Source organism: Acinetobacter sp. ACNIH2 (assembly GCF_002934965.1).
In the GTDB taxonomy this organism is placed as follows: domain Bacteria; phylum Pseudomonadota; class Gammaproteobacteria; order Pseudomonadales; family Moraxellaceae; genus Acinetobacter; species Acinetobacter tandoii.
The window spans coordinates 1,379,716-1,495,058 of the sequence record NZ_CP026412.1; the positions used below are offsets into that span (position 1 = coordinate 1,379,716).

The 115,343-nt window shown below is 42.3% G+C and carries 96 protein-coding genes, 4 tRNA genes, 6 rRNA genes and 1 pseudogene (2 of these 107 only partly in view); 57 read left to right on the forward strand and 50 right to left on the reverse strand.

From position 1 onward, the window contains the following. Positions 1-451, forward strand: partial view of an FKBP-type peptidyl-prolyl cis-trans isomerase gene (locus tag C3F34_RS06440; RefSeq protein WP_104441277.1) — the 3' portion only. 239 nt of this gene lie to the left of the window's left edge; only the last 451 of its 690 coding nucleotides appear in the window; the start codon falls outside the window, past its left edge; it ends in the stop codon at positions 449-451. Between the two features lie 92 nt (positions 452-543). Here the strand turns inward: C3F34_RS06440 and murJ are convergent, their stop codons facing one another. Both murJ and ampD read right to left on the reverse strand, forming a co-directional pair. Next, on the reverse strand, positions 544-2,094 hold the full coding sequence (murJ, locus tag C3F34_RS06445; protein WP_171284954.1) for a murein biosynthesis integral membrane protein MurJ: 1,551 nt from the start codon (positions 2,092-2,094) through the stop codon (positions 544-546). Between the two features lie 84 nt (positions 2,095-2,178). Further along, positions 2,179-2,754 carry a 1,6-anhydro-N-acetylmuramyl-L-alanine amidase AmpD gene (ampD, locus tag C3F34_RS06450; RefSeq protein WP_104441279.1) on the reverse strand — a complete coding sequence of 192 codons (576 nt, stop codon included), beginning with the start codon at positions 2,752-2,754 and terminating at the stop codon, positions 2,179-2,181. Between the two features lie 148 nt (positions 2,755-2,902). On the opposite strand from ampD, the gene nadC reads away from it, so the two are divergent. Then, positions 2,903-3,748: a carboxylating nicotinate-nucleotide diphosphorylase gene (nadC, locus tag C3F34_RS06455; protein ID WP_104441280.1), complete on the forward strand. Its 846-nt coding sequence runs from the start codon at positions 2,903-2,905 to the stop codon at positions 3,746-3,748. A 128-nt stretch (positions 3,749-3,876) separates the two neighbouring features. Then, on the forward strand, positions 3,877-5,715 hold the full coding sequence (locus C3F34_RS06460) for an LTA synthase family protein (RefSeq protein ID WP_104441281.1): 1,839 nt from the start codon (positions 3,877-3,879) through the stop codon (positions 5,713-5,715). 4 nt (positions 5,716-5,719) lie between these two features. Here the strand turns inward: C3F34_RS06460 and C3F34_RS20395 are convergent, their stop codons facing one another. Together C3F34_RS20395 and rph are read right to left on the reverse strand one after the other, a co-directional pair. Next, entirely contained in the window at positions 5,720-5,881 is a 162-nt protein-coding gene (locus tag C3F34_RS20395) for a hypothetical protein (RefSeq protein WP_171284955.1), read from the reverse strand. A 157-nt stretch (positions 5,882-6,038) separates the two neighbouring features. Further along, positions 6,039-6,755 (reverse strand): ribonuclease PH, encoded by a 717-nt coding sequence (rph, locus tag C3F34_RS06465; RefSeq protein WP_016165692.1) that lies wholly within the window; start codon positions 6,753-6,755, stop codon positions 6,039-6,041. A gap of 193 nt (positions 6,756-6,948) precedes the next feature. Here rph and C3F34_RS06470 point away from each other — a divergent pair, with 193 nt between their 5' ends. Further along, positions 6,949-7,575, forward strand: a complete 627-nt coding sequence (locus C3F34_RS06470) for a TetR family transcriptional regulator (RefSeq protein ID WP_044739762.1) — start codon at positions 6,949-6,951, stop codon at positions 7,573-7,575. Positions 7,576-7,657: 82 nt separating this feature from the next. Here the strand turns inward: C3F34_RS06470 and C3F34_RS06475 are convergent, their stop codons facing one another. Further along, positions 7,658-8,275, reverse strand: coding sequence for a thiol:disulfide interchange protein DsbA/DsbL (locus C3F34_RS06475; RefSeq protein WP_016165694.1), 618 nt, complete (start codon positions 8,273-8,275; stop codon positions 7,658-7,660). A gap of 177 nt (positions 8,276-8,452) precedes the next feature. Between C3F34_RS06475 and ubiG the strand changes: the two genes are divergently transcribed. The 13 genes from ubiG to C3F34_RS06535 all read left to right on the forward strand — a co-directional run bounded on the left by ubiG (position 8,453) and on the right by C3F34_RS06535 (position 19,878). Next, entirely contained in the window at positions 8,453-9,169 is a 717-nt protein-coding gene (gene ubiG / locus C3F34_RS06480) for a bifunctional 2-polyprenyl-6-hydroxyphenol methylase/3-demethylubiquinol 3-O-methyltransferase UbiG (protein ID WP_016165695.1), read from the forward strand. Continuing rightward, positions 9,166-9,855 carry an HAD family hydrolase gene (locus C3F34_RS06485; RefSeq protein ID WP_104441282.1) on the forward strand — a complete coding sequence of 230 codons (690 nt, stop codon included), beginning with the start codon at positions 9,166-9,168 and terminating at the stop codon, positions 9,853-9,855. The genes ubiG and C3F34_RS06485 overlap by 4 nt, the downstream gene beginning before the upstream one ends. 33 nt (positions 9,856-9,888) lie before the next feature. Next, entirely contained in the window at positions 9,889-10,635 is a 747-nt protein-coding gene (locus C3F34_RS06490) for a YciK family oxidoreductase (protein WP_016165697.1), read from the forward strand. Positions 10,636-10,810: 175 nt separating this feature from the next. Further along, the gene (locus C3F34_RS20400; RefSeq protein ID WP_171284956.1) at positions 10,811-10,966 is read left to right on the forward strand and encodes a hypothetical protein; all 156 of its coding nucleotides are present in this window, start codon (positions 10,811-10,813) and stop codon (positions 10,964-10,966) included. Between the two features lie 242 nt (positions 10,967-11,208). After that, the gene (locus tag C3F34_RS06495) at positions 11,209-11,604 is read left to right on the forward strand and encodes an RcnB family protein (protein ID WP_104441283.1); all 396 of its coding nucleotides are present in this window, start codon (positions 11,209-11,211) and stop codon (positions 11,602-11,604) included. A gap of 249 nt (positions 11,605-11,853) precedes the next feature. Further along, positions 11,854-12,213 (forward strand): RcnB family protein, encoded by a 360-nt coding sequence (locus C3F34_RS06500; protein WP_016165700.1) that lies wholly within the window; start codon positions 11,854-11,856, stop codon positions 12,211-12,213. Between the two features lie 134 nt (positions 12,214-12,347). Then, positions 12,348-13,700 carry an amino-acid N-acetyltransferase gene (argA, locus tag C3F34_RS06505; RefSeq protein ID WP_104441284.1) on the forward strand — a complete coding sequence of 451 codons (1,353 nt, stop codon included), beginning with the start codon at positions 12,348-12,350 and terminating at the stop codon, positions 13,698-13,700. 441 nt (positions 13,701-14,141) lie between these two features. Continuing rightward, entirely contained in the window at positions 14,142-15,107 is a 966-nt protein-coding gene (locus C3F34_RS06510) for a sulfonate ABC transporter substrate-binding protein (RefSeq protein ID WP_104441285.1), read from the forward strand. 18 nt (positions 15,108-15,125) lie between these two features. Beyond that, on the forward strand, positions 15,126-16,121 hold the full coding sequence (locus tag C3F34_RS06515; protein WP_104441286.1) for an aliphatic sulfonate ABC transporter substrate-binding protein: 996 nt from the start codon (positions 15,126-15,128) through the stop codon (positions 16,119-16,121). A 27-nt stretch (positions 16,122-16,148) separates the two neighbouring features. Next, complete coding sequence (gene ssuD / locus C3F34_RS06520; protein ID WP_044739768.1) at positions 16,149-17,324, forward strand: FMNH2-dependent alkanesulfonate monooxygenase; 1,176 nt, start codon at positions 16,149-16,151, stop codon at positions 17,322-17,324. Continuing rightward, positions 17,324-18,139, forward strand: coding sequence for an aliphatic sulfonate ABC transporter permease SsuC (ssuC, locus tag C3F34_RS06525; protein ID WP_044739769.1), 816 nt, complete (start codon positions 17,324-17,326; stop codon positions 18,137-18,139). Before ssuD ends, ssuC begins: the two co-directional genes overlap by 1 nt. 10 nt (positions 18,140-18,149) lie before the next feature. Next, positions 18,150-18,956, forward strand: a complete 807-nt coding sequence (locus C3F34_RS06530; protein ID WP_044739770.1) for an ABC transporter ATP-binding protein — start codon at positions 18,150-18,152, stop codon at positions 18,954-18,956. Positions 18,957-19,254: 298 nt separating this feature from the next. Continuing rightward, positions 19,255-19,878: a TetR/AcrR family transcriptional regulator gene (locus C3F34_RS06535; RefSeq protein ID WP_044739771.1), complete on the forward strand. Its 624-nt coding sequence runs from the start codon at positions 19,255-19,257 to the stop codon at positions 19,876-19,878. Positions 19,879-19,931: 53 nt separating this feature from the next. Here the strand turns inward: C3F34_RS06535 and C3F34_RS06540 are convergent, their stop codons facing one another. Together C3F34_RS06540 and C3F34_RS06545 are read right to left on the reverse strand one after the other, a co-directional pair. Continuing rightward, complete coding sequence (locus tag C3F34_RS06540) at positions 19,932-20,501, reverse strand: 5'-nucleosidase (protein ID WP_044739772.1); 570 nt, start codon at positions 20,499-20,501, stop codon at positions 19,932-19,934. A 109-nt stretch (positions 20,502-20,610) separates the two neighbouring features. Then, positions 20,611-21,162, reverse strand: a pseudogene (locus C3F34_RS06545) (C4-dicarboxylate ABC transporter); the annotation flags it as partial. Between the two features lie 81 nt (positions 21,163-21,243). Between C3F34_RS06545 and C3F34_RS06550 the strand changes: the two are divergent. Then, positions 21,244-22,334, forward strand: a protein-coding gene (locus C3F34_RS06550; protein WP_104442269.1) for an IS4 family transposase whose coding sequence is annotated in 2 segments (ribosomal slippage) — positions 21,244-21,784 and positions 21,784-22,334 — 1,092 coding nt in all. Because the reading frame shifts where the segments join, the coding sequence is not laid out codon by codon here. Here C3F34_RS06550 and C3F34_RS06555 read toward each other — a convergent pair. After that, on the reverse strand, positions 22,229-22,930 hold the full coding sequence (locus C3F34_RS06555) for a hypothetical protein (protein WP_104441287.1): 702 nt from the start codon (positions 22,928-22,930) through the stop codon (positions 22,229-22,231). The two genes, C3F34_RS06550 and C3F34_RS06555, sit on opposite strands and share 106 nt — an antisense overlap. 209 nt (positions 22,931-23,139) lie before the next feature. Between C3F34_RS06555 and ribF the strand changes: the two genes are divergently transcribed. The 4 genes from ribF to C3F34_RS06575 all read left to right on the forward strand — a co-directional run bounded on the left by ribF (position 23,140) and on the right by C3F34_RS06575 (position 28,062). Next, complete coding sequence (gene ribF, locus C3F34_RS06560) at positions 23,140-24,141, forward strand: bifunctional riboflavin kinase/FAD synthetase (RefSeq protein ID WP_016165710.1); 1,002 nt, start codon at positions 23,140-23,142, stop codon at positions 24,139-24,141. 64 nt (positions 24,142-24,205) lie between these two features. Then, a complete protein-coding gene (gene ileS / locus C3F34_RS06565) occupies positions 24,206-27,052 on the forward strand; it encodes an isoleucine--tRNA ligase (RefSeq protein WP_104441288.1) in 2,847 nt (948 codons plus the stop codon). Continuing rightward, the gene (gene lspA, locus C3F34_RS06570; RefSeq protein WP_044739776.1) at positions 27,045-27,587 is read left to right on the forward strand and encodes a signal peptidase II; all 543 of its coding nucleotides are present in this window, start codon (positions 27,045-27,047) and stop codon (positions 27,585-27,587) included. Before ileS ends, lspA begins: the two co-directional genes overlap by 8 nt. After that, positions 27,580-28,062, forward strand: coding sequence for an FKBP-type peptidyl-prolyl cis-trans isomerase (locus tag C3F34_RS06575; RefSeq protein ID WP_044739777.1), 483 nt, complete (start codon positions 27,580-27,582; stop codon positions 28,060-28,062). The genes lspA and C3F34_RS06575 overlap by 8 nt, the downstream gene beginning before the upstream one ends. 66 nt (positions 28,063-28,128) lie before the next feature. Here C3F34_RS06575 and C3F34_RS06580 read toward each other — a convergent pair whose 3' ends face one another. The 5 genes from C3F34_RS06580 to ilvD (C3F34_RS06600) all read right to left on the reverse strand — a co-directional run bounded on the left by C3F34_RS06580 (position 28,129) and on the right by ilvD (C3F34_RS06600) (position 34,991). Beyond that, positions 28,129-29,277 carry a DUF1624 domain-containing protein gene (locus C3F34_RS06580; RefSeq protein WP_044739778.1) on the reverse strand — a complete coding sequence of 383 codons (1,149 nt, stop codon included), beginning with the start codon at positions 29,275-29,277 and terminating at the stop codon, positions 28,129-28,131. A gap of 119 nt (positions 29,278-29,396) precedes the next feature. Continuing rightward, entirely contained in the window at positions 29,397-29,684 is a 288-nt protein-coding gene (locus tag C3F34_RS06585; RefSeq protein ID WP_016165715.1) for a chorismate mutase, read from the reverse strand. Further along, on the reverse strand, positions 29,665-31,008 hold the full coding sequence (locus C3F34_RS06590) for a hypothetical protein (RefSeq protein ID WP_044739779.1): 1,344 nt from the start codon (positions 31,006-31,008) through the stop codon (positions 29,665-29,667). Before C3F34_RS06590 ends, C3F34_RS06585 begins: the two co-directional genes overlap by 20 nt. Before the next feature lie 149 nt (positions 31,009-31,157). Next, positions 31,158-32,843, reverse strand: a complete 1,686-nt coding sequence (gene ilvD, locus C3F34_RS06595; RefSeq protein WP_044739780.1) for a dihydroxy-acid dehydratase — start codon at positions 32,841-32,843, stop codon at positions 31,158-31,160. Between the two features lie 318 nt (positions 32,844-33,161). Further along, entirely contained in the window at positions 33,162-34,991 is a 1,830-nt protein-coding gene (gene ilvD, locus C3F34_RS06600; RefSeq protein WP_044739781.1) for a dihydroxy-acid dehydratase, read from the reverse strand. Positions 34,992-35,410: 419 nt separating this feature from the next. On the opposite strand from ilvD (C3F34_RS06600), the gene fmt reads away from it, so the two are divergent. Beyond that, positions 35,411-36,370 carry a methionyl-tRNA formyltransferase gene (fmt, locus tag C3F34_RS06605; RefSeq protein WP_104441289.1) on the forward strand — a complete coding sequence of 320 codons (960 nt, stop codon included), beginning with the start codon at positions 35,411-35,413 and terminating at the stop codon, positions 36,368-36,370. After that, the gene (gene rsmB, locus C3F34_RS06610) at positions 36,370-37,677 is read left to right on the forward strand and encodes a 16S rRNA (cytosine(967)-C(5))-methyltransferase RsmB (RefSeq protein WP_044739783.1); all 1,308 of its coding nucleotides are present in this window, start codon (positions 36,370-36,372) and stop codon (positions 37,675-37,677) included. The genes fmt and rsmB overlap by 1 nt, the downstream gene beginning before the upstream one ends. Before the next feature lie 49 nt (positions 37,678-37,726). On the opposite strand, the gene zupT is transcribed toward rsmB, so the two are convergent. From zupT to C3F34_RS06625, 3 genes are all read right to left on the reverse strand, one after another. Next, positions 37,727-38,536: a zinc transporter ZupT gene (gene zupT, locus C3F34_RS06615; protein WP_044739784.1), complete on the reverse strand. Its 810-nt coding sequence runs from the start codon at positions 38,534-38,536 to the stop codon at positions 37,727-37,729. 87 nt (positions 38,537-38,623) lie between these two features. After that, the gene (locus C3F34_RS06620) at positions 38,624-38,767 is read right to left on the reverse strand and encodes a methionine/alanine import family NSS transporter small subunit (RefSeq protein WP_016165722.1); all 144 of its coding nucleotides are present in this window, start codon (positions 38,765-38,767) and stop codon (positions 38,624-38,626) included. A 10-nt stretch (positions 38,768-38,777) separates the two neighbouring features. After that, on the reverse strand, positions 38,778-40,256 hold the full coding sequence (locus C3F34_RS06625) for a sodium-dependent transporter (RefSeq protein WP_016165723.1): 1,479 nt from the start codon (positions 40,254-40,256) through the stop codon (positions 38,778-38,780). Positions 40,257-41,029: 773 nt separating this feature from the next. Here C3F34_RS06625 and C3F34_RS06630 point away from each other — a divergent pair. After that, on the forward strand, positions 41,030-41,725 hold the full coding sequence (locus C3F34_RS06630; protein ID WP_044739785.1) for a TIGR04219 family outer membrane beta-barrel protein: 696 nt from the start codon (positions 41,030-41,032) through the stop codon (positions 41,723-41,725). Positions 41,726-41,794: 69 nt separating this feature from the next. On the opposite strand, the gene C3F34_RS06635 is transcribed toward C3F34_RS06630, so the two are convergent. Then, positions 41,795-42,316, reverse strand: a complete 522-nt coding sequence (locus C3F34_RS06635; RefSeq protein ID WP_044739786.1) for a GNAT family N-acetyltransferase — start codon at positions 42,314-42,316, stop codon at positions 41,795-41,797. A gap of 456 nt (positions 42,317-42,772) precedes the next feature. Between C3F34_RS06635 and C3F34_RS06640 the strand changes: the two genes are divergently transcribed. Further along, entirely contained in the window at positions 42,773-43,258 is a 486-nt protein-coding gene (locus C3F34_RS06640) for a lytic transglycosylase domain-containing protein (RefSeq protein WP_104441290.1), read from the forward strand. 60 nt (positions 43,259-43,318) lie between these two features. On the opposite strand, the gene C3F34_RS06645 is transcribed toward C3F34_RS06640, so the two are convergent. From C3F34_RS06645 to C3F34_RS06695, 11 genes are all read right to left on the reverse strand, one after another. Further along, positions 43,319-43,630: an ankyrin repeat domain-containing protein gene (locus tag C3F34_RS06645; protein WP_044739787.1), complete on the reverse strand. Its 312-nt coding sequence runs from the start codon at positions 43,628-43,630 to the stop codon at positions 43,319-43,321. Between the two features lie 134 nt (positions 43,631-43,764). After that, a complete protein-coding gene (locus C3F34_RS06650) occupies positions 43,765-44,094 on the reverse strand; it encodes a cupin domain-containing protein (RefSeq protein WP_171284957.1) in 330 nt (109 codons plus the stop codon). Positions 44,095-44,204: 110 nt separating this feature from the next. Then, a 5S ribosomal RNA gene (gene rrf / locus C3F34_RS06655) occupies positions 44,205-44,319 on the reverse strand. A 213-nt stretch (positions 44,320-44,532) separates the two neighbouring features. Beyond that, positions 44,533-47,424 (reverse strand): 23S ribosomal RNA (locus C3F34_RS06660). A gap of 395 nt (positions 47,425-47,819) precedes the next feature. Continuing rightward, positions 47,820-47,895 (reverse strand) — tRNA-Ala (locus C3F34_RS06665). Between the two features lie 48 nt (positions 47,896-47,943). After that, positions 47,944-48,020 (reverse strand) — tRNA-Ile (locus C3F34_RS06670). Positions 48,021-48,081: 61 nt separating this feature from the next. Next, positions 48,082-49,618, reverse strand: a 16S ribosomal RNA gene (locus C3F34_RS06675). Positions 49,619-50,068: 450 nt separating this feature from the next. After that, positions 50,069-50,620 (reverse strand): peptidylprolyl isomerase, encoded by a 552-nt coding sequence (locus tag C3F34_RS06680; protein WP_044739536.1) that lies wholly within the window; start codon positions 50,618-50,620, stop codon positions 50,069-50,071. A 158-nt stretch (positions 50,621-50,778) separates the two neighbouring features. Further along, complete coding sequence (locus C3F34_RS06685; RefSeq protein WP_044739537.1) at positions 50,779-51,840, reverse strand: alpha/beta hydrolase; 1,062 nt, start codon at positions 51,838-51,840, stop codon at positions 50,779-50,781. 276 nt (positions 51,841-52,116) lie between these two features. Further along, positions 52,117-52,350: a hypothetical protein gene (locus C3F34_RS06690; RefSeq protein WP_044739538.1), complete on the reverse strand. Its 234-nt coding sequence runs from the start codon at positions 52,348-52,350 to the stop codon at positions 52,117-52,119. Positions 52,351-52,884: 534 nt separating this feature from the next. Further along, positions 52,885-53,739, reverse strand: a complete 855-nt coding sequence (locus C3F34_RS06695) for an MBL fold metallo-hydrolase (protein ID WP_044739539.1) — start codon at positions 53,737-53,739, stop codon at positions 52,885-52,887. Positions 53,740-53,847: 108 nt separating this feature from the next. On the opposite strand from C3F34_RS06695, the gene C3F34_RS06700 reads away from it, so the two are divergent. The 5 genes from C3F34_RS06700 (at position 53,848) to C3F34_RS06720 (ending at position 59,025) form a co-directional block, all read left to right on the forward strand. After that, the gene (locus C3F34_RS06700; RefSeq protein WP_016168971.1) at positions 53,848-54,735 is read left to right on the forward strand and encodes a LysR family transcriptional regulator; all 888 of its coding nucleotides are present in this window, start codon (positions 53,848-53,850) and stop codon (positions 54,733-54,735) included. 166 nt (positions 54,736-54,901) lie between these two features. Beyond that, positions 54,902-55,447, forward strand: a complete 546-nt coding sequence (grpE, locus tag C3F34_RS06705) for a nucleotide exchange factor GrpE (RefSeq protein WP_016168970.1) — start codon at positions 54,902-54,904, stop codon at positions 55,445-55,447. A gap of 121 nt (positions 55,448-55,568) precedes the next feature. Further along, positions 55,569-57,509 carry a molecular chaperone DnaK gene (gene dnaK / locus C3F34_RS06710; protein ID WP_044739540.1) on the forward strand — a complete coding sequence of 647 codons (1,941 nt, stop codon included), beginning with the start codon at positions 55,569-55,571 and terminating at the stop codon, positions 57,507-57,509. 120 nt (positions 57,510-57,629) lie between these two features. Beyond that, the gene (locus C3F34_RS06715; RefSeq protein WP_044739541.1) at positions 57,630-58,529 is read left to right on the forward strand and encodes a matrixin family metalloprotease; all 900 of its coding nucleotides are present in this window, start codon (positions 57,630-57,632) and stop codon (positions 58,527-58,529) included. A 118-nt stretch (positions 58,530-58,647) separates the two neighbouring features. Then, a complete protein-coding gene (locus tag C3F34_RS06720; RefSeq protein ID WP_016168967.1) occupies positions 58,648-59,025 on the forward strand; it encodes a hypothetical protein in 378 nt (125 codons plus the stop codon). A gap of 48 nt (positions 59,026-59,073) precedes the next feature. Here the strand turns inward: C3F34_RS06720 and C3F34_RS06725 are convergent, their stop codons facing one another. The 4 genes from C3F34_RS06725 to C3F34_RS06740 all read right to left on the reverse strand — a co-directional run bounded on the left by C3F34_RS06725 (position 59,074) and on the right by C3F34_RS06740 (position 63,321). Then, positions 59,074-60,372: a lytic murein transglycosylase gene (locus C3F34_RS06725; protein ID WP_026441187.1), complete on the reverse strand. Its 1,299-nt coding sequence runs from the start codon at positions 60,370-60,372 to the stop codon at positions 59,074-59,076. 664 nt (positions 60,373-61,036) lie between these two features. Continuing rightward, positions 61,037-62,158, reverse strand: a complete 1,122-nt coding sequence (locus C3F34_RS06730; protein WP_104441291.1) for a 5-(carboxyamino)imidazole ribonucleotide synthase — start codon at positions 62,156-62,158, stop codon at positions 61,037-61,039. Between the two features lie 14 nt (positions 62,159-62,172). Next, positions 62,173-62,688 carry a 5-(carboxyamino)imidazole ribonucleotide mutase gene (gene purE / locus C3F34_RS06735; RefSeq protein ID WP_026441188.1) on the reverse strand — a complete coding sequence of 172 codons (516 nt, stop codon included), beginning with the start codon at positions 62,686-62,688 and terminating at the stop codon, positions 62,173-62,175. A gap of 294 nt (positions 62,689-62,982) precedes the next feature. Further along, a complete protein-coding gene (locus tag C3F34_RS06740) occupies positions 62,983-63,321 on the reverse strand; it encodes a DMT family protein (protein ID WP_026441189.1) in 339 nt (112 codons plus the stop codon). Between the two features lie 254 nt (positions 63,322-63,575). On the opposite strand from C3F34_RS06740, the gene mpl reads away from it, so the two are divergent. Beyond that, positions 63,576-64,943, forward strand: coding sequence for a UDP-N-acetylmuramate:L-alanyl-gamma-D-glutamyl-meso-diaminopimelate ligase (mpl, locus tag C3F34_RS06745; RefSeq protein WP_016168962.1), 1,368 nt, complete (start codon positions 63,576-63,578; stop codon positions 64,941-64,943). Between the two features lie 60 nt (positions 64,944-65,003). Here the strand turns inward: mpl and C3F34_RS06750 are convergent, their stop codons facing one another. Then, positions 65,004-65,360, reverse strand: coding sequence for a hypothetical protein (locus C3F34_RS06750; RefSeq protein WP_016168961.1), 357 nt, complete (start codon positions 65,358-65,360; stop codon positions 65,004-65,006). 101 nt (positions 65,361-65,461) lie between these two features. Beyond that, positions 65,462-65,746, reverse strand: a complete 285-nt coding sequence (locus tag C3F34_RS06755) for a GNAT family N-acetyltransferase (protein WP_016168960.1) — start codon at positions 65,744-65,746, stop codon at positions 65,462-65,464. Positions 65,747-66,385: 639 nt separating this feature from the next. Here C3F34_RS06755 and C3F34_RS06760 point away from each other — a divergent pair. From C3F34_RS06760 to C3F34_RS06775, 4 genes are all read left to right on the forward strand, one after another. Beyond that, a complete protein-coding gene (locus C3F34_RS06760) occupies positions 66,386-67,348 on the forward strand; it encodes a TerC family protein (RefSeq protein ID WP_016168959.1) in 963 nt (320 codons plus the stop codon). Between the two features lie 233 nt (positions 67,349-67,581). Then, positions 67,582-68,901, forward strand: a complete 1,320-nt coding sequence (gene guaD, locus C3F34_RS06765) for a guanine deaminase (protein ID WP_104441292.1) — start codon at positions 67,582-67,584, stop codon at positions 68,899-68,901. A gap of 204 nt (positions 68,902-69,105) precedes the next feature. Continuing rightward, entirely contained in the window at positions 69,106-69,633 is a 528-nt protein-coding gene (gene hpt / locus C3F34_RS06770) for a hypoxanthine phosphoribosyltransferase (protein WP_104441293.1), read from the forward strand. 209 nt (positions 69,634-69,842) lie between these two features. Next, a complete protein-coding gene (locus tag C3F34_RS06775) occupies positions 69,843-70,100 on the forward strand; it encodes a GlsB/YeaQ/YmgE family stress response membrane protein (protein ID WP_104441294.1) in 258 nt (85 codons plus the stop codon). Between the two features lie 69 nt (positions 70,101-70,169). Here C3F34_RS06775 and C3F34_RS06780 read toward each other — a convergent pair whose 3' ends face one another. Both C3F34_RS06780 and dmeF read right to left on the reverse strand, forming a co-directional pair. After that, entirely contained in the window at positions 70,170-70,871 is a 702-nt protein-coding gene (locus C3F34_RS06780) for a DsbC family protein (protein WP_104441295.1), read from the reverse strand. A gap of 119 nt (positions 70,872-70,990) precedes the next feature. Further along, positions 70,991-71,938, reverse strand: a complete 948-nt coding sequence (gene dmeF, locus C3F34_RS06785) for a CDF family Co(II)/Ni(II) efflux transporter DmeF (RefSeq protein ID WP_104441296.1) — start codon at positions 71,936-71,938, stop codon at positions 70,991-70,993. Positions 71,939-71,992: 54 nt separating this feature from the next. On the opposite strand from dmeF, the gene C3F34_RS06790 reads away from it, so the two are divergent. The 3 genes from C3F34_RS06790 (at position 71,993) to C3F34_RS06800 (ending at position 74,843) form a co-directional block, all read left to right on the forward strand. Continuing rightward, on the forward strand, positions 71,993-72,259 hold the full coding sequence (locus tag C3F34_RS06790) for a metal/formaldehyde-sensitive transcriptional repressor (protein ID WP_044739548.1): 267 nt from the start codon (positions 71,993-71,995) through the stop codon (positions 72,257-72,259). Positions 72,260-72,385: 126 nt separating this feature from the next. Further along, entirely contained in the window at positions 72,386-73,564 is a 1,179-nt protein-coding gene (locus C3F34_RS06795; protein ID WP_228155339.1) for an MFS transporter, read from the forward strand. 448 nt (positions 73,565-74,012) lie between these two features. After that, positions 74,013-74,843, forward strand: a complete 831-nt coding sequence (locus C3F34_RS06800) for a class I SAM-dependent methyltransferase (protein WP_044739550.1) — start codon at positions 74,013-74,015, stop codon at positions 74,841-74,843. Positions 74,844-75,098: 255 nt separating this feature from the next. Here the strand turns inward: C3F34_RS06800 and mnmE are convergent, their stop codons facing one another. From mnmE to rpmH, 5 genes are all read right to left on the reverse strand, one after another. Continuing rightward, a complete protein-coding gene (gene mnmE, locus C3F34_RS06805; protein WP_044739551.1) occupies positions 75,099-76,454 on the reverse strand; it encodes a tRNA uridine-5-carboxymethylaminomethyl(34) synthesis GTPase MnmE in 1,356 nt (451 codons plus the stop codon). Positions 76,455-76,555: 101 nt separating this feature from the next. Continuing rightward, positions 76,556-78,310, reverse strand: a complete 1,755-nt coding sequence (yidC, locus tag C3F34_RS06810) for a membrane protein insertase YidC (RefSeq protein WP_104441297.1) — start codon at positions 78,308-78,310, stop codon at positions 76,556-76,558. A 5-nt stretch (positions 78,311-78,315) separates the two neighbouring features. Continuing rightward, positions 78,316-78,636 (reverse strand): membrane protein insertion efficiency factor YidD, encoded by a 321-nt coding sequence (gene yidD / locus C3F34_RS06815; RefSeq protein WP_016168948.1) that lies wholly within the window; start codon positions 78,634-78,636, stop codon positions 78,316-78,318. A 9-nt stretch (positions 78,637-78,645) separates the two neighbouring features. Continuing rightward, positions 78,646-79,035: a ribonuclease P protein component gene (rnpA, locus tag C3F34_RS06820; protein ID WP_044739553.1), complete on the reverse strand. Its 390-nt coding sequence runs from the start codon at positions 79,033-79,035 to the stop codon at positions 78,646-78,648. 30 nt (positions 79,036-79,065) lie between these two features. Beyond that, on the reverse strand, positions 79,066-79,200 hold the full coding sequence (gene rpmH, locus C3F34_RS06825) for a 50S ribosomal protein L34 (protein ID WP_000831329.1): 135 nt from the start codon (positions 79,198-79,200) through the stop codon (positions 79,066-79,068). Positions 79,201-79,850: 650 nt separating this feature from the next. Between rpmH and dnaA the strand changes: the two genes are divergently transcribed. The 5 genes from dnaA to C3F34_RS06850 all read left to right on the forward strand — a co-directional run bounded on the left by dnaA (position 79,851) and on the right by C3F34_RS06850 (position 86,600). Further along, on the forward strand, positions 79,851-81,230 hold the full coding sequence (dnaA, locus tag C3F34_RS06830) for a chromosomal replication initiator protein DnaA (protein WP_104441298.1): 1,380 nt from the start codon (positions 79,851-79,853) through the stop codon (positions 81,228-81,230). Positions 81,231-81,340: 110 nt separating this feature from the next. Then, complete coding sequence (gene dnaN, locus C3F34_RS06835) at positions 81,341-82,489, forward strand: DNA polymerase III subunit beta (RefSeq protein WP_016168945.1); 1,149 nt, start codon at positions 81,341-81,343, stop codon at positions 82,487-82,489. A 14-nt stretch (positions 82,490-82,503) separates the two neighbouring features. Further along, the gene (gene recF / locus C3F34_RS06840) at positions 82,504-83,586 is read left to right on the forward strand and encodes a DNA replication/repair protein RecF (RefSeq protein WP_044739555.1); all 1,083 of its coding nucleotides are present in this window, start codon (positions 82,504-82,506) and stop codon (positions 83,584-83,586) included. 43 nt (positions 83,587-83,629) lie between these two features. Then, positions 83,630-86,098, forward strand: coding sequence for a DNA topoisomerase (ATP-hydrolyzing) subunit B (gene gyrB / locus C3F34_RS06845; RefSeq protein WP_044739556.1), 2,469 nt, complete (start codon positions 83,630-83,632; stop codon positions 86,096-86,098). 130 nt (positions 86,099-86,228) lie between these two features. Then, positions 86,229-86,600, forward strand: a complete 372-nt coding sequence (locus C3F34_RS06850; RefSeq protein ID WP_044739557.1) for a hypothetical protein — start codon at positions 86,229-86,231, stop codon at positions 86,598-86,600. A 63-nt stretch (positions 86,601-86,663) separates the two neighbouring features. Here C3F34_RS06850 and tyrS read toward each other — a convergent pair whose 3' ends face one another. Then, positions 86,664-87,896: a tyrosine--tRNA ligase gene (tyrS, locus tag C3F34_RS06855; protein WP_044739558.1), complete on the reverse strand. Its 1,233-nt coding sequence runs from the start codon at positions 87,894-87,896 to the stop codon at positions 86,664-86,666. Positions 87,897-87,959: 63 nt separating this feature from the next. On the opposite strand from tyrS, the gene C3F34_RS06860 reads away from it, so the two are divergent. Beyond that, positions 87,960-89,090: an anhydro-N-acetylmuramic acid kinase gene (locus tag C3F34_RS06860; RefSeq protein ID WP_104441299.1), complete on the forward strand. Its 1,131-nt coding sequence runs from the start codon at positions 87,960-87,962 to the stop codon at positions 89,088-89,090. A 61-nt stretch (positions 89,091-89,151) separates the two neighbouring features. Here C3F34_RS06860 and erpA read toward each other — a convergent pair whose 3' ends face one another. The 4 genes from erpA to C3F34_RS06880 form a co-directional block, all read right to left on the reverse strand. Then, positions 89,152-89,487 carry an iron-sulfur cluster insertion protein ErpA gene (gene erpA, locus C3F34_RS06865; protein WP_016168939.1) on the reverse strand — a complete coding sequence of 112 codons (336 nt, stop codon included), beginning with the start codon at positions 89,485-89,487 and terminating at the stop codon, positions 89,152-89,154. A 126-nt stretch (positions 89,488-89,613) separates the two neighbouring features. Beyond that, on the reverse strand, positions 89,614-90,621 hold the full coding sequence (locus C3F34_RS06870) for a putative solute-binding protein (protein ID WP_171284992.1): 1,008 nt from the start codon (positions 90,619-90,621) through the stop codon (positions 89,614-89,616). Positions 90,622-90,811: 190 nt separating this feature from the next. Then, positions 90,812-91,822: a putative solute-binding protein gene (locus C3F34_RS06875; RefSeq protein WP_044739561.1), complete on the reverse strand. Its 1,011-nt coding sequence runs from the start codon at positions 91,820-91,822 to the stop codon at positions 90,812-90,814. Positions 91,823-92,038: 216 nt separating this feature from the next. Then, positions 92,039-93,001, reverse strand: coding sequence for a putative solute-binding protein (locus tag C3F34_RS06880; RefSeq protein WP_104442303.1), 963 nt, complete (start codon positions 92,999-93,001; stop codon positions 92,039-92,041). A gap of 229 nt (positions 93,002-93,230) precedes the next feature. On the opposite strand from C3F34_RS06880, the gene C3F34_RS06885 reads away from it, so the two are divergent. The 10 genes from C3F34_RS06885 (at position 93,231) to C3F34_RS06925 (ending at position 105,309) form a co-directional block, all read left to right on the forward strand. Next, positions 93,231-95,162 carry an ATP-binding cassette domain-containing protein gene (locus tag C3F34_RS06885; protein WP_104441301.1) on the forward strand — a complete coding sequence of 644 codons (1,932 nt, stop codon included), beginning with the start codon at positions 93,231-93,233 and terminating at the stop codon, positions 95,160-95,162. Between the two features lie 133 nt (positions 95,163-95,295). Further along, on the forward strand, positions 95,296-95,472 hold the full coding sequence (locus C3F34_RS20260) for a hypothetical protein (RefSeq protein WP_158654338.1): 177 nt from the start codon (positions 95,296-95,298) through the stop codon (positions 95,470-95,472). Positions 95,473-95,742: 270 nt separating this feature from the next. Then, positions 95,743-97,279 (forward strand): 16S ribosomal RNA (locus tag C3F34_RS06890). A 61-nt stretch (positions 97,280-97,340) separates the two neighbouring features. Continuing rightward, a tRNA-Ile gene (locus C3F34_RS06895) sits at positions 97,341-97,417 on the forward strand. A gap of 48 nt (positions 97,418-97,465) precedes the next feature. Further along, a tRNA-Ala gene (locus tag C3F34_RS06900) sits at positions 97,466-97,541 on the forward strand. 395 nt (positions 97,542-97,936) lie between these two features. Then, positions 97,937-100,828 (forward strand): 23S ribosomal RNA (locus tag C3F34_RS06905). Between the two features lie 213 nt (positions 100,829-101,041). Then, positions 101,042-101,156 (forward strand): 5S ribosomal RNA (gene rrf / locus C3F34_RS06910). Positions 101,157-101,525: 369 nt separating this feature from the next. Next, positions 101,526-102,887 carry an MFS transporter gene (locus tag C3F34_RS06915; RefSeq protein WP_104441302.1) on the forward strand — a complete coding sequence of 454 codons (1,362 nt, stop codon included), beginning with the start codon at positions 101,526-101,528 and terminating at the stop codon, positions 102,885-102,887. Positions 102,888-103,250: 363 nt separating this feature from the next. Beyond that, positions 103,251-104,417 (forward strand): PQQ-dependent sugar dehydrogenase, encoded by a 1,167-nt coding sequence (locus C3F34_RS06920; RefSeq protein WP_104442304.1) that lies wholly within the window; start codon positions 103,251-103,253, stop codon positions 104,415-104,417. 205 nt (positions 104,418-104,622) lie between these two features. Beyond that, entirely contained in the window at positions 104,623-105,309 is a 687-nt protein-coding gene (locus tag C3F34_RS06925; protein ID WP_416333162.1) for a sulfite exporter TauE/SafE family protein, read from the forward strand. Here the strand turns inward: C3F34_RS06925 and C3F34_RS06930 are convergent. The 4 genes from C3F34_RS06930 to C3F34_RS06945 form a co-directional block, all read right to left on the reverse strand. Further along, a complete protein-coding gene (locus C3F34_RS06930; protein WP_104442305.1) occupies positions 105,299-106,222 on the reverse strand; it encodes a LysR family transcriptional regulator in 924 nt (307 codons plus the stop codon). The two genes, C3F34_RS06925 and C3F34_RS06930, sit on opposite strands and share 11 nt — an antisense overlap. A gap of 119 nt (positions 106,223-106,341) precedes the next feature. Then, positions 106,342-107,646: a solute carrier family 23 protein gene (locus C3F34_RS06935; RefSeq protein WP_104441304.1), complete on the reverse strand. Its 1,305-nt coding sequence runs from the start codon at positions 107,644-107,646 to the stop codon at positions 106,342-106,344. Between the two features lie 370 nt (positions 107,647-108,016). Next, positions 108,017-110,707: a phosphoenolpyruvate carboxylase gene (gene ppc / locus C3F34_RS06940; RefSeq protein ID WP_104441305.1), complete on the reverse strand. Its 2,691-nt coding sequence runs from the start codon at positions 110,705-110,707 to the stop codon at positions 108,017-108,019. A 147-nt stretch (positions 110,708-110,854) separates the two neighbouring features. Beyond that, positions 110,855-111,478, reverse strand: coding sequence for a TetR/AcrR family transcriptional regulator (locus C3F34_RS06945; RefSeq protein WP_016168928.1), 624 nt, complete (start codon positions 111,476-111,478; stop codon positions 110,855-110,857). A 145-nt stretch (positions 111,479-111,623) separates the two neighbouring features. Here C3F34_RS06945 and C3F34_RS06950 point away from each other — a divergent pair, with 145 nt between their 5' ends. Beyond that, entirely contained in the window at positions 111,624-112,745 is a 1,122-nt protein-coding gene (locus C3F34_RS06950) for an efflux RND transporter periplasmic adaptor subunit (RefSeq protein WP_104441306.1), read from the forward strand. Continuing rightward, positions 112,742-115,343: the 5' portion of an efflux RND transporter permease subunit gene (locus tag C3F34_RS06955; RefSeq protein ID WP_104441307.1), read on the forward strand. Its footprint extends 521 nt past the window's final position; the window shows 2,602 of its 3,123 coding nt (coding positions 1-2,602); its start codon is at positions 112,742-112,744; the stop codon falls past the right edge of the window. Before C3F34_RS06950 ends, C3F34_RS06955 begins: the two co-directional genes overlap by 4 nt.

Below are 115,343 nucleotides of genomic sequence, written 5' to 3' on the forward strand. Positions count from 1 at the left end.
AACCCAATATAAAAAACAGGCAGAAGCCCAACAGTTGATTGAATTAAGAAAGAAAGCTGAAGAAAATAATAGAATCGGCGCAGCCTTTCTCGCAGAAAATGCCAAAAAATCAGGCGTACAAACCACTGCGTCAGGATTACAATATCAAGTCATTCAAGCCGGTACTGGAAAAACACCTAAAGTCAGCTCAAAAGTTAAAGTCGATTATGAAGGTCGCCTGATTGATGGTACTGTTTTCGATAGTTCAATTGCACGTCAACATCCTGCCGAATTCCAAGTCAATCAAGTTATTCAAGGCTGGACCGAAGGCTTACAATTAATGAAGGAAGGGGCAAAATATCGTTTCTTTATTCCAGCGAATTTGGCTTATGGACAAATTGGTTCGGGAGATATTATCGAGCCAAACAGTACCTTAATTTTTGATGTCGAATTATTACAAGTACTGCCTTGAAAAAAAGGGACTGAGATCAGTCCCTTTTTTGACTATAGATAACCTTTAAAAACAGCGAATGCTTTGATTTCAGCCTCGATCAAAAATGATCTTTATGGACGTAAATCGCGCGGACGGAAACCCATTACAATTAATCCGATCAGATACGCTATAACGCCCACTACACATAGGCCAATCACTTCTGCAACACGCATCCATTGTGACATAGTGCCATCATACCAAGTTAAACCATATGCCAAGGCAACAATCATGACAATGTTGGCCACAGCATATTGTAAAAACAGCTTTTTCCAATGCGGGCCAAAACGGAAAATATGGCGTTTATGCAAGTAGAAGTACAGCATTCCTGCATTGACTAAGGCTGAGCCAGATGAAGCCATTGCCAACGCCATGTGTTCAGCATGCCAATCTATCAATTTAAAGAAACCAATAAATACCACGTTTAAAATGGCATTTGCTGCTACCGCCATTAAACCCACGCGTACTGGGGTTTTGGTATCTTGCTGAGCATAAAAACCAGGTGCAAAAACCTTAATCAGCATAAAAGCAATGACCCCTGCACTCATACACTGTAAAGCCAGCGCTGTCATTTGTGTATCTTCTACAGTGAACTCTCCCCGCTGGAACAAGGCTTGAATAATTGGTGTCGAGAGCATAAACAAAGCAATACTGGCAGGAAGCCCAACCAACACAATAACCTTGGCAGCCCAATCCATCATGCCACGGAATTTATGTTGATCTTGCTCCGCATGTCGTGCTGACAACGATGGTAAAATAACCGTCCCAATCGCCACACCAATCAGCCCCAACGGTAATTCTGTCATACGTTCCGCACTATACAGCCACGACACCGAACCATCCTGCATAAAGGATGCCCAAATGGTATTCAGCAATAAATTAATCTGAGTGACTGAAACACCGAACAACGCTGGCAGCATCAACTTCATGATGCGGTCGACACCTTCGTGCTTAAAATCAACCTTCGGTGGAATTAATAAATTTTTGCGCCAAAGTTCTGGAATCTGAATCGCAAGCTGTAATACCCCCGCCACGACAACTGACCACCCCAAGGCCATAATCGGTTCAGCCATATACGGTGTAAGCCACCATGCTCCTGCAATCATTGCCACATTAAGCAGGACTGGCGAAAATGCTGGCGAAGCGAATGAACCATAACTGTTCAAAATGCTACTGGCAAAGGCGGTCAGAGACATGAACATTAAATATGGAATAGTGAGGCGGAACATGCTCACCGCAAGATCAAACTTCTCTGGATCGGCATGGAAACCAGGTGCATAGATATACAAAATTGCTGGTGCAGCCACCATCGCAATAAACGTCAGCAAGGTCATGATCGTCAGTAAGCCGCCAAATACACGACTGATGAGAATCTGGACTTCTGCATGTGCCTTACTGGTTTTATATTCAGTTAGTACGGGGATAAAGGCTTGTGAAAATGCCCCTTCTGCAAATAAGCGCCGAAAGAAATTGGGGATACGGAACGCAACCACAAATGTATCGAAATCCTTCCCTGCACCAAAGACATTGAGCAAGACGATATCGCGGACCAATCCGAGTACGCGAGACAACATGGTCATTGCACTGACAATAAAGGTCGACCGCCAAAGCGCCATCGTATCCACCCAATAAAAAAATTAGTCGCTATTGTAATGAAACTTGTGAAAAAAAATCGTTGTTAAATGATTAAACTCAACGGAAATGTCTTTTTATTTTGCATTCTTAATCTGATGTACCAAGCTTCTGAACTTCACCCAATCAAAGTAAGGACCTGGGTCCGTTTTACGCCCTGGTGCAATATCAGAGTGACCTGCCACATGCTGTTTTATCGCTGGATAAGCCTGTTGCAGACTCACCACGACTTGCGCCAAAACCTGATATTGCAGGCTTTCAAAAGCACAGTCATCGCTGCCTTCAAGTTCAATTCCGATAGAATAATCGTTACATTCCTGTTGCCCCAAATAGGATGAACGTCCAGCATGCCAAGCCCGGTGTGCTAAATTCACAAATTGCAGCACCTCGCCTGTACGCAGAATCAGCAGATGCGCTGAAACCTTCAGCTCTTGAATGGTTTCAAAATAAGGGTGTAGTGTTGCATCCAACTGGTTCTGGAAAAATTGCTGGATATAGCCTCCCCCAAACTGCGACGGTGGCAAGCTAATGTTGTGAATCACCACCAATTCAATTTTTGCCTCTGCTGGTCGCTGATTAAAATTCGGCGATGGAATTTGCTTCGCACCGATGAGTTGACCATCGACAACCTGAAAAGAGGAGAGCTGCTGCATAATCCATTCCTAACTATATTGAAGCTTTATTTATAACTCCACCATGCTAAAACTTTCATCATAAAATCTCAAATCTACGGCATAAACTATAAAGAACAATGTTAAGATAACGCGCAATTTTCATGGGTTAAAAAGACACGGAAAGACTATGAGCATTTCTCCAACGCTGCTTGAACAATCAATTCAAATCAATATTCAACAAGCACTCCAAGAAGACATTGGTGATGGGGATATTACGGCCTTATTAACCCCTGAAGATGAGCAAGCGACTGCGACCATCATTAGTCGTGAAGACATGATTCTCGCTGGTCAACCATGGGTAAATGCATTAATTCAGGCATTTGATGCTTCAGTTCAGGTGACTTGGTTAAAACAAGACGGCGATAAAATTGCAGCCAATGAAGCGTTTTTAAAACTCGCAGGCTCTGCACGCAGCTTACTTACGGTTGAACGTCCTGCACTGAACTTTGTTCAAACTTTATCGGCTGTCGCGACCAAAACTGCTGATTATGTCAAACAGCTTGATGGTTTAAACACCAAATTGCTCGATACTCGCAAAACCTTACCTGGTTTACGTATTGCGCAGAAATATGCCGTTGCAGTAGGCGGTGGACAAAATCATCGCTTAGGCTTATTTGATGCATTCTTAATTAAAGAAAATCATATTATGGCAGCAGGTGGTATTGCCGAAGCAATTGCCAAAGCCCATCAGATTGCACCAGGCAAACCTGTTGAAGTTGAAGTTGAAACTTGGGATGAACTCAATCAAGCGCTTGAAGCCAAGGCAGACATTGTGATGCTGGATAATTTTAGTCAGCAGCAAATGATTGATGCCGTCCAACATGTCGCAGGTCGTTGCAAATTAGAAGCCTCGGGTAACATCACCATTGATAATTTACGCCAAGTTGCCACGACTGGCGTTGACTATATTTCAATGGGTGTACTAACCAAAGATGTCAAAGCAATTGATTTATCAATGCGTTTTAATGGCTAATGATTAATCCAATTTTGGTGATCATTGTTTAGGCTGATCACCAATTTTGAATCTATATAAAGTGCATTGAAAATAATCTTGAAAGTTCTATAATTCCGAACTGCCTTTCTCCTCCCTCAACATGTGTTATGAATATCTGGAAACAGCAAATTCTATTTTTGCTGATGGCCCTCGTGTCTGTGGCTTTTTTCTGCCTTTATCCTGCCCTTCCTCGTATCCTGAATAATCCTGAGCAATATTTTCAGTTGAATGGCGCAAAAATCGTCATATCGGTGCTGATTAATTATGCCCTGATTTCCTTTATTTACTTATTGTTCAGAAAAACCTTTATTACCATTTTTTTTAGTCAGTTCATTTTTTTATTGATGATTTTTATCAATACACAAAAAGAAAAATACTTATCGGCCAGTTTGGTGCCTAGCGATTTCTTATTGATTAAAGAAACCTTTATTGTTGCACCTGGGTTGCTTAAATTTTCAGTACTCTCAGGGGTTGCTGTATGTATCGCTCTCATAGTCTTTCTCTACCGTAAAGAACAACTTGAGAAAAAGCGGTTGTTTTTGTCGAACGCATTATTATCCCTTTGTAGTTTGGGCGTTTTAATTAGCGCAAATTTCAGCAATAACTTTAGCCAGTTATGCCAACAGAACCAACTTGGCTGGCTATGTGAATACCGACAAGCCTTTCCTAATACCAAAGGCGATTGGATTGGTGATCATCTCACCATTCAAAAAATTGGTTTTATTCCCTTCTTTTTTTCAAAGTCGATGGATAGCCTGAATACTCGATTGTTTAATACCGAAAATATTCCAGAAGCGACCATCAAAGCCCTATATACACCTTATAGCACGACCATGCCTGTGCTTAAGCCTGAGCAACAGCCCAATATCATCATGATCATGAGCGAGGCACATTGGGATGCACGTCAATTAGGTAAAAGCATTCCCCAAAACATCACCCCAACACTCAATCGCTATCAAACTTCGAGTTTACTTTCACCAAGTTTTGGTGGCGGTACTGCCAATGTGGAATTTGAAGTCCTGACCAGTTTGAATATCTACTTAAATCATAATGAATTGATGTATGTGTCCAAACTAAAACGCCCTACCTATTCTCTAGCCACTTATTTGAATAGTTTGGGTTATGACACCACGGCCATGCACAATAGTGGTAAGTTTTTTTACAATCGCAACTCGGTTTATCAAAACTTAGGTTTCAATCGCTTTACTTCGCTGGAAAATATGACCAGTGCACAAGATCGTGCCAAATATATCAATCAGGCAGGTTGGGCAAACGATGATTTGCTCTATCAATCGATTCGTAACCAACTGAAACATACCGAACAACCGCAGTTTATCTATGCCATTACCGTCGAAAATCACTTTAACTACAATGATGATCGCTATGGCAAGGATCATTTCAACATTAATCAGCCACAATTGAGTGAAAGTTCCAAACGTCAACTGAATACCTATCTGACTGGCTTACAACGTGCGGATCAACATGTTGAAAAGTTGCTGCAAGATTTAAAACAACAGGAACGCCCAACCATTGTGATTTTCTTTGGCGATCATTTGCCGAATTTAGGTCAGGTCTATGATGACTTCCACTTCTTCGCTTCCGCGCAAGAAAAAGCAGAAAAGAAAGATGTGAAGTTTTTCAGCACACCTCTCGCTGTCTGGAGTAACTACCCAATTGATCGCAGTCTTTTTCAGCAAAAAAATATTGCAGCACATTTTCTTGCTCCTAAGGTGCTGACAGCAGCTCAATTGCCTCTGCCCCCTTATTACCAATTTATCCAAGCTGTAAACGCCTGTTATAGTGCCATTCATCAAACTGGGGTAGAGCTAAAACCTGAATGTAAATATCCGCATCCACAGTTGTTAAACCAATACAAAGATTTAAATATGGATGTGTTGAATGGAAAGAATCATAGTTATCAACTACTGACTCAAAAGGCATCGTAAGTTTTTATGATGCTGTTGAATCTTTTGACGTTTGCTGATCTTGTTGTGAGGGATGAACCGTTTGATCCCAAGCAGAAGCTGTTTGTTTTAATTCAGTCGGACGCGGATCACACGCCATGAGTGCAAAGGTCACCACTGCACAAAATAGGATAAAAAATTGAGCCATAAATCCATGCTCCAATAAAATGAATGGCATGGAGTTTACATCGCGATCATGGGTATAAAATTAAGTGCATGTTATGGATTGAGCTTGATTTGATTAGGTTTTGTAATAAAAAAGCACCCATCTGGGTGCTTTTTTTATTTTCGAATGATCAAACGTATTACCAGCCCAAAGCTTCTTGCTGCTTCTGGATCAAGGCTTGAATACCTTGTTCAGCCATTTCTAACATCGCATTGGTTTGAGCACGGGTAAATGGTTTATCTTCCGCAGTACCTTGAATTTCAATAAACTCGCCTGCTTGCGTCATGACAACATTCAAGTCGGTCTGACAATTTGAATCTTCTTCATAACATAAGTCCAATAAGACCTCATCCTTGAAGATACCGACAGAAATAGCTGCGACCAAACCTTTTAATGGATCATGCTTAATCTTCTTTTGTTCAAGCAAAACATTCATGGCATCCACTAATGCAACTGCTGCACCTGTAATGGCAGCAGTGCGTGTGCCGCCATCAGCTTGAATCACATCACAGTCGATAGTAATGGTGTTTTCACCCAGCTTTTTCAGGTCTACCATGGCACGTAAACTACGGCCAATCAAACGCTGGATTTCTTGAGTACGTCCAGATTGTTTACCACGCGCCGCTTCACGGTCACTACGGGTATGCGTTGAACGTGGCAACATTCCGTATTCTGCGGTTACCCAACCTTGTCCTTTGCCTTTCAAAAAGCGCGGTACAGAATTATCAATACTGGCGGTACATAGCACTTTGGTATGGCCAAATTCAACCAGCACAGAACCTTCAGCATAACGTGTGTAATTGCGGGTAATTTTTACATCACGTAATTGATCTAGAGTACGTTGGTCGATACGCATAATTCGCCTTTAATATTGCCAGAAATTCGTTGCGCACAAGTATAGCAGATGCAATCTCATCAAATGGTATATCCACAACCCTGTCATGAAAAAACTCAAGGCAATAACATGACACCGCTTTTAGCACCAAATTACTGCTGTTTTTCTGGTCAAAAAATTTGTTAAACTCCAGCAAAGCCATTCGAGAGTCCTTATGTCGATACGAGATGAACGTAAACAACAAAGCCGCCAAGCACTATTAGATGCCGTCTTAAGTTTAAGTTCATCGGGAATGTCTTTTAGTAGTATGAGCCTACGCGAAATTACTCGCCATGTCGGTTTAGTGCCAACCGCGTTTTACCGCCATTTCTTAGATAAAAATCAGCTTGGTTTAGAATTAATTGACCAGATCGCCCTACAGCATAAACGAGTCTTGCATGAACTCAAATTAGCCTCCTTACTGCAACAACCTAGGAATATCGAGCCCCGTTTGGATCAATTCTTTACCGCGGTACAACAGCATCCCGAATGGTGGATTTTTATTAGTGCAGAACGTTGGGGAGGCAATGCTTTATTGCGTTATGCCATTGCCCGAGAAATTGAATATCTTATTGAAGATTTAACTGATGAGTTGAGTGAAGTCGAACCAACTTATGCCTTGAATGACCTTCAGGTATTGTCCAACTTACTGATTAATTCATCTTTTAACTGGGCCATGTCTTGGATTAATTTCATGGTCGCAACAGACAATCCGCAGCAGCTACAACAACGCCAGCATTTTAAAGCTCAAACCATTGAACAAATTGAACTGCTCTTTCGAGGAATCATTCATAAGAAATAAAAGCTTTTGCCTATCCTTAACCTCGAAAAGCTCCCATAAAAAAACCTGCATCATTGCAGGTTTTTTTTTAACACTTCACAAATTATTTGGCTTTACGCTCTTTCTCAACCAAGTAGCTCACGACTTGGGTCACTTTGGCATCTTCACCTTGTACCACATATTTACCATTCACCACGACCGCAGGTACACCTGTTAACTGATACTGTTTTGCCAGTTGATTGGCTTGTGCGACTTTAGAGGTAATCATGAATGAGTTAAACATGCTGTTAAATTTAGCTTCAGGTACACCATATTTAGTAAAGAATTTCGCCTGAGATTGCTGATCAAAAATTTGCTGACCATTCACATGGATCGCATGAAACAAAGGTAAATGGGTCTTCTGACGCACACCTAAGGCTTCAGAAACATAGTAACCACGTGCACCTTGTTCCCACACGGGGTTCATTGCAGCTGGAGTACGCACAAAACGCACATCTTTTGGAATATTTTTTAGCCAAGTCTGCATATGCGGTTCTAACTTAAAGCAATGTGGGCAACCATACCAAAAGAATTCACGCACTTCGATTTTTCCTGGCACTTCAACTTTGCCTGGGTTGGCGACTACGGTGTAGTCCTTACCTGCAACAAAATTCGCTGCCATAACACTACCAGAAAATGCAAATACGGCCGTTGCAAGGCTACCCAAAAGGAATTTTTTCATTGCGTTTGTTGTCCTCTAAATCATTATGATGAGCTTATGCGAAAACTATAAAACAATTTAGTCGATTTCGTTTTCCTTCTGTGAACTTTTTTACTGCTTTTATCGCTTTTTTTAGAATTAACGCTACACTAGCCATATTGATCTTTATACCAAAACAACTTGATTGAGGTGGCGCAAATGTCGCAATTAAATGTTGATCCGCAAGAAATTGCCAAATTTGAAGCCTTCGCTGCTATATGGTGGGATCAGCATTCTGAATTCCGACCACTCCATCAAATTAACCCGCTACGCCTCAATTGGATTGATGAGCATGCCAATGGTCTTGCGGGGAAAAAAGTGCTTGATGTTGGCTGTGGTGGCGGCATCTTGGCAGAAAGCATGGCACGCCGTGGTGCAAATGTGCTGGGCATTGATATGGGTGTAGCACCACTCAATGTCGCACGAATTCATGCAGAACAAGAAGGCGTACAAAATATCGAATATCGCCAAATTCCAGTTGAAGAATTAGCCAAAGAACAAGCAGGTCAATACGACGTGGTGACCTGTATGGAAATGCTGGAACACGTGCCAGACCCTGCTTCCATTATTCAAGCCTGCCAAACACTAGTAAAGCCTGGTGGGCATGTCTTTTTCTCGACCATTAACCGTAATCCTAAGGCCTATTTATTCGCGATTATTGGTGCAGAATATATTTTAAGAATGTTGGCCAAAGGCACACATGATTATCATAAATTTATTAAGCCATCGGAATTGGCACATGATATTCGTCAAGCAGGACTTAACCTGAAAGACATGACAGGATTACATTATAATCCGCTGACGAAACGCTACTGGCTGGCACCGAATGTCGATGTGAACTACATGGTCTACACCGTAAAAGCAGGTGCAGAATGAAAGCCGTTCTGTTCGATCTCGATGGTACCTTAATTGATACTGCGGCGGACTTTGTTCGCATTATTCAAGACATGTGCCGTGACGCAGGGCGTGCAGTGGTCGATGCTGAACTGATTCGCACACAAGTCTCAGAAGGCGCACGCGCCATGGTCAAACTGGTCTATCCAGAACTTGAAGTGGATGATCCCGTGTTTCTGGCGCACCGTCAACGTTTTCTGGATCTGTACGGCGCAGATATTGCCGTGGATACCGACCTGTTCGCAGGCATGTATCCCCTATTGGAACAATTGGAACAGCAGAATATTCCATGGGGCATTGTCACCAACAAACCCCGCGGACTAAGTGAATCCTTATTGGCTGCGCTCAATCTCACTGCACGTTGCGCGGTTTTGGTCTGCCCTGAAGATGTCAGCAAAACCAAACCTGATCCTGAACCGATGTATCTGGCAGCAAAGCAATTGCAACTGCCTGCAGAACAATGTATTTATGTGGGTGATCACCCGCGTGATATTGATGCAGGTCGCCATGCCCAGATGTACACAATTTTAGCGGCATATGGCTATTTACCCTTGGCACATAAAGATGACCTCGCGGCATGGCAGGCGAATTGTATTGTGAACACCGTGACCGAATTACAACACGTAATTCAACAAAAACTCACGCTCAACAGTGCGATAAATACATAAACTTGATGAAGTAAAAATAAGAAGGAGGTGACCATGAAATATTCTGAATATCAGCCTCGCCCAGATCTACTTAAAGATCGCATCATTTTAATTACTGGGGCTGGTGATGGCATTGGTCGTGCGGCTGCACTCAGTTATGCCTTACATGGAGCAACTGTAGTCTTGCATGGTCGTACCTTAAACAAACTGGAAGTCATTTATGATGAAATTGAAAGTTTGGGTGCGCCACAACCTGCAATTTTGCCGCTGCAATTGTCTAGTGCTTCACCGCGCGATTATGAATTATTGTACGACACTTTAGAAAAACAGTTTGGTCGTCTGGATGGCATTTTGCACAATGCAGGCATTTTAGGTGAACGTACCGAGCTTGAACATTATCCGATTGATGTATGGGATGATGTCATGGCTGTTAACCTGCGTGCACCCTTCATTTTGACCCAAGAACTGTTACCTCTGCTGCAAAGATCTGAGCATGCATCTGTCGTATTTGCAAGTTCTGGAGTTGGGCGTCAGGTTCGAGAAAAATGGGGAGCTTATTCGGTGTCTAAAGTCGCGATTGAAGCGGTAAGTCAATTGTTTGCCAAAGAAAATCAGCATCCCAATGTCCGCTTTAATTGTATTAACCCTGGTGCAACACGTACAGCGATGCGCGCCAAAGCCTATCCAGATGAAGACCCAAAAACTTTGGCAACGCCAGAATCGATTATGCCAGCATACTTATATTTGATGGGCGATGACAGTCTGCACCTCAGTGGACAAAGCATTGATGCTCAAGATTAATCTCTTGAGAATTTCAGCCTGAACAAAAAATCCTTTGCTTTCGGCAAAGGATTTTTTTACAGCCCAATAATCGTTTTATTTTATCAATTTAATAAATATATTCGGTTTTATGAATCAAAAAATTCCTCCTAAACTCTATCGACATGCTCAACCACAGATTTAGGAGGCAATTTTCATGACCGATTTACAGCACAAAGCTAAATTGATCCGTTCAATTCAATCCCTGCAACTGCCTGAAACACTGATACACGCCTTGGAGGATGAACAACAAGCACCGAGCGTCATTCAGGCGGTCGACTATTTACAACACTGGACTGAACAGTGGAATTAGAGAGTGAACAATCTGCTAGAAAGATACGTCTACTGAAAATTGGCTGAGATATTTCCCCTGTAAATCGACAGTGCGGATAAAATTGCCCACGCAGAACGATTTCCAAAATAGATGATTTCATGGATAATATTCTTAATTTATCTGTTTTTTTAAAGAATTAATCCAATTCCTTCACAGTTTCTCTGCATTTTTTTCGTACATTAAGAACTGTGAAATGAATACATCTATAACGAGGGGTCAACATGAAAAAGACGATGGCGATATTGACCATTTCTTTCAGTGCATTGATGGCAAGCAGCCTGAGTTCTGCTGCACCCCACTTTGATCATCATGGCGATGACCATCCACGTGGTAATCAAGGTAAAGGGCGCGACTTTCGTGATTTTGATCAAGATGATGAACGCATGCAAGATAAACGCCGCATGCGTGAAGAACGTGGGGTAAAACGTTTACAGCAGCATCAATGGCAAACGGGTTATGTCATGCCACAGCATTATCGTGGTAACGGCTATAAAGTTGATTATAAAGACCATAGTCTCCCTAAGCCCGCACGTAATCAACAATGGTACAAAATCAACAATGACTACATTTTAATCGATTCGGGCAGTAATGATATTTTACGTATCGTGAATGATTAAATACTCAACTTAACGGTTCTGTTTTTGCCAGTCTTACATCACGTTAGACTGGTTTTTTTATAGCTGTATTTTTAAAACGCTTCGATTCACTGTGCTGAAAGGCTTGTGCTTAAACGCTTAGATGCTGTTTACAATCTTCTTTTTTTCTTCATTAAATTCACATTTGCACAATAGTGCTCTCATTGTTTCTCTGCTGTTGTTCGTTACTTTAATCTCATCGAAAGACATAAACAGACATTGAGGTACATCATGAATAAATTAGTTTCTGCTGTAATTTTTACCTTGGGTACTGCGGTGACCGCATCTGCGATTGCTGCTCCAGCTTATGAACATCGTTACGATGAGCGCCGCTACGCAGAACAACATCATGATTGGCACAAAGAAGATGGTCGTTGGCAAGATCAGCGCTATCAACGTATTAATCCAAGCCGCGATTGGCGCGTAGGTCAAACGCTACCTCGTGGTTATGATTCTTCACGTTATGCCGTGGATTATCGTGATGCAAAACGCTTACACAAACCTGCCCGTTATCAACAATGGTACAAAATTAATGGCGATTACGTGCTGGTGAACGAACGCAACAACCGCATTATTCGTATTTTGAACTAATACTTAGAGTCCATATAAATTCCTTCCCCTCCGTCGACACCTTAACCAAAGTTAAGGTGTTTTTTTATCTAAGATTGTTCGCCTGTCATTTTTTTGATTAGAATCTACTATTGATCGGCTTTTTTGAGATAGGCATGCAAGCGAATTCGAACGATGTTTCACAAAGCACAACCTTACAATATGTGCACTGGTTTCGACATTCTGCACCCTACATCAACGCACACCGTAACAAAACCTTTGTCATTATGTTTGATGGTGAAGCGGTTCAGCATGAAAACTTCCAACATATCATTCACGATATTGCCTTGCTCAATTCATTGGGTATTCGACTAATTCTGGTACATGGCGCGCGTCAACAAATTAATCAGAATTTAAAAAGCAGTGGGCTCAGTACACCATTTCATCAACACCGTCGCATCACCACCCGAGAATCTCTGGGCTGTGTGATGAATGCCGTAGGTTCGGTTCGCCTACAAATTGAAGCGTTATTGTCTATGGGTTTGGCCAATTCACCCATGTATGGTGCGCGCATTGATGTCGTTTCAGGTAATTTTATAACTGCTAAACCCTATGGCATCCGTGATGGCGTTGATTTTCAACTGACAGGAGAAGTCCGCAGTGTCGATACCGATGCCATTCAAAAACATCTGCAACAACACAATATTGTGATGCTCGGCCCAGTGGGATATTCCACAACGGGCGAAGTCTTTAACTTACCTGCCGAAGAAGTGGCGACCAAAACTGCCATTAGCCTCAAAGCAGATAAATTGATTTTCCTTGGCAAACAACATGGTCTGCTCAATGCACAAGGTCAGTTACAACGCGAAATTACTCCGCAAAGTCTAGATCAATACATTTCACAATCACAAGACACTAATTCTGAACTGGCGCAGCAACTCCGCAGTGCACAAAATGCCTCACTCAAAGGCGTGCATCGTGTGCATCTGATTTCTTATACCTATGATGGGGCTTTACTTGAAGAGTTATTTACTCGTGATGGTTCAGGCACGATGGTCACAGATGCACATTATGAAGATGTACGCATGGCGAATATTCAAGATGTCGGTGGACTGATCAATTTGCTGCGACCACTCGAAGAAGAAGGAATTCTGGTTTACCGTTCACGGGAACGACTGGAAACGGAAATTGAACAATTTGCAGTGATTGAACGTGATGGCATGATTCTGGCCTGTGCAGCCCTGTATCCAATCCCTGCTCAAGAACATGAATTACGTAGTGCTGAAATTGCCTGCGTAGCAGTGCACCCAAGCTACCGAAAATCAAATCGTGGTAGCCAAATTCTGCACTATTTGGAAGGTAAAGCCCGCAGTATGGGCATACAACAGTTGTTCGTCCTGACCACACGAACAGCGCACTGGTTTTTAGAGCATGGCTTTGAAACTGCCAATGTCGATGATTTACCCAATGCACGTCAGGCGTTGTACAACTATCAGCGTAATTCTTTGGTGTTTAAAAAGCGGATTTAAGTCGCTTTACCCATTTCAAGAACATTTCACCTGAATCACAATGACTTTACCCAGCTCACAAAAGGCGAGGTAAAGTCTATCTAAGATTGATCTTTGCATCCGAGCATTCACCTATTCATGTGCCATCGCCTTAGCAGCATTTATGCAATGTATATCGTCTGGTGTGCTAATTCAGGCTGAAAGCTATATTCCACTACAGCATAAACTTATACAAATACCTTAATTACAAAATAAATCTAATATTTTCAATAAATTAAATAAATACAAATTGATATTCTATTTTTCCTCTAAATCAGATTTAACGCTAAGTTTTGCATTTTTTTATTTATCTTTTTTTTTCATGATCAATCCCTGTTTTTTTATTTTTTTCGCAAAAGAAAGCGCTATAGCGTATCTGCTCAACCTTATATCAGCATTTATTCATTGCGGAGCACATCGAACATGAGCAAGCCATATTTTACTTCAACACGTCCATGGATTCTTTTGACTGTTGTGGCAGGTAGCATGCTCATGGCAGGCTGTGCCCCGAAAAAAGTTGAAACCACGACGTTAAATATTGGTTTTCAAAAGTACGGCATCTTACCGATTGTGAAAGCACGTGGCACTTTAGAGCAAGCTTTGGCAGCACAAGGCGTACAGGTGAAATGGGTCGAATTTCCAGCAGGTCCACAATTACTGGAAGGGCTAAATGTGGGTAGTGTAGCGTTGGGTGAAGCAGGTGAAGCACCACCTATTTTTGCCCAAGCTGCCAACTCGAATTTAGTTTACCTCGCCAATCAACCACCCGCACCACAAGCTGAAGCACTGATTGTGCCAAAAACCTCGAACCTTAAAACCATTCAAGATTTGAAAGGTAAGCGTGTAGTGCTGAACAAAGGCTCAAACGTACATTATTTACTATTAAAAGTCCTTGAAGCCAACCAGCTCAAACTCTCTGATATTGAAGTGGTATACCTTCCACCTGCGGATGCTCGTGCCGCCTTTGAACGTGGTGCAGTCGATGCATGGGTCATTTGGGACCCGTTCTTTGCCGCAGCCGAGCAACAGCTTGGGGCACGTGTACTCGCAACGGGTAAAAATCTAGTCAATAACCATCAGTTTTACTTAGCAGATCGCAAATTTGCACAACAACATCCTGACATTTTAAAAACAGTGGTCAATGAATTAAATCAGACCACCACGTGGGTCTTACAGCATCAGCAACAGGCTGCTCAGTTGTTACAACAACCGACTGGTTTGCCCGTCGAAGTCTTGAACCGTTCAATTTCTCGCATGGGATTTGGAGTTCAACCTATTTCTGAAGAAGTGGCAAAACAACAGCAATTTGTCGCAGACGCTTTTTATCAACAAAAGCTGATTCCAAACAAAATTGACATTCAAACTGCGCTCTTAAAAGCGACACCATAATAATGAGGAATAGCAAAAATGAACGCCCTTAAAACAATAACTTTCGTTGGCATTACTGCACTGAGCCTTGCACTGAGTGCTTGCCAAAAATCTGAATCGAGTCAGACCCAAGCTGCCTCCCAAAATAAAGCTGAATCGGTAGATACACTTTCTATTGGTTACCAAAAATCTTCCCTAAATTTGTTGGTAGCGCGTCAGCAAAAGTTGTTTGAACAGGAATTTCCTCACGCCAAAATTGAATGGAAAGAGTTCCCTGCGGGTCCACAAATGCTTGAAGCTCTAGCAGTAGGTGCTGTTGATTTTGGTGCCGTCGGCAATACGCCCCCTATTTTTGCTCAAGCAGCAGGTAAAGACTTAAGTTATGTCGGTTATGAGCTAATACCTGCCAATTCTCAGGCATTACTGATTCCCAAAAGCAGCGGCATTCAGTCCATTCAAGAGTTAAAAGGCAAACGTATTGCGGTACAGAAAGGTTCGAGTGCGCATGAATTACTCGCCAAAATTTTGCAACAAGCGGGCTTAAGTTGGCAGGACATTCAACCGATTTGGTTACCCCCTGCCGATGCACGCGCGGCCTTTGACAAACAGTCGATTGATGCTTGGGCCATTTGGGAACCCTACCTCAGCGCGGCGGAGCAAGATGCACATGCCAAAGTGCTGATTGATGGGACCGCTTTCCCAAAAACCTACTCCTTTTATATTGGTAACCCAAAATTCATCGCGGCACATCCTCAAGCGACTGCACAGTTTTTACATGGCTTGAATCAGGCCGATCAATGGGTATTAAAAAATCAGCCGCAAGCCTTAACCGTCTATACCCAAAGTACAGGTTTACAGACTTCAATTGCCCAACGTGTAATTGATAAACGCCTGAAACCATCGCCAATTCAGACCCTAACCCCTGAAGTGGTACAAGCGCAGCAACAAATCGCAGATCTGTTCCAACAGGTTCAATTGATTCCGAAAAACATTCAAGTTCAAACCACCGTTTGGGCAGCACCTAAAACCCACTAATCTGTAGAAATTGTAAGGATATTGATAATGAAAATTTTCTGGTTTATTCCCACCCATGGTGACAGTCGTTATTTAGGAACCAGCAAAGGCGCACGCCAAGTCGATCATGCTTATATGAAGCAAATTGCAGTTGCAGCGGACAATTTAGGCTATGAAGGTGTGCTGATCCCAACGGGACGTTCATGTGAAGATCCATGGATTACGGCTGCCAGTTTGATTGATGCAACCAAAAATCTGAAGTTTCTAGTGGCATTACGCCCAGGAGTGACTACACCTGCATTAGCTGCGCGTATGGCTGCCACGTTTGACCGTTTATCCAATGGACGTGTCTTGTTAAATCTGGTGACGGGTGGTGACGAACAAGAGCTTAAAGGTGATGGCATTTATGAAGACCATGCCACCCGTTATGAAACTGCCAGTGAATACACCAAAATCTGGCGTGAGATTCTGACCCGTTCACACACAGGCGAATCTTTCAGTTTTCATGGAGAACACTTAAAAGTTGATGATGCCAAACTACTTTATCCGCCAGTGCAACAGCCCTACCCACCTTTATGGTTTGGTGGTTCTTCAGAAGCAGCGGTTGAACTAGCAACCGAACAGGTTGATACCTATTTAACTTGGGGTGAACCACCCGCAGCAGTCAAAGAAAAACTTGAAAATGTCCGCGCGAAAGCCGCAGCAAAAGGACGCCAACTTAACTACGGTATTCGTCTGCACGTCATTGTGCGTGAAACCAACGAAGAAGCCTGGAAAGCGGCCGATGAGCTGATTCAATACGTCGATGATGCGACCATTGCTGCAGCACAACAAAAGTTTAAGCAAATGGACTCTGTGGGACAGCGTCGTATGGCTGAACTACATAATGGTGATCGTAGCAAACTTGAAGTATCACCAAACTTATGGGCAGGGGTTGGACTGGTACGTGGTGGAGCGGGTACAGCTTTGGTAGGTGACCCACAAACTGTGGCAGATCGAATTCAGGAATATGCCGATTTGGGCATCAGCACCTTTATTTTTTCTGGCTATCCGCACTTGGAAGAATCTATTCGTTTTGCTGAATTGGTTTTCCCACTCTTGCCACTTGAAACGCGCAAAAAATTGACGCAACCCAATTTGACTGGACCTTTTGGAGAAATTGTCGCCAACAATTATGTGCCGAATCAGACCACGGTTTCACGTCCAATTAAGGAGCCTGCCTAATGTCCAAAATAACTGCGACTGAAACTTTCCCAAAACAGAAAGTTTCACGTGGAACAAACTTTGGGCAGCGTTTGCTGCCTTGGTTGTTCCCTTTTTTACTGATTCTGATCTGGCAAATTGCATCCAGTACAGGTTTGCTACAGAGTCGCATTTTACCTGCACCTACAGCAGTGGTCAGTGCATTCTGGCATTTACTCATTAGTGGTGAGCTTTGGCATCATGTCAAAGTCAGTGCAGGACGTGCCTTATTAGGGCTGGCTATCGGTGGTGGCTTAGGGTTGTTGTTGGGCTTACTCAACGGCTCATCCAAAACAGCCTCAACCCTACTCGATACCACCTTGCAGATGATCCGCAATATCCCTGCCCTCGCCTTGATTCCATTGGTGATTCTCTGGTTTGGCATTGATGAAACTGCAAAACTGTTTTTGGTGGCGGTTGGGGTATTTTTCCCAATTTATATCAACACCTACCACGGCATTCGTTCGGTCGATCCCCAACTAATTGAAATGGGAAAAAGCTACGGTCTCAGCCGATGGGAACTGTATAAAAATATTATTTTACCTGGGGCGATGCCCTCCATTTTAGTCGGCTTACGCTTTGCTCTTGGCTTAGTTTGGGTCTTACTCATTGTCGCGGAAACTATTTCTGCCCAAGCGGGCATTGGCTATATGACGATGAATGCACGTGAATTTTTACAGACCGATGTGGTTCTGGTCGGCATCTTACTCTATGCCCTATTAGGTAAACTGGCAGATGTGCTAGCAGTCAGTTTAGAAAAATACTTATTGCGCTGGCACCCAGGCTATCAAAAATAAGGAGCCGAAGATGACAGATCTCAGTATTGGTCAGCATGTTGCTGAACAGATTCAGCACCCACCGTCACCACAATCAGATATCCAACCAAATGCCGTAATTGGCGCAGAAATTCTGATTGAACAACTCTATAAGTTTTATGGTGATGTCAAAGTTCTTGAAGATTTAGATCTCCATATTCAACCTGGAGAGTTTCTTGCCATTGTTGGACGGAGTGGTTGTGGCAAAAGTACCTTATTAAGACTGATTGCGGACTTAGAACAACCGAGTTACGGCGAAATTAAATTTAAATCGGCACGCCATTTGCGTGAAGGCATTACCAGTGACGACATTCGGGTTATGTTTCAGGACCCACGTCTGCTACCTTGGCGTAGTATTGAACAGAATGTACAGCTTGGTCTCCATAAAGACGCACATGCTCAAGCCACTGCATTATTAGAAAAAGTTGGTTTAAAGGAAAAAGCGCCGCTCTGGCCTGCACAACTTTCAGGCGGACAGCGCCAACGCACCGCACTCGCACGCGCACTCTCTCATCAACCTCGCGTGTTGTTATTAGATGAACCGCTTGGTGCTCTCGATGCCTTAACTCGGCTAGAAATGCAGAATCTAATTGAAAAGCTATGGCGAGAACAGGGTTTTACTGCCGTTTTAGTGACCCATGACGTTAGTGAGGCCGTACAACTGGCCGATCGTATTATTCTACTCGACAAAGGCCATATTGCCCGTCAATTTCAGGTTAACTTACCCCGCCCACGTGAAAAAAATCTACATTTCGCTGAACTTGAACAGCAAGTCTTGAATGCCGTTCTCGCCACTTAAATGATTTTTTTGCGCCAAGCTTAACCCCAAGCTTGGCGTAAAAACTCGAAGTTGATGCGATCGAAGGCATGCGCCGACCTGTCATCAAACTGTCACATTTAAAATAAAAAATGATCCAAATTGATGCATTTTGGTCTTTAGTTATCCTTTTGTTTTTTTTAATGGAATGAATATGAAATCGAGCAGTGTTTTTTTATCCGTAAAATACGCGATTTCATCAAATTACCTGATTTGTTGATGCACAAATCTGATGATTTGCCGTACAATTTGACCTTCCCTGAATTTTTTAAAGCTACGAATGGAACAAAAAAAGAGTACTCAAAAGCGCCATCAATTGCTGAATGCCGCACTTGATGTTTTTTCCTTATATGGATTTAACGGGGCTAGTTTAGATGAAATTGCTCAACTTGCAGAAATGCATAAGTCGAACATTTTTTACTATTATGAAAATAAAGAAGCACTGTATGTGGAAGTGCTGACGACCGTTTTACAAAAATGGTTAGCGCCACTGCAAATACTAGAAGCAGAGCTTGAACCGACGGAAGCAATTACCAATTATTTAATGCAGAAAATTGAACTGTCGCGCACTCAGCCGAAAGCATCACGTTTATTTGCCTTAGAAATTATCCAAGGTGCACCGCATATTTTAGAGATCTTAAAAGGTCCACTAAAAAAACTGGTCAAACGCAAAGCTAAGGTCATTAGCATGTGGCAAGAACAAGGGAAAATTTCAGCAGATATTGATCCTGAATTGCTCATTCTCAATATCTGGGCAGTGACACAAAACTATGCCGACTTTGCGACTCAAATGGAAATGGTGACCGGTAAAACCTTACGCAACCGCAGTATGCAACAACGCGTCATTCAACATACCGTCCATATGATGCTCTACGGTATTCTACCGCGTGAGCAACACAACTAAGCCCTATATTGATTTTGGCATACGACCATAGCCATCTATGGTCGCCGAGCCAATTAAGTCGTAATAGACTGATATAAAGACAATAACTTTTTCGCCCCAAGCATTAAATTTTCTTCCCAGTCGAGATGTGCACTGTCGTCTGCACCATCGGTGATATATTTTATCGAAATTAAACGCACACCCAGTTTTTTACACACTTTGGCCATCGCATAACCTTCCATGTCGACTAAATTACATGGGACTTTTGGCTGACCTGTCTCAAAGCTATCCCCTGTACCACATACACCTTTCGGTAAATGGGAAAAAAAAGGTTCTAAGTCAATTGCCCCAGGATGATCCTGATCCATCGGCGTCACCCCGACTTCAAAGCCGAGCGGTGAAACATCCATATCGCGTTGTACGAAGCTGGTGACTTCGACCAAAGCATGACGCTCAAAGTAAGAACTGCCTGCACTACCAAGGTTTAATAAAGTTTTACAGCCTGTCGCCTGAATCACCTCAAAAGCTTTAAATGCTGCATTGACCTTGCCAATGCCACTGTAATGCACATCAATCTGAGCTTGTTCAAATAAACCTTTCGATTCATTTGGTAAAGCCATAATCAGCGCCAAAGAGGATTTCATCGCATCTACTCAAAATCAGAACGGTGCTATTAAAAATCAAAACCACACTGTGTGCAAATTCTGTCATCCTCTATCTCTCAATGAGTTTTTTAGCCCGTGCTGTGCAACTTTATTTTTGTTGCAGATAGAGGTTTAAACACGGTGAAAAGAAAAGTCGTCCTGCATAAAACCCAGCCACAGTTTTGCTCATAACCAATCCCCATAACAGCATCAACAAGATTGCCAAGCCATAGCCTATATTCAGTAACCAATGAAGCTGCAATTGTTGGGCAAGCTGTAACGTTGCCAAACTGAATACGCCCAATGGGAAAGTCATGCCCCACCAGCCTAAATTAAAAACCAAATGTGAACCTGCGTGTTTCAGGGTAATCATGATCGCTATTCCTAACCACCACACTCCAAAACCAAGTAGCAACAAACTGCTCAAAAACCCTGCCTGATGGAGAAACTCACCCAGTCCGATGAAATGTGTTGCATGTAGTAAGCGTGTAGCCTGCTCACCCAAAAGTAATAATGCCAATGCACCTGTGCCAATCGGCCCGACCGCCAACCAGCCTGTCATGGCTAATTCCTGACTTGGCAATTGGTGCAAGGCCAATCGTAAAAATAAAATGCCCAAAATCAGCATGGCAGGAAAAACTGAAATGCCCCACAAAATATAGCTGCCAAATCTTTGTACACGACAAAAAAAGACAACTCATTGAAATAATGGCATAATACTTGTTTTCTGACGACGAATATGATGACACATTTCAATGAGTTACATCTCATCTTAAACAAATATCTAAAGTGGAACAAGTCACGTGTAAAATGTTTTACACTGATTATGCTGGCATTAATTGTAAAACAGACATGTAATCTTTCTTCTGCATCTAAAGCCTTACCCATCACGTGCTTACCACAATCATTTTATCGACGTATACAACGCTTCTTTGCAGATCAGTATTTCGATTATCGTCAAATTTCTCAGTTAATTTTCAATATATTTTCATTCGATAAAGTCCAATTAACTTTGGATAGAACCAACTGGAAATGGGGAAAACGAGATATCAATATCTTGATGTTAGCCATCGTCTATCGTGGAATAGCGATACCTATTGTTTGGACATTGCTCAATAAACGTGGAAATTCAGATACAAAAGAGCGTATTGCTTTGATTCAACGCTTTATCTCCATTTTTGGTAAAGATCGTATTGTGAATGTGTTCGCAGACAGAGAATTTATCGGTGAGAAATGGTTTACATGGTTAATTGAAAATGACATTAACTTCTGTATACGTGTTAAAAAAACTTTATTGTGACCAATCACTTAGCCAAGAATCATAAAATTAGTGATTTATTTCGTCATCTTCAAGTTGGTCAAACAGAATGTCGTAAACGACGTATTTGGGTTGGTCGAGTGAAACTGTATATTAGTGCGCTACGATTAGAAGATGGAGAACTTTTACTTGTTGTTTCTCCTATGTTTAATGCTTCTGCTATTGGTGATTATGCATTACGCTGGGAAATCGAAACCTTATTTAGTTGTCTCAAAGGACGTGGATTCAATCTTGAAAATACTCGTTTAACAGACCCTAGACGAGTCAAGAAATTGATAGCAGTGCTAGCGATCGGTTTCTGTTGGTGCTATTTAACAGGTGAATGGCAACATGATCGAAAAAAAGCGATAAAACTAAAGAAGCATGGACGACTTTCAGTAAGTTTATTTCGCTACGGTTTGGACTATGTTCAGATGGCTATTCTACGTTTGATTGGTTTTGGAAAAAAAGAAGAATTTAAGAAAGTGCTAGCAATTTTAAGAAAGAAAAAGCCTGATAGGACAAGGGCCCTATGAAATTTGTCGTGTACAGAGCTGCCAAATAAAATACCCACCGCATGAGGAGTTACTGGCAAATGCTGTAACAACACTGCACCCGAAGCTGCTGCCACTTCACAGGCAACTATCGGAAGTAACCAGACTGCAGTCATCTGTTGTAATTGGTGGCGCTGACAACTGAACATACAAAATGGCACCACAAACGCCACCATCACAGCCATCAATACGTCGAGATACCACACCCACTCTGCAATACCAATTATGGCTGTACCATACAGCACTACCCCATATTTCAAGGCACCATTAATCAGCGTCGCCAATGCCATTGGAATGGTCCCTAAAAATAAACTCATACTGGGATGGGCAAAAATCTGTTTGGCTTCCTGCGGGTACAGCAACCAACGCAAAGCATATAAACTGCTAAATAAAGTAAAAATCAGCCCATTCAACAACCACAATCCTGCACCGAATTGCCAAAACATAGGATGAACAGCACTAAATTCTGCCAATATAATCGACAAAATGCCGGTACCCATACAGACGGTAAACCAGTTCGGTGTGAACTGACGGATCACATCATGCCATTGTGGCAACTGATGAAAGGGCTTGTTCATACGGCGTCAACCCAAATTAAGAAGTTATATTGATATTACAACACACTAAAAATAAGTAAAATTGATTATTATTCATTTTTAAAATCAGTTTTTATGATATAAAAATAATAGATCAATAAATTTTTCTGGGTAAAAACACAACAACAAGACGAATGCTCAAGAATATGGCAATATATAAGCCTGATTATTTTTCATTTATTGATTAGCCCATGAAGCTGCTCCGCCTGAATGCTTTAGCGCCAGACTTTCAATTACCTCTAACTGCTGTGACCATTGGTAATTTTGACGGCGTCCATTTAGGACATCAAGCGATGATTCAGCAACTGAAACAGGTTGCTGCACAACAACAACTTAAATCTTTAGTCATGATTTTTGAGCCACAGCCTTTAGAATTTTTTCAAGGTTATGAAGCACCACCACGCATTAGCTCACTCCGTGAAAAAGTGGAATATTTAACTGAATTGGGAGTGGACTATATTGCCGTTGCCAAGTTCGACAATACCTTCCGTAGCTTAAGCGCAGAAGCATTTGCCAGTATTTTAAAAGACCAACTAAATGCACAAAGCCTGATCTTGGGCGATGACTTTCACTTTGGCAAAAACCGTCAAGGCAATAGTGAATTCCTGAAAAATTACGGTTTTGATGTTCATAATTTACAAACCATTGCACTTGAAGGTGAACGTGTCAGTTCAACCCGTATTCGTCAAACCCTTGCAGAAGGTAATTTAGCACTCGCGGCACAGTTATTAGGACGGCCTTATAGCATCACAGGTCGTGTGCAATATGGCGACCAAATTGGACGAACCCTCGATTTTCCAACGATTAATGTGCGCCTCAACCGTCATAAACCCTGTTTAAACGGCATATATGGCGTCGATGTGATTTGTGAAACTACATCTTTACAAGACAAAGTTGTGCAAGAGAATCCTGAACAAAAAGGAGTTCTGGGTTATCAGGAAACGGCTTTGTTTGGTGCGGGGCATGTCGGCACCCGACCGGCCATCAAACAAGAGCATCCAGAATGGCGATTAGAAGTACATTTCCCTAATGTTTCTGCTAATCTGTATGGCTTGTTAATGCGGGTAACTTTCTTAAACTACTTACATGGTGAAAAGAACTACCCTTCGCTGGAAGCACTGAAAGCGGGAATTGATGATGATGTGGAGAAACTACTTGAGTTTCGCCATAACAACCCAACTTTTCCCTTTTAAACACCGAAAAATTTTATGTAAAACGCGTCAGTCTAAACCCTGATAAAATTGGAAGATATCTTGCATGAGCGATAAGCAAACTCCTGAAAATGCAGTGGATTATAAAGCCACACTCAACCTCCCAGGTACTGAATTTGCAATGAAAGCAAACCTTGCAGTACGTGAAGCGAAATGGTTAGAAGAGTGGTATGCCGACAACATTTATCAGCAGATTCGTGCGTCGCGTATTGGCAAGAAAAAGTATGTCCTGCATGACGGCCCTCCATATGCCAATGGTCAAATCCATTTAGGTCATGCGGTCAATAAAGTCTTAAAAGACATTATTATTAAAAGCCGAGTCATGGATGGTTTTGATGCTCCTTACGTACCAGGTTGGGACTGTCACGGTCTACCGATTGAACTAAAAGTGGAAGAAAAAGTTGGTAAGGTCGGCGTAAAAGTCGATGCTTCAACCTTCCGTAAAGCGTGTCGCGAATATGCTTACACCCAAGTCGAATTACAGAAAAAAGACTTTGTGCGTATGGGTGTATTTGGGGATTGGGACAATCCTTACTTGACCATGAACTTCAAACAAGAAGCAGACATCGTACGTTCAGTGGGTGCAATTGCCAAAGCAGGTCACATCGAACCTGGTCTTAAACCTGTGAACTGGTGTTTAGATTGTGGTTCGGCTTTGGCTGAAGCTGAAGTTGAATATGAAGATAAAAAATCAGATGCCATTGACGTAGGTTTTACTGTCGTTGATTTAGCTGATCTTTCTGCACGTCTAGGCGTAGAAGTTGCTGACCGCACAGACATCGTGATCTGGACCACGACACCTTGGACTTTACCTGCCAACCAAGCCGTTGCTTTACATGCTGAACTTGAATATCAACTGGTTAAAGCACGTGGTGAAGAAAAAGAGCCGCAAAACTTTATCTTGGCGAAAAACTTAGTTGAATCTGCAACTGAACGTTATGGTTTCAATAGCGTTGAAGTCTTGGCCGAGTTCACAGGCAATAAACTTGAGCATGTCCGCCTGCAACACCCGCTGATCGCAGAGCGCCAAGTCCCTGTAATTTTAGGCGAACACGTGACTGCAGACAGCGGTACGGGTGCGGTACATACTGCTCCAGGTCATGGTGTGGACGACTATAAAGTTGGCTTACTCTATAACTTAAAAGTTGACAATCCAGTTGGCGGCAACGGTGTCTACTTACCAACTTCTCCAATTTTTGCAGGCGAGCATATTTACAAAGCCAACCCACAAATCATTGCCACTTTAGGCGAGGCAGGCAAGCTGTGGGCGCATAAGCCAATCAAGCATAGCTACCCACACTGCTGGCGCCACAAAACCCCAATTATCTTCCGTGCGACACCACAATGGTTTATCAGCATGGATGCCAAAGGTTTACGCCAAGGTGCATTGAACGCCATTGAAAACGAGATCAGCTTTGTGCCTGATTGGGGTAAAAACCGTATTCAAGCCATGATCGAAGGTCGTCCAGACTGGTGTATCTCACGTCAGCGTACGTGGGGTGTGCCAATCCCATTCTTCGTACATAAAGATACTAACGAGTTACACCCGCGTACAGCTGAATTGATTGAAGAAGTGGCTTTACTGATCGAACAAGAAGGCATTGACGCATGGTATAACCGCGATGCCAAAGACTTTATCGGTGAGGAAGCAGAGCAATATAACTGCGTACGTGACACCTTAGACGTTTGGTTCGATTCAGGAACAACGCACTATGCTGTGCTACGTGAACGCGAAGAACTGACTGATCCTGCCGATTTATACCTTGAAGGTTCAGACCAGCACCGTGGTTGGTTCCAGTCTTCATTGTTGACTTCTATTGCCATCAATCAACGTGCGCCGTACAAAGGCTTGTTGACCCACGGTTTCGTGGTGGATGAAAAAGGTCGTAAGATGTCGAAGTCTTTGGGCAACATCATCACCCCACAAGACATCATTAAAGATATGGGTGCAGATGGTTTACGTTTCTGGATTGCATCAGCCGATTACCGTTATGAAATGACCGCAGGTAAAGAAATCTTTAACCGTGCATCAGACGGTTACCGTCGTATTCGTAACACACTGCGTTTCTTATTGGCGAACTTGAATGGTTTCAAACCATCGACGGATGCCCTGCCTGTCGATCAATTGATTGCACTGGATCAATACATCTTGCAACGTGCAGCGGATGTACAGAAAACTATTCAACAAGCCTATGAAGATATGAACTTCCATATCGTCACCAATGCCTTGACTAACTTCTGTATTAACGACTTGGGTGGTTTCTACCTCGACATCATCAAAGACCGTCAGTACACTACCAAAGCAGACTCGCAAGCGCGTCATTCGGCACAAACTGCGCTGTATCACTTGGTGCAAGCTTTTGTTCGTTGGATGTCACCAATCTTGAGCTTTACCGCGCAAGAAGCATGGCCACTGATTCCAGAACAAACCGAGAAATATGTATTCACCGCGGAATGGTACGATATTCCTATGGCGTCGACTGCAAACTTATTGTCTGAAGCCGATTGGCAAACCTTGATTACCGTAAAATCTGCGGTGAACAAGCATATTGAAGTTGCACGAAACGAAAAACTGGTAGGTTCTAATCTCTCTGCCAAAGTTGAATTATGGGCAAATGAAGGCTTGAAAGCGGTACTAGATCGCCTAGGCGATGAACTTCGCTTCGTACTGATCACATCTCAAGTACAAGTTCACGCCTTTGCTGCAACTCAAGGTCAAGAAGCCGATTTAGATGGTTTACGCGTGAAAGTCTCAGCTGCGGAAGGTGAAAAATGTGCGCGTTGTTGGCATGTTCTTCCTGATGTGAATACACATCACGAACATCCAGGTCTGTGTGCACGTTGTATTATTAACCTCCCTACTGGTCAAGGCGAAGAGAGAAAATATGCCTAATCCACAACAGAAAGCGGGCCTGTTTCAATTCTACCCACACAATTTGCTGTGGGTGGGGTTATCCATTTTGGCGATTGTGTTAGATCAATGGACGAAATGGATTGCGTCTACGCACCTGAATTATGCAGATCCGGTACCTGTACTGCCTTTTTTAAATTGGACTTTGTTACATAACTATGGCGCAGCCTTTAGTTTCTTGTCCGATGCAGGCGGCTGGCAACGTTATTTCTTTACCTCACTTGCAGCCTTGGTTTCAGTGATTTTTGTGTTTTGGTTAATGCGTATGCCAAAGCACGTCACGATTTTACCCATGGCAATTGCGCTGATTTTAGGCGGTGCTGTAGGAAATTTAATTGATCGCGTGACCTTAGGTTACGTGGTCGATTTTATTCATGTCTATTACAACAATAGCCATTTCCCTGCATTTAACCTTGCCGACAGTGCCATTACTTTGGGCACCATTTTGCTGCTTATAGATACGTTTTTCCTAGAAAAACATCGAATTCAACGTGCGGATGCGCAACACCATGAATGAAATTATTAATCCGAATGAAGAAACCCGTATTGAACAAGGTTCGAAGGTTGATCTTCATTTTTCCGTTGCCATTGAAAATGGTGTAGAAATTGACAACACCCGTAGCCGCGCTGAACCGGTCAGCTTGGTGATGGGCGATGGCAGTTTACTCCCAGGCTTTGAAAAAGCCTTGTTTGGTCTACGTGCAGGTGACCGTCGTACCGTCAGCCTTCCACCAGAAGATGCGTTTGGACCATGGAACCCTGAAAATGTGCAAACATTTGATACGGTAAAATTCGAGCAACGCCCTGTTGAAGGCCACATGATCGAGTTTGAAGATAAAGCCAAACAAAGCCTGTATGGCATCGTTAAAACTGTCGGTGATGACATTACCGAAGTAGATTTTAACCATCCATTGGCGGGTAAAAACATTACTTTTGAAGTGGAAATCTTCAAAGTGACTCCTGCGGGTCAACAAGGCGTGAAATTTATGTAAAAGCCTACTTTTACAACATAAAAAAACCCTTCACAGATGAAGGGTTTTTTTATGTCATTCCGAAAACTATAGATATTTTAATAATGGAATCTGCTTATTTTGATGCTTAAATTTAGAAAACCACCGCATCAATGGATAAAGCACAATGGACAGGATAATCGCAATCCACCAAAGGGTGGATACCTGATTTACCCCAAAATAGTCACCATGATTTTGTCCCCAAAGCACCACGGCAACCACATACAACAGCTTTAAAACAAATAAATGCACAATATAAAAGAACATCGGCACTGACCCATAAGTGATTAAAGGACGTACCCATGCCTGCTGTTGCACTTTTTCCAACGCCACAAGCAGTAACAACCCCAAGCCAACATTCCATAAAATAAACAATAAGGACGGCGGATACTTGGTTAGGTTAAAAAAACTCATCAAGGTTTGCAGTGAAGTCGGGAATGTCTGCCAAGGGATATCACCATATACATTCAACATTCTCAGGATTACAAATCCAACAACGCTGCTACAGCCAAATACCCATAAATATGTCGTTCTTCGTTGTGGTGTTATCTGCACTTGAAAAATAGTTGCCCCTATAGAATAACCTAACAAAATTACCCCAATCCAAGGCAGTACAGGATAAGAAGTACGCAGTTTGAGGAATTCCCCCCATTCAATCCAACCACGCTCATGTAAAATCAACCAAATCGGCTGTAAAATTGGCATTTGTGGCAAGGAGACCTGATCCAATAGGTTATGCCCAAAAATAATCAATACAGCAATCAACCACAAAATTCGCTGTGGTAACCCTATCAGCAGCGCTAAAACAATCATGCTGATCCCAATTGCCCAAATCACTTGCAAATAAATCACGTGTGGTGGGAACTGTCCTGTCCATGCAAAATTGATCACCAACAATTCGAGTATCACTAAAAATAAACCACGTTTAAGCAAAAATTCTCGCGTCATACTCAAGCTATTGTGTTTCGCTTGATATAAATACGCCGATAATCCCGTCAAAACCACAAAAACAGGAGCACACAAATGTGCCAAAATTCGGCTAAAGAACAAACTGGCTTCCGTTTCCTCAATACGCATTGGATCGGGAACTTGATGGTGTAAATAAAAGGTTTCACGCACATGGTCGACCATCATAATTAAAATGACTAGACCTCGCAGTGCATCAATCGCCTGTAGGCGTTGAGAAAGTGCAGACATGAGCAAATGAATAGGTATGTTATAATATTACACATACTATTCAATTTTAAGCCCAAAATAAACCCAAGCGCACTATTTAGCACGCCTAATTTTTTAAGAAAAATTAAATAAAAAATGATTTAAGGGCGAATTTCTTTGAGCTCACGGCGAATAAAATGCTGAATCATTTCCCGATAAATCTGTTCAATTAAGTCTGGATCAGTGCCCTGTTGTGCCGCCTGTTGACGAACTTTGGCAATCACCTGTTCAACCCGCTCTGGCGATTGCACTTCATGTTCAGTGCGCTTAAAACGCACCGCCTGATCGACATAAAACTGTCGGGTCGTAATTAATTCAATCAGGTGCTGATCAATCAGATCAATTTTGTCTCGAACTTGCTCAAGCGACTCACATTTCTCTTTCTGCATTAGTTTTATCTTCTGTTGTTAAGCTGGAGGAATCCGCTTCGTTTTCAATTTTATATTTTTCTTCTAACACATTACTGAAAATACTTTCAATCATCCAGACCCGATATAAGCTATTAAAGGTATAACTTTGCCCATCGATACGTAATTCGAGTACAGGAAAATCAGGCTGTGACTTCATTTCACATAGAACATCATTTTCTTTCAACTTGGCTTGAATATCCTCCTGCCTTACTTCCTGCAACTCTAAGCCCAACTCGCGTTGTAGCTCTTGATAGTGCGCCTTAAAGGAAAGATCCTTTCCTTGGGTCCATACCGCTTGCAAAATACGGTGCATGGCTGCAATCCGCTGCTCTTCAGGCACAAGATAATACAGCTGTGCCATCGCATAAGTGGCTTCTTTAGTCGGACGACAAAATGGGGTAAATGCCACTTCTGTCCGTTTAGATAAACGGGTTGCCAAGCTCCAGTCAAACCAGTCTCGCCCATGATAACTGAGTGGGTACACGGTCAACTGAATATTATAATAATCTGCCAATTCCTCTTTAATATAGGCCAATAACAGCCATGAAACTGGGTCTTCTAACGCAATATATAAATCTAACTCTGGATCAAGTGCTTGAATTTCATTGAGTTCTTCTGCATCACTAATTGAATGCTCGCGCCATTCAATATGATTGATGAGAAAAATCGGATTGCCTGTCAGTAATTTTTGTTGCTTTAAACGGCGGGTTAGACGCAGCAGATCATCTACTGCATGATATTTACGGTCTGAAAATTCAAAATAACTGGCAAGGACGGCATCATCATTAAATACCCGCTCTGTAAAGTGCTGTTCTTGATGATGTTTACTCGCCATGGCATATAACGTGCGCAACTTGCCATACTGCTTCTGCCACAGCATATGAAACACATCTTCGAGTAAATAAAGAAAATCCTGACCTTGTAGCGGAGTATTTCTTAAAATAGTTTCCGCCTGCGCCAAGGCTTCTTGTGGTGGCTGTTCAGGGGTTTCGTGAAAACTGAATCGGTGCTGTTTCGATAAAATCTGCGCATCATTCAGACAATAGTGTTGCCATTCTTGCGCCGACATCTGATTCGGTGGCTCAGGAGCTTGACTGGAAATAATGACTTTGAGAGGTTTAAGTTCATCACTCAAAATTTCTTCTAATTGTGGCAACTGCTGCACAGCCAAATAGCTATAAACATCGTCTAAACGTAAATGAATATTGAGTCCATGCTCCGTAGGCAATACCTCTTGACGAGTTGGTTTTTGATAAAACCATCTCGATCGGATCGGATCAAACCAACGGCGTAACAGTGACATGAGTTGCCTCTAATGTAGAAAGAGCGAGTGATATTGTTTCTAACCCGCAGAAAATGACCAATATGGTGAACAGAATGTCTTAAAATACAATAAGTCTTGAGCAAAACGTAACATAATTCAAGACAAAATGTTCAATCCTTCCCGATAGCTTACAGTTCTAAGTTTAAATCAGTCACTGCACCCTTTTCGGCTCCAGTGGTCAGTTTAGCAAACTTCGCTAGCGCACCGTGGGTATAATTCGGTTTTGGCTTGACCCAACGGTTTTGCCGTGCAGCAATTTCTTGTTCAGAAACATGCCAAGTCATTTCCCGCGTTTCGGCATTAATCGAGATACGATCTCCATTCTGAACAAGACCAATTGGACCACCTTCATAGGCTTCAGGGGTCACATGCCCAATCACAAAACCATGACTGCCTCCAGAAAAACGACCATCGGTAATCAGCGCCACAGATTTGCCCAGACCTTTACCAATAATTGCTGAAGTCGGTTTCAGCATTTCTGGCATACCTGGTCCACCTTTAGGGCCTTCACCACGGATCACCACCACCTCACCTGCTTGAACTTCACCATCTAAAATGCCGCGCATGGCACCAATTTCACCTTCAAAGACCCGTGCTGGCCCTTCAAAATACAAGCCTTCTTTGCCTGTAATTTTAGCCACAGCACCTGTTGGAGACAAATTACCCTTGAGCACCACCAAGTGAGAGTCTTTTTTAATCGGGGCATCAAACGGTAAGATAATCTGTTGACCTTCGGGGTAGTCGTCAACCTCGGCTAAATTTTCCGCCAAGGTCTTTCCTGTGACAGTTAGACATGAACCATCGAGCATGCCAGCATCCAACATCCGCTTCATCAGTGGTTGAATGCCTCCTATCGCAATCAGCTCTGACATCAGATATTGACCAGAAGGACGTACATCTGCCACTACGGGAATATCTTGCCCGATACGGACAAAATCATCCAAACTCAGTTCAACCCCAGCGGTATGTGCCATCGCCAGTAAGTGCAGCACCCCATTGGTCGAACCGCCCAAAGCAATCAGCACTTTAATTGAGTTTTCAAACGCGGCTTTAGTCATGATATCGCGCGGTTTAATATCTAAACGCAGCAAATTCATCACCGCTTCGCCTGCTTTTTGACAGTCAATCCGCTTCTCATCAGAAACTGCTTCTTGTGCCGATGAACCCGGTAAACTCATACCCAAAGCTTCAATCGCAGAAGCCATCGAGTTTGCAGTGTACATACCGCCACAAGAACCCGGCCCCGGTAGTGCTACTTCTTCAATCTGTTTGACTTGAATGGCACTGATTTCACCTTTGGCGTGTTGACCCACGGCTTCAAAGACTGAAATCATGTCGGTATGCCCTGCGCCCGGCTTAATCGTACCACCATAAACAAACAAACCCGGACGGTTTAAACGTGCCAAACCCATGATGCAACCTGGCATATTTTTGTCACAACCACCGATCGCAATCACCCCATCATAGGCCTGACAACCCACCACGGCTTCTATCGAGTCTGCAATAATTTCACGGCTCAGCAATGAATACTTCATGCCTTCGGTGCCGTTAGAAATGCCATCTGAAATGGTGATGGTATTAAAAATAATGCCTTTTCCGCCTGCCTGATTGACCCCTTTTTCGGCTTCACGTGCCAAACCATCGATGTGCATATTACACGGCGTGACATTGGCCCATGTCGAAGCAATACCCACAAAAGGGCGAGTAAAGTCAGAATCTTTAAAGCCTGTGGCACGCATCATGGAACGTGCAGGCGCATTTTCAATGCCTTCATAAACGGGGGCTGAATGTTCGCGGATATTGTCTTTACTCATTGTATTTTTCCTTGGCGATGGCTGCGTATTGCTCTACGGTCTTGGCAATTTTTCTGTTTTTATTGTATAGAAAGTAGGCATGACATAAAAGTACAATGAGACCTTTGAGTCAATGCCGATCAATCTCTTCGCGGTCTTAACATATTGATCTTGAATCTATCCTGTTATCTGATACAGAGAAACCAAAGTAGGTCAAACCGAAGGTTATAAACTGCATTTTGAAAAACGTCTTTAAGACTCTACGGTGCTGAACCAATGACTTTTAAATAAAAAAGCACCCCCAAAGGAGTGCTCTTTCTCATCCGTAAAATCTACTGATTAAATTTCACGTACTGCACCTTTTGAAGCACTGGTAGTATGCATCGCATAGGCTTTTAATGCTTTAGACACTTTACGTGGACGCGGCTCAGCAGGCTGCCAGCCTTTGGCTTCTTGCGCTTCACGGCGCGCTGCCATCGTTGCTTCATCTACAGCCAAATGAATGGTACGGTTTGGAATATCGATTTCAATACGATCACCATCTTCAACCAAACCAATCGCACCACCTTCAGCCGCTTCAGGCGAAACGTGACCAATCGAAAGACCAGATGATCCACCCGAGAAACGACCATCGGTGAGTAAGGCGCAATCTTTACCTAAACCTTTCGATTTTAAATAACTGGTTGGATACAACATTTCTTGCATACCCGGACCACCACGTGGACCTTCGTAACGAATCACCACCACATCACCTGCGGTAATTTTTCCACCCAGAATCGCTTCTACCGCAGCATCTTGGCTTTCAAAAACACGTGCTGTACCGTTGAATTTCAAGATGGAGTCATCCACCCCTGCTGTTTTCACAATACAGCCTTCAAGGGCAATGTTGCCGTAAAGAACAGCCAGACCACCATCTTGAGAGAAAGCATGTTCAGCATTACGGATCACGCCATTGTTACGATCCCCATCTAAACGAGAGTAGTAACGGTCTTGTGAAAATGCGGTTTGCGTCGGTACACCACCCGGTGCTGAACGGAAGAATTGATACACTTCTTCATCTTCTGTACGGATAATGTCCCATTTGTCCAAAGCATCTTTTAAGGTTTTTTCATGCACAGTCGGTACAGATGTATCCAACAAGCCTGCACGGTCTAATTCACCCAAAATTGACATGATACCGCCTGCACGGTGTACATCTTCCATATGTACGTCTTGTTTTGCTGGTGCAACTTTACATAACACAGGCACTTTACGTGACAAACGGTCAATGTCGGTCATGGTAAAGTCAACTTCTGCTTCATTCGCAGCAGCCAATAAGTGAAGAACGGTATTGGTTGACCCCCCCATTGAAATATCAAGGGTCATGGCATTTTCAAAGGCTGCTTTGGTCGCGATAGAACGTGGAAGAATGCTGTAATCTTCTTGCTCATAATGGCGTTTTGCCAGTTCAACAATCAACTGACCTGCTTTTTCGAATAATTTTTTACGATTTGCATGTGTCGCCAAAGTTGAACCATTGCCCGGAAGCGATAGACCCAACGCTTCGGTTAAACAGTTCATTGAGTTTGCCGTAAACATACCCGAACATGAACCACAGGTCGGGCAAGCTGAACGTTCATATTCAGCCACTTCTTCATCAGTGAAGCTGTCATCTGCCGCGACAATCATGGCATCGACAAGGTCAATCGCGTGTTCATTGCCACGGATTTTGACTTTACCCGCTTCCATCGGCCCGCCAGAGACAAACACCACAGGAATGTTCAGGCGCATAGAAGCCATCAACATGCCTGGGGTGATTTTGTCACAGTTCGAAATACACACCATGGCATCAGCACAATGCGCATTGACCATGTATTCCACAGAGTCTGCAATTAAGTCACGTGAAGGCAATGAATACAACATGCCATCGTGTCCCATCGCAATCCCATCATCGACTGCAATGGTATTAAATTCTTTTGCTACACCGCCTGACGCTTCAATTTGACGTGCCACAAGTTGACCTAAGTCTTTAAGATGCACATGACCAGGAACAAATTGAGTAAAAGAGTTGACCACCGCAATAATCGGTTTGCCAAAATCTTCATCTTTCATACCTGTTGCACGCCATAAACCACGTGCGCCAGCCATATTTCTTCCATGTGTTGATGTTTTTGAACGATAATCAGGCATTTGCGTTTCCAACAAAGTTTGTGCTTGATATGAATCTGCGATTCACTCTGGCTAAATAAGACTGATGGATCATCTAGAATCAGTCGAAATATAGGCAACATCATACTACAGCGAAGTGTTTAACAGACAACCAGCATTCAACTTTCCTGCATTCAAACAACACAGGCTATATTCCGACACATGATCTCAAAGAAAGCTTTAATGAAACTACTATAAACCGAACACAGCAGATTAAATACAAAACTTTCATGAATATTTTTTTAATTTTGCATAACTAAAAGTTTTAAAATGCCGATACCCTTGCTATTTCTTTGCATCGCATATTCAACCAACCCATGATTGTTACAACGCATATTGTAGATTCGGCTTGGCGTTGCTTTTGACATATAATAGACGCAAGTTTCTATGGAATTTGATGTGTGAAAATCATCTTTGCCGGTACACCTGAATTTGCTGCATGTGCTTTGGCAGCGTTACTCAAAACAGAACATGAAATTGTTGCGGTATACACCCAACCTGACCGCAAAGCGGGTCGTGGTCAAAAACTGACTGCTTCAGCAGTCAAACAGTTGGCACTGGAACATGATTTACCCGTATATCAACCTTTACACTTCAAATCTTCCACTGAGGAAGGCTTAGCAGCACAACAACAATTAAAAGATTTAAATGCCGATGTGATGGTGGTTGCCGCTTATGGCCTCATATTGCCTCAAGTGGTACTCGATACGCCTAAATACGGCTGCCTGAATATTCACGGTTCATTGTTACCACGTTGGCGAGGTGCTGCACCGATTCAACGTGCAATTGCCACAGGAGATGCTGAAACGGGTGTCACCATTATGAAAATGGCGGCAGGCCTAGATACGGGCGATATGATGTATAAGACTTACTGTCCGATTGAAGCGACCGATACCTCAGCCTCATTGCATCACAAATTAGCGCTGCAAGGGGCAGAAGCAATTGTTGCCGTGTTGCACTCTGAACAAACCTTACAGCAATATTTAGCCGAGCGTGAAGTACAAGATGAAGCGTTCACGGTCTATGCACATAAACTCATTAAAGCTGAAGCGCAAATTGATTGGTCACAAGATGCGATAAGCATTGACCGTAATATCCGTGCTTTTAACCCTTGGCCCGTGGCATTTATTCCACTCGATGAGCAAAATAACTTAAGAGTATGGAATTCTGTCTTATCACCTGAAACGACAGAAAAGACTCAAGTGGGTGAAATTATTGCGATTGATAAACATGGTGTACATGTTGCCTGTGCCAATCATACCGTCATCATACTCACAACTTTACAATGGCCAGGTGGTAAACCACTGAATGCTGTACAAATTTTACAAACCCAAAAACTAAATATTGGACAAATTTTATAATGAAACAATCTCCCCACGCCTCAGGTAAGACTTTAAACTTACGTGCTCAGGTTGTTAAAACGTTATTGGCTGTCCAAAATGGTCAATCACTGGCATCGGTGCTTCAACAACACATGGCTATTGTGTCCGACAAAGACCGTGCCTTGTACCATGAATTAGTTCTTGGTTGTTTACGCCAATGGCATGCATTGAAACAAGTGACTTTACCTTTGCTGCCTAAACCACTTGAAAATCAAGTGGTTGAAACCTGTTTATACGTAGGTCTATACCAATTGCTGTGTACCCGCGTTGCAGCGCATGCGGCTATTTCTGAAACGGTAGATGCAGCAAAACAATTGGGTATGGAAAGCTTAAGCGGTGTGGTCAACGCCATTTTGCGTCGTGCAACCAGAGAAACAGAACAGTTCTACGATGTCTTAGAACAAGCATCGAATTTGCCAAGCTGGTTATCCAAACGTTTGAAAAAAGACTGGGGGGATCAACTGGCTGAAATCAGCTATGAACTAAAACAAGTTGCCCCCCTAACCTTGCGCGTCAATACCTTACAGGTCAGCCGTGACGAATATTTAGAAATCTTAGAAGATGAAGGCATTGAAGCACATGCATGTGAACTTTCGAGTGTCGGTATTGTGCTCGATGAAAGTATTCATGTGCCTAGCCTTCCTGGTTTTGAAGCGGGTGGTTTTTCAGTACAGGATGAACATGCGCAACTCTGTGCAACCTTGTTACCCGACTTAAATGGCAAGTTTGTGATTGATGCCTGTGCAGCACCTGGAGGCAAAACAGCACATATTTTAGAGAAATATCAGCCGAAAAAACTGATCGCTCTCGACCAAGATGAAAAACGCTTAAAACGTGTCGCTGAAAACTTAGAACGTTTGGCTTTAAGCGAAGAGTCTGTAGAAATTATTACAGCCGATGCTGTGAAATGGGCATCACCTGAACTTGCGGATTGTATCGTTCTCGACGCACCTTGTTCAGCCATTGGTGTGATCCGTCGCCATCCAGATATTCGTTTACTACGTCAATCAAGTGATATTGCCCAAACAGTTGAGCTACAAAAGAAAATTCTTGAAAATATGTGGCAACAACTCAAAGTGGGCGGCACATTGCTATATATTACCTGTTCAATTTTAAAAGCAGAAAATGAACAGCAAATGATCGATTTCTTTGCCAAACACACTGATGCGAAAGAAATTAAAATTAATGCTGATTGGGGGATTGAGCAGATTCATGGTCGTCAATTGTTCCCACAAATAGGGCATGGCGACGGTTTTTATTATTGCTTAATCGAAAAAACTGCCTAAAACTTTTCAGGAAAACAGAAACGCTCGTTTCTGTTTTTCACTCTCCAAGCTAACTCACATACTTAAACATCACCAGACTCAGTGCCAAACATGCCATACCTGTAACTAAACCATAGACTGTTTCATGCCCTTGCGCATATTTTTTGGCCGTCGGGAGTAGTTCATCTAAGGCCAAATACACCATCACCCCACCAATAATGCCAAATACGGTGCCATATACACTAAAACTTAAATACGGTGCCAAAAGAAAATAACCAAGCATTGCACCTAAAGGTTCAGCAAGCCCCGAGACCAAACTGGCAATTAATGCTGCACTTTTTTTCTGAGTTGCCATATAGACTGGCAAAGCAATCGCAATTCCTTCAGGAATATTATGAATACCAATCGCTACCGCAAGTGGTGCCCCAAGTGCAGGACTTTCTAAAGTCGCAAAAAAAGTCGCTAAACCCTCTGGCAAGTTATGTGCCGTAATTGCGAATAAAGTCAGCAATCCTGTTCGTAATAATTGTTGTTGATTAATGCCCTGCACACTTTGGTTTTCAATGGTTTCATGAGGGTTGGGAATACAACGGTCGAGAATTAAAACTAAAATCACACCCAGCAATAATGATAAAGTCCCAAAGGCATAGCCCGTTTTATCATCAAAAGCCAGACTAAAAGAATGGATAGATTTATTTAAAATTTCTGTCAAAGAAACATAAATCATCGCCCCTGCGGAAAATGCCAATCCAAACGAGAGAAAGCGATAACTCGGCTGTTTAAAGAATACAACCAAAATACCGCCCAGAACTGTCGCCAGTCCTGCAAGCAAGGTCACGCCAAATGCAACCCACACCTGATGCGGTAATAAGGTGTCCATAAAGTGATGCTCTAAATAAGAAAGCCACTATCTTAAATGATAATGGCTTTCATTTGCATATACTTGGTATTTACTGAAACAAATTATTTACAACGTGTGCTGATCTTTCACTTCGTCCAGCACTTCATCCAATTCTTCAGGGTTTTTCATCAAATGGAGAATCGACAATGCTAACCCGCCCCAGAGAAATACCATTGAGATAATCATCATTATGATAGCTTTAGTATTCATTCTGCTTCTCCTAGCGATCTTTGATTTTACTGAGGATAACGGCAACCACAGCGCAGAAAATCACACTGCCCCATCCAAATACGCCTTGTAAGCTCATACTATAAGTATCATAACCATTTTGAACTAGATTAAAAATAGTCATGGTCAAAGTCGTTAACAAGATGAAAGACGTAATGACGGTTAAAGTAAAGTCCCAGCCCTTGCCCAACTGAATGGTTGAAATGCGGTTCACATGATCACGGAGCTCAATCAGCGCAGAACGCTTAAACCATGCAATACTGATAATCGAGATTAAAGCACCACCGATAATCCCGATGTTGTTGATAAAGTGGTCAATGATATCTACCAACTTAATCGCATTTACGCTAGAGAACAAAAAGATCGAAACTAGCGCGCTACCGCCACCAATAATCGATACAGCTTTTGGACGGCTCCATTTTAATTTGTCTTGCATGGCTGCAATTGGAACTTCCAAAATACTCACCATAGAAGAAATACCTGCTACAAATAGCGAGGAGAAAAATAGAAAACCGAATAAATCTGCACCAGCACCCAAGCTCGAAATAATTTTCGGGAAGGCAATGAAAGCAAGACCAATACCACCACTCACAACATCTTTAACGTCTGTACCCGCAGCATGTGCCATAAAGCCCAATGCAGCAAAAATACCAATACCCGCCAAGATTTCAGTTGATGCATTGGCGAAACCAACAATCAAGCCTGAACCTGTTAAGTTGGTTTTCGGTTTTAAATAAGATGAATATGTCACCATGATCCCGAAACCCACTGAAAGTGAGAAGAAGGTATGACCGTATGCTGCTAACCATACCTTATAGTCCATCATTGCAGACCAGTTCGGGGTAAAGAATGCATTTAAACCTTGAGCTGCACCTGGTAAACGTAAAGCTTGAATCACCAAGAAAGTGAACAATACGAATAGCAAAGGCATAAAGATTTTATTCGACAGTTCAACCCCTTTCTTTACACCACCAAACAAGATGATGAGAGTCAGAGCCCAAATGCCTACAATTGGCCAAAACAAATGACTAACAAACTGTAAATCTAAGCCTGTTGCCTTTGTGGTTTGTAAATAAGTATTGAAGAAGAAGCTTTCTGGATCATTGCCCCAGGCTTGGCCAATCGAGAAGTAAACATAACTTCCTGCCCAAGTGAGTACGCTGGCATAGTACAAGCCAATAATGATACACACACAGACTTGCCACCAACCGAGCGTTTCACCTCCTTTAAATAAAGCGCGATACGCTTTTGGTGGAGAGTTATTGCTACGATGCCCGACAGCATAGTCTAAAAATAACAGTGGTAACCCTGCAGTAATTAATGCAAGTAAATAAGGAATAAGGAACGCACCGCCACCGTTTTCATAAGCAACGTAGGGGAAACGCCAAATATTACCTAAACCAACAGCCGAACCAACAGCTGCAATAATAAAACCAGATCGTGACGTCCAGTTTTCACGAGAATCTGCCATGAAACACACCTAAATCTTGGGGTAACTTTTATTGCTGCTTGTTATACGGATTAATATGGCTAGCAAAAAAGTACCATTCAAAAATATTTTTGTTGTTTGATTTAGCTTCCACCTTTTGGGTGTTTCGTTCTAAATTGCAAACAGATGAAATGCACACAAAATCTTGGTTAAAGTCTTTCGGATTGTTTTCACCTCTTAATCATTGAACAATACTCACTTTTGTTATTTTTTGCTGTAATTTCTGGATGAAAGTTCGTCCTTTTGTATTCTATTTTTAATCAATTGATCAAAATATAGCTCTTTTTTTATCATATTTTTTAAAATAGATTAACAAAGCCCAAAATGCAAGATTTTTAAAATAATGGAAAATTCCCTTAATTTATTGATTATTTTTTGTTTACATTTTATCTATCTAAAAATCTGTTAATTGAGTAATGTGGTTTAGCATCATAATCACACACCAAACTCCAAATTTTAAAGTAAATCCATGATTTAATTAAATTTTATTCCAAACCTCTCACCAAGCTCTAGCTCAGTTCAACCAGAGTAAAATTCAAAATCTAAAAAAGATGTTTGTCATTCACAATCATTTTGTACCTAAATCAGAAATCTGTGGCTAGCCGATTCATCATTCTCTGAACTTTTATGTAAAAAAGCACTTTGACTACTGTTTCTTTTTTCGCATCGCTATATCATGCTCTGAAATACAACCGAATAGCTCTTGTTTTAACCTTTTTTTAACACAAACACACAACACAATTTAGGATAAAAGCATGAAAGTAGCACAAGCAGGATTATTAGCATTAGGCGTAGGTTTGAGCGGCTTAGCTCAAGCAGATTTAGTCGCAGTTAAAGGCGATATCAGCTATTGGGCATATGATGGTCATGCCGAAATGAATAATACAGCCCCTTTTTCAAAGGAAAAACTAGATAATGAAGGTGCAGTCCAATTTTCTGTCGCTTTAGAACACCCAGTTCCAATTATTCCAAATGCCAAAATACGCTATGTTAATTTAGACACTCAAACAGAGAAAAGTGTTGCAGGGCAATCTAATTATGCAGTTAACCTTGATCACGCTGACTTCATTCTCTATTACGAAATTTTAGACAATGTTGTTGATCTGGATATTGGTGCAGGTGCGACCACTTTGAATGGTGATATCACCAATTTTGCAGGACAACGTACCAGTATTGATGAAACCTATCCGATTATTTACGGTACAGTCGGTGGTAAATTACCATTTACGGGTTTAAGTGCGAAAGCAGAGCTAACCTATAGCAACTTTGATGATGCGCAGTTAACCGATGCTTTGGCGGAAATTCAATACAACTTTATCGATAACATGCTTGTCGATGTTGGTGTAAAAGCAGGTTACCGAATTTTCACTGTTGATTTAGATGACTATAACCGTAATGACATTAAACTTGACTTCAAAGGTCCTTATATTGGTTTAGATGCACATTTCTAATTTCTGAAGTGCCCCTAAAAAAAGCTGAATGTAAACATTCAGCTTTTTTTTATTTTTCCGTCGATCCAGTTAAGACGTGGCATTAAAACTGGCATGATATTGAACATTACCTTGTGGAATTTCATTTTCAAATGTAAGTGCCTGAAAATACTCGGCAGGAACCCCTTCCAATACCAATAGACTCAGGGGCCGAAAGCCAAACCGTGCATAATAATCAGGCTCTCCCAACACCACACACCCTTTTGCCTGCTGCTTTTTTAACTGGGCTAATGCAGTTTCAATTAAATCTCGACCAATGCCTTGCCTCTGAAATTCAGGTAAAACTGAAACTGGGCCTAAACCATACCAACCTTCTTTACCTGATGAAATTCGCACAGGAGAAATCGCAACATGTCCAATGATCTGCCCATCAAGTTCGGCAACTAGAGAAATACTGAGTTGTCCTGACTGTCGTAATGCACGCAGGATAAATTGCTCATGATGATCGCTATAAATAGCCGATTCAAATGCCTTAATCGTCAAGTCTTCGATGTGATCAACATCTTCAGGTTGCTCAGCTCGAACTGACCATACAGACTTTTTATTTTGCATAAGCACCTCAATATTCAAATTCTTTGTGTACGTTTTTACTTACAGAGAACAACGATTTTTACGTCTATATACATTCCTTATTTCCTTTTATTATAAAAACATAGAGAAACAGGAAGTTTCTTTAAATAATAACAAAGATTGCAGGAAGCATCGTAATTGACAGGAGTTGATTACATCAAACCTTATACAGAAAAGCCCTGTCAGGATGATTGGGCTTTTCTTTTATATCAACAGTAGAATTCAGAATCTAAATAAACCAAATCAGATAAACATTACAGAATGCTTCTATTCCTTAAAATAACTCGTATTGACTCCCTATATTGCACTACCTAACATCTTAAATATTTTAATCACATCAGGAATTTTATTTTGTTGCACGTGCCCTCTCTAAACCATTTAGCCATATTGAAACAATCAACACAAATTAAATTCGGCATTATTGCGTTAAGCATCTTCATGATCACAGGCTGTTCAGGTTTAGGCGCTGGCTCTTTAGAAAAACGGGCAGCAAAGCTATCTACTGGTATTCAAAAGGCATATGCTGTTGACTCAAACACGGCAAACCGCGTTGCACCAATGATTGTACAAAGTGCCGAACTACATCAGGTTGATCCTTTACTGATTGCTGCCATGATTCGACAAGAGTCGAGTTATCGCAACTATGCAGTTTCACCCGTTGGTGCTGTGGGATTAACTCAAATTATGCCGATGTATTGGCAACAAACTTGCCCTGGTGATTTATTCGAAGAAGCCAATAATATCAATTGTGGCACCTATATTTTAGCCAAATATAATCAATCTGCAGGGAGCTGGAAAAAAGCCCTTGCCTATTATAATGTTGGACCTACAGGCTATGAGTCGAGTTGGAAAATGCGCCACCAAGGGAAAAAATATGCAAAACAAGTGAAGCAGCATGAAAATAAACTCAAAGATTCACTCTAAACTTTGATTTTAAGTATTTAAAAGCCCAACTTAAGATGGGCTTTTATCATAAAGCTATATTTACAAACTTTTTAAATACGCAATAACATCTTTATTTTCTGCCATTTCAGCTAATTCAAGTGCAGTATATTCTGAGCGATAATCGATTCTTGCCCCCTTACTCACAAGTAATTTAACCACATCTAAATGATCATTCTCCGCCGCAGCTTGTAGTGCACTATAACCCTCTTCATCTGTCTGATTCGGATCAGCACCATCTAATAACAACTGTTCGACTTGCTCAAAATCACCTAAAGATGACCAATAAACAAGTTCAGGAAGATGGAGTTCATCATCATTTTCAGGAATAGGAGTAAAAGAATTGAGTTCCATTAGATTTACCTTTTTATTTTAACCTTCGAATCCTCTATTAAAGCTTAAATTTTTAGAAGCATCTATATAGATTCAAGGACAATCATATACTTCAACCAGATAATAATCTGATTAACAATGTATTATATGATCTCTTAAGATTTATAAAAAATAGCAAGCCAGATAGTGATTTGGTTAGGATCTGTCTGAACCACTTTGTGTTTAACGTGTGCAGGAATATTGATGTAATCGCCCGTGGACAACTCACGTTTTGAACCGCCCTCAAATTCTAGTATTGCTTTCCCTTCAATAACCATGACCCATTCATTCTCATCCTGATCAAACCAACCTTTATCAGGAGAGCTATGTCCTTTAGAAATAATCCGCTCTATTCTAATGGCTGAAGTATGAATAATCTCCTCAAATACTTCTACGCTTAGATCTTTCGGCAATGAATCAAATATATTGGCTGAATTTATTATCATAGATTTATCTTATGTGGTGTATTTATCCAATTATATCTTATCCATCTATTCATTATTTTCCATATAAAAAAACACCCCCTTCTTATTAGAAGGGGGTGTTTGAATTAATGAGCTGGCGATGACTTACTCTCACATGGGTAACCCCACACTACCATCAGCGCTAAGAGGTTTCACTTCTGAGTTCGGGAAGGGATCAGGTGGTTCACTCTTGCTATTGTCGCCAGCACAACTGTTTATGGACTTGTTCAGGTTTTATGCTCAGATCATTTGATCTTGTTGCTACCCTACTTGGTACCAAATGAGTTATTAACGGATTAGTTAACTGAGTCGAATTTTATGTTCTAGCTTTCACTAAATCAAGTTTTTTGTTTCAGATCAGGGTTAACTGATCTTTTATGAATCGATTATAAGCTTTAAATACAACTGCTTGGGTGTTGTATAGTCAAGCCTCACGAGCAATTAGTATTGGTCAGCTTCACATATCACTATGCTTCCACATCCAACCTATCAACGTCGTAGTCTTCAACGGCTCTTTAGAGGACATAAAGTCCTAGGGAAATCTTATCTTGAGGTAGGCTTCCCGCTTAGATGCTTTCAGCGGTTATCCCTTCCGAACATAGCTACCCGGCGATGCGACTGGCGTCACAACCGGTACACCAGAGGTTCGTCCACTCTGGTCCTCTCGTACTAGGAGCAGATCCTCTCAAATTTCCAGCGCCCACGGTAGATAGGGACCGAACTGTCTCACGACGTTCTAAACCCAGCTCGCGTACCTCTTTAAATGGCGAACAGCCATACCCTTGGGACCTGCTTCAGCCCCAGGATGAGATGAGCCGACATCGAGGTGCCAAACACCGCCGTCGATATGAACTCTTGGGCGGTATCAGCCTGTTATCCCCAGAGTACCTTTTATCCGTTGAGCGATGGCCCTTCCATACAGAACCACCGGATCACTAAGACCTACTTTCGTACCTGCTCGACTTGTGGGTCTCGCAGTTAAGCGCGCTTTTGCCTTTATACTCTACGCGTGATTTCCGACCACGCTGAGCGCACCTTCGTACTCCTCCGTTACTCTTTAGGAGGAGACCGCCCCAGTCAAACTACCCACCAGACATGGTCCTCGTCCCGGATAACGGGACAGAGTTAGAACCTCAACATTACCAGGGTGGTATTTCAAGGACGGCTCCATTGGAACTGGCGTTCCAACTTCAAAGCCTCCCACCTATCCTACACAAGTAAGGTCAAAGTTCAATGTCAAGCTGCAGTAAAGGTTCACGGGGTCTTTCCGTCTAGCCGCGGGTACACTGCATCTTCACAGCGATTTCGATTTCACTGAGCCTCTGCTGGAGACAGCGCCGCCATCATTATGCCATTCGTGCAGGTCGGAACTTACCCGACAAGGAATTTCGCTACCTTAGGACCGTTATAGTTACGGCCGCCGTTTACTGGGGCTTCGATCAAGAGCTTCGCTTACGCTAACCCCATCAATTAACCTTCCAGCACCGGGCAGGCATCACACCCTATACGTCCACTTTCGTGTTTGCAGAGTGCTATGTTTTTAATAAACAGTTGCAGCGGCCTGGTTTCTGTGGCTGCCAATAGCTCAGGGAGCAAGTCCCATCACCGTCAGCAGCGTACCTTCTCCCGAAGTTACGGTACCATTTTGCCTAGTTCCTTCAGCAGAGTTCTCTCAAGCGCTTTGGTCTACTCGACCTGACCACCTGTGTCGGTTTCGGGTACGATTCCTGTGTAACTGAAGCTTAGAGACTTTTCCTGGAAGCATGGTATCAGCCACTTCACTGTACAAGTACAGCTTGCTATCAGTTCTCAGCATAGAGTACCCCGGATTTGCCTAAGATACATGCCTACAACCTTCCACCTGGACAACCAACGCCAGGCTGACTTAACCTTCTCCGTCCTCTCATCGCATTACACAGAAGTATTGGAATATTAACCAATTTCCCATCGACTACGCCTCTCGGCCTCGCCTTAGGGGTCGACTCACCCAGCCCCGATTAACGTTGGACTGGAACCCTTGGTCTTTCAGCGAACGGGTTTTTCACCCGTTTTGTCGTTACTCACGTCAGCATTCGCACTTCTGATACCTCCAGCATACTTCTCAATACACCTTCATCGGCTTACAGAACGCTCCCCTACCACTTGACTAATGTCAAATCCGCAGCTTCGGCACATAGTTTTAGCCCCGTTACATCTTCCGCGCAGGCCGACTCGACTAGTGAGCTATTACGCTTTCTTTAAAGGGTGGCTGCTTCTAAGCCAACCTCCTAGCTGTCTATGCCTTCCCACATCGTTTCCCACTTAACTATGATTTTGGGGCCTTAGCTGGCGGTCTGGATTGTTTTCCTCTTGACTACGGACGTTAGCACCCGCAGTCTGTCTCCCGGATAGTACTCATAGGTATTCGGAGTTTGCATCGGTTTGGTAAGTCGGGATGACCCCCTAGCCGAAACAGTGCTCTACCCCCTATGGTATTCGTCCGAGGCGCTACCTAAATAGCTTTCGGGGAGAACCAGCTATCACCAGGCTTGATTAGCCTTTCACCCCTATCCACAAGTCATCCCCTGGCTTTTCAACGACAGTGGGTTCGGTCCTCCAGTTAGTGTTACCCAACCTTCAACCTGCTCATGGATAGATCGCCTGGTTTCGGGTCTACACCCAGCAACTAAACGCCCTATTAAGACTCGATTTCTCTACGGCTCCCCTATACGGTTAACCTTGCTACTGAATGTAAGTCGCTGACCCATTATACAAAAGGTACGCAGTCACCGAACAAGTCGGCTCCCACTGCTTGTATGCATGCGGTTTCAGGATCTATTTCACTCCCCTCACAGGGGTTCTTTTCGCCTTTCCCTCACGGTACTGGTTCACTATCGGTCAGTCAGGAGTATTTAGCCTTGGAGGATGGTCCCCCCATATTCAGACAAGGTTTCACGTGCCTCGCCCTACTCGACATCATCATGTAAGCCCTTTCGTGTACAGGACTATCACCCACTATGGTTGCACTTCCCAGAGCATTCCACTAAAACTTACATGACTTAATGGGCTTTTCCCCGTTCGCTCGCCGCTACTGAGGGAATCTCAATTGATTTCTTTTCCTAAGGGTACTGAGATGTTTCACTTCCCCTCGTTCGCCTTGCAACACTATGTATTCATGTTGCAATACCTACCTTATAGTAGGTGGGTTCCCCCATTCAGAAATCTCCGGATCAAAGGATATTTGCCGCCTCCCCGGAGCTTATCGCAGGCTATTACGTCTTTCATCGCCTCTGACTGCCAAGGCATCCACCACATGCACTTAATTACTTGACTATACAACCCCAAACAGTCGTTATTACCTACAAGTAGTAATAAGACAGTGATCAATGATCGCTCATTCATCTCTTACAGTTTGTTGTCCGTGCACTTAAGCACTGTACAGCTTCAATCTAAATTCATATACCAAAACGCTTGATTCAGTGTTTTTGCTAGTTCTCAATCAACTTAGATCAAAGAATTACTTCTTCTCTCTTCGTCATTGAGTGAACAATTTATTTCAGACTCAATTTTCTAATCTGTTAATGATTAACTACAGCCTCGTCAGCTTGCAGTAAACTGTGATAAATCACAGAAGTTAACAAGACGCGCATATTACGCTAACTTCTTATTAATTTCTATAATCTAAGACTTCGTTTGCTTGTTTCTTAGCTCATTGCAATGCAATGTGATGGTGGAGACTAGGAGAGTCGAACTCCTGACCTCCTGCGTGCAAAGCAGGCGCTCTACCAACTAAGCTAAGTCCCCAGCTTATCAATAAGTCAATGTTTCTGATCTTCCGTACTTCGTCAGTAGTGGTGGGTCTGACAAGACTTGAACTTGTGACCCCACGCTTATCAAGCGTGTGCTCTAACCAACTGAGCTACAGACCCTCAGATACATCGTCATGAAGAACAACTTGTTGTGGATTCTTACCAATCGTCAATCTTTCGTTAAGGAGGTGATCCAGCCGCAGGTTCCCCTACGGCTACCTTGTTACGACTTCACCCCAGTCATCGGCCACACCGTGGTAACCGCCCTCTTTACAGTTAGGCTAGCTACTTCTGGTGCAACAAACTCCCATGGTGTGACGGGCGGTGTGTACAAGGCCCGGGAACGTATTCACCGCGGCATTCTGATCCGCGATTACTAGCGATTCCGACTTCATGGAGTCGAGTTGCAGACTCCAATCCGGACTACGATCGGCTTTTTGAGATTAGCATCCTATCGCTAGGTAGCAACCCTTTGTACCGACCATTGTAGCACGTGTGTAGCCCTGGTCGTAAGGGCCATGATGACTTGACGTCGTCCCCGCCTTCCTCCAGTTTGTCACTGGCAGTATCCTTAAAGTTCCCACCCGAAGTGCTGGCAAATAAGGAAAAGGGTTGCGCTCGTTGCGGGACTTAACCCAACATCTCACGACACGAGCTGACGACAGCCATGCAGCACCTGTATGTAAGTTCCCGAAGGCACCAATCCATCTCTGGAAAGTTCTTACTATGTCAAGACCAGGTAAGGTTCTTCGCGTTGCATCGAATTAAACCACATGCTCCACCGCTTGTGCGGGCCCCCGTCAATTCATTTGAGTTTTAGTCTTGCGACCGTACTCCCCAGGCGGTCTACTTATCGCGTTAGCTGCGCCACTAAAGCCTCAAAGGCCCCAACGGCTAGTAGACATCGTTTACGGCATGGACTACCAGGGTATCTAATCCTGTTTGCTCCCCATGCTTTCGTACCTCAGCGTCAGTATTAGGCCAGATGGCTGCCTTCGCCATCGGTATTCCTCCAGATCTCTACGCATTTCACCGCTACACCTGGAATTCTACCATCCTCTCCCATACTCTAGCTGACCAGTATCGAATGCAATTCCTAAGTTAAGCTCAGGGATTTCACATCCGACTTAATCAGCCGCCTACGCACGCTTTACGCCCAGTAAATCCGATTAACGCTCGCACCCTCTGTATTACCGCGGCTGCTGGCACAGAGTTAGCCGGTGCTTATTCTGCGAGTAACGTCCACTCATCAAGGGTATTAACCTTAAGAGCCTCCTCCTCGCTTAAAGTGCTTTACAACCAAAAGGCCTTCTTCACACACGCGGCATGGCTGGATCAGGCTTCCGCCCATTGTCCAATATTCCCCACTGCTGCCTCCCGTAGGAGTCTGGGCCGTGTCTCAGTCCCAGTGTGGCGGATCATCCTCTCAGACCCGCTACAGATCGTCGCCTTGGTAGGCCTTTACCCCACCAACTAGCTAATCCGACTTAGGCTCATCTATTAGCGCAAGGTCCGAAGATCCCCTGCTTTCCCCCGTAGGGCGTATGCGGTATTAGCATTCCTTTCGGAATGTTGTCCCCCACTAATAGGCAGATTCCTAAGCATTACTCACCCGTCCGCCGCTAAGCTAAGGTGCAAGCACCCTCGCTCCGCTCGACTTGCATGTGTTAAGCCTGCCGCCAGCGTTCAATCTGAGCCATGATCAAACTCTTCAGTTTAAAATCAATAGTGCTTTATTCTAAACACCAAATCTGGCTCATCAATTTTCTGACATTAATTTCTCAAATAAACTTCGAGTAATTTCTACCATCAATCAATGAAAATAATTTCGATCAATCAATCAGTAAAAATCCACACAAGTTGTTCTTCATAATCTCTTAATGATCTATCTAATACCTCATCAGTATTAGATGCTGGACTCAATATACTCAACAACTCAGTGCTTCGCACTTCGTTCGTTTCCGTCTATCTCGTCGGTATGGGGTGCATTCTATACGGTTTTATTTTCAGTGCAAGCACTTTTAACTGGCTGTTTTATTGAGTGTTGTATTTTTATGCACCATTTTAGCTCACCAACAAACCAAAAACCACATAAGTCATTAATTATAAAGCAGAAATACAAATAAAAATATTTCTGCTATTTTTTTTAATGATTTAGCTGTGCCTGCTTACTTAATATTCACACTGAGAATTTTCACAGGTTGTTTCGGTACATCTTGGTGCATTCCATAGCTCGCAGTCGGTACTTTTACAATTTTATCGACCACATCCATTCCCTTCGTCACTTTACCAAAGACCGCATAACCTGCATTCATAGACCCTTTATTTAAAAAATCATTGTCTACGACATTAATAAAGAATTGGCTGGTAGCCGAGTTTGGGTTATTGGTCCGTGCCATCGCTAATGTGCCACGCGTATTCTTTAAACCATTTGAAGATTCGTTTTTGATAGGTGCCTTGGTTGGCTTTTCGACCATATTGGCATCCATTCCTCCGCCCTGAATCATAAACCCAGGAATGACACGGTGAAAAATAGTGCCGTTATAGAAATTTGCTTTTGCGTAGTCTTCAAAGTTTTTGGCTGAAACTGGTGCCTTATCATTAAATAGCTCAATTTCAATATTTCCCATTGATGTTTTCATTTCCACCAGAGTATTGGCTGCATAGGTACACACACTGAATGTAGCAGCAGTCAATAACGCGAGGCTCTGTTTTAACATGTTGGGGGTTCCTGTAATGCTGTTTTATATTTGGTTATATTTAACACAACTCTTTAAATTCAGATACTTTTAAACTTTTTATTTATAAGATCTAAATCATTGTTTTAAATTTATGCATGGATATTCAAATATTTAAAACACTTTATTTATGTCTTACTTTAACTGTGTTTATCCCAAAATTTTCTGAATTTCTTACTCATTTCGATGTAGTTCTTCTTTGCAATCCGCGATAAGCCTACCATGTTAATGAAACCATGAGTCATACTTGGATAATCATGATAAGCCACGGAGACACCATGATGTCGTAGCTTATGGGCATAGATCTCGGCTTCATCGTGCAGTACATCATGCCCTGCCGTAACAACAAAGGCGGATGCTAATTTTCTTAAACTACCATAAGTCGGGGAAATAATTGGATCATCCAAAGCAACCTGATGCTGAGTGGCATAATGTGCGGTCACGGTATCAACATCGTCTCCAGTTAAGACTAGACCATCTTTATAAGCAAAAAAGGAAGGATGACGACTTTTAAAGTCTAATGCTGGATAAATTAGAAACTGGACTTGCGGTGCATAGGCTTTACCTATACTACGTTGCGCAACCACCGCACTTAAATTGCCACCTGCACTGTCACCAGCAACGGCTATACGATTTTTTAAAATTTTGAGTTGTTTTCGATTTTGGTATACCCATGCCAAGGCATCTTCACAACTTTGTACAATTTGATACGGCGAGGCTTCTGGTGCTAAGGGATAATCTATACTGAGCACTTGTACATGCGCATGTACAGCCAATAGACGACACACTTCATCATAACTATCGATACTACCAACGACAAAACCTCCTCCATGATAGAACACTAACATTGGAAGTTTTTTATTGGGTGCAGGATGATAGTGACGCGCAAAAATAGTTCCACTTTGCAAAGGTAAGCGTAAATCTTCGACTTGTTTAATGACTGTTGATTTTCCTGCAATAAGCTGGCTCTGCAATTCAAAGACTTTACGAGAGTGCTGTGCATCTGCAGAAATAAAGCCTGTTTTATTTTGTTTATATTGAACAGCAACCAGACATTTAAGAAAAGAGTCTAATTCGGGGTAGTGATAAGGATAGGCTAAAGCCTTGACGATATTCTCCTGTACAAAGTTAGGCAACTTATCGAGTAGTCGCGCTGCTGTCCCTTGATTTTGTTCCATCACTTTTTGTATTGATATGCCCATAAACGACTCATTCCTTGTTGTTTTATTTTTCGGTCAAACTTTACTAAAGATGTTCAACCTTAAAGTATGGCTTTTGCAACAAAGCTAATCTGCTTTAAGCATATTGTCATTAACATTGTTTCTGCAAGTTCAAGTCAAAATCATCAATAGAAAAGTTGAGTTCTTGAACACATCCTTAATTAATAAGAGCATCTATTGATTCAGACAGTACACCTCATTCAAGTACTGTCTTTTACTCTAAATATGCTGTTTTTCAACTCAACAACATAAACATTATTATTGAATCGATTGTGGTTGACCCTGCATATCATTCATTTGAGCCTGTGGAGCATTCATGTTTGCAGATCCATCTGCTTGCGCAGCAATCCCAACTTGTCCTTGTGCACCCACTTCTGCTCCAGTCGACATTTGAGCTGTTTCAGTCGCTTGTACAGGATCTTTTGAAGCACAACCCACTGCAAGCACTGAAATAGCTAACATAGAAATAGAAAATAAACCGACTTTTTTCATACATTGTTCCTTTTCAAATAAAAAATACAAAAACCAATCTTTAGTTTTGCCAAGTCATCATTCATTTTTTTTCAATGAATTGCGCACATATATGGTGAGCGTTTTTTATTTGTTGGTTGCATTCTGCAATGTTTTATTAAACTGATTGAGACGTTTCTTTTATTCTATGAGAATAAAAAAATCAATTAAGTGATTATTTTTAATCGTATAAAGTACATCGTTCTAGCCAAACACAATTGAAAAAACAAATTTGGTTAAAAGATATTGAAATGAAAAAACTTACTGCTGTTGCTAAGTATTTACAAAATGACCTGCCCATAACGTTTCTATGCTAATAAATCTATAAAAAGTCATAACTCTCAACAATTTCCCAAAAAAAAAAGCTTATTCAAAGGTTGAATAAGCTTAAAAACAGACTCCGACATGCTTATCAGAAACTACAGCAGCGATTACTAAGCTCTAGCTTAAGAAAATCTGTAACGCTTGTGAAATATTTAATTTCGTTTAACTTGATCGTTTTTTACTCTCAACTGCTTAAGGCCATTTCATCTCACTTTTCACTACTTTGGCACCCAATGCTAGGTTGCCAGACTCAGCTAAATCTGGATATTGTTGCTGCATGCTTTGAATTAACTGTGCAGAATTTTTGCTATTTTTCGCGGCTTTTTCATACTGTTTTAAATAATCTATGGAAAAGTTCACTGCATTTAAACCTTCAGCAGCGCCTGCCTGCATATGTGCAGGAATAACAACTTCAGGTTGAAGTGCTTTGATTGATTCTAAGGTCTTAACTACTTCTGCACGATCTTTCGAGCTTGGTGTATCTGCCATCCAAAGATGAATGCCTGATGAAACAGGAATACCACCAACCACTGCTTTAGCACTTGGAATCCATAAATAAGTCAGTTCCTTTTGCCCCTTAATTGCAATCACTTCATCTTCGAGTGTTAATGTTTTGGGAGTATATACCTCTGGCACAATAATTTTGCTGGGTGCATTCACGCCCATTTGTGGTCCCCAGTACTGCACTTTCAGGGCTTGCGTTGCCTGAATATGTTGCACGGTTTCAGGTGTTGCAATGATTTTTACGTTTGGAAAATATTGTTTAAAAACATCCAAACCAAAATAGAAGTCAGGATCGCCATAACTCACAAAAATCGTTTTTAAAGTTTTACCGCTGTCTAAAATCTCTGCTGCGATACGTAAAGCTTCCGATTTAGAAAATTGAGCATTCACCAACATGACTTCTTTATCCCCTTCAATAAGGGTAGATGTCACGCCAAAATGTTCAGGCTTAGCTAAATAGGTGTGAATTTTTAGGTCTTGCGCATAGGCAGTCGAGCTAAGTGCTAAAGCAGTTAAGGCAAGGGCATAAAACTTGGTTTGCATGGTATTCATCTCTTATTTGATTTTGAATACTTTAAATTTCAGTTTATGACAAATAAACAGCTCAACTTAAGATAAACTGTTACAATATACGCAACAATAAACATAAATATGGATACCCTAAAAGCCATTCAAGTCTTTGTCTGTATTGCCCAGCAAGGCAGTCTGACCAAAGCTGCAGACCATCTCAATGTTTCACGCGCCATGGTATCTCGCTACCTTGAACATCTGGAAAATCATTTTTCGACCCGATTGTTTCATCGCAATACCCGTAAAATCTCACTTACGGCTGCTGGCGAGCAGGCGCTGCATTACTGTGAAAATATTTTGCAACAACAGCAATTGCTGTTGGATATGACACAAGATCAGCAACAAACAGGAATGATTCGACTGACCACGGGGTTGTTTTTGCTACAAAATGGTTTAGCCGAATGTATTCAACGCTTTCGTGAGCAATTTCCATTTGTACAATTTGATATTGTGATTACCGAAGACACACTCGATTTAATTGATGCCCAAATCGATTTAGCCTTTCGGATTAGCCCTAAAATAGCTGAAGGTTTAATTGCCCGTCCGCTGTTTCCGATTGACTCTGTTTTATGCGCACACCCCGATTATTTGGCTCAAGCGCCCGAGATTCAACATCCTGAACAGCTGTTACAACATACCTGCCTGACCCATCACAGTATGCATTCAGTTTGGACGCTGAACGCTCCGAATCAACACCCCCAAAACTATAACTTGCATAGTGTGATCAAAAGCAATGATGCCTATGCATTATTAGAGATGTGCAAACAGGCTCAAGGCATCGCCATGTTACCAACCGCATTGGTACAAACTGAGCTGAATCAAAATCGGCTACATCAGATTCTGCCCGACTACGCCCTGCCACAAATGCAACTGTCTGTGGTGTATTCGTCTCGTCGCCATTTAAGTAAAAAAACGCAAGAATTCATCGCATTTGTAATTCAACACTTCAATTTATCTGAGAAAAAATAGAAATAGTGCAAATTTAATCAGGTATGCAACTTGAATTTTGCATTCCTGCCCCGACCTCTTTTACTAATCATGAATTTCATCACTCATGACAGTTCAGATTTAACCAGTGAACACTGACACCAAAGGACTGTACATGTTTAAGAACTTTTTTCAACGGAGATCATCAATGGCTAATGAGCACAATGAGCAAGCTCAAGACATTCAAAATGAGCAACAGACAGAACAAACTCAAGCTGAAGGTGTAGAGCAAGCAAACGAGCTTAGCGTTGAAGATTTACAAGCGCAAATCGGCAAACTTGAAGAAAGCTTGAAATTAGAAAAAGCCCGTACAGCAAATGCCGTTTATGAAGCACAAAAGAGTGTTGAGCGTATTCAACGTGAAGCTGAAAAGCATAAGGAAACTGTGCTTGAAAAGTTTGCCAAAGAATTACTCGACTCTGTCGACAATTTAGAACGTGCCATTCAAGCCGCAGGTGAAGAAGAAACCCCTGTACTTGAAGGCGTAAAACTTACCTTGAAATCTTTACTCACAACACTTGAAAAATTTGGTGTGGTTGAAGCAGATACACAAAGCGGTTTCAATGCAGATTTACACCAAGCTGTCGGCATTGATCCAAATGCCAAAGCGAACGAAATTGGCACCGTTTTACAGAAAGGTTACACCTTAAATGGTCGTTTACTTCGCCCTGCTATGGTGATGGTAGGCGCATAAACCCTATAAATACGGGAGTTTGTGAAAAATTTTCAGAAAAATAACTTGAAAAATTTTGAACGGCTCTCATATCGGATAACAAGCAAAAACATTGCACAAGAATTTTTGAGGAACAGATCTAATGGCTAAAATCATTGGTATTGACTTAGGTACAACAAACTCATGCGTTGCTGTACTTGAAGGCGACAAAGTTAAAGTAATCGAGAACGCCGAAGGCGCTCGTACAACTCCATCAATCATTGCATATAAAGATGGTGAAATCTTGGTTGGTCAATCTGCTAAACGTCAAGCAGTGACTAACCCTAAAAACACATTATTCGCGATTAAGCGTTTAATTGGTCGTCGTTATGAAGACCAGGCGGTACAAAAAGATATCGGTCTTGTACCTTACAAAATCATCAAAGCAGACAATGGCGATGCTTGGGTTGAAGTAAACGATAAAAAATTAGCGCCTCAACAGGTTTCTGCTGAAATCTTGAAAAAGATGAAGAAAACTGCAGAAGACTATTTAGGTGAAACAGTGACTGAAGCAGTTATTACTGTTCCTGCTTACTTTAACGATGCTCAACGTCAAGCAACTAAAGATGCAGGTAAAATCGCTGGTTTAGACGTTAAACGTATCATTAACGAACCAACTGCTGCTGCACTTGCGTTCGGTATGGACAAAAAAGAAGGCGACCGCAAAGTTGCAGTTTACGACTTAGGTGGTGGTACTTTTGACGTATCAATCATTGAAATCGCAGACCTTGATGGTGACCAACAAATCGAAGTGTTATCAACAAATGGTGATACTTTCCTTGGTGGTGAAGACTTTGATAACGCGTTAATTGAATTCTTGGTTGAAGAATTCAAGAAAGAACAAAGTGTGAACTTGAAAAATGATCCACTTGCGTTACAACGTTTGAAAGAAGCTGCTGAAAAAGCAAAAATTGAGCTTTCTTCATCAAATGCAACTGAAATCAACCTTCCATACATCACAGCTGATGCAACTGGTCCTAAACACTTAGTGATCAACGTAACGCGTGCAAAACTTGAAGGTCTAGTGGCTGACTTAGTTGAACGTACGATTGAGCCTTGTCGTATTGCACTTAAAGATGCGGGTCTTTCGACTTCTGACATCTCTGATGTAATCTTGGTGGGTGGTCAATCACGTATGCCAATGGTTCAACAGAAAGTTCAAGAATTCTTTGGTCGTGAGCCACGTAAAGACGTGAACCCTGACGAAGCAGTTGCAATCGGTGCTGCGATTCAAGGTGCGGTATTGTCTGGTGACAAAACTGACGTTCTTTTATTAGACGTAACACCATTAACTTTAGGTATTGAAACAATGGGTGGTGTATTAACACCAATCATTGAGAAAAACACCACGATTCCTGCGAAGAAATCACAAGTGTTCTCTACTGCTGCTGACAACCAGCCTGCTGTAGACATTTCTGTTTACCAAGGTGAACGTAAGATGGCTCAACAAAACAAATTGTTGGGTAACTTCCAATTAGGCGACATTCCACCTGCTCCACGCGGTGTGCCACAAATTGAAGTATCTTTCGACATCAATGCTGATGGTATCTTGAAAGTATCTGCTAAAGATAAGAGCACTGGTAAAGAGCAATCGATCCAGATTAAAGCGAACTCAGGTTTGTCTGATGCTGAAATCGAAGCAATGATTAAAGATGCTGAAGCGAATGCTGAAGAAGATCGTAAGTTTGAAGAACTTGCAAAAGCGCGTAACGAAGCTGATGCATTGATTTCAAGCTCGAACAAAGCAGTTAAAGATCTTGGTGACAAAGTTACTGAAGATGAAAAAACAGCTGTAAGTACTGCGGTTTCAGAACTTGAAGCAGCAACTAAAGAAAATGATGTTGAAGCGATCAAAGCGAAAACTGAAGCTTTACAAAACATCTTGATGCCTATCACTCAACGTGCTTATGAACAAGCGCAACAAGCTGGTGGTGCTGAAGGCTTTGATCCAAATGCATTCCAAGGTGGCGATGCAGGTCAACAAAAAGCTGATGATGGCGTTGTAGATGCTGAATTTACTGAAGTAAAAGATGACAAAAAATAATTTGTCTCTTTAAAAAAAACCGCGCGTAAGCGCGGTTTTTTTTATTTTTAGCGGAAGCATATATTTCCACACCACACACTTTTCGCTACATTACACACAAATGAAAAAGAAAAATGATTTATGCATCGACTTGGATTCATCCTACTCTTCTTAGCGATACTCTGGCTCAGCTACCAAAGCCATGCACATTATCAATTACGCTATAATGCCTGGTCAGATCGGTTACTGCACCCCTTTGATCAACGACTACGCTTTAAAATTGGCAATGTAGATCCACGTTTTGGTCTTACTCAAGCACAGGTTATACAATTGAGCCAAGAAGCTCTTGAAATCTGGCATCAAGGTACACAACAAACTCTGTTTGTTTACGATCCGCATGCAAAACTCAGCATTGAACTGATCTATGATCAGCGCCAGCAAGATGCAAATGCGTTAAAACAAACCCAACAAAAACTAGATAAGAGCAAAAATCAAAACAATCGCTCTTCAGACAATATTGAACGCGCCAGAACTCAACTGGATTTCACACAACATCGTTTAGAACAGCAACAACAACAACTGGAAGCCGAATATCGCTATTTACAGAGCCAACAAGCTCAAGCGCAGTCCGTGGAACAACAACAAAATTTACGTGACCAACTCGCTCAACTACAATACAGAATTGCACAGTTCGAACAAGAAGCTGCTTATTTTCAACAACAAAATCAAAACTTTAATCAGCAGGTCGATCAACACAACTTGAGTATTCAACAACTAAATAAGGAAATCGTGCAAGCCCAACGACGTTTCCCAGCACGTGAATTCCATAAAGGCGTGTTTATGGGCAATAAAATTGAAATCTACCAATTTGATGGAAATGATGATCTGAGACTGACCATCGCACATGAGTTAGGCCATGCACTAGGACTGGCACACCATAATGACTCTCAAGCCCTGATGTACCCTATTTTGGGAGAACAAGATTTGCAGCATTTTAGGCTAAGAGCTGCAGATTTACAGTTATTGGCTACACGCCAATAACCCTGTGAAAAATACCCTTAAACTTTATAAGGCTTTTTGCTTGATTTGCGCAGCAAAAGATTGGATTTCATGCTATTGTGATAGAACCATCCACACAGCAAACTGAGCGGAGAACAATGTGAGTTACTACCATATTCTCATTGAAGTGAATGATCATATCAGCACAATTGAACAAACTCGTGATTTGGAATTGTTTGATATTATTGAAATTCAGCCTTATCTCCACTCTATTATTCTGCCATATTTCAATGAGCAAGAAATTGAACTGGAAGATGAAAATATTGAATTTCAGGATATCTTGCATTTAGAAATTAAGCAGACTTTGCTGCCAATTCAACACCTGATTGAAGAAGAACAACGTCTACTGCCAAGCGACACAGATGTCACCATTAGCGCACATGAAATTTTTAATAACCGCGATTTAAGCCAGGATGTCACTACTGTAATTTTTGATATTTTAGAAGCGGTGAAACTCGATCCAATTGAAGTCGAATAAAGCACCTAAAATGTGATGACGGTACACCCGCACCGTCATCTTTCCGTTTTACTTCATCATTAATTTGGCATTTTCATTACGAAAGGCCTGCAAAGTCTGTTGCCCTGCTCGTCCAGTCGGATTTAAACCCATACGAATCTGTTCATCACGAATCGCTTGTCGGGTTTTATCACCAATCAAACCATCTACTTTACCAATATCATAACCACGATTAAGTAAATATTGCTGAATTTCACGACGTTCTGCACGAGATGTACCTGCATCATTGGTCGGCCAACCTTGTCGGAAATTGCCTTTGCCCTGTAAGCGATCCGATAAATGCGCAATCGCTAAAGCATAACTTTCAGCTGCGTTATAACTATAAATAGCATCAAAGTTCTTAAAAACTAGGAATTTAGGTCCGTTTTCTCCAGCGGGTGCCATTAATCCAGCTGGGGTGCTTTCAGACAGATTCCCCTGAATTAAGGCACTACCATCCGCACGTGTCAGTCCTTGATTCATCCAGTAAGACAAACTTTTCTTATTACGGCGCCCTTCACCTGAAATAGACAAACTTGCAGGTGTCGTTACCTCAAAGCCCCAAGGCATACCTGTTTGCCAACCACGCTTAGTCAAGAAATTGGCGGTCGAAGCCAGTGCATCTGAGGTACTCAAGACCAAATCACGGCGACCATCGCCATCAAAATCAACCGCTAATTCTTCATAGGTAGACGGCATAAACTGAGTATGCCCAAATGCTCCTGCCCACGAACCACGTAATTGTTCTTCGCTTAAATCACCACGCTGTAAAATACGCATAGTGGCAAAAAACTCACCACGGAAATAACTTTGGCGGCGGCCTTCACAACTTAAAGTACCGAGAGCCTGTAATAAAGGATAACTGCCTGAAATATTACCAAAATTACTTTCAACGCCCCAGACTGCCACCACCGTTTCAGCAGGTACACCATAAGCTTGGGCAACGCGATTCAGAACCTCACGGTGCTGGACTAATTTTTGGCGCCCCATTTCCACTCGCTCATCATCGACCAGACCTGACAAATAATCCCAAATTGGAGTCGAAAATTCAGGTTGATAATTTAACTTCTCGATCACGCTATAATCAGGCGTCAAATTTTGGGTATAACGATCATAAGTACTCGCACTAACACCTGCAGCAAGTGCTTGACTACGCAAATTTGACAAGCAAGCTTGAAAATTATTCTCAGCACTGTAAGCACTTTGGTTTGTTAAGTTATTATTATAAGTCGAAACAGAAGAAGGCTGACCATTAATAATCAATTCCGCATGGGATGGTGCCGCAAACCAAAAAATGGATCCAAAAATAAAATAATTAATTCGTTTCATCATCACTTTCGTTTTAAATTCAAATTATGCGCTTACCTTAACATTCCAGTACAAAATTGACAGATAAGAAACGTAAAATTTGAATTCATTTTCTTAATTTTAAATTCATATTTTACTTTTAAATTCAAAAATAGTTATCTGCAACCCAAATCACGCTTTAATTTAAATTCAAAAGCACCACTTTAAATTTAAAACCAGAAATTTGAATTTAAAAGATGTTATCCACAGCCGTATTTTTTAAATTCAAAGCACACACACTAACAAATCAAGTAGACTCAGCATGAGTCATGAACTTTAATCGCGATTTTTGAATTCAAAAATGCCGATTTAAATTCATAACTCGCACTTTTAAATTTAAAAAAATGAATTTAAAAATGCTCATCGATTTTAAATTCAAATTATTTTATCCACAATTGATGATTTACACTGTATTTAAATTCAAAACTTTCACCCAACCTCAGTTTTAAATTCAAAGTTTTTATTATTTTTTAACAACCAAAAATACCACATACAGCTTATTTTTTATTCAAACCAGACACAACAAAAAGCTAAAATTTACGATAAAAGGCAATACTTCAATACAGGGTCGCGTAGCATGCCTGAGTCATTGACATAAAAAAAGCGATCCACAGAGTGATCGCTTTTTTGCTAAACAGTTCAGGATTTAAATGGTCATATCTTCGCTTAATGCTAAAGGCACAGGCAAAATTTTCGCCAATTGGCGGCATAAAGTGGTCAATTGAGTGCTGTCATTTGGCATTAAAGTAATGTGACCAATCTTACGACCTGCACGTTCTGTTTTGTTGTACAAATGCAGATGCGCGCCATTTAACGCCAAAACCTGTTCTGATTTTGGATATTGTCCAATGATATTGATCATCACAGTAGGGCGGACCACTTCGGTTGAACCTAAAGGTAGGCCTGCAACTGCACGAATATGATTTTCAAATTGCGAGCAGACTGCACCTTCAATCGACCAATGACCTGAGTTATGTACTCGTGGTGCCATTTCATTGGCAAATAGGCCTTGTTCTGTCACAAACAATTCCAACGTCAGTACACCCACATAGTTCAGATGATTGAGTAAGCGGGTAATGTAGTCTTGTGCCACAGGTTGCAAATCAGCACTGTTAGGCGCAGGAACAATCGAATGCGACAAGATGCCATTGTGGTGATGGTTTTCAGCCAAAGGCCAAGTTTTCACTTCACCATCTTTACCACGCACCGCAATGATGGAAACCTCACGCGAGAACGTCACAAAACTTTCTGCAATCAAGCTTTTTGCTGGACCCAATTCAGCCCATGCTTGCTCAATTTGATCTTCGCTACGCAGTACAAATTGACCTTTACCATCATAACCGCCAGTGGCTGTTTTCAGCACCAATGGTAAACCTAGCGTCTTAACAGCTTGTTGTAAACTTGCTAAAGAATCCACGGCTTGATATGGCGCAACAGGAATCTGCAATTGATCGAATAAGGCTTTTTCCATTAAACGATTTTGTGCAGTCGCTAAAGCTTGACGTGGTGGGTGAATGGCTTTGCTTTGCGTCAAAAGATCGACATCAGCCAATGGCGTATTTTCAAATTCCAGACTAAAAACGTCTGCGCTTTGAATAAACTGTTGCAGACCTTGTTCAGTCTGACTTGAAATCACCTGACCTAAAGCTGCGGAAGGGCAGTCTGTATCTGCTTCATAGAAGGTACATTGAATATTGAGTGGCAATGCAGCTTGCGCCATCATGCGACCCAATTGACCACCACCAAAAATACCGATGGTTTTGTTCATAACTGTGTCCCGTTTTAAGCTTGACCCGGAATATTGTTGCTTGCCACTTTTTCCGTTTGTGCTGCACGGAAATTTGCTACATTTTCAGCAATCTCTGGACGCGTCAAACCAAGAATTTGTGCTGCCATAATTGCCGCATTGGTTGCACCCGCAGGACCAATTGCTAAAGTACCCACTGCAATACCTGCTGGCATTTGTACAATTGAAAGCAGTGAGTCAACACCATTTAAAATAGAAGATTTTACAGGTACACCCAAGACTGGTAAGTCGGTTTTTGCCGCGCACATACCTGGTAAATGTGCTGCGCCGCCTGCGCCTGCAATAATCACTTGAATTCCGCGATCACGTGCAGTTTCAGCATATTCAAATAAACGATCTGGGGTACGGTGTGCAGAAACCACTTCAGCTTCAAATGGGACACCAAGTTGCTTAAGCATATTGGCAGTGTGTTCGAGAGTCGCCCAATCAGATTGAGAACCCATGATAATTCCTACGAGGGGTTGAGCGTCTTGTGCTGCGGCCGCATTCATTGCTAATGTTCCAGAGACTAGAGTGAAGGAGGATAAATCTCGACGAGAGCCAAGCTTTAAATGGTTCAGAAGCCCCATATTATAGACTGCTTTTTCATCTCTCCAAAACTTAAGCAGAGCTACAGCGAGATATTTTTAGTTTTTTTTCGATAAAAATAAGGAAATGATTCCCTTGATGAAAAAATCAGCCACTCAAAGTCATATTTAGACCATTCTATAGCGAACTGGTTGCAGTAAGTTTTTTACATCATCTCTGAAAACCACTCACTACAACCTTAATAGCCCTGAAAGCAATTATTGACTTCTAAATACGAAATACACACAACCTAATAAACACAGGCCTGCCCAAAGATAATCTAACTTAAATGGTTGTTTAAACAGATAAATCATAAATGGGACAAAAACCAATAAAGTCATGACTTCTTGGGTAATTTTCATTTGTCCTACAGACCAACCATCCTGTGCCAAGAGACGAGTAGCAGGAATCATAAAAGCATATTCTAATAGAGCAATTAACCAGCCAAATAAAATGGCTTGCCACAAGGGTGCACCATGTAAAAATTTTAGATGACCGTACCAAGCCAATGTCATAAAACAATTGGATATTACTAACAATGCAAACGGAATCAGCATGGTATTCATCATTACACCACATTCACAACTAAGACCTAAAATAGGCTCAAAAGTATAAGTCAAAGTGCTTTCTTTAGGTAATTTTATCAACTTTAATCTTGATGAAATTTGTCATGAGTGAACTGTCTAAATTGATACAAGAAAAACTATCTTTTCCCTAAGAGCCTTGATATCGTTGCTGTCAAATCGAATCAATTCTGACAACAACACCAATCATGAAGTGTTGTGTCAAAAAGCAGTGGAGTTAAAGATCAATGCATCTGCATATTTTGGGTATTTGCGGCACCTTTATGGGTTCATTGGCGTTATTAGCGCGAGATTTAGGACATAAGGTGACAGGTTCAGATCTGAACGTTTATCCACCTATGTCCACTCAACTGGAAAATGCAGGCATTACTTTAATGCAAGGCTATGATCGTAGCCATTTACAACCGCACCCTGATTTAGTCATTGTCGGCAATGCCATGAAACGCGGAATTGACGCGGTTGAATATATGCTCAATCAAGGTTTACCCTATATTTCAGGGCCACAATTCCTTGCAGATCATGTCTTGCAAGGTAAACATGTCCTTGGAGTTGCTGGGACTCATGGTAAAACCACCACCACCACCATGTTGGCGTGGGTATTGGATCAGGCAGGCTTAGAACCAGGCTTTTTAATTGGCGGTGTGCCTTTAGGTTTCTCTGAAAGTGCTCGCTTAGGTGGCGGAAAATATTTCTGTGTTGAAGCGGATGAATACGATTCGGCATTTTTCGACAAACGTTCCAAGTTTGTGCATTACCATCCAAAAACTGCCATTTTAAACAACCTTGAATTTGACCATGCCGACATTTTTGATGATTTGGCTGCCATTCAGAAACAATTCCATCATTTAGTCCGTACCATCCCAAGTGAAGGTCGCATTATTGCCCCAATTACTGAAAGCAACATTGATGAAGTATTGGAAATGGGCTGTTGGACACCTGTGGTACGCACATCTTTAACAGCACAGCCTCATGCAGCACTGTATGCAGAACAGCTTTCAGCAGATGGTTCACACTTTAAAGTATTACAATACGGTGTAGTCAAAGGCGAAGTGAAATGGAACATGACAGGGCAACATTCGGTGGCAAATGCTTTAGCCACGATTGCTGCAGCTGAACACGTGGGTGTAAGCATTGAAACTGCATGTGAAGCACTATCTCATTTCGGCGGTGTAAAGCGTCGTATGGAACTCTTAGGGACTGTACGTGGTGTTGAAGTCTACGATGACTTTGCCCATCATCCAACTGCAATTGACACCACACTGGAAGGTGCACGTAAACGTTTAGGTGAACGTAAACTTTGGGCAATCATTGAACCACGTTCAAACACCATGCGTATGGGTAGCCATAAAGATGGACTGGCATATTCAGCACGTCTGGCAGATGAAGTGATCTGGTATCAACCTGAAGGTTTGGATTGGGACTTACAACCTGTGATTGATGCAGCATCTAACAAAGCGATTGTGGCGCGTTCCCTTGAAGATATTATTCAAACCGTGGTGACTGAAGCAGGTGAGGGCGATGCCGTGGTGATTATGTCCAACGGTGGGTTTGGTGGCTTACACCAAAAATTGATTCATGCTTTAAATGCAGAATAAACGCTTACTACTCTCAAAAAACCCGCAGATTAGATTGCGGGTTTTTTTAAGGTTCTCCAACTAAAAAGCGGACATCGTGCCCGTATATTCAAAGTCTTTTAGTTTTGCCCAACCTTGTACTGTGTCACCCAAACGCTTGCTCATATACATGATCGAAACCCATTGTTCTTTGCCATCATCATAAGTGCTATAAGCGGTAATAAAATCATTTTTTATAATGAACAGATCCTTGATTTTACAGGCATCACTGGGTGCAGAGTGAAAATAGACACGTGATGGGGCAATCACTTTCATGCCCCAACGTGGAATCATCTGGACTTCTTTTTGTCCTGCCTTTTCCTCAAGTTTTGCACAATCTTCGGCAAATACTAAAGGGGAGAGCAAACTACATAAGACAAGAGATAAAAGCGTCTTCATTTACGTCAATTCAACTGCTTAAACACACTGTTCAGGCGACGTAACCATGTTGTTCTCATTAAGTTGTAATCCTTAAAGTACAATAAAATACGATGACTGTATTAAGCCGCGACATCCAACAAACTTTGATCACGTTTAAACATCACATCAACATAACTACACACAGGCACAATTTTTAACTGTTTTTCGCGTGCGTATTCGACCAAGACATCCAACAACTGACGTGCCACACCTTGACCACGTAAACAATCATCTACCCAAGTATGGTCAGCAACAATCGTAGATGCATCACGCCAAACATACGTAATTTCAGCAATACGTTGCCCCTCAGCATCATTTAGAAAAAACTCACCTTTTTCGGCATTATTATGGTGTTGGAATTGCATACTGCGCTTTCCTCTAAGTAGATGCATTGCAGTTAACATGCCATAAGCACCGTAGAAAAAACAGCCATTTTTCGACCAAAGTTTAAAATCTGGTTACACCTTAAGCAGGAAATCCCTAGTTCAAGGGATGAAGCTCACGCCTATTTATTTCTATGCTAAACAGATGGTACGCACAGGAGTAGCGGCATGTTAATTTATTTCGTATTAATGCTTTGTGGTTCGTTGTTGGCCAAAGTGATCGCTCAATACGACAATACAGTTCCATTTAGACCCTAAACTTTAAACCTAAGATAAAGAATAAACTTTTCTTTCAACTTCAGGGCAGGCATCTCATAATTTACATCGATCACATTCGCGTTAAATTTGCACTTTTATATAAAATATGCGATTCTTGCCACATCATTTGGATTCAATCCAATACAGAATTTGAACAAGGGGAGTAGCCTCCTCCAGACGTCAGCTACAGTACTCTGTGCTGACGTGTCAGAATATCGTCATTACACTTTGAAAAAAGTCGGTATCTGAGCATTACCTAAGGTAATGTAGGCAAGACCTTGATCATGTTGACACAGATGTTTATTTCATCTGGCAACAGGTCAAGGTTTTTTTGTGGCCAATTGCCAGATGTGGAGGATTTTTATGGAATCTATCGGCAATTTATGGCTGTATTTGGTCTTCTTCGGCATTGTAATTATCATGCTGTTGATCGACTTTCTCGGATTTAAACAAAAACAAGGGCAACAAGTTGCCATTAAAACTGCAGCCTATTGGAGTATTGCTTGGGTCACTGTGGCGATGTTATTCGCAGGCGGTCTCTGGCTGTATTTACAACAAACTGTGGGGGTTGCAATTGCTAACCAAAAAACCATGGAATATATCGCAGGTTATTTACTGGAAAAATCCCTTGCGATTGACAATGTCTTTGTTTGGCTCATGATTTTTGCGGCTTTTGCGATTCCACCAGCATTACAACGTAAAATTTTGCTCTACGGTGTACTCGGCGCAATTGTACTGCGGACGATCTTTATTTTTATTGGAGCATGGTTTGTCCAAGAATTCTCTTGGATTCTATATCTGTTCGGCGCATTCTTGGTTTACACAGGCTTTAAGTTCCTAAAAGGGCAGGATGACGAACCCGATATCGAGAACATGGCATTATTGAAATGGTTACGTAAACATTTGCGTATTACACCCCAACTGCAAGGCGATAAATTCTTTGTTCGTCAAAATGGCGTGTTGTGGTTTACGCCATTATTCTTGGTGTTGGTACTGGTTGAAGCGTCTGATGTAATTTTTGCAGTAGACTCAATTCCTGCGATTTTTGCTGTCACCAGTGATCCGTTTATTGTCTTAACAGCAAACCTGATGGCTATTTTAGGTCTGCGTGCCATGTTCTTCTTGCTCTCTGGCGCTGCATCGAAGATGCATTACCTCCCATATGGTCTCGGGATTATCCTGTTATTCATCGGCTTTAAGATGTTGATGCTGGATGTCTTCCACATGCCAATTTGGATTTCACTCGGCTTTATCGTGATTGTATTAAGCATTACCGCGTGGCTGTCGATTCGTCACAATAAAAAACAAGAAAATCCATCGGCTTAAGCCTGATGAATTGATTTTAAAGAAGACAGATTCAGTTCGCTGAATCTGTCTTTTCGACTTCTGCAAAACTCAAAATTCAAACGGCTTTTTCTCTTCATCTCATTTGTACTTCGGCTGCAAAAAAACTTCCTTATTGTATTTGAGCAAAATGAGATGCCGTAAAGGTTATACAGTTTAGTCAGTCATTTTCAGGTACAATCAACCGAAAAAAGTAAAAGTTATAGGGTTTTTCCATGTCTTCATTGTTGCAGACCACCGTCGTTCGTGGTCGTTTTTTAGATATCCAAAATTTAGTTACGCAAGCCGCGGACATCGCCGAGCAAGTACGTTATATAGAAGATGGCGTGCTAATCAGTGAAGCTGGAAAAATTCAATGGTTTGGTGCTTGGCAAGATGCAGCAGCACATTTGCCAGAAGGTGTCGAAATCCAACATTATCCTGAAAAGTTGATTGTGCCAGGTTTTATTGATACCCATATCCATTTTCCACAGACTGAAATGGTGGGTGCCTATGGTGAGCAACTGCTTGAATGGCTCAACACCTATACTTTCCCTACCGAAATGCAGTTTCAAAACCCTGAATATGCTGCAAAAATTGCTGAATTCTTTGTGCAAGAACTGTTAAAAAATGGCACAACTACAGCGTTGGTGTTTTGTACCGTGCATCCTGAATCGGTAGATGCTCTGTTTGAAGCTGCACAACGCCACCAGATGCGTCTCATTGCAGGCAAAGTCATGATGGACCGCCATGCACCCGAAGCTTTATGCGACACGCCTGAACGTGCTTATACAGACTCTAAGGCATTGATTGAAAAATGGCACGGGCAGGGGCGCGCGCTATACGCAATTACACCTCGTTTTGCACCAACCTCGACACCTGAACAATTACAACTCGCTGGGCAACTTAAAGCCGAATATCCAGATGTCTATGTACATACTCATTTAAGTGAAAATAAGAATGAAATTGCATGGGTCAAAGAATTATTCCCTGCACAGCAAGGTTATCTGGATGTTTATCATCATTATGGACTGACAGGTTCACGTTCAGTTTTTGCGCACTGCGTGCATTTAGAAGACAGTGAATGGGATTGCATGCATGCCACGGATTCAGCTATTGCTTTTTGTCCAACCTCCAACCTGTTTCTCGGTAGTGGTTTATTCCCCTTGAAGAAGACATGGGAAAAACAAGTGAAAGTCGGTTTGGGCACCGATATTGGTGCAGGAACATCCTTCAACCAACTCCAGACGCTAAATGAAGCCTATAAGGTACAGCAATTGCAAGGCAACAAACTGTCTGCTTTTGAATCGCTTTACCACGCCACGTTAGGGGGTGCCAAAGCATTAAGCCTTGAACAGCAATTAGGTAATTTTGATATCGGCAAAGAAGCTGATTTTATCGTACTCGACCTACAAGCAACTGCCTTGCAGGCATTGCGTCAACAACATGCCAAAGGCATTGAAGATGCTTTATTTGCCCTCATGACGATGGGGGATGACCGTAATATTCACGCAACTTATGTATATGGTCAAGCGGCGTATGTCCAGCCAAAATAACGCCATTACACCTCCAATATCCAAGTTAAAACTGTGCCTGCTGCTGCTTGCAGGCACGATCATACTTCGACACGACAGTCATGGTGCGAGCAAAAAACATACAACAAAAGATGCATCTCGATAGAAGATGTATTAAAATAAACGCATATTTTTAGGTGTTGCAGGTCAACGCCTTTTTTATTTTTGATTTTTAGGTATCTGCCCATGACCGTTCAAATGAGCGTAATGATTTCAGCTGAAGAGATCCAAGCAAAAGTGCAAGAGCTTGGTGCTAAAATTAATGCCCACTATGCCCAAAGTGATAAAGAACTTGTCTTAATAGGCTTATTACGTGGTTCCGTTATTTTTATGGCTGATTTATGCCGAACAATTGAAAAACCACATGAACTCGACTTTATGACAGTTTCGAGCTATGGCAAATCAACCGTTTCAAGCCGTGATGTAAAAATTTTAAAAGACTTAGACGGCGAAATTCGTGGTAAAGATGTTCTGGTTGTTGAAGACATTATTGACTCTGGACACACCTTAAGCAAAGTGCTTGAAATCTTGCAAACACGTGAACCCAACTCAATTGAATTGTGTACACTCGTGAGCAAACCTTCACGCCGTGAAATTGATTTAGAGGTAAAATTCTTAGGCTTTGAAGTCGAAGATAAATTTATTGTCGGCTATGGTCTCGACTACGATCAAAAATATCGCCATATTCCTTTTATTGGTGAAATTGGTCTCTAAGCTTAGCGTCGAATAACCCAATATTCAGCCTTCTATCTCCCGCATTGCTCGGGGTTTAGAAGGTTTTTTTATGTCTTTTTGCTATAAATCCCTCACACAAAAACACCACAGTTTTTTGCAGATCTGCTGTTTAATTCCAACCCTTTTCTCCAAAATAATAAGCAGTAAGTCAAAATCATTGATTCAAAACAAGAACAAGGAGAATACTTATGTGGTCACTCATTGTTGCAATTGTGGTAGGTTTTATTGCAGGTCTGATTGCCCGTGCACTTCATCCTGGCGATGATAAGGCAGGCTTCTTCGTTACCACCCTGTTAGGGATCGCGGGTTCTTTACTCGCAACTTACGGTGGACGCATGCTCGGGTTGTATGCCGACAATGTAGCTGCTGGCTTTATTGCCTCAGTGATTGGCGCGATTATTATTTTGTTTATTTATAATCTTATTATGAAAAAATCCCGCGCTTAATTTTTTGCACAAAAAAGCCTTTTCATGTGAACCATGAAAAGGCTTTTTTTTAAATTAATTTCTATCTCATTACAAACCCAACTCTTTCCAGATGAGTTCAATTTGTTCGGCAGGGAAGCCACCCGCCGCTTTAAAGCCATTCGAGAAAATCAGCGTCGGTGTTCCATTCACCCCAAGAGATTGACCTAATTTCAAATTACGCTCAATGGGATTGGCACAGCTTTTATTCCCCGCAGGAGCAGTCCCTTTAGCAATCAAGTTTTCCCAAGCATAACTTTGATCTTTTTCACAATACACCGCTTTAGACGGCGCAACCGATTGCGGTTTGATTGGATAAATGAAAGTATAAATGGTCACGTTATCCAGTTTTTTTAATTCAGCCTCAAGTTGCTTGCAATACGGGCAATTTGGGTCAGAAAAGATCGCCAATTGGCGTTTACCATTACCCCGCACGGTTTTCACTGCATCTTGTAATGGCAATTTTTTCCAATCAATCGAGTTCTGTTTTAAAATCAAATCTTTAGTCAGGTTGTGCTGATCTTTCAATCGAATCATCGATCCCACTAAAATATGTTGGGCATTTTCTCCAACATAAACCACTTGACCATCCATAGAGCCACTATAGATACCTAGCATTTCCGTACTTTGAATATTCTCAATTTTCAAATCTGGATGTTGTTTGGCTAAATTGGTTTTTACTGTCTCGACACTCGCAAAACTAGACCAAGAAATGAAACTCGCCAGCATCGCAACCATTGTTCTTTTCAACATGAATTCTGCTCGTTCACGTAAGTTATAAAAGTGAGTCAGTTTAATCCGAATTATGATGCTGATTGATAATTTTTATCAGGTATTTGGTAAAACAAATACCTGAGTGTTTCACGTGGAACTTAAACGGCAATATCAAATGAATTAATTTCTACCGAGATATGCACAATTTCCTCATGAATTGATAAAGCGGCACGCACTTCATCCGCCGTTAATGGAGAAGGGCTGTTCAATGCCAAAATACAGGCAAACTTACCTTTGGCGACTTTCCAGACATGTAAATCGGTCACTTCAACAACAACTGGCAAATCATGAATCACCTCACGGATTTCCTCCACGACAGGATGATTCATTTCTGCATCTAATAGGGTTTTCGCCGTGTCCCGCATCAATCCCACAGCCCAACGTGCGACCAAAATTGCTCCTAAAACCCCTAATAAAGCATCAAGGAATGACCACCCCATGTATTTCCCAGCAAAAAGAGCCACAATCGCAAAGACCGAAGTCACGGCATCGGCAACCACATGTAAAAAAGCTGCTTTTTGATTCAAATCATGCTCGTGATGATGCGAATGGGCCGATTCTTCGTGATGGTGATGGTGATGGTGATGGTGATGGTGACCATCATGTAACAACCATGCACAAATCAAGTTCACGACCAAACCTAAAATTGCAATCGGAATTGCTTGATTATATTGAATATCTACAGGATAAATCAGGCGTTCTACAGACTGAAATGCCATAAAAATTGCAACCACTAACAGTAAAATTGCGCTGCTATATCCCGCTAAAATTTCAATTTTCCACGTACCAAAGCTAAAACGATGATCTTGGGCATAATGACGAGCCGCGCGATAGGCAAAATAAGCCAGACCCAATGCCAACATATGCGAACTCATGTGCCAACCGTCGGCGAGTAATGCCATCGAATTAAAAATCCAGCCGCCAATCACTTCTAATAACATCATGACTGCCGTTAGAATAGTGGCCAGTAAAATACGTTTTTGTGCGAGCGGATTACCTTCATCAAATTGATGGGTGTGACTGCGTGAAGATGGGAAAATATTCATTTTAGGTCATTTTAAATATACTCCCCCATAGTATATTTATTTTTGGAGCAGCGTGTGGGCCATTTGCATCAGGATAAAAAGATTTTAAACCGCGTTAAGCGTCTACAAGGCCAATTGAATGCTGTGGAACAATCATTACAGCAGCCCGATGCAGAATGTATCGCAATATTACAACAAGCTGCTGCAATTAAAGGTGCTGTTAACGGTCTGATGAACGAATTAATCGAAGCACATCTACGCCATCATGTTATTGGGGAGCATGCAGAGGTTAATGAACAAGAACTGGCTGAATTTATGAAGTTACTTAAACGTTATAGCTAAGTTTTTATTAGATTAGATAAATTGACCGAAGAAGCACATCACCAGTACACTGCCAATAACATCTTCTCTTTGCTCATTGTTAGCTTTTTATAGCATGGCAATATGCACTCATTTGTGGTTGGCTTCATGACAAACTCTCAAACTTGGCGTCCATTTATCATGGTCAGCCTTGCCTTGATTATGGGAACTATCGGTACAGCTTTAGCCAGCCCACTGTATCCGATTTATCAAGAACTGTGGCATTTATTGCCCAGTCAGATTACCTATATTTTCGTTGCTTACATGTTTGGTTGTTTAGCAACACTGTTGTTTTTCGGCCGCGCCAGTAACAGCTTTGGTTTTTTGCGCACGCTACAAGTCGGTTTAGGATTTGTCATTACGGGATTAGTCCTTTCTGCTTTTGCCCATACAGCGATTTCGCTCGGCTTAGGACGTTTTATTATTGGGATTGCATCAGGACTGATCAGTACTTCCGCCATGTTAGGCCTAATGCTCACTATTCCAGACCGTTATAAACCTCATGCACCTCAGATAAGTTCCATTATTACTGTCATCGGCTTTGCTTTAGGCCCCTTGATTGGTGGTGTAATTGCTCAATTTTCAGCATTGCCATTACTGGTACCTTATCTCCCAGTGATTGCGGGGGCAATGCTCTGTTTGATCGGTCTCTTTCGCTTAAAGCCACTGACTTTTCAAGCACAAGCCTTTTCGATTGCACCGCATTTGGAACTTCCTGTCGCCTCAGCACGTATTCATTTTTTTATTGCAGGTTTAACTGCATTTTGTGCTTTTGGCGCATTCAGTCTGTTTGCTTCACTGTCAGCATCTTTTGTCAAAGACCTGATTCCTTGGCATGGTCCTTTGGTCAGTGGTCTGGCCATTTCCAGCATTCTGTTTATTTCTGCACTGGTTCAGTTTTTTGCCAAATCGTTACCCGCGGCACGTAGCTTAAATTATGGTTTGATTCTGATGATGGGCAGTTGTCTACTTTTAGCCATCTGTATGCAAACACATTGGAGTCTTTTGTTTTTTATCAGTGATATTGGCGTTGGCTTGGGACATGGTTTAGGCATCATGGGTTCTTTTGGTCTGATTCATCAAATGACCAACCCACACAATCGTGCTGCGGTCATTTCGACCTATTTGTTTATAGGTTATTTGGGGACGATCGTACCGATTATTGCCGTCGGTTACAGTGCCGATCTGTGGGGCTTAAATTTGGCAGTGAGCGGTTTTGGTATGGCTATGGCACTTCTATGTTTCACATTATTGTTCTGGCAGAAGAAAAATAACCTCCAAATTTAAAACCACTTTGAATAAATTTTTTCATTATTCAACAAACATGCCTTAACACTTTGCAAACTGCCTGCTTAATGTACATCATCATTATGATGTACTCAAAATCAATCACAAATTCAGCAACGACCAACAAAGAGATCACTCACGTATTAAAGTTCCGCTAATATCACTCAACATCTTCTTTACTGTTTTTTTCATTAGACTCAATGGCAATCTGAGACTGGTGACTATTAGATACAGTGGCACGATGTATGTCCCTATTTTCAGATCTTGTGATTTGTTATGATTGTGGTACAAAACGCGAATTAATGACAACATATTGAATACTCGCCCGACTAGCATAATCAAATAAGCACAATTAAATACTGAATAAAACAGATATTTTCACACCTTTCTTCAGTCATAGAGTCAATATGTCCTATCACTTACAGTCAACACGAGGAGGATCATATTTATGCAATCTCGTGTCAATCAAACAATCCAAATGCACTATACACGTCCCGATTTGGGAGACATCATCCTGAACGCACTGGAAAAAGCAGGTAAGAACATCAACCAGCTAACACCCGAAGATCTGGCACCGATTGATGAGTTTCATATCCGAGGACGGATAGCCACTCTGGAGCTGGCCCATGCTGCTGGACTTGATGCAACAAAACATGTACTGGATGTCGGTAGCGGTATTGGTGGAACTTCGCGTTGTCTTGCAAAAGAATTCGGCTGTCACGTCACAGGCATTGACCTCACAGAAGAATACTGCCGTGCTGCGAGAATGCTTTCTACCAAGATTGGTCTTGCGCACCAAGTTGATTATCACCAAGGAGATGCGACCCAACTTCCATTTCCCGATCAGACCTTTGACGTCGTCTGGACAGAACATGTGGCAATGAATATCTTGGATAAAGCTCGTCTGTATCAGGAAATGTATCGGGTGCTAAAACCAGATGGCACACTAGCAATTTATGATGTTCTTGCAGGCCCATCGGGTCCTGTCCTTTTTCCGGTGCCATGGGCACGCACAGCAAATACCAGCTTTCTGGTACAGCCAAATGAGCTACGTCAGCTACTCCAAGAAGCAGGTTTTACAATTACTGACTGGTTAGATACAACCGAAAGTGCACGTACATGGTTTGTGTCTCTGGCTGAAAAGATACAAAAGGAAGGCTTACCCTCCCTGGGGTTTCACATACTACTGGGGGCTGATTTTAAAATCATGGCGCAGAATCAAGGAAAAAACCTACAAGAGGGAAGGATTGTCCTGGCACAAATCATTGCGAAAAAATGACTTTGCTTAACTCAAGACAACCAATGCTTAAGTAACTCAGGATATATAAAATAAAGAAATAGATGAGGGCATGATCTCATAGAAAATGCCTTTACGAGATTAAAAACTTTCCTGCTATTTCAACTCGATTTATTGTAAAGTCAAATGATGAAACCCCATAGAACAATAAAAAGCATTCCGTCATTGTGAACTGAATGCTTTTTATTTTATAAATAGAATTTATTGCAGCTTATTCAACAACACTTAAGTTCTAAATTACTTTCCAATACAGAATGAGCCGAAAATTTTCCCAAGCAAGTCATCCGCACTAAATTCACCCGTAATTTCTCCCAAAGCATTTTGAGCAAGGCGTAATGACTCGGCAACCAATTCACCTGCATGAAACACCACCAACTGTTCATGTGCTTCTGCAAGATAGTGCTGAGTGCGCTTCATTGCATCTAGATGACGAGTTCGTGCAATAAAGGTGTCTTCCTCTGGCTGGAAGCCTGCATGCGCCGTAATCGCTTCTATAAGCGATTGAACACCTGTTTCCTGTTTAGCTGAAACCGTAATATGACGGAAACCGTGAAAATCGCCAATTTGAACAGTTGCACCAGTCAAATCACACTTATTCCCAATCAACATTAGACGCTTAGGCTCAAGATGGTGTTCAAAATATTCACGTGCCAATTGCAGAGGATCTTCGCCTTGACTCAAGTCATAGACCAATAACAGCAAATCAGCTTGTTCAATTTCCTTAATCGCACGGCGAATACCTTCTTTTTCCACCACATCGCCCGTTTCACGCAATCCTGCGGTATCGGTTAACGTAATCGGCAAACCATTCAAGCTAATTTTTTCATGTAATACATCACGGGTAGTGCCTGCAATATCCGTTACAATCGCACGTTCAATACCTGCTAATGCATTGAGCAAAGAAGATTTACCTGCGTTCGGTTTACCAGCAATCACCACCTGCAAACCTTCGCGCAGCAATTGCCCTTGGCGAGCAGATTGTTGTACCGCAGCCACTGAGTGCTGTACGTCTTCCAATAAAGTTAAAATCTTGCCATCCGCTAAGAAATCAATTTCTTCTTCAGGAAAGTCGATTGCGGCTTCCACATGTAGACGTAAATGAATCAACTTTTCCAGTACAGCATTCACTTTATGTGAAAAGGCGCCTTGCAAAGAACGCACAGCTGAACGTGCAGCAGCCTGCGAAGTCGCATCAATCAAATCGGCAATCGCTTCGGCTTGGACCAAATCCAGTTTGCCATTTTCAAAGGCACGCATAGAGAATTCACCTGCCTTAGCAGCAGTTGCACCTAATTCTAAGCACCGCGCGAGCAAAGCATTTTGAATCACAGGTCCACCATGTCCCTGTAACTCCACGACATCCTCACCTGTAAATGAGTTTGGATTGGGAAAACAAATTACCAAACCTTCATCCAGTACTTCATTTTCAAAATCAAGAAACTGGCGGAACCCAGCCATGCGTGCTTTTGGTAATGCATTTTGCGTCAACTGTTCTGCAATCGCATAAGCTTGCGGACCAGAAAGACGAATCACTCCCACACCACCACGACCTGGAGGAGTAGCAATCGCTGCGATAGTGGTTTGATGTTGCATACAATTCACCTGACGTTAGTCCCAATCGAACCCAAAGAAAAATCCGCCTAAGATTACCATCTTAAGCGGATTTAATCAGCTAGTTGCTGTGAGAAGCTGCGTTATGCGGCTTCTTTCGAGCTACGTGCTTTTTCTACTGACTTATTAATAAACCATTGTTGTGTAATGGTAATCGTGTTGTTCACAATCCAGTACAGAACCAAGCCTGCAGGGAAGAACAACATAAATACAGTAAACATAATTGGCATAATGCGGAACACTTTCGCCTGCATTGGATCAGCAGGTTGCGGGTTCAACATTTGCTGAATGAACATGGTCGCACCCATCAATAATGGCAGGATAAACCACGGATCCATTGCTGATAAGTCTTGAATCCAGAGCATCCAAGGTGCATGGCGCAGTTCCACACTTTCCATCAGTACCCAATACAAAGCCAAGAAGATCGGCATTTGCAATAATAACGGTAAACAACCTGAAAGTGGGTTGACTTGCTCACGCTTGTACAATGCCATCATTTCTTGAGAGAAGCGCATACGGTCTTCACCGAATTCTTCTTTCATACGCTGCATTTCTGGTGCAATTACACGCATTTTCGCCATTGAGCGATAGCTCTTAGACGACAATGGCCACAGAATGAGTTTAACCAATACAGTCAGTAAAATGATTGACCAGCCCCAGTTTCCGACCAAGTTATGGAAGAATTGTAAGCCTAGGAACAATAATTTTGCGATTGGCCATAACCAACCATAATCAACGGTCTGATTTAAACCTACAGCCAAATCTTTCAATTCAGATTGAATTTTAGGACCTGAATAGAACGTCGCGTCAACCTCTGCCACAGTACCTGCAGGTACATTGATGGTCGGTGAAGTAAAACTGAGGATATTCATATCATCACTCGATTTACGCGATTCTAATTTAGCGGTATAAGCTTGACCATTGGCCTGAGTCAACTTCAACTCGCCTGGAATCCAAGCACTGACAAAGTAATGCTGAACCATTGCAACCCAGCCGCCTTTTGCTTCAACATTTAACTTTTCATCGTTAAAGTTGGCAAATTTAAGCTTGTTGTAATGTTCTTCAGGCGTACCCCAAGCACCACCCAAGAAGGTACCCAAAGTGAAAATTCCTTGATCCGATTTTCCTGGATCTTCTGAATTATCGCGTTTGAGCTGACCAAACATCTGGCCTTGCCAGTTTTGACCGCTGCGGTTAACCACTTTGTGATTGACCACAACTGGATATTCACCTTGAGTGAAGGTAAATGTTTTAATAATTTCTACACCATCAGTCGTTTTAAAGACCATCGGAACAGAAAGTACTTTAACTGACTTGCCGTCTTTATCTTTCGCTGCTTTTGCATCAGCTAAAGTATATGCAGATTTCTCAATTTCATAGACAGGACGACCATTACGACTACTGTCAGGTCCATTTAGACCAATTAAACCAGATTGTGCAACATACGTACGTTTGGCATCGCTTTCCAGCATAACAAACGGTTCATCGCTATCTTTGTTTTTATCATGATTGAGTAATTCAACACGAACAATATCACCACCTTTTGGACTAATCCAAAGATGATAAAGGTCAGTTTGAACTGAAATAAGCTGTTGACTTGCTGCCGCAGTCGATTCTGTAGTTTGCTGAGCAGTACTATTTGCTTGTGGCACATCAGAAGCAGCCGTAGCTGTCTGTCCATTTGGCAAGTCAGCAGAGACTTCATGTGAAACGACAGCAGCTTTTTGTGGCTGTTGTTGAGTTTCATTATGACCATAGTCCTTTTGCCATGCCAAAATAAGCAAATATGCGACGACAAACATGGCTCCTAGAATTGCAATCCTGGCCCATTGTTGCATATCTATTACCCCAAAAAGTTAGAGTGATTTTGATTCCATAAACATCCACGAAAGGGTACAGCAACGAGATGCATTTGAGAATCGATTTGCTGAAATGAAATAAAACGAATTGCTTTTGCAGGAACAGGATCATAACCTGAGCCGCCCCATGGATGACATCGACAAATACGATTTGCAGCCAACCAAACACCCCGTACAGCTCCATGCGTATGGATTGCTTCCAATGAATATTGAGAACATGTAGGTATATAACGACAGCGTGGTCCCAACATAGGACTAATCGCGATCTGATAGAATCGAATGAACCAATGCAGCACACGTACCATTGGCTTTCTCTACTTCTGTGGGGAGGGAGCTATTTTTGAATGCTTTTTGGCAATGCGTTGCAGCTTTTGCCAAGCAAATTGTAATTGCTGATGCAATTCTGAATTGGCGACTGTTTCTATACCAACTTTAGGCATAACAACAATATCCAAGGCATCCAGTTGCATTTGATGCAGGCGAAAGCTTTCGCGAGCAAGTCGTTTTACTCTATTTCTTTCATGCGCACGGCGCACTTTTTTCTTGGCAACAACAATTCCCAAACGACTGTTAGGTTGCTTGGAATGTGTGGCAAGAAACAAGAAATGGGGTTGATGCACTTTAAAAAGCGCACCATCAAATACAACTTTATAATCGGCAGCACAGCGAAGACGCCGCTCTGCGCCGAAGTCATAAAGTGTCATAACACCCAAAATCGTTTAAGCATTAACAGATTAAACAGTTAAGCTGTGACGACCTTTTGCACGACGGCGAGCTAATACTTGACGACCAGCTTTAGTAGCCATACGAGCACGGAAACCATGAACGCGTTTACGCTTTAATTCAGATGGTTGGAATGTACGTTTCATATCGAAACTCCAAAAATTGATCTTTCTATAAAGGTCCGCGATTTTAGTGTTCATTGCTTGAGCTGTCAATCAAAAACGCTCATTCAGAGCAAATAAACTTATAATCAAAACAGCTTGACTACAATAACCTCAATTGTTCTATTCACGAAATTAAAAAGTATTCACACCATAATAAGTTGTTAAATAATAAAAAATAAGTTATAAACAATATTATTCACAAATTTATCCACATAACGATAGACAACTAATGGTTTAAATTTAAATTTATTCTTTTGTTTGAGTTATCCCCAACAAAAGTTGGCTTTAATAAATAAATTCAAATTTTAAAATTTAAATTTATTCTTATTAGGGAGCAGTTTTTCTGTGGAAAAGCTATTTTTAATATATAAAAACAAGACTTAACCCTGTGGATATCTGTGTTTTTAAGATTTTAATCAATTGTGGATAACTTGGTGGTTATTTTTATCCACAGCCTGCGGATGCTTTTATCCACACGAGGTTTTGAATTTAAATTTAGATTGTTTATTTCTTTTTTGAGCAAATTTTGCAGAATTCTTCATGACAGATGTGGATAACTTGGTTAGAATGGCGACCCGCTTAGGCGGACAGTGGTGTTTTTAAATTTAAAAATGGATGAATAGGGGTTTCACATGCTTTGGACAGACTGCTTAACTCGCTTGCGACAAGAGCTCTCTGGAAATGTTTTTACAATGTGGATTCGCCCTTTAGTTGCTGAAGAGTTAGAAGACACTTTGCGACTATATGCGCCTAATCCATATTGGACGCGTTATATTCAAGAACATCATTTAGAACTTATTACTATTTTGGCAGAGCAATTGTCAGAAGGACGAGTACGTCATGTGGAAATCATGGTGGATTCTCGGCCTGGTGCAATTTTATCTCCAAGTGAACAACCTGCTACAACAACAGCAGCCTTGGAAACTTCAATCCCTGTACCAGCAGTAAAGCCAAAGAAAGAAAAAGATGATTTGTCGCTAAAAAACAAAAAGCGATTGCTAAATCCCTTATTTACTTTTTCACTGTTTGTTGAAGGTCGTTCTAACCAAATGGCCGCTGAAACTTGCCGTAAAGTATTGACTCAATTGGGAGCTTCTCAGCATAACCCTTTGTTTTTATATGGCCCGACAGGTTTAGGTAAAACTCACTTAATGCAAGCGGTAGGGAATGCTTTATTGCAAGCTAAGCCAAATGCACGAGTGATGTATATGACCGCTGAAAGCTTTGTGCAGGACTTTGTTAGCTCCTTACAACAAGGCAAAGTGGAAGAATTTAAGAAAAACTGTCGTTCTTTAGACTTGCTTTTGGTGGACGATATTCACTTATTGGCTGGAAAAGAAGCCAGTTTGGTCGAGTTTTTCTATACATTTAATGCCTTGTTGGATGAATCGAAGCAAATTATCTTAACTTCAGATCGTTATCCTAAAGAATTGACGGAACTCGATGCCCGTTTAGTTTCGCGTTTTTCTTGGGGCTTGTCGGTTGGTGTAGAACCTCCAGATATTGAAACGCGAATTGAGATTTTATTGAAGAAAGCTCAGAGTAGTGGCGTAGATTTACCACGTAACTGTGCGTTATTTATTGCACAACAAGTCGTTGCGAATGTCCGTGAGTTAGAAGGTGCACTCAATAAAGTGGTCGCTATTTCACGGTTTAAAGGTACATCAATTGATCTTGATGTGGTGCGCGAGTCACTTAAAGATGTATTGGCGATTCGTGCTCGAACCATCAGTACAGAAAACATTCAACGTGTGGTGAGTGAATATTTCCGTATTCCATTGAAAGAGTTGATTGGTCCTAAACGGACGCGTATTTATGCACGCCCTCGTCAATTGGCTATGGGCTTGGCACGTGAACTGACAGGGGACAGCTTTCCTGAAATTGGTATGGCATTTGGTGGTCGTGACCACAGTACTGTCATGCATGCGTGTGAAAAAGTGCAAAGCCTCAGAGAGGATGATCCTATCTTTAATGAGGATTACAAAAACTTGCAACGCCTGCTGCAAAGCTAATCTATATTGATCAAATTCTATTCTTGCAATGCGGTATATTCTGCCGCATAGTACACTGCTAAAAACACATTTATTTATATTTCATCTTCAGTTTTTTCGAGGAATGCATCGTGCGTTTAAAAATCGCCAAAGAAAGTTTACTTAATGTTCTTTCACATGTAGTAGGAGCGGTGGAACGTCGCCACACCTTAAACATTTTATCGAATGTTAAAGTACAAGTGAGTCAAAATGCTTTGGCGATTACAGGTTCAGATTTAGAAGTTGAATTGGTTGCGAGTACCAATTTAATGGAAGGTGCGTGCTTACAAGCGGGTGAAACGACAGTACCTGCACGTAAACTGATGGATATCTGTAAATCTTTACCAAGTTCAGCCTTAATCGATATTCAAATTACCGAAGATCAGCGCTGTATTCTGAAATCGGGGAACAGCCGTTTTGTATTGGGGACTTTGCCTGCCGAAGATTACCCGTTGCTTAATACAGAAAACACACAAGGCACACAAGTTGCGGTCACTCAGCGTGAATTAAAACGTTTATTTGAAAAAACGGCCTTTGCAATGGCTGTACAGGATGTTCGTTTTTATTTAACAGGTACTTTACTAGAAATTGATGAAAATCAATTGCGTGCAGTCACAACAGATGGTCACCGTTTGGCCTTGTGTGAAACATTGGCTTCTTCAAATACGCAACAGTTGATTCAAGCGATTGTACCGCGTAAAGCCGTGGGTGAATTACAACGTTTACTGAGCATTGAAGATGAGCAATTGTCGTTATTAATTGGTCGTGAACTACTGAATGTGACCATTAATACACCAAGCCGCGATAAAGAGCAGGGAACCATTACTGTTCGTTTTACCACGAAACTGATCGATGGGAAATTTCCAGATTATCGCCGTGTCATTCCTCGTGGTGGTGATAAAAATGTATTAATTGCTCATGATGTGTTTAAGCAGTCTTTACAGCGTGTTTCGATTTTAAGTAATGAAAAACTGCGTGGCGTATTCTTGAATTTCAGTGCAGATACTTTGCAATTGCGTGCCAATAACCCTGAGCAAGATGAAGCGATTGAAGATTTGGCAATTCAGTACAACGATGCACCGTTAGAAATGTCATTTAATGCACAGTATTTACTGGATGTGCTTGGTGTCCTAGATGGTGATGATGTATCGATGACCATGAGTGAGGCCAACCAATCAGTATTGGTTCATGATCCTGCACATGCTGATCAGACCTATGTTGTTATGCCAATGCGTGTGTAATCGCTAGATTTATTATGCAGATTACGCGTTTAAACATCGAACGTGTTCGTAATTTAAAAACGGTTGCACTCTCTGAGTTGCAGCCGTTTAACGTCTTTTATGGTTCGAATGGTTCGGGAAAAACTTCAATTTTGGAGGCGATCCATTTGCTGGCGACGGGTCGTTCCTTTCGCACCCATATTCCCAAACACTATATTCTGCATGATGCTCAGAATGCTGTTGTTTTTGCTCAATCTTCCAGTGAAAAAATTGGAATGCAAAAACATATTAATGGCGAGCAGGTTATGAAAGTGAATGGAGATCATATTGCCACACAAGGGCAGTTGGCCAAACTACTGCCTTTACAGCATATCGATCCGCAAAGTACCGATATTATTGATCAGGGTGCCAAGCCAAGACGACAGTTGCTCGACTGGCTAATGTTTCACGTGGAACCAGAGTTTTATCATGCGTGGCAATATTATTCGCGCGCCTTAAAACAACGCAATAGCCTATTAAAATCGCAGCGTCATTTAAGTTTAGAAAGCTTAGAACCGTGGAATAAAATGTTGGGTGAATATGGTGAAATTTTGCATTCACAGCGGGTTGCGATTGTGGAACAGTGGAATGTATTTTTTCAGCAAGATTTACACTATCTGCTGCCTAACTTAAGTGTTGAACTGCAATATATTGCTGGCTTTCATACTGAACATGGATTGCTACATGACCTATGCATTCATCATCAAAAAGATGTTGACCGAAGATATACAGAATATGGTCCACATCGTGCCGATTTACGCCTGAAAACCCCTAACGGGGAGGCGGATATTGTTTTATCCCGCGGCCAAAAAAAGCTACTGATTATAGCGCTAAAACTCTCACAGATTGCAATGCTACATGCCTGTAATAAGGAAACTGTGGTATTATTAGATGATCTGACAGCAGAATTAGATTTAGCCGCACAACAACGTTTAATTGAGCGATTAAGCCAACTTGGTAGTCAAGTTTTTATTACCACTTTAGAGCATGAATCTGTGCAAAAACATTTACATGACTTGTCTATTTCCCACCAATTGTTCCACGTGGAAAATGGCCAAGTAGCATGTGTTGTGCAATGATTTCCCATCTTTGGATAGACCGATTTTTCACTAGGGAGTAACCATGAGTTCAGAAGACCAATCTGTCACTCAAACAGAACAAAGCAACGAAAAGGCTTATGATTCCTCTAGCATCAAAGTGTTGCGTGGTTTGGATGCCGTTCGTAAGCGCCCAGGTATGTATATTGGCGATACTGATGATGGTTCAGGTTTGCATCACATGGTGTTCGAGGTGGTGGATAACGCCATTGATGAAGCTTTAGCTGGTCATTGTGATGAAATCTTGGTGACGATTCATGAAGATGAGTCGGTCAGTGTTTCTGATAACGGTCGTGGTATTCCAACCGATATTCACCCTGAAGAAGGGGTTTCTGCCGCAGAAGTTATTTTAACGATTCTGCACGCTGGCGGTAAATTTGACGATAATAGTTATAAAGTTTCAGGTGGTTTGCACGGTGTAGGTGTTTCCGTTGTAAATGCCTTGTCGAGCAAACTCGAGTTAACCATTCATCGTGCTGGGCATATTCATCAACAAGAATATCGTCACGGTGACCCACAGTACCCGCTCAAAGTCATTGGTAATACAGAAACCACAGGTACGATTGTACGTTTCTGGCCAAGTGCAGAAACGTTTAGCCAAACGATTTTTAATGTCGATATTTTGGCGCGTCGTTTACGTGAATTGTCTTTCCTGAACGCAGGTGTGCGTATCGTTCTTCGTGATGAGCGAATTAATTTAGAACATGTATATGACTATGAAGGTGGTTTATCTGAATTTGTTAAATACATTAATCAGGGTAAAAACCATCTGAATGACATTTTCCACTTTACCACTCAAGCTGAAAATGGCATTGGCGTGGAAGTAGCGTTGCAATGGAATGATACTTATCAAGAAAATGTCCGTTGCTTCACCAACAATATTCCGCAAAAAGATGGTGGTACACACTTAGCAGGCTTCCGTGCAGCACTGACCCGTGGCTTAAACAGCTATATGGAAAATGAGAGTCTGCTGAAAAAAGAAAAAGTAGCAGTTACGGGCGATGATGCGCGTGAAGGTTTAACTGCAATTATTTCAGTGAAAGTGCCAGATCCAAAATTCTCTTCACAAACCAAAGAAAAATTGGTATCGAGTGAGGTGAAACCTGCGGTTGAGCAGGCGATGAACAAATCGTTCTCTGAGTATTTGCTTGAGAATCCTGCTGCAGCAAAATCAATTGCTGGCAAAATTATTGATGCGGCTCGTGCTCGTGATGCGGCTCGTAAAGCCCGCGAAATGACTCGTCGTAAAAGTGCCTTAGATATTGCTGGTTTGCCAGGTAAATTGGCAGACTGTCAGGAAAAAGATCCTGCAATGTCTGAATTGTATCTGGTCGAGGGTGACTCTGCGGGTGGTTCGGCGAAACAAGGGCGTAACCGTAAAATGCAGGCCATTTTACCCTTGAAAGGTAAAATCTTGAACGTAGAACGTGCACGCTTTGACAAGATGATTTCTTCTCAGGAAGTGGGGACGTTGATCACCGCTTTGGGCTGTGGTATTGGGCGTGAAGAATACAATCCTGATAAGTTACGTTATCACAAAATTATTATCATGACCGATGCCGACGTCGATGGTTCGCACATTCGTACTTTGTTGTTAACTTTCTTCTTCCGTCAAATGCCAGAATTGGTGGAACGTGGTCATATTTATATTGCCCAACCACCATTGTATAAGTTGAAAAAAGGTAAGCAAGAGCAATATATCAAAGATAATGAAGCATTGGAAACCTTCCTGATTTCAAATGCGATTGATGATTTGGCTTTGCATATTAGTGCTGAAGCGCCTGCGATTCGTGGCGAAGCTTTAGCCAATGTGATTGCGGATTATCAAACCTCGCAAAAGAGTCTACAGCGTTTAACTCAGCGTTATCCTGCAAGCTTGTTGGATGGTCTGATCTCAATGGATGCTTATAAGTTTGATCATTCACAAGATTTGGCTTATGTGCAACAGTGGGGTGAGCAATTGCGCGCTGCTGTGGAAAAAACTCAGCCGAGCTTACGTCCAGAATTGACACTTGAAGCCTTCGATAAAGAGTTGGCAGATGGTCAAAAGGCAGTAGTGTATTTCCCACGTATCACGATTTATGTGCACAACCTTCCACACAGCTATTTGCTTGATGCAGGCTTGTTGTCTTCGGGTGAATATGTCCGTTTGCTGAAAAACTCGAAGAGTTGGTTTAGCTTGCTTGAAGACGGTGCATATTTAGAGAAAGGCGAACGCAAGATTGCGGTCAACAATTTCCATCAAGTATGGCAACACATTTTACAAGACTCGCGTCGCGGCATGATGATCCAACGTTATAAAGGTTTGGGTGAAATGAACGCCGAGCAGCTCTGGGAAACCACGATGGACCCTGACAATCGTAATATGTTGCAAGTGACAATTGATGATGCGATTGAGGCTGATCGCATGTTCTCTTGTTTGATGGGGGATGATGTCGAACCACGTCGTGCCTTTATTGAAGAGAATGCTTTAAATGCCGATATTGATGCCTAACAGCATGTCACCTTGAAAGCAGCCTACGGGCTGCTTTTTTATTGCATAGACTTTGTTGGTTTTTAGTGATGGTTATTAAACTGTCGTATTGTTCTGGCATGCTGACTAAAAATAACTGAGCGGAAAGCATATGGATTTAAGTTTGGAACAGTGTCGAGATCATTGGCTGAATGCTTTTTATACGGGACAAGTACAGGAATTGATGGTATACGAGCATCCAGAATTTAAAGTGGTATATGAGGCACAAGGGAAGGTAGAAAGTAATTTGAGTCGTTATGCATGTATTGAGCATGCAGTTCAAAACGGTGTCTGGAAGCCACGTCATTTAGACATTCAAACTGAAATATTTGAGTTTAACCCGACACAAACTGAATGCCGAATTTTGCTCCATCTCGCGCAGCCTGGACAGGTCGTTCAAGAAACTTGGTCCTTTCAAGCCGATGCATGGCAAATTATTGAACTACGGTTTTGCAAAAAGAAACTGGTTGATCTAAGTGATTGAGTTGATTTAAGCATAAAAAAAAGCAGGTCGTGTGACCTGCTTTTAATTTATTGGGGATTGGTCTTAGTCAGTAAAAGTCACTTTCGCGATGGCTTTTTTACCTGCTTGAACAATCACCGTGATATTTTCTTTCACAGAGAAGCTGGCATCGACCACATTCCAATCGACTTTAACGGCTCCACGTGAAACAGCGTCTTTGGCAGCAGCCGCATTTTTGGTTAAGCCCGCAGCGCGTACAATCGAAGCAATAAACATTTCACCACCAAACTCGGCACGTGAAATCGTAATTTCAGGTGTTCCTTCTGGTAATTCACCTTCGGTAATGATGTTGCCAGCACCTTTATGCGCATTGGCAGCTGCTTCAGCACCGTGGAAACGTTCGACCAACTCAAGTGCAAGAATCTTCTTCACTTCTTGTGGGTTACGGCCATCTTCAATTTCTTTCAACAAGACTTTGATTTCTTCAAGTGATTTAAAGCTGAGCAGATCAAAATAACGTTCAATCAAAGCATCTGGCATGGAAAGTACTTTTTGATACATTGCCCCAGGCGTATCAAATACCCCAATGTAGTTGCCTAAAGATTTAGACATTTTGTTGACGCCATCTAAACCTTCAAGAATTGGCACGGTAATACATACTTGAGCTTCTTGATCATAACGACCTTGCAAAGTACGACCCATCAGCAAGTTAAAGGTTTGATCTGTCCCACCAAGTTCCACATCGGCATGTAAGGCAACAGAATCATAGCCTTGTACCAGTGGATACAAGAATTCGTGAATGGCAATCGGTTGTTGATTATTATAACGCTTAGTGAAGTCATCACGTTCTAACATACGCGCCACAGTTTGCTGTGAAGCCAACTGAATTAAATCAGCCGCAGTTTTAGTCGCAAACCATTCCGAGTTAAACACTACTTTGGTTTTGTTCGGGTCAAGAATTTTAAACACTTGTTCTTGATAAGTCTTGGCATTTTCTAAGACTTGTTCACGTGACAACGGTGGACGAGTCGCACTTTTACCTGTAGGGTCACCGATCATTGCCGTATAGTCACCAATCAAGAAAAACACTTCATGACCAAGGTCTTGGAACGTTTTTAATTTGTTGATCAGCACGGTATGACCTAAGTGTAAGTCAGGTGCAGTCGGGTCGAAGCCCGCTTTAATTTTTAAAGGACGATTCTCTTTGAGTTTCTTTAATAGATCCTCTTCAGAGATAATTTCATGAGTGCCTCGTTGAATGAGGGCAAGTTGTTCTTCAGCCGGCAGGAAATTTGACATCACAAAACCCAAACACATCAGTTATTCAATTTGTGCGATATACTAACACTTTTTCAGCACATTGCAGGCTTTAGAATAATCATGACAGCAATCTATATTGGGGTAATGACCGGCACCAGCATGGATGGGGTAGATATTGTGGCCGCTTCATTCGACCCATTGCAGTTGCATGCCACGCTTACCTTAGCGTTTGACCCCGATTTACGGAATGAACTGATGGCACTCACTTTGCCTGATGATAACGAAATAGATCGTATGGGCAAGGCTGATGTGGCTTTGGCAAAAATGATTGGTGAAGGCATCAATACGCTGATTGAACAGCATCAACTTGATCGTAGCCAAATTAAAGCGATTGGTTCGCATGGGCAGACCATTCGACATCGCCCAGAGCATGGCTTTACTTTACAGATTGGCGATCCCAACATTATTACTGAAATGACTCAAATCCCTGTGGTTTCTGATTTCCGCCGTCGAGATATGGCTGCGGGTGGGCAGGGTGCACCCTTGGTCCCTGCTTTTCATCAAGCTTTATTTCAGCATGAAAGCATTCACCGTGTGATTCTGAATTTAGGGGGCATTGCAAATGTCAGCCTTTTACCTGCGGGTGCACCAGAGCAAGTTTCGGGTTTTGATACAGGACCAGCCAATATTCTGATGGATGCATGGTGCCATCGTTATACCGGACAACCTTATGATGAAAATGGCAATTGGGCTGCCTATGGTCAGCCAATTCGCAGTCTATTAGAGCGTTTACAGGCCCATGATTTTTTTGCCAAAGAGCCGCCTAAAAGTACGGGGCGTGAAGATTTTAATCTGGATTGGCTAGATGACCAAATCATGGACTGGCGCAATGACGAGCTGGCTTATGATGAATTGGAAGATACACCTGAAAATGTCCAAGCGACTCTATTAAAACTCACCACACGTGCCATTAAGAAAGCCATTTATCGCTCAGGAATGGATACAGGCGAGGTCTATGTCTGTGGCGGTGGTGCTTATAATTCACAACTATTAGAACAATTACGTTGGCGTTTACGCAAGCACCAATGGACAGTCCAAAGTACCGCAGATTTGGGCTTAAGTCCGACTTGGGTCGAAGCCACAGCTTTTGCTTGGTTGGCGATGCGTTTTGTTGAACATTTGAGTGGTAATTTACCTGCTGTGACAGGCGCTAAAGGTTATCGTATTTTAGGTAGCATAACTGCAGTTTAAACGTCCAGAACGCATGCATAAAAAAACCTCCTGAATAGGAGGTTTTTTATCTCTAATCGATTTAAATCGAGAAAGATGATCCACAGCCACAAGTGGTGGTTGCATTCGGATTTTGTACAATAAAGCGTGAACCTTCAAGACCTTCAATATAATCGACCACTGAACCGACGAGATATTGATAGCTCAGTGAGTCAACCAGCATTTTCACATCACCATTGATAAATTCTGCATCATCTTCATTCATATTATCGGCAAAGTTAAAACCATAAGAAAAGCCAGAACAGCCCCCGCCCGTTACATAGACACGTAACATGAGATCTTGGTTGCCTTCACTATCGCGCAATTGGCGTACTTTATTTGCAGCATTGTCGGTCAACACAAGCGCTGGAGCAGTCATGATAGATTCCTCTGTTCGGTTCATGGGTCTTTTAAAAATGAAAAAGACCATATGTCTAGTATAGCATACTCAATATATGGTCAATATTCGAAGATTAAAAGTCAAAGCAGAGTAATTTTATCAAGATTATTTGTAGTTTTCATCTTGTAAGCCGCATTCAAAATTTTTGGCATCTTCTTTACAGCGGAATTGCCACAGCAGTTTCATCATGCGTTTGTCGTATACGCCTTGCTGAGTCAAATTAATTCGCGCATCGCGCATCATTTTTTGATAGCCAGGTTTGTCGGTTGCGGAAACTTCCATCCAGTATTTTGTTGGAATATCGGCTTTCATCTTGCCTAAAATGCCAAAGGCACGAGGAAGCTGTGATTTCACCCATTCACGTGATTGCTGTCCGTAGCCTTTAGGGAAACGGTCAGGGCGGATAATGATGTTGCCAGTAACTTGCAAAATTGGGTAGTTCACAATTGCCCCTTTGTTGCCTAAACCTTTGTGTAATTCGAGTGGTTTAAAGGCCGCTGCAGGGGCACCAATAATATCGACCTGACCATTATTAAATTTGCTGCCAAAATTGGTGACATCTGAACTGACGGCTTGGGCACCAACTTGTTGCACCATGATTTTTTGCGCTTGATCATAATCCAGTACGGCAATTTTTTTGCCTGCGGCTTTAGCAACAGTATTGATGTTACGATCATTGACCAACAGATAGGCATCACCCACTGGAATGACGCCTGCAACTTCATATTTGCCTTTCACCATATATTTGCTAAAAGTGGGATTGGCTAAACCTTGCATGACTTTAACTGCTAGTTTTAGATTGGGAATGGCTCCAATCGCATCCAGTGAGCCAGTAAAATCATTAAACTGACGTCCGCGCATGCCAGTCACACTAATGCCATCGCATTTCCCTGCCTTAAAATCTTCGGCAATGACCGCTTCATTTTGGGCAACTCGTAATTCAATATCTGCCCCCCAGTTTTTGGCTGCCAATTGATAATCTTTCATTAGCGCATAGACATCACCACTTTTACCGACCAAGTCAAATACGCAGACCACTTGTTTGGCTTGTACAAGGCTGGTTGCAGTACACAGCCCGAGTCCGAGCAAAAGTTGTATTGATGATCGTTTCATCATATGAATTTTCCTTATTCCGTTCTTTTTGTATTGTTGGGATGATGTTTTTCATCATTTTAAGTGGTAAAGCAATCCGTTTTCCTGAGTTCAAGATTAGCGTGTTTTTATCCTTGAACATTGGCACTTTAGACTAAAACTTAAATAAAAAAGCCTAGAATAATCTAGGCCTTAGTTGTTGATTTATAGTCTATTCACCAGCCATCGAACATTCGAAATTGGCTTTATCGACAGAGCAACGCGCTTTTTTCAAAACACTCATCATGCCTGCATCATAAATACCTTGCTTGGTGAGATCGATACGACCATCACGTAACATTTTTTGGTATTTAATTTTATCTTCAGCATTTAAATTCATGCGGTATTTGGCAGGAATACCCGCTTCAAGACGATTAATCATCGAGAAGCTTTTTGGTAAATTCTTCACAAACCAGTCTCGAGATTTTTGTCCAAAACCAGCAGGGAATTGCTCAGGACGAATCACAAAGTCGGCAGTCACTTGTAGTACTGGAAAGTTAAACATTGCGCCGTTATTGCCTAAACCCTTATAAATTTCGAGAGGTTTATATGCATAGGCTGGGGCACCCACCATGTCCACTTGACCATTATTAAATTTAGCCACGAAATTTGAAACATCTGAAATCACAGCTTGGGCACCAACACGCTGTACCATAATTTTTTGTGCTTGGTCATAGCCTAAGACTGCGAATTTTTTGCCAGCGGCCTTTTCGATGGAATTGATGTTTTTGTCACGGACGAATATAAAAGCAGAGCCAAGGGGAGCAATGCCTGCCACTTCATATTTTTTGCCACTCAATGTGGTCACCATTTTGCTGGCATTACGTTGGTCTAAGGCAAAGCTAATGGCTTTTTGCGCAATTGCATTGCTGGGTACACCACCTAGGGCATCAATTGAACCAGCAAATTTATTGTATTGACGTGCGCGCATTGCAGTCATAAAAACGCCGTCACATTTACCTGCTTTAAAATCGTTGTCTGCGACAGCTTCATCTTGTCGTGGAATGAGGTTGACTTCTGCCCCCCAGCTTTTTGCTGCTAGTGCCCATTCTTGCGCCATTTGATAAGACTCACCTGACTTACCAAGCAAATCAAATACACAGATATCGACTTTAGCTGCTTGTGTAGTCGTAGAAAGACCCACAGCAGTCAAAGCAGCTAAACTTAACATGACTTTTTTCATTGTGTTCATCCTTTTCAGATTGGTTATTGTTTTAAGTGTCCTTACACGCAAACAATATTAAGCAAGTTTTGTATTTATAAATAGAGTATTTACTCCAATTTTAAATAAAAAAATGACACGCGCTGCCAAATTGCTGTCAAATTGTCCAATCCAAAGCTGTGTTTTAAATAAAATCAGTGAATTAAAAGGATTTAGGCCTAAAAAATTATCATTAAATTATTCCCCACCAAGCGAGCATTCAAAATTGGTGCGCTCAATGGTACATCTGGCTTTTTTCAATACCGTCATCATGGTGGGGTCATAGATGCCTTGTTGGGTCAGATCCATCCGTGCATCACGTAACAGTTTTTGATATTTCTCTTTAGCATCCTTATCGAGTTCCATGCGATATTTGCTTGGAATAGTGGCTTCTACACGCTGTACCATGGCAAAACTTTTAGGCAATTGACGGACAAACCATTGACGAGATTGAGCTGCAAAACCTTCTGGAAATTGCTCTGGTCGAATAATCAGGTCTGCTGTGACATTTAATACGGGAAAATTGACCATTGCACCGTTATTGCCCAGCCCTTTATAAATCTCAAGAGGTTTAAAGGCATAAGCTGGTGCGGGTACGACATCGACTTCATTCTGATTAAATTTTTTCACAAAATTGGAAATTTCAGACATCACAGGAACAGCATTCACGCGTTTCACCATAATTTTTTGTGCCTGATCAAACTCCATCACTGCAATTTTTTTGCCATTGAGTTTTTCAACGGTATTGATGGACTTATCCCGTACAAATAAATAGGCTGGACCAATCTGACCAATCCCCGCAACTTCATAAGTCTCTTTGCCTGATTTGGTGATGAGACGCTTTTGATTGCGTTTGTCTAAAACATAAGTAATGGCTTTTTGCGCAATTGCGTTATTGGGTACCCCACCCAATGCATCAATTGAACCTGCAAATTTATTATAATTACGGGCACGCATGGAGGTCATATAAAAACCGTCACATTTTCCAGCTTTGAAGTCTTGGTCTAATTTGGCTTCATCTTTGTAAGCCGTCAGGTCGATATTGGCACCCCAGTTTTTACTGGCCAATGCCCATTCTTCAAGAAACTTATAAGATTCCCCAGATTTGGCAAGCAAATCGAAAACACAAACATTAATATTTGCATGCGCTAAATTAGGCATATTGAATAGGGTTGCTGTAGACAAGACAAAAAAGGCTTTTTTCATTATTTCACCTCATTTTTTTGATTTTGCTGGAACAAATTTATATAAGCATGTTTTTTTTGAATAAAATAGAGCTTTTACTCTATTTCCGACCGATAACATTTCGGTGTGTAGGATGTTGGTCCTTTTTCTTTTCTAGGCGACTTCCTTTAGAATAGCGCTAACTTTTTATCTGCCAGTGTGTGTAATGATCCAATTAGACCAACTTTCAATACGTCGTGGAGGACGCGTACTCTTCCAAAAAGCCTCGATGCAATTGCATCCAGGTTGGAAAATTGGTTTAACGGGCGTCAATGGTGCAGGTAAATCCACATTATTTTCTGCGCTCTTGGGGGGAATGGAATCTGATGGAGGATCTTTAACCCGTCCTGCGGTATGGACCGTGGCCCATATGGCACAAGAAATCAAAGCTTTAGATATGAAAGCTATTGATTTTGTTTTATCTGGCGATGAGGAATTTTGGGAAATTCAGCACAAACTCGATCATCCAGAAAACTTAAGTAATGATGAACTTGCTCATTTATATGGTCGCTTTGATGAAATTCATGGTTATTCAGCCGTAGCCAAAGCATCGCAACTTATGGCTGGTTTAGGTTTCTTCGAACATCAATCCCAGCTCGATGTCTCAAGTTTCTCGGGCGGTTGGCGTATGCGTCTGAACCTTGCGCGTACCCTTATGAGTCGTTCAGATTTACTGTTATTGGATGAGCCAACCAATCATTTAGACTTAGATGCAATTCTGTGGTTAGAAGATTGGTTGAAAGCTTATGAAGGAACTTTGGTTTTGATTTCGCATGACCGAGATTTCTTGGATGCCATTACCGACCATATTCTGCATATTGAAAATCAAGAGCTGACATTATATACAGGCAATTATTCGACCTTCGAACGTACCCGCAGCGAGCGTTTAGCACAACAACAACAAGCTTATGAAAAGCAACTAGAAACTCGTGCCCATTTGCAAAAATATATCGACCGCTTTAAAGCACAAGCGACCAAAGCCAAACAAGCACAAAGTCGAATTAAGCAATTAGAACGAATGCAGGAACTTTCTGCTGCACATGTGGATACGCCGTTTACCTTTAGTTTCCGTGAACCATCAAAAATGAGTTCACCTTTATTAGAACTTGAAAATGCCGATATTGGTTACGGTGAAAAACTGATTGTCACCAATGTAAATTTGCAAATTACCCCAACCAGCCGAATTGGTTTATTGGGCATGAATGGTGCTGGTAAATCAACTCTGATTAAATCGCTAGTCGGTGATCTAAAATTATTACAAGGGACGCGTAAAGACTCTGAACTATTAAATATTGGTTACTTTGCTCAGCATCAAATGGATGCTTTGGATGGGAATGCCAGCCCAATGTTGCAATTGGCACGTATCGCCGATAAAAAAATCAGTGAAGCCAGCTTACGCTCTTTCTTGGGCAGTTTTGGTTTTAGTGGTGAGCGAATGGACACACCAAGTGAAAGTTTCTCAGGGGGGGAACGAGCGCGTTTGGCTTTGGCGCTGATCGTGTGGCAACGTCCAAATGTTTTAATTCTAGATGAGCCGACCAACCATTTAGACTTAGATATGCGTCATGCACTAACTATGGCACTCCAAGATTTTGAAGGTGCCGTTGTTCTTGTTTCGCATGAACGCCAGCTCATTGCCAGCGTTTGTGACGAACTTCTATTAGTACATAAAGGAACTTGTCGTGAATTTGATGGTGATTTGACTGCTTATGCCGAATGGTTACGCCAAGCAAGGATCGACATGATGAAGACAGGGCAACAACCCTCTGCTCCAGTTCAATCCCAAGTTGAAGTAAAAGCCACTATTTCAAAATTGGACAAAGAGGCGCAACGTAAAGAAGCAGCACGGCAACGTGAACTCAGTCGACCCATTCGTAAAAATATTGAAAAATACGAATTGCAGATGGAAAAAATACAGCCGCGTCTACAAGAAATTGAAACTCTGTTGGGAGGTAGCAGTTTATATGAAGCAGAGCGTAAACAAGATTTGCTGAAATTGATGGATGAACAAAATCAGTTAAAAGCAAAGTTAGAGCAAATTGAAGAAGAGATGCTGACGTTAATGATGGAATTAGAAGCATTAGAAAGCTCGTTCTAATACGTCGAATGACAAAATAGAAAAGCACAACATAAAAGTTGTGCTTTTTTTTACATTTCACGCTGATAATAAAAGCCAAAAAACACATCAAATGAAAATAAATATGCGATTTAGGTTCGAAAACGATTAAAAAATGAATGAAAAACTACTTATTTGCATTATTTTGTGGAAAAAACCAACACATGTGCAAAATAATTTAAAAAGGGTCTTGCAACGAGTTGAGAATGCTGTAGAATGCACATCCATCGGCGGTGATGCAGATAAAAACTTGTTGATTAACAAGGATTTAGCTTGGTGGTTAAATTTTTAGATTGATTGAATGAGTTTTAAAAATATCGAAATTACCTGTTGACTTTGATTTAGATTAGAGTAACATAGCCGACCTAGCTTGATGATGACGAATCATCGAGAAGATCATTAAGAGATTATGAAGAACAACTTGTGTGGATTTTTACTGATTGATTGATCGAAATTATTTTCATTGATTGATGGTAGAAATTACTCGAAGTTTATTTGAGAAATTAATGTCAGAAAATTGATGAGCCAGATTTGGTGTTTAGAATAAAGCACTATTGATTTTAAACTGAAGAGTTTGATCATGGCTCAGATTGAACGCTGGCGGCAGGCTTAACACATGCAAGTCGAGCGGAGCGAGGGTGCTTGCACCTTAGCTTAGCGGCGGACGGGTGAGTAATGCTTAGGAATCTGCCTATTAGTGGGGGACAACATTCCGAAAGGAATGCTAATACCGCATACGCCCTACGGGGGAAAGCAGGGGATCTTCGGACCTTGCGCTAATAGATGAGCCTAAGTCGGATTAGCTAGTTGGTGGGGTAAAGGCCTACCAAGGCGACGATCTGTAGCGGGTCTGAGAGGATGATCCGCCACACTGGGACTGAGACACGGCCCAGACTCCTACGGGAGGCAGCAGTGGGGAATATTGGACAATGGGCGGAAGCCTGATCCAGCCATGCCGCGTGTGTGAAGAAGGCCTTTTGGTTGTAAAGCACTTTAAGCGAGGAGGAGGCTCTTAAGGTTAATACCCTTGATGAGTGGACGTTACTCGCAGAATAAGCACCGGCTAACTCTGTGCCAGCAGCCGCGGTAATACAGAGGGTGCGAGCGTTAATCGGATTTACTGGGCGTAAAGCGTGCGTAGGCGGCTGATTAAGTCGGATGTGAAATCCCTGAGCTTAACTTAGGAATTGCATTCGATACTGGTCAGCTAGAGTATGGGAGAGGATGGTAGAATTCCAGGTGTAGCGGTGAAATGCGTAGAGATCTGGAGGAATACCGATGGCGAAGGCAGCCATCTGGCCTAATACTGACGCTGAGGTACGAAAGCATGGGGAGCAAACAGGATTAGATACCCTGGTAGTCCATGCCGTAAACGATGTCTACTAGCCGTTGGGGCCTTTGAGGCTTTAGTGGCGCAGCTAACGCGATAAGTAGACCGCCTGGGGAGTACGGTCGCAAGACTAAAACTCAAATGAATTGACGGGGGCCCGCACAAGCGGTGGAGCATGTGGTTTAATTCGATGCAACGCGAAGAACCTTACCTGGTCTTGACATAGTAAGAACTTTCCAGAGATGGATTGGTGCCTTCGGGAACTTACATACAGGTGCTGCATGGCTGTCGTCAGCTCGTGTCGTGAGATGTTGGGTTAAGTCCCGCAACGAGCGCAACCCTTTTCCTTATTTGCCAGCACTTCGGGTGGGAACTTTAAGGATACTGCCAGTGACAAACTGGAGGAAGGCGGGGACGACGTCAAGTCATCATGGCCCTTACGACCAGGGCTACACACGTGCTACAATGGTCGGTACAAAGGGTTGCTACCTAGCGATAGGATGCTAATCTCAAAAAGCCGATCGTAGTCCGGATTGGAGTCTGCAACTCGACTCCATGAAGTCGGAATCGCTAGTAATCGCGGATCAGAATGCCGCGGTGAATACGTTCCCGGGCCTTGTACACACCGCCCGTCACACCATGGGAGTTTGTTGCACCAGAAGTAGCTAGCCTAACTGTAAAGAGGGCGGTTACCACGGTGTGGCCGATGACTGGGGTGAAGTCGTAACAAGGTAGCCGTAGGGGAACCTGCGGCTGGATCACCTCCTTAACGAAAGATTGACGATTGGTAAGAATCCACAACAAGTTGTTCTTCATGACGATGTATCTGAGGGTCTGTAGCTCAGTTGGTTAGAGCACACGCTTGATAAGCGTGGGGTCACAAGTTCAAGTCTTGTCAGACCCACCACTACTGACGAAGTACGGAAGATCAGAAACATTGACTTATTGATAAGCTGGGGACTTAGCTTAGTTGGTAGAGCGCCTGCTTTGCACGCAGGAGGTCAGGAGTTCGACTCTCCTAGTCTCCACCATCACATTGCATTGCAATGAGCTAAGAAACAAGCAAACGAAGTCTTAGATTATAGAAATTAATAAGAAGTTAGCGTAATATGCGCGTCTTGTTAACTTCTGTGATTTATCACAGTTTACTGCAAGCTGACGAGGCTGTAGTTAATCATTAACAGATTAGAAAATTGAGTCTGAAATAAATTGTTCACTCAATGACGAAGAGAGAAGAAGTAATTCTTTGATCTAAGTTGATTGAGAACTAGCAAAAACACTGAATCAAGCGTTTTGGTATATGAATTTAGATTGAAGCTGTACAGTGCTTAAGTGCACGGACAACAAACTGTAAGAGATGAATGAGCGATCATTGATCACTGTCTTATTACTACTTGTAGGTAATAACGACTGTTTGGGGTTGTATAGTCAAGTAATTAAGTGCATGTGGTGGATGCCTTGGCAGTCAGAGGCGATGAAAGACGTAATAGCCTGCGATAAGCTCCGGGGAGGCGGCAAATATCCTTTGATCCGGAGATTTCTGAATGGGGGAACCCACCTACTATAAGGTAGGTATTGCAACATGAATACATAGTGTTGCAAGGCGAACGAGGGGAAGTGAAACATCTCAGTACCCTTAGGAAAAGAAATCAATTGAGATTCCCTCAGTAGCGGCGAGCGAACGGGGAAAAGCCCATTAAGTCATGTAAGTTTTAGTGGAATGCTCTGGGAAGTGCAACCATAGTGGGTGATAGTCCTGTACACGAAAGGGCTTACATGATGATGTCGAGTAGGGCGAGGCACGTGAAACCTTGTCTGAATATGGGGGGACCATCCTCCAAGGCTAAATACTCCTGACTGACCGATAGTGAACCAGTACCGTGAGGGAAAGGCGAAAAGAACCCCTGTGAGGGGAGTGAAATAGATCCTGAAACCGCATGCATACAAGCAGTGGGAGCCGACTTGTTCGGTGACTGCGTACCTTTTGTATAATGGGTCAGCGACTTACATTCAGTAGCAAGGTTAACCGTATAGGGGAGCCGTAGAGAAATCGAGTCTTAATAGGGCGTTTAGTTGCTGGGTGTAGACCCGAAACCAGGCGATCTATCCATGAGCAGGTTGAAGGTTGGGTAACACTAACTGGAGGACCGAACCCACTGTCGTTGAAAAGCCAGGGGATGACTTGTGGATAGGGGTGAAAGGCTAATCAAGCCTGGTGATAGCTGGTTCTCCCCGAAAGCTATTTAGGTAGCGCCTCGGACGAATACCATAGGGGGTAGAGCACTGTTTCGGCTAGGGGGTCATCCCGACTTACCAAACCGATGCAAACTCCGAATACCTATGAGTACTATCCGGGAGACAGACTGCGGGTGCTAACGTCCGTAGTCAAGAGGAAAACAATCCAGACCGCCAGCTAAGGCCCCAAAATCATAGTTAAGTGGGAAACGATGTGGGAAGGCATAGACAGCTAGGAGGTTGGCTTAGAAGCAGCCACCCTTTAAAGAAAGCGTAATAGCTCACTAGTCGAGTCGGCCTGCGCGGAAGATGTAACGGGGCTAAAACTATGTGCCGAAGCTGCGGATTTGACATTAGTCAAGTGGTAGGGGAGCGTTCTGTAAGCCGATGAAGGTGTATTGAGAAGTATGCTGGAGGTATCAGAAGTGCGAATGCTGACGTGAGTAACGACAAAACGGGTGAAAAACCCGTTCGCTGAAAGACCAAGGGTTCCAGTCCAACGTTAATCGGGGCTGGGTGAGTCGACCCCTAAGGCGAGGCCGAGAGGCGTAGTCGATGGGAAATTGGTTAATATTCCAATACTTCTGTGTAATGCGATGAGAGGACGGAGAAGGTTAAGTCAGCCTGGCGTTGGTTGTCCAGGTGGAAGGTTGTAGGCATGTATCTTAGGCAAATCCGGGGTACTCTATGCTGAGAACTGATAGCAAGCTGTACTTGTACAGTGAAGTGGCTGATACCATGCTTCCAGGAAAAGTCTCTAAGCTTCAGTTACACAGGAATCGTACCCGAAACCGACACAGGTGGTCAGGTCGAGTAGACCAAAGCGCTTGAGAGAACTCTGCTGAAGGAACTAGGCAAAATGGTACCGTAACTTCGGGAGAAGGTACGCTGCTGACGGTGATGGGACTTGCTCCCTGAGCTATTGGCAGCCACAGAAACCAGGCCGCTGCAACTGTTTATTAAAAACATAGCACTCTGCAAACACGAAAGTGGACGTATAGGGTGTGATGCCTGCCCGGTGCTGGAAGGTTAATTGATGGGGTTAGCGTAAGCGAAGCTCTTGATCGAAGCCCCAGTAAACGGCGGCCGTAACTATAACGGTCCTAAGGTAGCGAAATTCCTTGTCGGGTAAGTTCCGACCTGCACGAATGGCATAATGATGGCGGCGCTGTCTCCAGCAGAGGCTCAGTGAAATCGAAATCGCTGTGAAGATGCAGTGTACCCGCGGCTAGACGGAAAGACCCCGTGAACCTTTACTGCAGCTTGACATTGAACTTTGACCTTACTTGTGTAGGATAGGTGGGAGGCTTTGAAGTTGGAACGCCAGTTCCAATGGAGCCGTCCTTGAAATACCACCCTGGTAATGTTGAGGTTCTAACTCTGTCCCGTTATCCGGGACGAGGACCATGTCTGGTGGGTAGTTTGACTGGGGCGGTCTCCTCCTAAAGAGTAACGGAGGAGTACGAAGGTGCGCTCAGCGTGGTCGGAAATCACGCGTAGAGTATAAAGGCAAAAGCGCGCTTAACTGCGAGACCCACAAGTCGAGCAGGTACGAAAGTAGGTCTTAGTGATCCGGTGGTTCTGTATGGAAGGGCCATCGCTCAACGGATAAAAGGTACTCTGGGGATAACAGGCTGATACCGCCCAAGAGTTCATATCGACGGCGGTGTTTGGCACCTCGATGTCGGCTCATCTCATCCTGGGGCTGAAGCAGGTCCCAAGGGTATGGCTGTTCGCCATTTAAAGAGGTACGCGAGCTGGGTTTAGAACGTCGTGAGACAGTTCGGTCCCTATCTACCGTGGGCGCTGGAAATTTGAGAGGATCTGCTCCTAGTACGAGAGGACCAGAGTGGACGAACCTCTGGTGTACCGGTTGTGACGCCAGTCGCATCGCCGGGTAGCTATGTTCGGAAGGGATAACCGCTGAAAGCATCTAAGCGGGAAGCCTACCTCAAGATAAGATTTCCCTAGGACTTTATGTCCTCTAAAGAGCCGTTGAAGACTACGACGTTGATAGGTTGGATGTGGAAGCATAGTGATATGTGAAGCTGACCAATACTAATTGCTCGTGAGGCTTGACTATACAACACCCAAGCAGTTGTATTTAAAGCTTATAATCGATTCATAAAAGATCAGTTAACCCTGATCTGAAACAAAAAACTTGATTTAGTGAAAGCTAGAACATAAAATTCGACTCAGTTAACTAATCCGTTAATAACTCATTTGGTACCAAGTAGGGTAGCAACAAGATCAAATGATCTGAGCATAAAACCTGAACAAGTCCATAAACAGTTGTGCTGGCGACAATAGCAAGAGTGAACCACCTGATCCCTTCCCGAACTCAGAAGTGAAACCTCTTAGCGCTGATGGTAGTGTGGGGTTACCCATGTGAGAGTAAGTCATCGCCAGCTCATTAATTCAAACACCCCCTTCTAATAAGAAGGGGGTGTTTTTTTATATGGAAAATAATGAATAGATGAATGAGATATAATTGAATAAAATGATCATTTTTTTAGGCAAGATAACTTTGGTCTTATTGTTGGATAATTAAAAATTAACCTAATGATTTTAAATAATTAATTATTATTTATTTCGATATAAGTAACGTTTTTACTACATATTAAGTGCTAATAGCTACCCGAATTGCTGGCGAAACGTTCCATTTTAAGTATTAAATACTTTAAAGGTATTTTTTTATACCTTTGAGGTTTTAGACAAAAAATGAACGGCTATTCATTGTATGTTGACAATAAAAAATCTCACAATTGGAGGTGAGTAAAATGACAGCGACAACAATGAATGTAAATGCTGTGATTGATCAGGCTAAATTTAAACCTTTTCATTTAACGGTAGTTTTATGGTGCTTATTTGTAGTTTTGTTTGATGGCTATGATTTGGCAATCAATGGTGTGGCATTACCCTTATTGATGAAAGAGTGGGGAATGACTGCAGTTCAAGCGGGAATGTTAGCCAGTACTGCGTTGGCTGGTATGATGTTTGGAGCCATGTTATTTGGTATGTTGGCAGATAAAATCGGTCGTAAAAAGGTCATTATTATCTGTGTTACCTTGTTTAGTGGCTTCACCTTTGCGGGTGGTTTTGCATCTAACCCAACTGAATTTGGTATTTTACGCTTTATTGCGGGGTTAGGGATTGGTGGTGTATTGCCTAATTTAGTTGCCCTGACTTCAGAATATGCTCCACAAAAATTCCGTAGTACTTTAGTGACTGCTATGTTTAGTGGCTATGCGATGGGTGGAATTATGGCAGCATTATTAGGAGCAGCATTTACCCCTACATTTGGCTGGAAAATTATGTTTTTCATTGCTGGTATCCCGCTGTTATTTGTGCCAATTTTATGGAAATTCTTACCTGAATCGGTCACTTTTTTAGTTAAGGCTCAGCAAACAGAAAAAGCACGCCATATTATTCAACGTCTTGTTCCTGCTGAAACCGTAACCCAAAATACTGTATTGGTCCTGAATGAAGCGAAAGTTCCAGATGCTTCGGTTGTGGCACTGTTTAAAAATGGTCGTGCAATGGGGACCATTTTATTCTGGAGCTGTTTCTTCATGTGCTTGCTAATGGTTTATGCCTTAGGTAGTTGGTTACCAAAACTCATGATGGCAGCGGGTTATTCATTGGGCAGTAGCTTAATGTTCTTGCTTTCTTTGAACATTGGTGCAGTTATTGGTACCGCAGGTGGTGGTATCCTTGCCGATCGCTTCCATTTAAAACCAGTTATTATCAGTATGCTTATAGTAGGTGCATTGGCACTGGTTGGTTTAGGTTTTAACTCTCCACAGCCTGTAATTTATTTATTAGTGGCATTGGCAGGTGCAGCTTCAATTGGTTGTAGTATTTTGTTGTATAGCTATGTTGCGCAATATTACCCATTGGCAGTTCGTTCAACAGGTTTGGGATGGGCATCTGGCATTGGTCGTGTCGGGGCGATTGTAGGTCCGATTGTGATTGGGATGTTATTAGGCATGGAACTTCCACATAAAATGAACTTCATTGCCGTTGCGATTCCAGCGATTATTGCGGCTTTTGCGGTTTCTCTAATTAAAACGAATCCAGCAGAAGAATTGGTTGAAGTGCCTACAACATCTCAAGCGACCAAACAAAGATCATATAGTTAAGCTATTCCTGTGAATAAGGGCCTCTAGATGAGGCTCTTTTTATTCAAATAGAAAATGACAAAAATAAAAAAGCCCCGATATCCTATCGAGGCTTTTTCGTATTTCATGAAAGGTAAAACTCCTATAATACCTCAACATCCTGTTGTCGACTCTTTATTGTTATTCTAAGAAACATCCTGTTTCTGTATGCATTCAATTTAGCCTGAAATTTGATGCGGGGATAGGCGTATTAGCGGTATTTTCTGTACGTTTTGGCTGACAGAGAGTCACGCTTAAATAGGTTTGAATGCTACATATTGAATCTATTTATCAGGAGAGAGTTTGGTTAGATTGAATAGAAATAAGACAAACAGTGAGAGCATGATGAAGTATTCAAAATGTGGTTTCCTTTTGTGGCTAAGCTTTCTCAGCCCAGTGTCTATTTCCGCTTGTCATGCACAAGATAAAACAGTCGATGAACAACACCAACAAGCAGCAATTGCTCCACTTTCACAACCTTATCAAATTAAAAAAATAACTGAATTCAATGAACCTTGGGCATTAGCAGTCATGCCCGATCAGCGCTTATTGATTACTGAGAAAGCAGGGAAGCTGTTTGTGTTTAATCCCCAAACGCAGCAAAAAATAGCTGTAGAGGGCGTTCCGCAGGTTGCCTATGGTGGCCAAGGTGGTTTGGGCGATGTGGTGCTGCATCCAGATTTTAAGCAGAATCATAGAATTTATTTCAGTTATGCCGAACAAGGTCAGGGTGGCTATGGTGCAGTAGTTGTGCGTGCTGTTTTAGATGAGCAGCTACCCAATCAACCACGATTAATGGACTTACAACCGATTTGGCGACAAGTACCTAAAGTTTCGGGACAAGGTCATTATGCACATCGCTTGGCCTTTGATTCAGCAGGAAAATTATGGATTAGTTCAGGCGAACGACAGAAGTTTCAGCCTGCACAAGATATACAGAGCAATTTAGGTAAAATTTTGCGCTTGAATGATGATGGTTCGCCAGCAATAGGCAACCCATTTATAGCTCAAGGTCCGATTGCGGCTCAAATTTGGACTCTAGGACACAGAAATCCTTTGGGGATAGCGTTCGATGCACAAGGACAGCTTTGGGTTGCTGAAATGGGACCTCGTGGTGGTGATGAGTTAAATCGTATTTATAAAGCTGCAAACTATGGATATCCGATTGTGTCGAATGGTGATCATTATAGTGGGCGAGATATTCCTGATCATACGACTCGTCCTGAGTTTCAAGCTCCTGAGATTAGTTGGACTCCAGTCATTTCTCCATCGAGCTTAATGTTCTATCGAGGTTCTAAATTCCCGAAATGGACCAATAAAGCACTCATTGGTGGCTTATCTTCACAAGCAATTATTGTGGTAGATACGCAAACTGTGCCTGTACAAGAGGTACAACGTTTAGCCATGAAACAGCGAATTCGTGGTTTGGTTGAAGCAGAGGATGGTTCAATTTGGGGAATAGAAGATGGCAAACATGCCGCCTTATTCCAATTAACTGCGCCTAAACCGTAAGGTGCAATGTCTATTTCATCTTTATTTGTTTATGCAAATTATACTTTAGATATGCCAACTTTGAGTAAGCCTCAGGAAAAACCTGAGGCTTAGTACAAAAAAGCCTGATTTTTCTTTGTACTGAAGCGCCTTAGCATAGCACTGGGATGTTTTAAGGAAGAGAGCAGTGCTGAGTTTTATTGTGGTGGTTTTTCTGTTGGCAGGGATGGTAAAAGGCATGATTGGTTTAGGTTTGCCTGCCGTATCGATGGGACTATTGACCATGTTGATTAGCCCTTATCAAGCAGCAGCATTGCTGATCGTACCTTCTATGGTTACCAATATTTGGCAGTTATTTGCTGAAGGGCAGGTATTGCGGGTTTTAGCACGATTCTGGACGCTTTTGTTGGGAATTATTGTCGGTTCAATCTGGAGTATTTTTCCCCGCCTAGGTCAAAGTGAATTTCATAGTGAAGCGCTTTTAGGCGCCATGTTATTGCTTTACGGCTTATATGGTTTAGTTGCTAAACAAATACCAAACTTGTCGCGTTATGCTTGGATCTTATCTCCATTGATTGGGTATTTGGGTGGGGCATTGACTGTGGCAACTGGCGTTGTAGTCATTCCCGTGGTGCCTTATTTGCAGTCTTTACATTTACAGCGGGATGATCTGGTTCAATCTCTAGGTCTGGCATTTACCGTATCGACCATGTGTTTGGCTATATTTTTACAGCAGAATCCTGTGGCTCACCTCGAAATTGATTATCTATGGTCTGTTCTGGCATTGATTCCTGCCTTACTCGGTATGTGGTTGGGCACGCGGATACGCTATAAAATTGCAGAGCAGAAATTTCGCAAAGTCTTTTTCTGTGGTTTGATTACCTTGGGGGGGTATATGCTGCTTAGTCATTAATTGTGTTGGTTAAGCTGTCAAGCTGAGGACGTTGTTGAATTAAATATTGACTAAAATGTTGATAATCTAAACTTAAGGCATCAAAATTTTGTGCAGCCAATAGTAACTTTCGGTTTGCCCATGCACCTTTTAATTGAATTTGCTGGAATGCGTACAACTGTTGTAAGCGTTGGGCAGCCCGTTTTGGGATGATGGCAATGCCAACGCCATTGGCAACGACCTGTGCAATTGCACCAAAATTAGGAAGACGAAGACGATACTGAATGCTATAGCCCAGTAATTTGGCTTGTGCTTCAATCGATTGCTGTAAGGAGTGATATTGCATTAATCCGACAAAGGCATGTTCCAAGGTATCAACCAAGCTTAGTTCAGGATGGTGGGTTAAAGGATGGTGGCGTGGGCAGATCAATACCAGAGGATCATCTGCAAACTCTAGGGTTTGTAGGGTTTGAGCATTAAAAAAACTCGAGATTAAGCCCAGTTGTGCGATCCCTTTGCTTAAAGCTTGAATAATGTCATTGGATTCTGCTTCTTGCAATTCGATATGCAAATGCGGATTTTCCATTAAGTAAGCAGGTAGAACCAAAGGTAAATATTCACTCTGAGCTGAAGAATTACACCACAGGGTCATGCTGCGATGTTGTCGTTGAGAAAAAGGCTGCATTGCCTGTTCAAGTTGCTGATGTTGTTGAATTAAAGTTTGGGCATGTTGATTAAACATTTGACCTGCCAGTGTGAGTTTGACGCCAGTGGCATGGCGGGTAAACAGCGAGACAGAGCACTGTTGTTCGAGTTTTTTAATCCGTTCACTGGCGGCTTGTAAGGAGATTGCAGAACGTTCAGCACCCTTAGTGAAACTGCCTGTTTCGACAATATTCAAGAATAACGTTAAGTCAAAAAAGTCGAGGCGCATAGCCATAAATTCATCTTATATTGAGCTTTCCATCTTAAAAACTTGATTGACAAGAGGCAATGTTAAAGCCTGAAAATATAAAAAAAGCAGCCCGTAGGCTGCTATAAATGGAGCAATATTTATTCGCTTTTATCTTTTAAGCTGAAGAACCAGTTTAAAACCAAGGCTGCGAAGGTAGCCGTTCCAATGCCGCCCAAATTGAAATTGCCGAACTGCAAGGCAAAATCACCTGTACCTAAAATAATGGTCACTGCTGCAACCATCAGGTTTTTATTTTTAGAAAAATCGACTTTGTTTTCAATCCAGATTTTGGCACCCGCAATGGTAATTAAACCAAAGACCACAATTGAAGCACCTGTGAGGATTGCAGTGGGAATGGTATGAATAATGGCGCCAAACTTTGGAGATAGCCCCAAGAAAATAGCAAACACACCCGCAATCACAAAAACGATGGTGGAGTAAACGCGCGTAACAGCCATCACCCCAATGTTTTCACCATACGTGGTCATACCTGGTGCACCAACACCGCCAGAAAGCGTTGTTGCAACACCATCTGCCAAGAAGGCTTTACCAATTTGCGGGTCTAAGTTTTCACCCGTCATGGCACTGACTGCCTTAATATGACCTAAGTTTTCTGCCACTAAAATTAGCGCTACTGGAGCAATAATCAACATGGCATTCACATCAAACTGTGGCGAATGGAAGGTTGGAAAGCCAAACCACGCTGCTTGTTGAATTGGGGCAAAATTAATAGGTGTACCGTATCCCATGACATTCGAAACGATGAAATAGAGGAGATACGCCAGCAATAAGCCGATTAAGAGCAGTAAGCGTTGCAATAGGCCTTTGGTGAAGACAGCAATCGAACCCATACAAAGCACGGTCACCAGCGCCATCCACATATTAAAGGGATTGCCCGCTACACCTTTTACTGTCACAGGTGCCAGATTTAAACCAATAATCATCACCACAGCACCAGTTACTACTGGTGGCATGAGTTTTTCAATCCATTGGGTTCCCGTTGCCATGACCATCAGACCAAACAGTGCGTACAACACGCCACATGCCATGATTCCGCCAGCAGCGACGGCTAAATTGGCATTCGGTGCACCCGTTCCAGAAGCGGCATAACCTGTGGCAGCAATGACCACGCCAATAAAAGCAAAGCTTGAGCCGAGATAACTTGGAACACGTCCACCTGTCATTAAAAAAAACAGAATGGTACAGATGCCCGACATAAAAATCGCAAGATTGGGGTCAAAACCCATCAAGAATGGGGCAAGAACTGTCGCACCAAACATGGCAAAGGCATGTTGAATGCCCAACACAGCACTTTGTACAGGCGGAAGATACTCGTTTGTGCCGACAGGCTGCGTCTCGACATTGCCTGTATAAGGACGCCATTTGGGAAACCAATTGGACATAAATTGATCGCTTTAAAAATAAATTGTGCACATCATACTCTTTCTTTTCGAGTGATTTAATCATTGATTTTTAATTTTAGATTAAGTAGAACTATGATTTATAATAATTTTATACCAAGTGGTAAAATGTTTTGATTTTTAAATTAACAATAAATCAATATATTATTCTATGAATTATAGTCAATAAACGCTGTTTATTCGCTTTGCTTAGCGATAAATTTTTTTTATCAATCTTTCAAAAAAAATTTAACCATGCTCAAAAAAATCTGAAAAATAGACATAACAAGAAATATTTTGCCAATCGATTCAAACAAAATGCTGTTTTTGGCAACCCAGCACACGGCTGAGTTGCCAATTGAGAATACCTACATCAACCCGTATTGCGAAGACCTGCTGCAATGCCTGCAATACTGACCATTAAGGCATGATCGACTGGGGTATGTTCAGCTTGACGTTCTGCCAGATATAAGCGACGTCGTTTCATCAGTTCTGCTTGCAGCAAATGTAGAGGCAGTAAGTAAGGTTTACGAACCCGCATCGATTGATCCAAAACTTCGTTGCTGCTGAGCAATTTGGATTCATCTTTTAAGGTGAGCAGGGTTCCCACTGCATCTTGTAGACGTTGGCGCAATGTTGTGCCTAGAGCTTTTAAGTCTTCATCTTGGGTCAAGTGGGTTTCATAGTATAAAGCCACATGTCCATCAGCTTTGGACAGGACCATTTCCAACATATCGATCAGGGTTTGGAAATAAGGCCATTGCTGCAACATGTCCTCTAAGGTTGCTTTATGTCCTTGTTCAATCACTTGATTAATAGCCGCACCTGTGCCTAACCAAGCGGGGAGCATCAGACGAATTTGCGTCCAGGCAAACACCCACGGAATAGCACGTAAGGATTCAATCCCGCCACTGACTTTACGTTTGGCAGGTCGAGAACCCAATGGCAACATTTGCAGTTCCAGTTCAGGTGTGACGGTTCTTAAATATTTCACAAAGTGCGGATTTTCACGTACCGTTTGACGGTAAACCTGTACCGAAAGGTCAGTCATGCGATGCATCAGTTCACGCCATTCGGCTTTCGGCTCTGGCGGTGGAAGTAAGGTTGCTTCCAGTGTGGCTGCGGTATAAATTTCCAGATTTTGTAGCGCAATGCCTTCCAGTCCGAATTTAAAACGGATCATTTCGCCTTGTTCGGTGACGCGAATGGCACCAGAAATCGAACCTGGAGGCTGAGAAAATAACGCTTGTTGGGTTGGAGCACCGCCACGACTGATAGAACCACCACGACCATGAAACAGGGTCAGTTGGACCGCATGTTGTTTGGCGATGGCAGTCAACTCTTCTTGCGCACGGTATTGCGCCCAGTTGGCAGACATAAAGCCAGCATCTTTGGCCGAGTCTGAATAACCAATCATGACTTCATGTTTGCCCTGAATATGCTGTTTGTACCAATGCATATTGAACAGGGTTTGCATGGTATGTGCCGCACCATCCAAGTCTTTCAAAGTTTCAAATAGGGGAACTACACGTAAAGGCTGTTGAATGCCAGCTTCTTTTTGTAAGAGTAGAACAGCAAGGACATCACTTGGATATTCCGCCATGGAAATAATATAGGCACCGAGGCTTTCAGCAGGCTGTTCTGCCAAGGTCCGCATGGTGGCAAACACTTCTTGTACATCGGGGTGTAGAATCAGGCTTTGCTCAGGCTCATTCAAATGTTTTGGCAGCAACGGGCGTTTGCTTTGTAATTCTTGTAATAAGAAGTTTTGACGGGCTTGTTCCGTCCAAGTTTCAAAATTGCCTAAACCTAAATATTCGGTGATAGCGGAAATGGCTTGGCGATGACGCCCTGATTCCTGACGAATATCCAACTTTAATAATTCGATACCAAAGCAATTGACCCGATGAATAAAGTCCAATAATTTTCCATTGGCAATTTCAGGTAGGTTGCACGACATGAGAGAGCGATAACAGAGTAATAAAGGCTGTAATAGTTCCTGTTTACTTTTGATGATGCGACTGTCATCCAAGACCTGATCTTGTCCCTGAAGCTTATGGGCCAACCATTCTCGGGTGATTTTTAAGCGCTCGCGAGTGTCACGTAAATATTCACGATAAGGTTCAGGATGAGGTGCTCCCAAAGCCTGAACCAATTCATTGCTACAGTTTTGAATCGACAATTCCCAACGTAGGTCTTCAATATCACGTAAATATAAGTCAGCCGCTTTCCAGCGTGACAACCACAGCACTTCTTGGGTCACATTGTGGGTGACATTCGGGTTGCCATCACGGTCACCACCCATCCAAGAAGCAAAACGCACGGGAGCCACATGTAGCGGTAAACGTTGTCCACAATGTTCTTCTACCATCCTATCCAGTTCACGCATGAACTTGGGTACTGCATTCCACAAGGTTTGTTCAATGGTGGTGAAACCCCATTTGGCTTCATCGATAGGGGTCGGACGATGTTGACGAATTTCATCGGTTTGCCATGCAGAACAGATCAGTTGTTTTAAGTCTTCTAGTACGGCTTGGCGTTCACGCGGGGTGAGTTTTTGCTGATCGAATTTGAATAAACAGTCATTAATGCCATCATATTTTTGAATGAGGGTACGACGGCTCACCTCTGTAGGGTGTGCGGTCAACACCAGTTCAATTTTAAGTTCACACAGTTGTTGATAGAGCTGTTCTGCTGAGACTTGATGGGTTTTGAATTTTTGGAACAGATGATTGAGTGGATTTGGTGATGGGGCTTCAGGATCAAATTCACTTTGGCGACGGCTACGTACCACATGGTACTGTTCGGCGATATTGGCAAAGTTCAAAAAGTGCGTAAATGCACGGGTGAGCGGAAGAATCTCATCATCTTCTAGACTGAGAAAGAGCTGCTCTAGTTGTTTTTCGGCTTCAACTTGTCCATCACGTGCACCTTTGGCAAGTGCTCGAATCTGTTCTATCTGATTAAACAAATCTTGCCCGGCATGTTGTTTTAAGGTTTCCCCTAATAAATTACCAAGTAACCGTACGTCTTCGCGTAGTGGAGCATCAATTTGTTGAATCATTTTCCATTCTCCAGTTCTTATTCTTTTTGACTATACCCCGATTTAATCGAATGCCAAGTAGCAGGGCTACAAAAGTCGCAAGCTTTTGTTGATAAAACTAGCAATTGGATAATGGAATGGCGTTGGAAGGATCAAGGAAAAGAGGCACTAGGCATGCGAGCCATATTTCAGCATGAACAGTTCGATACTTTGTTGGATGATTTCCTGCTGTTGTTGAGAGGTTGGAATAGCACGTACACCCAGTAAAATTTCTAAATGACGTAGTCCAAGCAGTAAGGACAGTAGCAATAGGCGTTGCTGTTCCACATCCCCATGTTGAATAAAACCCAAGGTGGCAGCTTGCTGAAAAAACTCTTCCCAGCCATCACACATTTTTTGATGGGATGCATTATAAAACTGTAATGCTAAGGGATTTTGTTCGGCAGCCAGTTCAATCAGCAAATGTTCCAACTTCACTGCTTCGGGTAGGTACACAATGTTTAATGCGATTTGGCAAGCTTGAGCAAAAGCCTCAAGAAAATCACTGTCTGCATTCAATTCAAAGGGACGTGTTTCCATTAAATTTTCGCAGGTTTGTTCAATCGCACAGGTAAAAAGCGTGGCTTTGTCCTGAAAATGATTATAAATCGTTAGCTTGGTGACCCCAGCTTCTTGGGCAATTTGATTCATGCTCGAACCATGATAGCCATATTTGAGGAACAGGTTTCTAGCAGCTAGCAGAATTTGCTTATGCTTTTCTAAATCTTTGGGCCGACCGACATTCGTTTGCACAAAATTTTCCACTTTCGCTTAATTAAGACATTTACTTCAAACAGGGCTTTTAATTAATGTACCGCATGGTATATTAATTAAAAATTGTTCAAAGAACAGCATAGTATTTTGCCTTAAAAATGACATTTAGATAAGAGCACGACGAATGAACCTTGCCAAGACCCTAATCGCCAGTCTTATAATTTTATCCAGTTTGACCCTTTGGGGGTGTAATCGAGAACAGACGACAACAGAACAAGTCCCTTTTGTCATGGTGGTACAACCTTCCACCTCTTTAACTCAACAAAAAAGTTATGCGGGTGAAGTCAAAGCTCGACAACAAACGGATTTGGCATTTCGGGTGTCTGGGCAGGTTATGCAACGTTTTGTCGATGTTGGTGATCAGGTTCGGGTTGGGCAGGTTTTGGCAAAGCTGGACGTGAAAGATGCTCAATTACAATTAAATGCTTCCCGCGCACAATTGGAAAGTGCTCAGTCAGCAGCGAAAGTGGCTGAACAAGAGCTAACACGTTTTAAGCAATTATTGCCGATGAACGCCGTGAGTCGTTCGCAATATGATGCGATGAATAATCAGTATCAAGCTGCATTGGCCAGTCTGAAACAGGCGCAATCCAACTATGAAGTCAGTCAAAACCAGACTCGCTACAATCAGCTTATTGCAGACAAAAGTGGTGTGATTACCGCACGTAATATTGAAGTGGGGCAGGTGGTTGCAGCAGGGCAAGCGGCTTATCAATTGGCGATTGCAGGCGAACGTGAGGTGGTCATTGGTGTACCTGAACAAGCCATTAATGATTTACGCATTGGGCAGGAAGCATGGGTGACTTTGTGGTCAAAACCACAAGATAAATTTGCAGCTTATGTGCGTGAAATTTCCCCAGCAGCGGATCAGTCGCGTACTTTTAGTGTGAAAGTTGCCTTAAAGAGCCAGAGCCAAGACATTCAGTTGGGGCAAAGTGCACGAGTCTTTTTTAGCAGTTTGCAGCACAATATCTTAAGTGTGCCCTTATCCAGTGTGTCTGCGAATGAGCAGCAGGCCTTTGTTTGGGTGGTGCATCCAGACTCACGTGTCCATAAAGTTGCTGTCACCTTAGGTGCTTACGGGCGTGACAGCGTACCTGTATTGTCTGGGTTAAAGCCTGAAGACTATATTGTGGTGGGTGGTGTACACCTGTTAAGAGAGCAGCAAAAAATTCGCCCGATCGATCGGGAAAATCGTGCAGTGCAACTGTCTAGTACCAAGTCTACGACAGGAGCGAAATCATGAATTTCAACCTGTCAGAATGGGCATTAAAAAATAAAGGCTTAATCCTGTATTTCATGATCTTGCTAGGCATCGTCGGCATGGTGTCCTATTCTAAGTTGTCGCAAAGCGAAGATCCGCCATTTACCTTTAAAGTCATGGTGGTGCAAACCTATTGGCCAGGTGCAACAGCGAAGCAAGTGTCTCTGCAAGTGACTGACCGTATTGAGAAAGAACTCATGAGTACGGGCAATTATGAGCGCATTATGGCGTACTCGCGTCCAGGCGAGTCGTTGGTGACTTTTTTCGCGAAAGACTCGTTGCGCTCTGCACAAATTCCTGATGTCTGGTATGACGTACGTAAAAAAGTCAATGACATTCGGCATGAACTACCGAGTGATGTACAAGGCCCATTTTTTAATGACGAGTTTGGCGATACCTTCGGCAATATTTACGTACTCACTGGCAAGGGCTTTGACTATGCGGTACTCAAAGAATATGCCGACCGCTTACAACTGCAATTACAGCGGGTTCAAGATGTGGGCAAGGTCGATCTGATTGGGTTGCAAGACCAGAAAATTTGGATTGATTTATCCAATACTAAAGCCACGCAACTGGGCATTCCTATCACTGCGATTCAGCAGGCTTTGCAGCAACAAAATGCCATAGCTAGCGCAGGTTATTTTGAAACTCAGACCGATCGCATTCAAATTCGCGTGAGCGGTCAGTTGCATAACGTCGAAGATCTGAAAAAAATGCCCTTATTGGTGAATGGTCAAACCATTCAACTGGGGGATGTGGCAGAGGTTTACCGTGGCTTTAGTGAACCTGCCCAGCCACGCATGCGTTTTATGGGTGAAAATGGCATTGGGATTGCGGTTTCGATGCGTAAGGGGGGAGATATTCTGGCTTTGGGGGAAAACTTGCAGGCCGAGTTTGCAACCTTACAGAAAAGCTTACCTTTGGGGATGCAGCTAGAAAAAGTCTCTGATCAGCCCGTTGCGGTTGAACGCAGTGTGCATGAATTCATGAAAGTCTTGGCTGAGGCCGTGATTATTGTATTGTTGGTAAGTTTCTTTTCTTTGGGTTTTCGTACTGGCTTGGTGGTGGCATTTTCCATTCCGCTGGTACTGGCTATGACCTTTGCAGGCATGAATTTATTTGATGTAGGACTGCATAAAATTTCTTTAGGTGCACTGATTTTAGCCCTCGGTTTATTGGTCGATGATGCCATTATTGCCATCGAAATGATGGCTATACGCATGGAACAAGGCTATAGTCGCTTGCAAGCCGCGGGGTTTGCATGGAAAACCACGGCCTTTCCAATGCTGACGGGGACTTTAATTACCGCAGCAGGATTCTTGCCGATTGCCACAGCCGCTTCTAGCACTGGAGAATATACCCGTTCCATTTTTCAGGTGGTGACCATTGCTTTAATTGTGTCTTGGTTTGCTGCGGTACTGTTTGTCCCTTATTTAGGCGATAAGTTATTGCCTGATTTTCAGCAGCAACCAACTAGAGCACCTTGGTATCAAAGGCTTTGGGCTCGTTTCAGAAAACAACCTGAGCCACAGCCCATCAAGTTGCATAGTACTGAACATGATCCTTATCAGACCCAGTTTTATCAACGTTTTCGTGCATGGGTAAACTGGTGTGTGACCTATCGTAAAACCGTGATTGCCACGACCTTGGGTATGTTTGTGCTTTCAGTGTTGATGTTTAAATTGGTGCCACAACAATTTTTCCCGCCATCAAACCGCGCTGAAATTTTGGTAGATTTAAAACTTGAAGAAGGCGCTTCTCTTAAAGCCACAGAGGCGGCAGTGAAAAAGGTCGAGCATTTTCTTTCGAAACAACAGGGAATTGAAAATTATGTGGCTTATGTAGGGACAGGTTCGCCACGTTTTTATTTACCTTTAGATCAACAATTACCCCAAGCCAGTTTTGCTCAGTTTGTGGTTCTCGCATCTTCTTTGGATGATCGCAATGACATTCGCCATTCTCTGGAACAGCAAATTCGTCAATTACTACCTGAAGTGCGGACACGGGTTTCCTTATTGGAAAATGGTCCGCCGGTAGGTTATCCAATTCAATACCGTATTTCGGGAGAGGATCTTAATTCGGTTCGCCAATGGGCGCAAAAAGTTGCTGCTGTAGTGGGAGAGAATCCAAATACCACAAATGTGCACTTGGATTGGGGTGAACCCAGCAAGATTATTCAATTGCAGATTGATCAAGACCGTGCCCGCCAAATGGGAGTCTCGAGCGTAGATTTAGCCAATTTTCTGAATAGTTCAATTCAGGGCGCTGTATTGCATCCCTACCGTGAAAAGCGCGAGTTAATTGATATTCGGTTACGTGGTGATGAGGCAGAGCGTTTGAGTGTTGAATCTCTCGCCAGTTTGGCTGTACCGACTACCCAAGGGACTTTCGTACCATTGGCTCAGATTGCCAAAATTGAATATCGTTTTGAAGAGGGTTTAATTTGGCACCGTAATCGCTTACCGACCATTACGGTACGCGCGGATATTCGGACCAAATTACAACCAGCAACGGTGGTGGCTGAATTGTCAGATCGCATGCAGCAAGTCCGTGCAGAATTGCCTGCGGGCTATTTGTTAG

Bases quoted from the DNA above. Each gene is read 5' to 3' on its own strand.
- C3F34_RS06875 (WP_044739561.1), bottom strand. From the start codon at position 91,822: ATGAAAAAAGTCATGTTAAGTTTAGCTGCTTTGACTGCTGTGGGTCTT.
- C3F34_RS06930 (WP_104442305.1), bottom strand. From the start codon at position 106,222: ATGCGCCTCGACTTTTTTGACTTAACGTTATTCTTGAATATTGTCGAA.
- ileS (WP_104441288.1), top strand. From the start codon at position 24,206: ATGAGCGATAAGCAAACTCCTGAAAATGCAGTGGATTATAAAGCCACA.
- C3F34_RS06885 (WP_104441301.1), top strand. From the start codon at position 93,231: ATGATCCAATTAGACCAACTTTCAATACGTCGTGGAGGACGCGTACTC.
- C3F34_RS06695 (WP_044739539.1), bottom strand. From the start codon at position 53,739: ATGCAAACCAAGTTTTATGCCCTTGCCTTAACTGCTTTAGCACTTAGC.
- recF (WP_044739555.1), top strand. From the start codon at position 82,504: ATGCAGATTACGCGTTTAAACATCGAACGTGTTCGTAATTTAAAAACG.
- dmeF (WP_104441296.1), bottom strand. From the start codon at position 71,938: ATGAATATTTTCCCATCTTCACGCAGTCACACCCATCAATTTGATGAA.
- C3F34_RS06650 (WP_171284957.1), bottom strand. From the start codon at position 44,094: ATGATAATAAATTCAGCCAATATATTTGATTCATTGCCGAAAGATCTA.
- C3F34_RS06685 (WP_044739537.1), bottom strand. From the start codon at position 51,840: ATGGGCATATCAATACAAAAAGTGATGGAACAAAATCAAGGGACAGCA.
- rpmH (WP_000831329.1), bottom strand. From the start codon at position 79,200: ATGAAACGTACATTCCAACCATCTGAATTAAAGCGTAAACGCGTTCAT.
- ssuD (WP_044739768.1), top strand. From the start codon at position 16,149: ATGAAAATTTTCTGGTTTATTCCCACCCATGGTGACAGTCGTTATTTA.
- C3F34_RS06680 (WP_044739536.1), bottom strand. From the start codon at position 50,620: ATGTTAAAACAGAGCCTCGCGTTATTGACTGCTGCTACATTCAGTGTG.
- C3F34_RS06880 (WP_104442303.1), bottom strand. From the start codon at position 93,001: ATGCCTAATTTAGCGCATGCAAATATTAATGTTTGTGTTTTCGATTTG.
- C3F34_RS20400 (WP_171284956.1), top strand. From the start codon at position 10,811: ATGACCGATTTACAGCACAAAGCTAAATTGATCCGTTCAATTCAATCC.
- ilvD (WP_044739781.1), bottom strand. From the start codon at position 34,991: ATGCCTGATTATCGTTCAAAAACATCAACACATGGAAGAAATATGGCT.
- C3F34_RS20260 (WP_158654338.1), top strand. From the start codon at position 95,296: ATGAATGAAAAACTACTTATTTGCATTATTTTGTGGAAAAAACCAACA.
- C3F34_RS06475 (WP_016165694.1), bottom strand. From the start codon at position 8,275: ATGAAAAAATTCCTTTTGGGTAGCCTTGCAACGGCCGTATTTGCATTT.
- C3F34_RS06590 (WP_044739779.1), bottom strand. From the start codon at position 31,008: ATGTCACTGTTACGCCGTTGGTTTGATCCGATCCGATCGAGATGGTTT.
- C3F34_RS06850 (WP_044739557.1), top strand. From the start codon at position 86,229: ATGGATTTAAGTTTGGAACAGTGTCGAGATCATTGGCTGAATGCTTTT.
- C3F34_RS06540 (WP_044739772.1), bottom strand. From the start codon at position 20,501: ATGAAATCCTCTTTGGCGCTGATTATGGCTTTACCAAATGAATCGAAA.
- C3F34_RS06500 (WP_016165700.1), top strand. From the start codon at position 11,854: ATGAATAAATTAGTTTCTGCTGTAATTTTTACCTTGGGTACTGCGGTG.
- ilvD (WP_044739780.1), bottom strand. From the start codon at position 32,843: ATGAGTAAAGACAATATCCGCGAACATTCAGCCCCCGTTTATGAAGGC.
- gyrB (WP_044739556.1), top strand. From the start codon at position 83,630: ATGAGTTCAGAAGACCAATCTGTCACTCAAACAGAACAAAGCAACGAA.
- yidD (WP_016168948.1), bottom strand. From the start codon at position 78,636: ATGGTACGTGTGCTGCATTGGTTCATTCGATTCTATCAGATCGCGATT.
- rph (WP_016165692.1), bottom strand. From the start codon at position 6,755: ATGCGTATCGACCAACGTACTCTAGATCAATTACGTGATGTAAAAATT.
- C3F34_RS06920 (WP_104442304.1), top strand. From the start codon at position 103,251: ATGAAGTATTCAAAATGTGGTTTCCTTTTGTGGCTAAGCTTTCTCAGC.
- C3F34_RS06470 (WP_044739762.1), top strand. From the start codon at position 6,949: ATGTCGATACGAGATGAACGTAAACAACAAAGCCGCCAAGCACTATTA.
- mnmE (WP_044739551.1), bottom strand. From the start codon at position 76,454: ATGCAACATCAAACCACTATCGCAGCGATTGCTACTCCTCCAGGTCGT.
- dnaA (WP_104441298.1), top strand. From the start codon at position 79,851: ATGCTTTGGACAGACTGCTTAACTCGCTTGCGACAAGAGCTCTCTGGA.
- C3F34_RS06860 (WP_104441299.1), top strand. From the start codon at position 87,960: ATGACAGCAATCTATATTGGGGTAATGACCGGCACCAGCATGGATGGG.
- C3F34_RS06510 (WP_104441285.1), top strand. From the start codon at position 14,142: ATGAGCAAGCCATATTTTACTTCAACACGTCCATGGATTCTTTTGACT.
- C3F34_RS06585 (WP_016165715.1), bottom strand. From the start codon at position 29,684: ATGCAGAAAGAGAAATGTGAGTCGCTTGAGCAAGTTCGAGACAAAATT.
- ppc (WP_104441305.1), bottom strand. From the start codon at position 110,707: ATGATTCAACAAATTGATGCTCCACTACGCGAAGACGTACGGTTACTT.
- C3F34_RS06555 (WP_104441287.1), bottom strand. From the start codon at position 22,930: ATGAACAAGCCCTTTCATCAGTTGCCACAATGGCATGATGTGATCCGT.
- ampD (WP_104441279.1), bottom strand. From the start codon at position 2,754: ATGCAGCAGCTCTCCTCTTTTCAGGTTGTCGATGGTCAACTCATCGGT.
- lspA (WP_044739776.1), top strand. From the start codon at position 27,045: ATGCCTAATCCACAACAGAAAGCGGGCCTGTTTCAATTCTACCCACAC.
- C3F34_RS06515 (WP_104441286.1), top strand. From the start codon at position 15,126: ATGAACGCCCTTAAAACAATAACTTTCGTTGGCATTACTGCACTGAGC.
- C3F34_RS06700 (WP_016168971.1), top strand. From the start codon at position 53,848: ATGGATACCCTAAAAGCCATTCAAGTCTTTGTCTGTATTGCCCAGCAA.
- tyrS (WP_044739558.1), bottom strand. From the start codon at position 87,896: ATGTGTTTGGGTTTTGTGATGTCAAATTTCCTGCCGGCTGAAGAACAA.
- C3F34_RS06915 (WP_104441302.1), top strand. From the start codon at position 101,526: ATGACAGCGACAACAATGAATGTAAATGCTGTGATTGATCAGGCTAAA.
- argA (WP_104441284.1), top strand. From the start codon at position 12,348: ATGCAAGCGAATTCGAACGATGTTTCACAAAGCACAACCTTACAATAT.
- C3F34_RS06645 (WP_044739787.1), bottom strand. From the start codon at position 43,630: ATGGAACTCAATTCTTTTACTCCTATTCCTGAAAATGATGATGAACTC.
- C3F34_RS06635 (WP_044739786.1), bottom strand. From the start codon at position 42,316: ATGCAAAATAAAAAGTCTGTATGGTCAGTTCGAGCTGAGCAACCTGAA.
- C3F34_RS06580 (WP_044739778.1), bottom strand. From the start codon at position 29,277: ATGTCTGCACTTTCTCAACGCCTACAGGCGATTGATGCACTGCGAGGT.
- dnaK (WP_044739540.1), top strand. From the start codon at position 55,569: ATGGCTAAAATCATTGGTATTGACTTAGGTACAACAAACTCATGCGTT.
- C3F34_RS06625 (WP_016165723.1), bottom strand. From the start codon at position 40,256: ATGGCAGATTCTCGTGAAAACTGGACGTCACGATCTGGTTTTATTATT.
- rsmB (WP_044739783.1), top strand. From the start codon at position 36,370: ATGAAACAATCTCCCCACGCCTCAGGTAAGACTTTAAACTTACGTGCT.
- ubiG (WP_016165695.1), top strand. From the start codon at position 8,453: ATGTCGCAATTAAATGTTGATCCGCAAGAAATTGCCAAATTTGAAGCC.
- nadC (WP_104441280.1), top strand. From the start codon at position 2,903: ATGAGCATTTCTCCAACGCTGCTTGAACAATCAATTCAAATCAATATT.
- C3F34_RS06575 (WP_044739777.1), top strand. From the start codon at position 27,580: ATGAATGAAATTATTAATCCGAATGAAGAAACCCGTATTGAACAAGGT.
- erpA (WP_016168939.1), bottom strand. From the start codon at position 89,487: ATGACTGCTCCAGCGCTTGTGTTGACCGACAATGCTGCAAATAAAGTA.
- ribF (WP_016165710.1), top strand. From the start codon at position 23,140: ATGAAGCTGCTCCGCCTGAATGCTTTAGCGCCAGACTTTCAATTACCT.
- C3F34_RS20395 (WP_171284955.1), bottom strand. From the start codon at position 5,881: ATGGCTCAATTTTTTATCCTATTTTGTGCAGTGGTGACCTTTGCACTC.
- rnpA (WP_044739553.1), bottom strand. From the start codon at position 79,035: ATGACACTTTATGACTTCGGCGCAGAGCGGCGTCTTCGCTGTGCTGCC.
- C3F34_RS06725 (WP_026441187.1), bottom strand. From the start codon at position 60,372: ATGAAACGAATTAATTATTTTATTTTTGGATCCATTTTTTGGTTTGCG.
- C3F34_RS06950 (WP_104441306.1), top strand. From the start codon at position 111,624: ATGAACCTTGCCAAGACCCTAATCGCCAGTCTTATAATTTTATCCAGT.
- zupT (WP_044739784.1), bottom strand. From the start codon at position 38,536: ATGGACACCTTATTACCGCATCAGGTGTGGGTTGCATTTGGCGTGACC.
- C3F34_RS06715 (WP_044739541.1), top strand. From the start codon at position 57,630: ATGCATCGACTTGGATTCATCCTACTCTTCTTAGCGATACTCTGGCTC.
- C3F34_RS06780 (WP_104441295.1), bottom strand. From the start codon at position 70,871: ATGTTGAAAAGAACAATGGTTGCGATGCTGGCGAGTTTCATTTCTTGG.
- C3F34_RS06690 (WP_044739538.1), bottom strand. From the start codon at position 52,350: ATGAAAAAAGTCGGTTTATTTTCTATTTCTATGTTAGCTATTTCAGTG.
- purE (WP_026441188.1), bottom strand. From the start codon at position 62,688: ATGAATGCGGCCGCAGCACAAGACGCTCAACCCCTCGTAGGAATTATC.
- C3F34_RS06485 (WP_104441282.1), top strand. From the start codon at position 9,166: ATGAAAGCCGTTCTGTTCGATCTCGATGGTACCTTAATTGATACTGCG.
- C3F34_RS06620 (WP_016165722.1), bottom strand. From the start codon at position 38,767: ATGAATACTAAAGCTATCATAATGATGATTATCTCAATGGTATTTCTC.
- C3F34_RS06630 (WP_044739785.1), top strand. From the start codon at position 41,030: ATGAAAGTAGCACAAGCAGGATTATTAGCATTAGGCGTAGGTTTGAGC.
- mpl (WP_016168962.1), top strand. From the start codon at position 63,576: ATGCATCTGCATATTTTGGGTATTTGCGGCACCTTTATGGGTTCATTG.
- C3F34_RS06870 (WP_171284992.1), bottom strand. From the start codon at position 90,621: ATGAAACGATCATCAATACAACTTTTGCTCGGACTCGGGCTGTGTACT.
- guaD (WP_104441292.1), top strand. From the start codon at position 67,582: ATGTCTTCATTGTTGCAGACCACCGTCGTTCGTGGTCGTTTTTTAGAT.
- C3F34_RS06530 (WP_044739770.1), top strand. From the start codon at position 18,150: ATGACAGATCTCAGTATTGGTCAGCATGTTGCTGAACAGATTCAGCAC.
- C3F34_RS06750 (WP_016168961.1), bottom strand. From the start codon at position 65,360: ATGAAGACGCTTTTATCTCTTGTCTTATGTAGTTTGCTCTCCCCTTTA.
- grpE (WP_016168970.1), top strand. From the start codon at position 54,902: ATGGCTAATGAGCACAATGAGCAAGCTCAAGACATTCAAAATGAGCAA.
- C3F34_RS06775 (WP_104441294.1), top strand. From the start codon at position 69,843: ATGTGGTCACTCATTGTTGCAATTGTGGTAGGTTTTATTGCAGGTCTG.
- C3F34_RS06925 (WP_416333162.1), top strand. From the start codon at position 104,623: ATGGTAAAAGGCATGATTGGTTTAGGTTTGCCTGCCGTATCGATGGGA.
- C3F34_RS06640 (WP_104441290.1), top strand. From the start codon at position 42,773: ATGATCACAGGCTGTTCAGGTTTAGGCGCTGGCTCTTTAGAAAAACGG.
- C3F34_RS06795 (WP_228155339.1), top strand. From the start codon at position 72,386: ATGACAAACTCTCAAACTTGGCGTCCATTTATCATGGTCAGCCTTGCC.
- C3F34_RS06800 (WP_044739550.1), top strand. From the start codon at position 74,013: ATGCAATCTCGTGTCAATCAAACAATCCAAATGCACTATACACGTCCC.
- C3F34_RS06460 (WP_104441281.1), top strand. From the start codon at position 3,877: ATGAATATCTGGAAACAGCAAATTCTATTTTTGCTGATGGCCCTCGTG.
- C3F34_RS06495 (WP_104441283.1), top strand. From the start codon at position 11,209: ATGAAAAAGACGATGGCGATATTGACCATTTCTTTCAGTGCATTGATG.
- C3F34_RS06535 (WP_044739771.1), top strand. From the start codon at position 19,255: ATGGAACAAAAAAAGAGTACTCAAAAGCGCCATCAATTGCTGAATGCC.
- ssuC (WP_044739769.1), top strand. From the start codon at position 17,324: ATGTCCAAAATAACTGCGACTGAAACTTTCCCAAAACAGAAAGTTTCA.
- hpt (WP_104441293.1), top strand. From the start codon at position 69,106: ATGACCGTTCAAATGAGCGTAATGATTTCAGCTGAAGAGATCCAAGCA.
- C3F34_RS06755 (WP_016168960.1), bottom strand. From the start codon at position 65,746: ATGCAATTCCAACACCATAATAATGCCGAAAAAGGTGAGTTTTTTCTA.
- C3F34_RS06490 (WP_016165697.1), top strand. From the start codon at position 9,889: ATGAAATATTCTGAATATCAGCCTCGCCCAGATCTACTTAAAGATCGC.
- C3F34_RS06935 (WP_104441304.1), bottom strand. From the start codon at position 107,646: ATGTCCAATTGGTTTCCCAAATGGCGTCCTTATACAGGCAATGTCGAG.
- C3F34_RS06730 (WP_104441291.1), bottom strand. From the start codon at position 62,158: ATGAACAAAACCATCGGTATTTTTGGTGGTGGTCAATTGGGTCGCATG.
- yidC (WP_104441297.1), bottom strand. From the start codon at position 78,310: ATGCAACAATGGGCCAGGATTGCAATTCTAGGAGCCATGTTTGTCGTC.
- C3F34_RS06740 (WP_026441189.1), bottom strand. From the start codon at position 63,321: ATGCTGATTCCGTTTGCATTGTTAGTAATATCCAATTGTTTTATGACA.
- C3F34_RS06760 (WP_016168959.1), top strand. From the start codon at position 66,386: ATGGAATCTATCGGCAATTTATGGCTGTATTTGGTCTTCTTCGGCATT.